We start from the raw sequence: 115,343 nt of genomic DNA on the forward strand, positions 1-115,343 counted from the left end.
GCAAAAACACCTCCAAGATTGTCCCCATATCTTACGACATGGTTTAGTTCTCTTGAAGGTGTTTTGATTTGTCTCACTTTAAGGGGTCAGTCCCCACATGTGCTCGGGAGGGCTTTTCTTTTCTATTAACCAAATCGTCCGCTAATATATGCTTCGGTTTTTTCGTTCTCAGGTGAAGTGAAGATTTTCCCTGTCTCATCCATCTCGATCAGCTCACCCATCAGGAAGAAGGCAGTTTTCTCAGAAATTCGCGCTGCCTGATGAAGGTTATGGGTAACGATCACGATCGTATACTCATCTTTTAGCTGCATGACCAGCTCTTCGATTTTCATGGTAGAAATCGGATCGAGAGCGGAAGCCGGTTCGTCCAAAAGCAAAATGGTCGGCTGCATTGCGAGGGCACGCGCGATACAAAGCCTTTGCTGCTGTCCACCAGAAAGGGAGAGCGCTGAGTCGCGAAGACGATCTTTTACCTCGTCCCAAAGCGCTGCTTTTCGCAAGCTCGACTCAACCAATTCATCCAAATCACGTCTATTGGTCATTCCGTGGAAACGCGGTGCAAATGCGATGTTTTCATAGATCGATTTAAAAAATGGATTCGCTCGTTGGAACACCATTCCTACCACTTGGCGCAGACTCTCGATGTTTACTTGCGAGCTGTTAATGTCGATACCATCTACAATAATGGAACCCTCTACACGACAAGAAGGAACCAGATCATTCATCCGGTTCAAGCTCCGTAAAAGCGTCGATTTCCCGCATCCGGACGGACCGATAAAGGCCGTCACGGAGTTGCGTTCAATATCCATTGATATATTTTTCACGGCGTGCTTCTCTCCGTAGTATACATTCACGTTATTCGTCTGAATGATCGTTTCTTGCATGGTCAGTACGGACATGGCTGCCACCTACCTCTTCTTAGTTTGATCCTGACGTCATCTTTTTGTAAACCCAATTCCCAAACCAACGAGCGGAAAGGTTAAAGAGCAAGACGGCAATAATCAGAACAGCAGATGCGCCATCTGCGACATCACGCGCATCCGGTGTCAGCCCCTCGCTGTTTACCTTCCAAATATGCACGGCCAATGTCTCGGCAGGACGGAACGGGTTCAGCGGTGAGGTCGTACTATTCAATGAGAAGTCGGTGAAATCCAGATTCGGTGAAGACATCCCCGCTGTAAACAGCAAGGCAGCCGCTTCCCCAAATACACGGCCAGATGCCAGAATGGCACCTGTGAGGATACCTGGGAGTGCTGCTGGAAGGATGACAGACACGATGGTACGCCATTTGGTAATACCAAGCGCGAGACTCGCTTCCTTTTGACTGCGTGGTACGTTGCGCAGTGCATCCTCTGTTACACGAACCAAGAGTGGCAGGTTAAATACCGTCAGCGCAAGTGCTCCACCAAACAGGGTATAACCCCAGCCAGTCATATTTACGAATACGAGCAATCCAAACAAACCAACTACGATAGACGGAAGAGAAGACAATACTTCTATACTCATGCGGATAAACTGTGTAATCTTGTTATCCGGCGCATATTCAGCCATATAAATGCCTGCTCCGATCCCGAGCGGCAACGCGATCAGCATGGTCAGGACCAGCAAGTACAACGAGTTGAAAAGCTGTGGTCCAATCCCGCCACCCGCATTGACAATATCCGGTGGAGAGGTCAAAAAGTCGAGATTCAGCTTATGCCAGCCTTGTGAGAGAATGAAGCCCAATAGTCCCACCAAGGTACCGATAATCAGTACGGCAATCAGTGTCAAAACAACAGTAGCAGCGCGGTCCATCAGTCTCGCTTTCATCTATTTCGCCAACCTCTTTCTGCCCAACAGGCGCAAAATCACGATAAAGATGAAAGACATCGCCAAGAGCAGCAAAGCCATTGACCAGAGAGCGTTGTTATACGGAGTTCCTTGAATCGTATTCCCCATGTTCAATGTAATACCGCTAGTGAGCGTACTGATCGGTTCTAGCAAACCGCCTGGCAGCTTCGTTGTGTTACCAATAACCATTTGCACAGCCAAAGCTTCTCCAAAAGCACGAGACATTCCCAAAACAATGGCCGTCAAACAGCCAGGAAGCGCGGAATGCAACACGACATTCCAAATCGTTTGCCAGCGAGTAGCACCCAACGCGAGCGAAGCGTTGCGCAAGTCTTGCGGAACAGCCTCAATGGCATCTGCTGCCACACTCGTAATGGTAGGCAAAATCATCAGGGCAAGAACAAGTCCCCCTGCCAATAGGCTGAAGCCAAGAACATCAAATTGTTCGCGAATAAATGGAACAAGCAAAGTTAGTCCAACATAACCGTAAACGACCGATGGGATACCAACCAACAGCTCGATTACCGGCTTCAATACTTTTTTCCCGAAGCCCGGAAAGATCTCTGTCATAAAAATAGCGGCGCCGATTCCGAGTGGTGCGGCAATCAAAGCAGCCAGTGCCGTTACGAAAAACGAACCAAGAATAAAAGGCAGGACACCATACGCGGATGGTTCACCTTCTGGGTCCCATTTGTCATGGGTTAAAAATTCTTTGAAGCTTACTCCATCGACGAAGAACGTCGACAACCCTTTTGAAGCAATAAAATAGGTGATCGATAAAACAACAATAACGAGCAAACCCGCACAAATCATCGCAATGGTTTTGCCAGTAATATTCTCTGTCTTTTGACGCTTGTTCGTTGTCAGCATTTTTTGCGCAATCATCGATTTACGCTCTGTATTTACCCCTTCAGTACGATGGCTCATGTTCTCCCTCCTGGAAAGAAAACGACTGTACGCAAGCAAAATGAGGGGAAGGCCCCCCTACCCCTCTATTTTGCTGTTGACGATAACGCTTATTTTTGTGTTACTTTGCCTTCTGCATCACGTTCCACTTTCATATCTGTGATTGGCAGGAAGCCCAATTCTGTTACAGTTTTCTTCTGTACTTCGTCAGTCAGGATGAAGTCGAGGAACGCTTTTGCATCGCCAGTTGCTTCACCTTTGGTGTACATATGCTCGTACGCCCATACTGGATATTTGTTCGATGTAATGTTTTCTGCATTTGCTTCCACGCCATCCAATTTCAGAGCTTTTACAGAGTCATTGAAGTAGGACAGTGCCAAGTAACCAATTGCACCTGGTGTTTCAGCAATGATTTTGCGAACAGTACCGGAGGAATCCTCTGTGATACCTTCTGCTTCTTCTTTACCATCCAACGCGAATTTGCTGAATGTCGCGCGAGTTCCGGAAGATTTCGGACGGTTAACCAGCGTGATCTTCATGTCTTCACCGCCAACGTCTTTCCAGTTGGTGATTTTACCAGTGAAGATGTCGATCAATTGTTGCTTGGTCAAGGTGTCTACTTTTACTTGCGGGCTTACCGCTGCTGCCATACCGACAACCGCTACTTTATGGTCTACCAGTTCGTTTGCTGGAATGCCTTTTTTCTCTTCTGCGAAAATATCGGAGTTACCGATCGTTGCTGCACCGCTTGCTACTTGGCTCAAGCCCGTGCCGCTTCCTCCGCCTTGTACTTGGATTTGTGCGCCTGCATTTTTTGCCATAAAGTCTTTGGCCGCTTGCTCGACCAGAGGCTGTAAAGCGGTTGAACCCACTGCTGTTACAGGTTCACCGGAAGTTTTTGTTGTCGAACCAGAGTTGCTTTGCTCCTGAGCTGGTTTTTGCGCTGGTGCTGGTGTCTGTGCTGTGTTGCCACTTCCACACCCCGCGAGTAATGCCCCTACACATGTCAGCGCAATAAACATTTTGCTGAGTTTTTTCATTGGATGAAAATCCTCCTTAAAAGGTTCGGTTTGTTTTTTTCTCTCTTACAAGTACAAACTATACAGCGGGAATGTTGTCGTATTATGTTGTGAATGTAAAGCTTTCTTAAAGATGGAGGGATTCCTGTTGTAAACCGGCGCAAACATGGGAATACTGTCCCTATTCTTTTGGTGGGGGTGTCCATGTGGAACGGCTGGCTTTGCTTTTTGTGATCATTGGTGCCCTGAACTGGGGATTAATCGGGTTATTTCAATTTGATTTAGTCGCAAGCTTGTTTGGTGGAGCGGAGTCTATCGTAAGTCGAATCGTGTATACGATAGTAGGCTTGTTTGGGGTGTATGCCATCAAGTTTCTATTCACGGATCGGGAAGAAACGCCAACATAAAAAACTGTGTCCGACTGTTGGGGTGGGGCGGAAACAGGAGAAAACGCTTAGCTTCTTGTCCCACCCGCTGAGGGATTCACTGCCCGTCTCCATGAAAAAAAGCGAAACCCGCGTCCAAAGTGGTCCATTCAAGAGGTGTCTCAGAGGTGGACGCTAAAAGCTTGTTTCTCTTTTTTTCATTCCGTCTCGGTCGGTGTACCAAAGACCTTCGCTTATTTCTCCTGTTTCCTCTACGAGCTATCATGCTATTCGGATTTTAAAAGCCTTGAAAGAATGAAGAAATGTAATCAGTCACGACAGAGAAGAATATTTCCAGACGTAGCGACTTGTGGAGTCCAACCGAGCGGAGAAGCGGTTAGCGGGCAAAAGAAACGCAACGTGCCCATGCGACGAAGCGGCTACCACTTTTGCGTTTCCCCGCTAATCGCTTCGGAGCGGGCAATCTCAGCCCTCAGCAGGACGGAGCCTGGAGCCTAGACTGGAAATATTCTTCTCCCCACGACAGCCACTATACGAGAAAAAAAGCAGCACATCCCGTTTAACAGGATGTGCCGCCTTTATGGTGATGATTAATTGTCTCGTTTCAGTGGCTCGGAGAGATCTACGTGCCCCATCAGCGTTTCTACTTTCTTGCCATCCTCCAAGAAGACAATCTCCTTTACTTCCGAGAACTGAAAGAATGTATTCTTCAACGCATCCAAAGCCATCGTCTCGCCACTTGAACCCATATTGAACTGATTCTTGCTATCTGCGTCAATTTTCAGGGTTCCTTTATCAAGTGTGATCGAATGGTACTTGAAATCTTTCCACAGTGGAATGTGCACGTCTGGCTTTACAGGCGTCTCCAGCAGGGCAAGTGTCTTTTTGTACTTCTCGATATCTTCTGCAAACGTGATCTCTTGCTCTTCTTTTTGCAGCTCCATCACATTATTATCTGAATAGTAAACGGTGACCATTTGCTTTTTCAGAGTCGGCTCTGTTGTCGATGGATCAGTGTTTGAACCAGATGGCTGTTCTACTGGTGTGGTTGGCTGTGGTGTTTCTGTCGCATCTTGCCCACATCCGGCCAAAAGCAGCATCACTAACGCTGCCATCCAGATCGCTCGACTTTTTTTCATCGTGAAAAGCCCCCTTACTGATAAGACTCGTAGTATTCACGAATAGCCGCAACAATGGCTTTCGCGATTTTATCTTGGAATGCCGGATTCGTCAGCTGCGCGTTCTCCTGTGGATTGGAGAGGAAGCCTGTTTCGGTCAACACAGCAGGCATTTTCGTGTTTTTGATCACATAAAAGCCGCTCTGCTTGACACCTCGATCCGGGAACTGCGTTGCCCCACGCAAATGTTTATGTACCACTTGGGCAAAGTCTTTGCTGTTTTCATTATAATAGAAAGTTTCTGTTCCTGCAGCCGTCGGTTTCGGGAATGCGTTGGCATGCATAGACAAGAACAAGTCGGCATCTAACTCATTGGCAAAAGCGGCACGCTCTGACAGTTCATAAAACACATCCGTCGTGCGGACGGGAACGACTTGAAACTCTGGATATTGCTTCAGCAAAGCCACAATCTTATTGGAGACAGCCAAATTGTAATCTTTTTCATTGTTGCCAGCGGAGCCCTTCGTGCCTGGGTCTTTTCCTCCATGACCGGCATCAACGACGATCAGGTAGCCTGTTTTCTTCGGTTTTGGCGTCAATTTTACTTCGATACCGTCTTTCGTGTAAGCCAGCTCATACGTGCTCTTTTGGTTCAGCTCAATAACGACGCGAACCGTGTCAGGAGATGCACTGTATTGGCTGTAACGCAGGTTAGCGATGAGAGGTTCTTCTTTCGCTTGTTCTGCCTGATTCAGTTCGTCAGAATCTGAATCTGAATCTGTGCCTTGGTCTTCATCATCAGCAGAGGCTACTTCCTCGGATTCGCCTACGCTATCGTTTTTCTCGTCTTGACGTTTTAGATCTTCGATTAAATCATCATCCAATGCTGTTTGTGGGAGATCCAAGACGATCCGATGAGGACCTGTCATCACAAAGGACTGAGGAATGACAGGTATGGTCGTTTCAATACGAACACGGTCGCCGTCCTCAGATACATCTTTCAAAATATTGAGGCGATCGATCTCAACCTGATTATTTTTCTTGTCCCACGCAAATGACCCTCCAAGCTCGTCCTCCAATTGACGTAATGGGAGAACCAACTGATCATCAATCGTCATCCCGCGCTCAGGTCTTTTCCACGCAAAGCCTTTTTGTCCCGCTTGCTCAGCTACAGCCTGTGCGGACGCGTACATCGTGTCTTCCACTTGATACAGCTTGATCGGCTGGGTTGGTGCCTTGCCATTCAGCTTGACCTGTGGTGTTTCGTTCGCAATGACAGTTCGTGTGCTGTTGTCCCACCCGACTGTAACGCCAAGTGACTCCCCGACAAAACGCAGTGGCAGCAGCATACGCTTTTGTGAAATAACAGGCGGCGTATCGAGCTTCACTTGTTTGCCGTTCAACACTGCTGTACGGGAGTCAAGAGTAAGGGAGAGCTGCTGTGTGCCTCTGGAAATGACAGCTGTTCGAGTAGCGTCATTCCAATCCACTTTTGCACCTAGCCCTTCGGCGATGACACGGACGGGAACCAACGTGCGTCCATTCTTGATGACTGGCGGCACTTCAGCATTCACTGCTTGTCCACCAATCATGAGATTGACAGCCTCCTCTGAGGCACTGCTTGCTGCAACCGCCCAACCGGGGATTAGCAGCAGGACCAGCAGCGCAAAAAGCAGAGGGTAAAATCGTCTCTTCATCCTGACCTCCTCCGTGATGTCTGTTTTCTTCGTTATGTGGCGTCAGCCAATGTGCAACGTTCACCATTCTATTAGACGCTAGATGATCTGTAAAGTTTATAGTCTTTTGGTACCAAAATGAAAAGACCGCCTCCGCAAGCCCGCGAGACAGTCTTTGTAACTGATATTTGTTATCGAAAAAATCCCCGTCTCTCTTGCCTACTTACTTCTTGAACCGGTTTTTTTATCATGTTCAAGCCACCGTTGGCAAGAAATTGCTGTATCAGCGAAATCACAGCTGGATTTGACAGCACCTTAATGGAATCAGCTACCTTTGGGTTTTTCAATTGGGGAATAGCGTCGCCTAGATACGGTAAAAGCGGCAGTAAATCTTCGATAGAAATAGCAGGCTTTTGTGGTTGGGTTACAGCTTCCACTTGAGCGGTATTCCGTCGTCCTCCAAACAGCAGACCTCGACGTTCTCCTGTACTTCTTGGAGGTGCTTGTTTGAGGCGCCCCAGTGTATTCTTCATATCCTGCAGCTCCTGCCGCACCTGACTCATTTCTCTCATCATTTGGGCATTGTTTGCATGCTGTGCATCCGCTAGTTTGTTGATCGATTCTTGCAAAGTGCCCCTGGGCACAGCCTGCTTCTTTTTCGCTTTCATTTTTTCAACGATAATCCCACCTCCCTCCTCACTCTACCCCCTTATCTAAAACGTTTTTTTATATTTTCCAAATCCTTTGCAGTGACACCTTTTTTCGAAAGCTTATTCAACAGACTTCCGACATTTTCTGTTTTCTGCATCTGACGAAACTGCGCAGCATAACTGTTAACCTCTTGCTCGGTCAATTTTTTCCCTGACTTTCTGGCCATTTCACGAATGACTTCCTTGATTCCCGCATCCGTCCTCAGCTTTTCCTTAGGAATTGATTTTACAATGTTGAGCAAAGAACCAATATCCATCCATATCCCCCCTAGTTGCAGTTAGTTCCTTTTTACTCTATGTAGCCAAGGGCGTAATGGATTGGTCATTTGTCCATGAGACTGAAAAAAAGAAGAGGTCGTAAAAACCCTCTTCTCATCCGTGTTTTGATTATGGAGTAATATCTGCGTATTTGAAATCGATAGCTCCTAGGCCATCCATGTCTACATTTTTCAGCTTGTCGTTTTGCACCCATGAATTCGTGTAGTAGTAGATGGGTGTGATAGGCATATCATCCATTAAAATTTGTTCAGCCTGCGCCAAAATTACTTTTCGCTTATCATGGTCTTGCTCTAGGTTAGATTGGTTCAAAAGCTCCCTGTACTTCGGATTTTCCCAACCAGTATCGTTGTTTCCACCGTCTGCTTCCTTGAACAATTCCAGGAAGCTTATCGGATCATTGAAATCAGCTGTCCAACTTGCACGAGCAATTTGGTAGTCACCTTCGTTCACATCTTCCAGGAAGACCTCCCACTCTTTATCTTCGAGCTTCACATCTACACCGAGGTTCATCTTCCACTGATGCTGAATGATCTCCGAGACCTTCTTATGGCCTTCGGACGTGTTGTAGGTAAGTGTGATTGGCGGGAGCTTGGTGATACCTTCTTCTTTCATCCCCTCAATAAGCAACTTCTTCGCTGTTTCCACATCATTATCTGTAAAATATCCCTTTTCATTCAATGTCATAGTCGGCGGTACGTAGCTGGTTGCAAGCCATGGACTAAGGCCAAGAACATCAATCAATAATTCACGATCAATCGCATAAGCAAAAGCTTTCCGAATTTTTGCGTTGTGAAACGGTGCTTTTTCGGTGTTAAAACGGTAGAAGTATGTACCTGCAATCGGCTTCCATTTTATTTTCTCAGCAACCTTACTATCAATATAAAATGGCAGTGACGAAGTTGGAGATCCTGCCCAATCCAACTCTCCATGTTTGAACATTTCCAGCTCCGTGTACTCATCTTCTTCCATCGAGAAATCGATTCTGTCCAACTTTACGTTATCTTTATCCCAATAGTTCTCGTTTTTCACAAGGACCATTTTGATTTTTTGTTCCCATGTTTCCATTTTAAATGGTCCGTTACCAACGATCGTTTTTACATCTTTAGCCCACATTGGGTTACTTTCGACAACCTTCTTGTTTACCGGATAGTATGTTTTGATGGCCAACAGCTCCAAGAAATATGGGGTTGGGTTTGTTAGCTCCACCTTTAGCGTTTTATCGTCGATCGCTTTTACGCCAAGGTCTCCCTCCTTGCCAGTTCCTTTATTAAATGCTTCTGCACCCTTGATATAATACAACTGGTAGGCAGAATTAGAAGCTGTTTTTGGATCGAGAACGCGTTTCCAGGCATATTCAAAGTCTTGTGCTGTTACTTGATCGCCGTTACTCCATTTTGCTTTACGAATCTTAAACGTATATGTTTTCCCATCCTCAGAAATGGTATAGCTCTCTGCTGCTGCTTCGTGTGTCTTACCGTCCTTCCCTTTACGGGTCAGCCCTTCAAAAGTAGCTCTGATAATCGTAAGAGAAGCGCTATCCTCTGCAATACCCGGGTCTGCTGTAGGCGGATTTGCCTGCAAATTCATTCTCAATACCTTTTTTGACTCTGCCATTTTGGCAATGCCCTCGTTCCCTGTCATCAATCCACCCAAAAAGAGGACCGAACTTAACACCAGAAAAATACTCTTTTTCAAAATATACACCCCAATTTTTCTAAATAAATCCAAAAATAGTATACAACAAAAATCGATTTCAAATGAAAATGAGACGAAAAAGAAGAGTGGTTTATACAACTCCACCCTTCTTTTTGGCTGTCATTTATTTCTTTTCTACGAGATCTGCATATTTGAAGTCAATATCCCCAAACCCATCCATCACTACATCTTTCAAATTCTCGTTCTGCACCCAAGAGTTCGCGTAGAAGTAGATTGGCATGATTGGCATTTCATCCATCAGGATTTGCTCAGCCTGCATGAGAATTGCTTTACGCTTCTCTGGGTCTTGCTCCAGAGCAGATTGGTTCAGGAGCTCCTTGTACTTTGGATTTTCCCAACGTGTATCGTTGTTTCCGCCGTCTTTTTCCTGGAACATTTCCAAGAAGTTGATGGGATCATTGAAATCACCCAGCCAGCCTCCACGAGCGATTTGATAATTACCTTCGTGTACGTCTTCTAAGTATACCTTCCACTCTGAATTTTTGAGCTTGATATCTACGCCGAGGTTTTTCTTCCATTGATCCTGAATTTCTTCTGCGATCTTTTTATGGCCTTCGGATGTGTTGAAGGAGAGTGTGATTGGCGGAAGTTTGGAGATACCCTCTTCCTTCATACCTTCTACCAGTAATTTCTTTGCAACTTCGAGGTCATTATCTTTGAAGTAACCGTCTTTGTTCAACGCCATGCTCGGTGGTACATAGCCTGTTGCAGGTACTTGACCAGCTTTCATGATATCGGCGGTGATGCTTTCACGATTAATTGCATAAGCGAACGCCTTACGAATTTTTGCGTTGGTAAAAGGCGCTTGCTCTGTATTGAAACGGTAAAAGTAGGCACCGGCGATTGGTTGTGTCTTCAAGATGCCCGTTTCCCTCAAAACCGGAAGTGCGTCGATTGGCAGCGAGGACATTGGAGCACCCGCCCAATCCAGTTCGTCGTTATCAAACAAGGACAATTCCGTATTCTCATCTTCTATCATGGAGAATTCGATCTTATCCAACTTTACATTGGCTTTATCCCAGTACTTCTCGTTTTTTACGACAGTCAGATTGCTCTTGTGTTTCCATGTTTCCATTTTGAATGGTCCGTTGCCAACAACCGTCTTAGCCTCGTCAGCCCATCTTTTGTTGCCTTCGACTACCTTCTTGTTCACAGGGAAGTATGTTTTAAAAGCAACCAGCTCCGGGAAAAATGGTGTCGAGTTTGTCAGTTCCACGTTTAGCGTCTTATCGTCAATCGCCTTTACCCCAACGTCTCCCGCCTTGCCGGTCCCTTTGTTGAAGTCTTCTGCACCTTTCACATAATACAACTGGTAGGCGTAGTTGGATGCTGTCTTTGGATCGAGTGCACGTTTCCAAGCATATTCGAAGTCACGTGCCGTTACTGGATCGCCGTTGCTCCATTTAGCTTCACGAATCTTGAAAGTATAAGACTTCCCATCCTTAGAAACGGTATAGCTCTCTGCCGCGGCTGGGTGCACCTTACCGTCTTTTCCGAGACGTGTCAGACCTTCGAATATAGCAGTGATGATCGTGCTAGAGGTAGTATCCTCCGCAATTCCTGGGTCTGCTGTAAGCGGCTCCGATTGCAGATTTATTCTTAAAACTTTAGGCTCAGCTGCTTGGATAGCGCCTTCGTACCCTGTCATCATTCCACCGAAAACGAGGACTGAACTCAAAGCCAGAAAAACACTCTTTTTCATCATACACACCCCTATTTTCTTAATGAAAATCTTCCAAAAATTAGTATACATTAAAAGTGTAAAATTTTGGATATTAAATAGACAAAAAAAGAAGAGAGGTGAGTATAACACCGCTCTTCTTTTACAGGCACAGCTATTATTTCTTTTCTGCGATATCAGCGTATTTGTAATCTACAGCACCCAGACCATCGATGATTACGTCTTGAACCTTGTCGTCTTTCACCCAAGATTGTGTGTAGTAGTAGATTGGCATAATTGGCATTTCATCCATCAGGATTTGCTCCGCTTGCGCCAGGATAGCTTTACGTTTTTCTGGGTCTAGCTCCAGAGCGGATTGGTTCAGGAGTTCTTTGTACTTCGGATTTTCCCAACGAGTATCGTTGTTTCCGCCGTCTTTTTCCTTGAACATTTCCAAGAAGTTGATTGGATCGTTGAAGTCACCCAACCAGCCTGCACGAGCCACTTGGTATTTACCTTGGTGTACGTCATCCAGGTATACCTTCCACTCTTTGTTCTCGAGCTTCACGTCTACGCCCAGATTTTTCTTCCATTGGTCTTGGATTGCCTCAGCAATCTTTTTGTGACCTTCGGAAGTGTTGAAGGAAAGAGTAAGTGCCGGGAATTTGGTGAGACCCTCTTCTTTCAATCCTTCTTCGAGCAATTTCTTCGCTGCTTCGATGTCATTATCCTTGTAGAAACCGTCTTTGTTCAGTGCCATGCTTGGTGGTACATATCCTGTTGCAGGCAATTGACCAGCTTGCAGGATGTTGTCGATCAGGCTTTGACGATCGATCGCATAGGCAAACGCTTTACGGATTTTTACGTTGTTAAACGGTGGTTTTTCTGTGTTGAAACGGTAGAAGTAAGTACCCGCGATTGGCTGAGTTGTCATTTTGCCGGATTCTTTCAAAGCTGGGATCGCGTCTGTTGGCAACGCAGATGTTGGAGCACCTGCCCAGTGCAGTTCACCGTTTTCGTACATGGACAGCTCAGTATTCTCATCCTCTACCATGGAGAATTCGATTTTGTCCAATTTCACATTGTCTTTATCCCAGTAGTTGTCGTTTTTGGAAACTACGAGCTTGCTCTTGTGCTCCCAAGAATCCATTTTGAATGGACCGTTACCAATAACTGTTTTCGCATCGGTAGCCCATTTCTCATTGCCATCTACTACTTTTGGATTAACTGGGAAGTATGTTTTGAATGCAACCAGCTCCAGGAAGAATGGAGTTGGGTTCGCCAATTCTACTTCGAGTGTTTTATCGTCAACTGCTTTTACGCCAACTTCTTCTACTTTACCCTTGCCTTTGTTGTAGGCTTCTGCGCCCTTCACATAGTACAGTTGGTATGCATAGTTGGAAGCTGTTTTTGGATTAAGAGCGCGTTTCCAAGCATATTCGAAATCTTTTGCCGATACAGGATCGCCGTTGCTCCATTTATTATCACGAATTTTGAATGTATATTTTTTACCGTCCTCAGAAACAGTATAGCTCTCTGCTGCTGCTGGAGCATATTTACCGTCTTTACCAACGCGAGTCAGACCTTCGAAGGTAGCTGTGATGATTGTGCTGGAAGTTGTATCTTCCGCAATACCTGGGTCAGCTGTTGGTGGCTCGGAGTGCAGGTTCAGTTTCAGTAATTTAGAGCCAGTTGCTGGTGCAGAATTTTCTGTCTTTCCTGCCGATGCATTGCTATCTGCTGGTGCCGCCTGGTTTCCGCCACCGCATCCTGCGAGTGCCGCACCAAGAACGAGGATAGAACTCATTGCCACGAAAACATTCTTTTTCATACAAGTAATCCCCCTTTTCTAAATCTTTTATCAATATACATGGTTTTATATATTTTTTAAATATGTTTTAGAATGATTTAATAAATTTTTATTTATTTATAAAGAGAATTAATAAATTATAAAATATATTGATCGATAAATAAATTTTCCATAACATCCCTACCTCGATATCTTTAAGGAAAACCGCATAATATCAAGCTTTTTCAGGGTTGAGGATTCACACACCTCATTTATTGATCTATTTTTCATTCACCCAATTTTGCTCACATTCAGTAAAGTGACAATAGTAATTTAATTAATAATTTTATAATTTCTACTATTATCGTTAATCCTCTGCTCGATTGTTCTCTCTTATAAATGATTTACAAAAAAAGAAGAGTGCCGTAGCACCCTTCCTTTTTTACAACGAGTTATGCACTTTTTCTTATTGAATGTCTGCCCATTTCCAGTCTACGAAACCGAGACCGTCGAGTACTACACCTTTTACTTTGTCTTTTTTCACATAAGAATGAGTGTAGTAGTAGATTGGCATTGCTGGCATTTCGTCCATGAAAATGGCTTCTGCTTGTGCCAGGATTTGTTTGCGTTTTTCTGGGTCTTGTTCCAAAGCAGACTGGTTCAACAGCTCTTTGTACTTCGGATTTTCCCATTTCGTGTCGTTGTTACCGCCATCTTTGTCCTTGAACAGGTCCAAGAACGTGTATGGATCGTTGTAGTCACCAGTCCAGCTAGAACGTGCGATTTGGAATTTACCTTGGTTTACATCTTCCAAGAATACTTTCCATTCTTTGTTCTCCAGCTTAATGTCTACGCCGAGTGCTTTTTTCCATTGGTCTTGGATCGCTTCGGCAATTTTCTTGTGACCTTCAGACGTGTTGAAGGAAAGTGTCAGGGTCGGCATTTTCGTAATGCCTTCTTCCTTCATACCTTCTTCCAGCAATTTTTTCGCTACTTCTACATCGCCGTCTTTGAAGTACGGGCTTGTTGCCACTGCCATTGTTGGCGGGATCAGACCCATAGCTGGTTCTTGGTTTGCTTGCGTGATGTTGTCGATGATAGATTTACGATCGATTGCATAAGCAAACGCCTTACGGATTTTCGCGTTGTTGAACGGCGGAACTTCCGTATTGAATTTGTACATGTACGTACCCGCGATCGGGCGTGTTTGCATTTGACCGGATTCTTTCAATGCAGGAATCGCATCGGTAGGAAGTGCGCTCAAAGGTGCTCCGGACCAATCCAAATCATCATTGTCGAACATGGACAGCTCTGTATTTGCATCTTCAACCATGGAGAAGTTGAGTTTGTCGAGTTTTACAACGTCTTTATCCCAGTAAGTATCGCTCTTCACGAGAACCAATTTGCTCTTATGTTCCCATGTTTCCATTTTGAATGGACCGTTACCTACGTGTGTAGCTGCTTCGCCCGCCCATTTATCGCTGCCTTCCACTACTTTTTGGTTAACTGGGTAGTACGTATAGAACGCAGTCAGCTCCAAGAAGAATGGGGTTGGGTTTTTCAAAGTCACGACGAGTGTTTTATCGTCTGTCGCTTTTACGCCAACATCATCAGCTTTTGCTTTGCCCTTGTTGTATTCTTCTGCGTTTTTCAGGTAATACAATTGGTAGGAGTAGTTAGATGCTGTCTTCGGATCGAGCGCTCGCTTCCAAGCGAATTCGAAATCTTTTGCAGTAACTGGCTCTCCATTGCTCCATTTGCTGTCACGCAGGGTAAATGTATAAGTAAGACCATCTTGGGATACGTCAATTTTTTCTGCTACAGATGGTTGTGGTTTGCCATCTTCGCCAATACGAGTGAGACCATCAAATGTTGCACGCAGAACCGCACTGGAAGTAGAATCCTCAGCCAATGCAGGGTCAGCAGTTGGTGGCTCGGACATCATGTTCATTCTCAATTCTTTAGGTCCACTTGTTTGCTCACCAGCAGGTTTGTTACCTTGCTCGCCTGCTTTCTCGCCGCCGCCACAGCCTGCCAGCGCCGCACTCAAAACTAGGATAGAACTCATTGCTGCAAAAACGCTTTTTTTCACGGTGTTGACCCCCTTTTTTCTATCGGTAAAACTTCATTGAAAGCTACTCCACAAATATACTGCATTTTTAGTAATATTGAAGACATTTTAAGTAAAATTAATTATGTTTTATTCAAACATCAAATTCTATTAAAGGAAATAAATTTGGTATTTTCATCATGAAGAAGTATGCCTCGTACATAAAAATTTATGCAGCATGAAAACAACCCCTCCAGCCAGAAGGCGAAGGGGTTCACTATGATTAAATATGGGCTCGTCGATACTCGTTCGGTGCTACACCGACGATTGCTCGAAAATCTCGAATGAAGTGAGAGTGATCGTAGTAGCCAAGAGAGGTAGACAGGTCCAGCCAATCTTGGACCGTTCCCTGGTCAATCTGTTCTGCCGCCTCATGCAGTCTGTATCGTTGGATGACCGACTTCGGGCTAACGCCTACGTACCGATCAAATAAACGCTGCATAGTCCGCAAGTTCATTCCGGTCAACTGTACCGCATCCTCGACCTTGAGTACGGCTCGATCTGCCTGGATCATCCTGACGATTTCACTGATGCGCGCTACATTCGGGTCAGGCTTCGGCAAATGTTCGAATAGAAAGGCTTCTACCGTTTTCACCATTTGCTGATCATCTGGCAAGCTCAGCACTTCTTTCTCAAGCTGCTCGGTTGCAACACCAAATACGGCTTCCAGACTCGTAGAAGTGCCACTCAGCTTTGATACCGGGGCATTCAGAAACGGATAAAAACCTCCGGGCTTGAATTTCACACCGAAAACGTGACCGTGTCCCTCTAATAGATGCGAGGAAGTCGTGCGTGCTACACCAAAAATGCCCGTTGCTCCTTTTTCAAACACCAGATTCACATTGGGATGAGCCAATACCGTTTGCGAGTGAGGCAGTTCTGTACGCAAATCCCACCGGACGACCCAGTAGTGCTGCACGAAGGAGCTAATTTCGGCAGATGGCTCGTATCTATCTAGCGAAAATTTCTTCTGTCCAATTATGGCATGCAGTACACCCTTTGGGAACTTGGCAGTCTGATTTTCCAAGGCGCGCCTCCTGTCGTGTTTTTACAATACACACTACCGAATTCTTCTTATAGTAAGAGTAGTAGTTGGGAGACTTGATTACAATTCCCAAATGAAAAAATCAGGGGGTAAAACGATGGATCTTCGATTCGATTTCTACATTAATGCTACGCCAGAGCAGGTCTGGCATGTCCTTACTTCCGATGAAGGCGTAAAGAGTACTTTCTTTGGCTGTACGATCCGCTCGACTTTTCAAGTAGGCGATGAGATGGCTTACGTTGGTCCGGGAAAAGCTGGTGACGACACGGTGCATGTATACGGGAAAATCTTGCAGTTCGAACCTCATCACATTTTCAGTTTCACTGAACATCCTGGTCCTGCCTATTACGAGAATCATGCGGAATTGCAGACTCGCGTCACCATTACCTTGGAACCGGTTGGCGGCTGCACCAAGCTGACACTGATCCATGATCATTGGACAGAAGACCACCCTTCCCACGCAAGTGCCAGCAACAATTGGCCGATGATGCTCTCATCGATCAAGACGTATGCGGAGACAGGCAAGACACTTGATTTTGGCTACTAATAGAAAAGAATCCCGAGACCAGCAATTTCGTTGGCCTCGGGATTTTTGTAAGTTCGTTACTCCGTCATTTCTGCCCACTTCAGGTCGATAAATCCGAGACCGTCCACTTGAACGCCTTTCACTTTGTCGCTTTGTACCCAGACATCGACATCCGTGAACATGGGGATCAAAGGCATAGCATCCATGAAGATTTGCTCAGCCTCTCCAAACAGCTGCTTGCGCTTCTCTGGATCAGTTTCTACCGATGCCTGTTTCAGCAGCTCTTGGTAGCGCGGGTCTTCCCAGCCCGTGTCGTTGTTGCCTGTATTACCATCACGGAACATTTCCAGGTAATTCATTGGATCATTAAAGTCTGCATTCCAGCCGATACGGCCTATTTCGTAATTAAGTTCATGCATATCCTGTATGTGAACAGTGGCCTCCTTCACCATGAGCTTTACTTCAATGCCAAGTTTTTGTTTCCATTGGTCCTGAAGCGCCTCGGCAATTTTCTTATGTCTGTCGCTTGAATTGTAAGTCAAGGTGATCGGAGGCAGCGTTGTCACGTTAAGCTCCTTCATACCTTCTTCCAACAGCTTTTTGGCCGTTTCTACATCATTATCTTTGAAGTAGCCATCTTTATTGATAATCATGGATTGCGGCAACATCCCCATCGTTGGCACTTGGCCCACTTGTGTGATGTTATCTACGATGGTTTTACGGTCAACCGAGTATGCCAAGGCTTTACGAATTTTCACATTGCTGAGCGGCCCTTTTGTCGTATTCAGTTTGTACCAGTACATCGTCGCTTTTGGATGAACAACGAGTTTGCCCGCGTCTCTCAGTGTCGGGATCGCATCGGTGGGAAGTCCACCGAGTGGCTGACCTGCCCAATCCAGCTCACCGTTTTCGAACATGGACAGGGCTGTATTATCGTCTTCGATCATCGCGAACTCAATGCGATCGAGCTTCACTACGTCTTTATCCCAGTAGTGCTCGTTCTTTTCAAGCACGATCTTGCTCTTGTGTTCCCACCCTGTCATCTTAAATGGACCGTTGCTTACGTGCGTCGCCGCTTCGTTTGCCCATTTTGGATTGGCCTCCACTACTTTTTGGTTAACCGGGTAGTACGTGTAGAAAGCCGTCAGCTCCAGGAAGTAAGGCGTTGGATTCTCAAGCGTGACTTCCAGTGTTTTGTCATCGATTGCCTTCGCACCGAGTTCGTCGGGCTTCGCCTTACCTTTGTGAATCAGCTGCGCATTTTTAATGTAGTACAACTGATAGGCATACTCCGCGCCAAATGTCTTGCCGAGGGCACGCTTCCATGCATACACGAAGTCATGGGCAGTTACTGGATCACCATTGCTCCATTTGGAGTCACGGAGCGTGAACGTATACACCAGCTTGTCATCAGAGATCTTTACATCGGATGCTACCGAATTCACTGGCTTTGCGTTTGCATCGAAGCGAGTCAAGCCATCAAACGTAGCACGAACGATCGCTCCCGCAGTGGTATCCTTCGCAAGACCAGGGTCCGCTGTCGCAGGCTCACTCATAATGTTCGCCCGAAATACCTGCGTCTTTGCATTTGCAGGCTTTTCAGCGGTCGCTGCGGTTCCCTCAGCTGGAGGGGTTGCCGTTGATGGCTGCGTACTCGTGGAGCATCCAGCTAACACGGTTCCGGCGACCAGCATCGCGCCAAGAAACAACTTGAGATTTCGTTTCATCAGAAAATTCCCCCTTATCTATATTTTCTCATTTCAAACACAATATACTCGACGGGAATTGGGTTGAAAACGGGATTGCTATAGATTTAATTTAATTTTATGAAAATTCATTATATTGTAAACAAAAGTAAAGCCCAACCAGCTACGAGACCAGTTGGGCTTTTGTTGATCGATCAATTATTTCTACTTTAGAACGCTGGAATAATCGCGCCTTTGTATTCATCTTCAATGAACTTTTTCACTTCAGGTGAGTTCAGTGCTTTTGCCAGCTTTTGAATTGCTTCAGAATCCTTATTGTCAGGACGAGCTACCAAGAAGTTTGCGTATGGAGTATCTTTATCTTCAATAAACAGGGCGTCTTTGGTTGGAACAAGCTTTGCTTCCAGCGCATAGTTGGTGTTGATCAATGCCAGATCTACTTCTTCCAGAACGCGCGGCAGCATTGCTGCTTCTACTTCTTTGAACTTCAGGTTTTTCTTGTTTTCAACAACATCTTTCACTGTACCGCTGATGCCAGCGCCTTCTTTCAGCTTGATCACGCCGTTTTTCTCCAAGAGTGCGAGTGCGCGACCGCTGTTTGTTGGATCGTTTGGCAGCGCGATTGTTGCGCCATCAGCTAATTCATCCACAGATTTTACTTTTTTGCTGTAACCTCCGAATGGCTCGATGTGTACAGCCACTACTGGCTCCAGGTTCATGTTTTGTCCTTTATTGAAGTCTTCCAGGTAAGGCTTGTGCTGGAAGAAGTTAGCGTCGAGTTGTTTCTCGTTCACTTGAACGTTAGGTTGTACATAATCGGTGAACTCTTTAATTTCCAAGTTCACGCCTTGTTCTTTCAGTTTTGGTTGAACGAATTTCAAGATTGCTGCGTGTGGAACGGGAGAAGCGCCTACCTTCAATGTTACTTCCTGTTGTCCGCCTTGTGCGCCACCTTCAGCTGGAGCGGGTGCTGTTTCCGTTTTGCCTCCGCAAGCTGCCAAAGAAAATGCCAACACAGTAGAAAGTACAGATACGACTAGCTTTTTCATGAATGATTTCCCCCTTGCATGTATTTATCTTATTATTTGAAACCCTATATGGAAAAATCCTACTTACGGCTGAATTTCAGAACCAGACGGTCCCCCAGCGATTGTAAGATCTGTACCATCACCAGCAAAATAACAACAGTCACAATCATGACATCGGTTTGGAAACGTTGGTATCCGTATCGAATCGCCAAGTCACCCAAACCACCACCGCCAATTACCCCAGACATCGCTGTATAGGAGACCAGCGTAACCGTCGTGATCGTAATACCCGCGATCAGGCCCGATCTAGACTCTGGCAAAAGGACATTCCAGACGATCTGCCAATTGGAAGCCCCCATAGATTGTGCAGCCTCAATCACACCTTTATCAATCTCACGCAGAGAGGTTTCCACCAAACGCGCGAAAAACGGAGCGGCACCAAATACGAGCGGCGGAATGGCACCAAGTACGCCGAGTGAAGTTCCTACGATCATTTTCGTCACAGGAATCAGCAAGATCATCAAAATGATAAACGGTACCGAACGCAATACGTTGACAACGAATGATGCGATCGTATAAAAAGTGCGGTTTTGCAGAAGCTGTCCGCGTGAAGTCAAAAACAGAATGATGCCCAACGGCAAACCAATCAGGACGGTAAACAGGGTGGAAAAGCCGAGCATCGTGAGCGTGTCCATCGTACCTACGCCGATTTCAGCCCAATCCACATTCTCGAATGTCCAGTCCATTTATATCACCTCTACTTCCAAGCCACGTTGGCGCAGCGTCTCAATGGTCTTTTGATTCTGTGCAACATCGCCTTCCAGCTCGATTACCAACTGACCATACGGCGTATCCTTCATGCGGGAGATCGTTCCCTGCAAAATGCTGAACACCGTGCCAGTCTCTTGCATCGTTTGGAACAGGATTGGCTGGTACGTTTTTTCTCCGAGGAAGGTGACACGAGCAATGGTGCGGATCCCCGAAGCCTTTTCGTGCTCAACTGCTTCGCGCAGCTCTGTAGAATCCGCTACTTGTTCCACGAATTCTTGTGTCGTTGGATGCTTCGGACGAAGGAATACATCCAGTACATTACCCGACTCGACGATCTTTCCTCCATCAATCACGCCAACACGATCACAGATGGAGCGAATGACGTGCATCTCATGGGTAATCAACACAATGGTCAACCCCAGCTTGCGGTTGATGTCCAAGAGCAGTGCCAGAATGGAGTTCGTCGTCTGCGGATCGAGAGCCGATGTAGCTTCGTCGCAGAGCAGCACTTTTGGATCATTCGCGAGCGCCCGGGCGATTCCGACACGCTGCTTCTGTCCGCCAGACAGCTGGGTCGGATATTTGTCCTTATGCGCCTCCAAGCCAACCAGCTTCAGCAGCTCGTTTACTTTCTTATCAATCTCTGCCTTCGGACGCTTGGCTAGCTTGAGCGGAAAAGCGACATTTTCGCCGACTGTCGAAGAAGACAGCAAGTTGAAGTGCTGAAAAATCATGCCGATTGAGCGGCGCTTTTCTTGCAGCTTCCCTTCATCCAGCTTTGTCAAATCGACACCGTCCACAATAACTTCCCCTGAAGTTGGGCGCTCCAGCAAATTGATGCACCGGATCAACGTACTTTTCCCTGCACCAGAGTGTCCGATAATCCCGTATATTTCTCCTTGCTCTATGGAAAGGTCGATCCCCGTTAATGCTGGGATGGTTTTACCTTGTACTTGATAGCTTTTATGCAAATGACGCAGTTGGATCAACGCATCCACCTCCCGACCACAATCTTAATAAAATATAAAAACCCCTTTTTCAATAAACGAAAAAGGGGCTGCAACGCAATGTATACGTTCGCATCCACCCTTCTCATCTATACAAGATCAAAAAAATCCTGTAGGAATTGGCACCGCGACGTTCATTCGAAAATGAACCGGCTGCCGGGCTTCATAGGGCCTGTCCCTCCGCCTCTCTTGATAAGAAAGATATCTACGTATATTATGTTCGTTTTTTGGGTTTCATCATGATACAAAACGGATTATATCCTTTTCGGAAATATCACGTCAATAGTAATAGAAGGAAAAGTTTTTTAATCCATGACACCGTTGCGGATGATTGTCGACTTTACGCGGAAGCGAAACGTCGCATCTTTGTACATCTTTCTCCATTCGGCCTGCGTCATATTTGCCATCCCTCTTCTCTTTGAACGATAGATGGATCCTTTTCCTAAAAAACACAAAAAAACAGCACGCTTAGTTTTGCGTGCTGCTTTTCTTTTCTCCCTCAGGTTGATCTGTTGCTTCTGTAGGAGGTGCAATTTTTTCCTGGACAAACGACTGAACCTGATCGACATCCGGAACCAGAACGGAACCTGCACGGTGCGATTCACGGAACATCCCCATCGGCGGCAACTGATAGTTACCAGGCTCTAACGTATTCAATTTTAATCCGAGTGCAGACAGCTTCAGCATGTCCACCGAACTAATATTGGTTTGAACATACGGTGTTACTTCCTTCAAAATCGTAGGAAGCTGCATCAGCGTCGTACCATTCTTCATCTGATCCACGACTGCCGTCATCAATTTCCGCTGACGCTCCGTCCGTGTATAATCGGAGGTCGCATCATGGCGGAAACGAGCATATTGCAAGGCTTTGTCTCCATCCAGCTTTTGCAGACCCTTTTTCAGATTAATATCATAAGCACCTTTGTCTGTCGGGTCATGATAATACATATTTTTTTCTACATCGATCTCGACTCCGCCTACTGCATCAATCAGAGCCTTGAAGCCTTCAAAGTCAGTAATCACGTAACGATCTACTGGAATTCCAGTGAACTGACTAACCGTTTCCATTGCTAGCTCAGGTCCACCTTCTACAATCGCAGAGTTGATCCGCGAGCTACCTCTACCGGGAATATCTACATACGTATCACGTAGGATTGAAAACATGTCATAACGTTTCCCCGTAGGATCGATGCTGACCAGCATCATGGAGTCAGAACGAGGAAGCCCGTTATTTTTCATTCCTCTGCGGTCTACTCCCATCAGCAGAATATTGACGCGTTCCTTGCCATCCCACTCTGGTATTTCTGCTGCTTTGGTGGAATTCCCACCACTAGGCGGTGCGATGTTAGGCTCTTGAATATTTTGAGCAAATTGATAAAAAGAGTATCCGTAGTATCCAGCTGTCGTAGCCATCACGACAAGCAAAAGAAGCAACACTCGTTTCCATATTTTCATAAAGTCCACCTTTATTCTCTATATCCTCAGTTGATGTCATCTCTCCACTTTGTCTAGTATACTCGAATTCGACAAAAGTGGAGCAGCCTATATTTGGGTACCTGTGACATTGTAAACATTTTAATTTACAAAGTTTTGAATATTCGCTATACTATTCTTATCCTTAATGATAAGGGGTGCAATCGCGTGATATCACCGTCAGCTTTTCTCAATCGCTATCCACGTGAGGCCATTTTCTTCCTCATCGCCAGCTTTATTAACTCCTCCGGGAGTGCCTTTATGTGGCCACTTACTACCTTATACGTACATACCATTTTGCAACGCTCGATGACAGAAGCTGGATTTGTCCTGATGATCCAATCTCTGGCTGGAATCTTCGGCCAATTCATCGGCGGCTCGTTATTTCATCGACTGGGTGCCAAGCGTCTCATTGTCGGTGCATTGATTTTTCAAGGACTTATTCAATTTTCCATTCCTTTCGTTCAGAGCTGGCCTGTCTACCTGATTCTCATGATGGGGCTTGGCTTTACGTTCAACCTGTCATTTCCAGCCATTCAAGCATTTATTGGTTTCCGTTGGAAGGAACAGCGTCGCGAATTATTTAATATCGTCTACGTCGGTAATAATTTGGGGATGGCAATCGGAACCGCATTGGCAGGCGTCATTGCCACTTTATCCTTCCAGCTTACTTTTTGGTTCAACAGCACGAGCACCTTATTGTTTGCCTTGTTCTTCTTCCTTTTTATGAAGAACATATCTCATCAGGAACTGGTCGGAGAGCAACAGGAGGAACAGAAAAAACACCGCGAAAAAAACAACTTTACCCTGCTATTCCGCTACCAATTGTACTTGTTTATGGCATTGGGCGCAGCATTCATTTTCTTTTCCAATACGGTATGGAACACAGGCGTCGCTCCTTATATTACCGAACAAGGTATGCCTCTGTCTTCGTATAGCTGGCTGTGGACTATCAACGGGATTATCATTTTTGCCGGCCAACCCATCACATCCTGGATCAAGCGGCTGTTGAATCAGAGCTTGTCTGCCCAACTCGTCGTCAGTGCCATCGCGTATGCTGTCGGTTTTGGGTGTATGCTGGCTTACCACGGTAGTTATTACGCATTTGTTATCGGAATGGTTATCACTACTTTTGGAGAAATGCTCATCTCGCCCACTATTCCTACCTTTATATCGGAAAAAACTGGGGAGAATGCACCGTTTTATTTGGGGGTAGTTGGGGCGATTACAACTGGTGGAAGGCTGCTGGGGCCTTTAGCTATGGGGTTCATGTATGACCATGGTGGCATTAATCCAACCCTGTTCTTGGCAACGCTTGTCTCTGCGGGTTCGGTTCTGCTCTGTCTGTTACATGCTTATTTTCATCGGGAAAAACAAGCAGAGGTTGCTAAATACTGATTTCAACTGCAAAGAAGCCGCCCGATCCTTTTACAGGACTGAGCGGCTTTTTCATTACACTACTTCTTTTCTCCCTTGATTGGCACTTCCCAATCGACGGGAGATTTTTTCATACCAAAAAGCTGCCGATGGATTCTCGGCAGCGTGGTAAATCAATGGTAAAGATATTCAGTTGTTTCTCACTGGTGGGCAGGTAAGCGACTTTCCGTTGTCTTGCGGACCAAGCCCCATGATGTACGGTACCGCCACACGGCTCCACTCTACCGGATTCGGTGCCGTGTCCACATCTTCTGGTGAGCATGATTGGAGCATGGAGGTATCGATACTGCCTCCTGGATCAAGCGCCACTGCTGCCATTCCCTCAGGCAATTCGGCTGCCAATGATTGCGTCAATCCTTCGATGGCGAACTTTGATGCGCAGTACGGCGATAAAAACGCTTCCCCGTTTCTTCCCCAGTATGAACTGATATTTACGACGACTCCGCCATTTGCGCGCTGAACCATAAACGGTAAAAAGGCGCGAATTACATAGAAAACACCATTCACATTGATGTCCATCACTCTCGAAAACTCGCTTGCCGCAAGCCCAATGACTGGGCTGTTCCGGTTTATAATGGAGGCATTGTTAATCAACAAATCGGGAACGCCCACCTCGACTTTGATTTCCTCTGCCCACTTTTCCACCTGCTCCATTACCGAAACGTCGACGACAGAAAAATGATGCTGATCTCCGAATTGCTGACGCAGTCCTTGCACCTCTTTTTCCGAACGACCGCAGCCTGCAACCGCCCAGCCTGCTTCGTGAAAACGCTCGACCATCGCCCTACCCAAACCACGTGTCACACCTGTTATCACTACCAGCTTGCTCATTCTCTCTCCTCCTACATTATTATACTTATTAAACATTTTAGTATAATAAAAGAAGGGAATCAATCCCAGTACACAAAAAAGACGCCCGTTTCCGAGCGCCTCGTGATGTTTCTTACTTCTTATTTGTAAGTGTCGTAAGCGTTGGTCAATAGGCCAGCGATTGTTGCCAGTTCGTTGTTCTCGATCTGATGACGCTCGACCATGGTCATGATTTTGCCATCTTTCATGATCGCGAAGGATGGGGAAGACGGTGCATAGCCTTCGAAATATTCGCGTGCTTTTGCAGTCGCTTCCTTGTCTTGACCTGCGAACACAGTGAAGATGTTATCCGGTTTTGTAGCGTGATTCAAGGAATGTACAACTGCTGGACGAGCGAGTCCTGCTGCGCAGCCACAAACCGAGTTCACGACAACAAGTGTCAGGCCTTTTGCATTTGGCAGTGCTTGCTCTACTTCTTCAGCAGTGCGAAGCTCTTGAAAACCGTTGCGAGTCAACTCATCGCGCATCGGTTGAATTACTTGGCTCATATATGCTTCATAAGACATCATTGGGCAACCTCTCCTTTATATCACGTATTCAACTTACTTACTATTATACCCCGACTGCGCCTACCCGAGAAAGCAGGAGCTACACTTCCATCAAAATGGTAAGAATCATTGGGTTACGGCCTGTTTTTTCGTAAATGAACGGCTTGATCACTTCATTAATCTGTGACTTCAGCTCAGACCATTCCTTGATTTTCTTATCCAATGCTTCCTGCAGACGCCCACGAACGAGCTGTGTCGCTTCCTGAATCAAGGATTCCGAACCGCGTACGTAAACGAAGCCGCGGCTCACGATATCTGGGCCCGTCAAAATTTTGAAGTTCTTCATATCGAGGCTGACAACCACGACCATCAAGCCATCCTCAGCCAAATGCTTGCGATCGCGCAGAACGATATTTCCGACGTCGCCGATACCACTGCCATCAATGAGGACAATCCCTGCTTGTACTTTGCTGAGCCACGCTTTTTCGCGGTTGCAATTCAGCACTTCGCCGTTGTCCATAATAAAGATGTTGCTCTCCTCGATCCCAACTTGTTGAGCCAGCTTGGAGTGAGTCTTGAGCATCCGGTATTCCCCGTGAATCGGGATGAAATATTTCGGACGAATGAAGTTGAGCATGAGCTTCAATTCTTCACTGCTGCCATGTCCAGATGCGTGGATGTCAAACGCATGACTCAATACCACGTTGGCACCTGCACGGTACAGCTTGTCTATCGTGCGACTGACGTTGATCGTGTTCCCAGGAATCGGGGATGCGGAAATGATAACCGTATCTTCTGGATAAATGGAAACAGTACGGTGCGATCCGGAAGCAATCCGGGTCAACGCTGCCATCGGCTCACCTTGACTACCCGTGCAAATAATCAGCACTTGGTTGTCCGCGTAGTTGTCGATGTGCTTAATATCAATCAACATGCCCTCTGGCATTTGGATGTAACCCAGCTCTTGTCCAATCAAGAAAACCTTTTCCATACTGCGACCAATAACCGCCACTTTGCGATTGCATTGCTCGGCAGCGTCTACCACTTGTTGCAGGCGATGCACGTTGGAAGCAAAGGTAGCCAGGATGATGCGTCCACGCGCTTTGCGTACCACATCGAGAATCCCTTCCCCTACCGTTCTCTCCGACATCGTAAATCCAGGACGCTCACTGTTCGTACTGTCGGACAAAAGCGTCAAGACGTCTCCGCTCGCACCAATGCGTGCAATTTTTCCGTACTCCGTTGTTTGGCCAACTGGTGTCATGTCAAACTTGAAGTCACCCGTGTGAATGACCATTCCCTCAGGTGTATAGAGCACAACTCCCAGGGAATCCGGAATACTGTGGTTCGTACGGAAGAATGTCGCCTTCAGCTTGGCAAAAGGAATTTCCGTATCTTCCGAAATTGGAATCAGCTTCACTTCATTTTGCAAACGGTGCTCTTCCAGCTTCGCCTTGACCAAGCCCAGGGTCAGACGACCACCGTAAATCGGCACCTTGATTTGCCGTAAAATATAAGGAATCGCTCCGATGTGATCCTCATGTCCGTGCGTCAACAAAAGTGCTTTTATCTTATGCTGGTTGTCCTTCAGATAAGAAATATCCGGGATAACCAGATCTATACCAAACATTTCATTCTCGGGGAACTTTACCCCGCAGTCAATAATGATGATTTCGTCCTCATACTCGACGCAGTACATATTTTTTCCGATCTCGCCGAGGCCGCCCATCGCGAAAATCTTAACGTCGCTCACTCTCTTTCCTCCTAACATCGTCGTGCATGATTATGGGAACCCGAACCAAGCATGCCATTCTTATTATATCACAACGTAAGACGTTCGTTTCACCCAGTCTTGACTATTCCACACATTCATCTTCGGTCAATAATCGAATACTGATACTCCAAGTCGGTAACTCGTTCATCGGTAACGACACTTGCCCTCGCCCAAAAGTCATGCTTTGCATAGGAATCGCCCGTCCATACCTCCGTAATTTCTCCTGAAGAGAGCTTTAGTGGTACGGCTTCGCTTTCTTTTAACACGGCGCCACTTTTGTTTTGCAATCGCAGTTTCAAGTCGATCTCCAACGGCTGATCCGACTGATTCCGTACCAGGATCAGACTAGTATACGGATACCCAGCACAATTTTTGGTACAGTCTTGTCTGCTGTATACGATGGCGAGATCAATCGGCTTCTCATTGTCCATCTTCGCCGCTTTCCACTGGTCTTTTGCTTTTTGTACGACGGTGACGTACTCCGCCTTTTTCAAAAAGGGCCCCATGCCTAAAAAAGCAGCAGCAAAAAAGCTAAACAAACCAAAAGCTGTGCATAGAAAAACGAGGTTCATTTTCCAAAACTGTTTTCTCATCATGATCAAAAAAACAATATACATGAGGATACAAACAAACACCAACAGGATACAAAAGTATAAAAATACCTCCAAGTCGGACTCCGTGGGTAACACCGGAATGCCATACTTCATTTGCCAATATACATTCGCAGCGAAGCAGCCTCCGTAAATCAATACGGCAGAAGCAATCGTGAGCCCCCATTTTTTCCAGAAAGGAGGCTTTTGAAAAATGGCTGCAAGAACCCCCACCAAAATAGGAAGGCCAAATAAGGGAATGAGCAAGTAATGCATCGAAAACCTCCCGCATTTCATTGTCATTATTTTCTACGAATGATATTCCGAAAAGTCTTCAAAATACATGGCAAACCATTTCGAAAAGGAGAGGGATACGCAAGTGCAAGCCGCTCGTCGCCTATTTTGTTATCGGAACATGATGCCCCTACTCTCCACTGTACTTTTCCTGTTCCTCTTTCAGCCGTTCCCTACCTATGCCCAGCCTCCCTATGCAAAATGGGGCAGGCTCGCGATGCAGGAGACGATGAAGCGATATCCAAACGCTCAAATTGTGGACTACCTTCATGTCGGACGAAAACAAAAAACGCCCACCACGTCAGAAGAGACGTTTAAGCTCTTGCTTCAAGAAGGCAATCGCAGGTGGGCGTTACTCATTCATATTGAATTCGTGAATCAGACAGAAGATGTCGTAAACATCTCCTATGAGGAGACTCGCTAGTCAGCGAGCTGTTCCATCTCTTTCATCATGACTTCCATGTCCATGTCAGCTGCCATCCCGTACGCGCGGCGCATGTTTCCATCTCCATCCACAAGGAACATGCGAGCCGTATGAGCATAAGAACCATCTGGCTGCTTCATGACCATCAGACCAAAATCCTTCGTCACTTTCTCTACAGCCTGAGCGTCCCCTCGCAGGAACTTCCAGCTACTCTGATCTGCCTTGAACTTGGCTGCGTACTCCTGCAAGACTTCCGGCGTATCGTTATCAGGGTCAAAGGAAATGGAGATAAACTCTACTTTGTCTCCGAACAGTCCCTTTTCCTTCAACTGATCTTGCAGCTTGGCCATGTTGTACGTAGTCGCCGGACAAATATCCGGGCACTTGGTAAACATAAACTCCACCAGTCGTACTTTGCCAGCACTTTCATTAAATGTATAGGTTGTTCCGTCACTGTTGTCTAAGGTGAAGTCCGCGATGGGCTTCAACACTTCGATCTTCTCTTCTGTCATATACTTATAACCAAATACTCCGACGATAGCCAAAAGGATAATACCAGCTAACACAGGAAACCAATGTTTTTTCATCGCAGATTCCTGCTGCAATTGTGTTCCTTCACTCACGGGTTGCTTCCTCCCTGCTTGTCCCATGCGAGATGCCTCCTGATTACACACGGGAGGCATTCACACTGTTTCTATACCTTCTTACTGTTCCACTTCACCTGGCCATGCGAGCATGCCGCCAACCATATTCGCCACGTCATACCCTTGTGCACTCAAATACTCTGTAGCTGTATTGCTTCTGGCACCACTGCGGCAAACCATCACAATCGGAATGTTCTTATCCAGCTCATCGATACGGTGCGGCAAAAAGCCGAGTGGGATCAGCTTAGCCTCTTTAATGTGACCTGCATTCCACTCATCTACTTCACGTACATCAATGACTTGCAGTTCCTCTTTGGCTTCCAGCTTTTCCAACAGCTCTTGTGGTGTCATTTCCTTTACTCCATGGCTCATCGCTATTTATCCTCCTATATGTACGATCAGATCAGTTGTAACCACCTCCATGATATCACACGCTTTTTTACTTTTCTAACGCGAAGAGCACTTGGCTTCACCATACATCCATGCTCCCTATTTTCTACCATTATCTCCTATTTGGCTGCGACAGTAGCCACACGGGATGTGAACAGCTTGAGGCAAAAGCGTTACAAATTAATGGCATGAGTGAATCTATATATACATAAAAACCTCCCTGATAACTTCCTATTATGCGTTGACAGCGAGGGGATATTTTCATACAATTACGACAACAACTTTTCTCATCAAGAGCGGTGGAGGGACAGGCCCTACGAAACCCGGCAACCAGCAGACTAGCTGCATGGTGCCAATTCCTGCAGAATCCAGTGATTCTGAGAGATGAACACAAGCCCGTGCATGATCGGAGCCTTCTTCTTCTCAGGAGAATGCTCCGTTTTTTATTAGCCGATTTCCCATAGTAAAAGGAGAGATGGACATGTCCGATCAACAACAATGGAAGCCAGAAACACTTGCGGTACACGGTGGACAGGAGGTTGACCCTGTAACAGGCTCACGTGCTGTTCCGATCTATCAGACGACCTCCTACGTTTTCCGTGATACGGAGCATGCTGCCAACCTGTTTGGCTTAAAAGAGTTTGGGAACATCTATACACGCATCATGAATCCGACACAGGATGTGTTTGAGAAGCGTGTTGCCCTGCTCGAAGGTGGTGTAGGCGCACTCGCGACCGCATCCGGGCAAGCTGCCATTACATTCGCCATTTTAAATATTGCGCATGCAGGAGACGAGATCGTCGCTTCCAGCAGCCTCTACGGTGGTACCTACAACCTGTTCGCCCACACTCTTCCCCGCCTCGGTATCAAGGTTCATTTTGCTGATCAATCCAATCCGGAAAATTTCCGTGCCTATATCAATGAAAAAACAAAAGCCGTGTTCTGCGAGACGATCGGCAACCCGCGCATTGATGTCGCTGATATCGAGGCGATCGCCAATATTGCCCACGAAAATGGCGTGCCTTTGATCGTGGACAACACCTTCGCGACTCCGATTTTGTGCCGTCCTTTTGAGCACGGGGCCGATATTGTCGTGCATTCCACCACCAAATTCATCGGCGGCCACGGAACAGCAATTGGCGGTATCATCGTAGACTCCGGAAAATTCGACTGGAACAACGGAAAATTCCCAGGTCTGACTACACCTGACCCAAGCTACCATGGTGTCGTCTATACAGAGGCAGTCGGTCCACTCGCCTATATTATCAAGGCGCGCGTCCAGCTCCAGCGCGATATCGGAGCGGCTGTCGCCCCAATCAACTCCTTCTTGTTCCTGCAAGGATTAGAAACACTGCATCTGCGCATCGAGCGGCATAGCCAGAACGCCTTGGCAGTAGCTCAATTCCTCACCAATCACTCTGCCGTAGAGTGGGTGAGCTATCCAGGGCTGGAGTCAGACTCCCAGCATGAATTGGCACAAAAATATTTGCCAAAAGGTGCTGGCGCGATCCTGACCTTTGGAATTCGCGGTGGCATTGAGGCAGGAAAAACATTGATCGAATCAGTGAAGCTGTTCTCCCATCTCGCAAATGTCGGGGACTCCAAGTCACTCATCATTCATCCAGCTAGCACAACACATCAGCAAATGACAGAAGAAGAGCAGGCAGCAGCCGGAGTGACTCCGGGACTCATTCGCCTCTCCGTCGGCACAGAATCAATCGACGATATCATCTCTGATCTGGAGCAAGCCTTGCAGCGTGCGTTGCAATTATCTACGGTAGGTTAACCATACCTTTACAAGGAAAGAAGAATCACGTGATCTCTTTGGATAGAGGTTTGTGATTCTTCTTTTACTTTTTTATTTTCGTTCGAAAATAATTGAACTTTTCATTCGATGTTTTTATAATACTATCATTCAAGAAAATTTTGGGAGAGTGGATAGACGTGAAAGTTTTAAATATCGGAAGTGAACGGACAACATATCGCGTGGAGATCTCGTATTCTCCTTTATTCGAAGCAGCCTTGGGAATCGCTGCCGCTACCTACGATCAATTGCATCACACGATGGAACACCCTCCTGCCTACTGGCGTCAACTGTTGGACGAGCTGTCACCTTCTGTACGGCAAGAAGTCGACTATGCGAAGGAGCACAACACGTGGAAGACGCTTTTGCAACTGCTCGATCTTTGCCCTTTCACAGATGTGGATTCATTTCTCTCCTATGTCAGAGAGCTCTCAACAGAACAGCTCCGATATGAGGCCCTCCCTTATCTAGGTGAAAATATGCAGGAAGCACGTCGAAAGGCTGCACAAGGAAACAAGGAGGATTGCACCGTGTTGCAGGAAGCGTGCCGTGCGCACCTCTTTTTTGAAGCGTATATCGGTCATATTACTTCCGTTGATGCAGAAGAGCTGCGGAGTCATATTCTCCGATTGATGGAAGGCTGGTATATCATTCATATCAAGCCGCGTGAGGAAGAAATCGTTCGCATGCTAGAAAGGGATTGGTCGCAAAAGCAAAGCAAGCTAGGAAAGCTCAACCCGGAAGCCTTAGTGGAGTATGCGACGGGATCGAGCTACCTCCCTGAGCCTGCCGTGACACGCGTACTGCTGATTCCACAAGCGATCTATCGCCCGTGGACCGTACAGGCTGATGCTGTCGGGACGAAAATTTTTTATTACCCTGTTGCCGACGAAAATTTGCACGATGCTGTAGATCCTAATCAGCCACCCCCTTCACTGGTGCAAGCCTTAAAAGCACTCGGTGATGAGCATAGGCTGCGCATGGTCAAAATGCTGGCGGAAAAGGACCTGAGTCTGCAAGAGATAACAGATCAACTCTCCATGGCGAAATCGACAGTGCACCATCACCTGTCCATGCTGCGGTCTGCCCATCTCGTTGAAACGGCAGGCTCCCGTTACAGACTCCGCCGTCATACGCTGGACAAGCTCCCCCTGATGTGGGATGAATTCCTGGACAGGAGCACCCCATGAACCAAACCGCGGTACAAGCCTCTGTCTGGCAGCAGCGTTCTTATCGTTGGATTCTTTTCGGTCAGCTCATATCAGAACTCGGCGCCTCACTCGGTACCCTCGCCAATAGCTGGTTAATCTATCAGGCAACAGGCTCACAAGGTGCGGTCGGACAGATGTGGCTGCTGTATTTCTTGCCGTCGCTAGCGATTCAGTTGGTTGCCGGACCGTACATCGACCGATTCGACAAGAAGCGTGTCATGATTTTTTCTCAATGGATGCGAGCTGCTGCGTTTTGTTTGTCCTTTGCGGTCATTACTTCCGGGACAGAATCACTCTGGCCTTTGTATTTCACTGCCTTGATCAACGGTCTCGTTCAACCGCTGTATGTGCCAGCCAGCCAGTCGCTCCTCCCTGCTCTGGTCAAAAGAGAGCAGCTCCTCCAAGCCAATGCCTATTTGGATAGTGTCCTACGAATTGCCTTGATTACAGGACCTCCGTTGGGAGGGATTCTCGTGGCGAGTATCGGTGGTGAGTCTGTACTCGCATTGGTCGCGATCAGCTATGCACTCAGCAGTTTCTTTCTGGTTCTTTGTCCAATCGCCCCAGCAGATACCGCCAACAAGAAGCAATCGTGGCTCGTTATGTTTAAGGCCGGTCTTGCGATTTTTTGGCAGAAGCCCCTTTTGCTCTGGCTTGGCCTGTACTCAGCTCTCGTCCAATTTGCTGTCGGAGTCACACTCGTACTAAACCTGCCTTTTGTAGCTGGCGAGCTGCAAGGCACTTCGTTTCATGTAGGCTTGTTTTTGGCTGGGTATCCTTTGGGATATTTCTTCGGCTCTTTGCTCGTGCCTCGCTTCCGTAGCAGCCTTGGGCAACCCCTGATCATGTTGGGATCACTGGTATTAGGCGGCTCAAGCTTTGTTGCGATAGGCTTTACCCATGACCTCTGGCTCGCAATCACCGTCGAACTACTGGCTGGTCTGTTTGCTCCCTTTTTCCAAGTACATAGCACAAGCCTGTATCAGCTTCACGTTCCTTCCGAGCTAATGGGGCGTGTACTGTCTGTCCGCCTACTCATCGTGCGTGCGACGATGCCCGTCGGTATTTGGCTTGGTGGACAGCTGAGCGATCAGGTAGGGATTCGCCCTCTTTACATCTCTGTAGGCGCCGTCATCGTGCTTGCCGCGCTGGCGGGAATACTATTTCGAAAATTTGTAACTAACAGGATATTCCATATATAATAAAAACCGTATGACTCCTAAATTTTGAATGGGAAAAGGAGAATTTTCATGACTCATCCGACATTGGATAACCTTCAGCATGCTATCAGCAGCGTCATCGTGGGCAAGGAAAGCCAGATCCGCCTATTGGTAACGGCCCTGCTCGCCCGTGGTCACGTATTGCTGGAGGACTTGCCCGGAATGGGAAAAACCGTGCTTGCCAAAACATTGGCGCAAGCGATTGGCGGCTCTTACAACCGCCTGCAATTTACTGCGGATCTACTGCCATCTGATGTCGTCGGTCTACACGTATTCAATCAGCGAACAAGTGAATTCGAACTGCGCAAGGGACCTGTTTTTGCGGATGTCTTGCTCGCAGATGAAATAAACCGGGCCACTCCCAGGACTCAATCCGGCTTGCTGGAATGCATGGAGGAACGCCAAGTTACGATCGAAGGCGTCACCCTGCCACTTCCATCGACCATGCTGGTCATTGCTACCCAAAACCCGATTGAATCGGAAGGAACCTATCCATTGCCGGAAGCACAGTTGGACCGCTTCCTTTTCAAGCTGTCTCTTGGCTACGGTACGCGAGAGGATGCCAAAGAAATTTTGCGGAGATTCCGCAGTGGCTCCCCATTAGAGGCCGTCGAGCCGGTCATCACTGTCGAGCAAATTGCGGCTCTGCAACGCGAGGTCACGACCGTTCATGTCAGCCAACCGGTGGAAGACTATGTCATCGATCTGACGGAAGCGACTCGCCAGCATCGTTCTGTTGAGGTGGGCATTAGTCCGCGCGCCATGCTCACCCTGTTGCGATCCGCTCAGGCTTACGCGTTCGTTTCTGGTCGTACTTATGTCTTGCCGGATGATGTGAAAGTGGTGTTCCCAAGTTTGGCAGCTCACCGCATTCGCCTCTCCATGGAAGCAGAGCTGCATGTGACAGAGCAGGAAGTCGTGGAGCAAATCTTGACCAGCGTCCCCGCTCCCGTCGAAGAAAGCGTGTAGCGCTATGATCACCAAGCAAACCTTTCACGTAATCGGTTTTGTATCGCTGCTCTTCGCCGTTTTTTCCGGCCACTGGTTTTTCTTTCTGTTTGGGGGCTTTTTCTTTTTTCTCCCCGCTGCACAAGATTGGTGGGTCAAGTCCATGTCCAAATGGGTGTCACTCGAATGGTCCAGTGATCAAACGCGTGTCCTGTCAGGGACACCCGTGCACGTTACAGTTCGCTTGCATAATCATTCGTGGCTACCATTGCCTGCTACCTGGCTTCGCTTCACACTGCCGGAGCATGTCTTTGTGGAAGGTGCAGACGAGGTGCGAATCCTCAATCATCGGACGAGCGTTCGCCTGCGGTTTGATCTGCCGATGCGACAAAGTGCCACACGCACCTTGATTCTCATCCCGAACAAGCGAGGCACGGTCTGGCTGACGGATGTTCAATCCGAGACATTGCCGTTATTGGGCGAGGAGCCTACCGCTATGACATTGTCGATTTCCTTTTCCTTGCTGGTCTATCCGTTGCCTCTTGTTCTTTCTCCCGTCGTGCTCGCTGAAACGGAACCGGACGGGAATCGGCTTTCTCGTCAGCGCCAACAGGACGATGTCACTTTTCAGCGTGGCGTTCGGTCGTACATGCCAGGCGACCGTTTCAAGCATATCCATTGGAAGGCAACCGCCAAAACAGGCTCACTAGAGACGCGTCTTTTCGAGTATACAGCCCATCCGAACTGGCGAATCGTCGGGCATATCCTGCCCTCCTATGAACCGATGATGCAAAAGTACAACGATACCACCAATGAACGGACGATCTCGTGTCTTGCGGCTTTGGCTGGCCTGTGCAGGAGAAAATCAGTCGGATACGAACTGTACCTCACGGTGAAGCAACGAGGACGTGAGCATTTTCATTTGCCTGCGGGAAGTGGTAAGGCGCACCACCTGCACGTCATGACTCAACTGGCGCAAATCCATCATTTTGTGACAACGCCACTGACGACTGTTCTTCGCCGGTTAGAGGGGGCACCTGGGAAGGGAGCCATTCTCATTGTGACACCACGAATGGACCTATCTGTACAAGCCTCGGCGGAGCGCCTTGTTCAACGCGGTCATCAGGTTGCGGTGCTGGATATTTCTTCTGACCCTGTCACCATCCAGCGTTTTGAGCATGCTCGCTTGAAAAAAAGGAGCGTGATGATGGGATGACACTCTCCTTGATGGGCCGCTGGACGCTCGCGTTTTGGCTGGAGGCCATGCTGACGGGCGTTTTCCTGATCTTATTTGGGTATATGACAGCAGGCTTTGGTCAACTGCTCTCGTTTTGCCTAGTCGCAGCGATCCTGCTCATGGCGGGAAGCTGGCTGTACCATAGTGGTGGCGGTCGCTTTATGCTCCATCTGTTGCTGTATCCCCTTGTGTTTGTCATAGGAATGGGCAGCTTCTATCTCTACGATTCCTGGCTCATCGCGCTTATACTGGCTGCTGTTTATTTTTGGAGAGTACAAAGTGCTGCATCGGAAGGCTATCGACATGACAGTCTGCAACGCAGATTTGTTCTGGCGCTGATGGCGGGCTTGTTACAGCTCGTGATAGCAGTACTTTACACCTCTATCGTTGACCCGGGTTCCTATTCGCTCGCAGCCTCTTTTTCCATGCTCGTCCTCATTACTCTCAGCTATATTTTGATGGCGATTGTGGCGTTCGTGCTGCGGGAAGGATCGCTTTCTACGAGGCTGCCTGCTCGCATTAGCTTGCTACTCGGCAGCCAAGTGCTTGGCACTCGTATTCTTTTGATCGCAGGTTATTTGGCTGGCGGTTCTATCGTACTTGGTCTCCTCTATTGGATCTGGAGTTGGATAAAAGGACCTGTCAGCGCTGGACTGTATACGCTCTTTGAGCCTGTGCTTATTTTCATTGTGGAATTGTTTGAACGTTTGTACGAGAGGGCGAACCAAAAACAGGCAGGCATGAAGATACTCATGGAAAGTACAGGGCAAAAAGCAGATAATCCCGCGGTACAGATACAGCTCGGAGAATCACTCTTTTCTGTTCTGCAGCCATACTTAATCATTGCCTTCATCCTCACCTGTGTGATCCTGCTCGGCCGATACATATGGAAGAAGCGCTTCAAAGGGACGATTACGCGGGAAAAAGAAGTGGCGGCTGCACAAAACACTGTGTTAACCACTGTTCCCCCCTCTTCCAGTAAAGAAAGTGCTGAGGAAGACTCTGCTAAATGGTTCAAACAGCCCGTTGGCCCAGAGGATGATCCCACCAGGTACGCCTACTATCAATTCCTCGTCCTCATGGAGAAGCAAGGGATGCCAATCGAGTTGCATGAGACACCCCAAGAGTTTTTCAATCGCCTGCGCGAACAGTCCTTGCTAGATGCAGGCCAGCTGGATGCAGTTGCTCGCATCACACGTTACTATCAGCAATATCGCTATCAGGAGCAGTCGCTTCCCGAAGCGGATTTGACAGCAATGCAGCAAGCCGTGCAGACGCTCGGCCCTCGTTTTTCCGAAACGTAATACCGTTCCACAACCACGTGCTACCCGTTAGCCGTGGTTGTTTTCTTTTTCTCTTGACATCGAGATGCCCCTCCGGCATAATTTCTTCAATTTTGCCCACTCTCAAATTGAATTCACCAGATGGTTAATTGAACAAGAAAGGAGGATGCTCGGTGCAAGATTTACCTGACTGGCTGCGTAAGCATCTTCATGTCGCATACATACCCGGCTATGAGTTTTTCTTAAGTCTCCATGTGCTTGCCAAGCCGGAGCATCACACCTCCCGCTTGCATTGGGCGGAGGAGTTGCTCACTGCTTTACCTGCCCCGCTCTTGAAAAAGCTTCACTATTTTAGTTCCATGTCCAATCAGTTTCTCGATGCCATGGACTTCCTGGCGCCTTGGGAGGAGTGCTTTGAGCATTCTGTTGAGGCCGCATTGGAGCGTGTACAGGCGATGGATGCAGGCGAGTTTGCCCAACTCATGATCGGTCCCGTCTATCATCCCAGACAACTTCACGCTTGGATGCAAGGACGTACGGACGAGATTTTTGATGAACTAAAACCGGAGCATCGGGAGCTTTTGCGCCATCCACTCTCGACCAAGCGCAGTTTTCTGGAGTTTTGCTACGACTACCTGCCTATTTTCCAGACAGAAGAACGGCGGATTGAACCATGGCTCGTCCGCGCCGTACATGAAGCACAAGAGCAGATCAAGCTTGATCCGATTCCTTTTTTGTCGCAGGTACACCCGCGCTTGAAGGTGCACGAAGACTTCTTGCAATTTCATAAAGCAAAAACGTACACATTTGGCTATTCGGAGCTAGCTCGTATCCATTTGCGTGTCTCTACTTTTGTCTCGCCGCATTTGTTGCTCGGCATTTACGATAACCACATCTCGGTGGGCTTATCCGTTGACGTTCCCGGCACCAGATCCACCTCGGTGATTCCCGCTGACTTCATCAACAAAATGAAGGTGTTCAGTGATCCGACGCGGACGGCGATTCTCAAATCGTTATTGGCTCATCCTTACTGCACGCAGCAGTTGGCTGACCTGCACAACATCAGTGAGCCTGCCGTCAACAAGCACTTGAATCTGTTGGTAGACACAGGCTTTATCTGGAGTGAACGGCGGGGACGGTATGTGTTTTACCGCGCGATTGCATCACGGCTGGAACAACTCGCTGTCGATCTGCATGAGTTCATCGATATGCCTGTTCCCGGCCTTGTCTTTCCACCTGCTTCATCACATCCCCCAGAACGGAGGAAATAACGTGCTTCATGTTGCCAAAGCTACCTTTATCCGCAATACCCGCGTAATGATTCGTGCCTATCCGTGGTCGTTTGTCATCGGCCACATTTTTTCCGGGGTGTATACGGTGCTGTTCGCCTTCTTCGCCTATCACTATGTATTTGCCGGGCAGTTGGACGAGAACTTCGCACATCTCACCGGCTCATCCGATTACTTGTCGTACGCCATCCTCGGCGGAGCTTTTTATGCGTTTGCCGTCTCGACCTTGATGAATGTCAGCCGCTCACTCATTACGGAGCTACGGGAAGGGACCTTGGAGGCGGTTTTGCTCACTCCGTCCTTGCGCAGGGGGTACTTTTTGGGGAATGTCGCCCAACAGCTCATGCGTACTTTGTTTGAATTTTCGGTGATTGTACTTGTAGGGGCGTTGTTCGGACTCACGCTCTCTCATACAAACGTATGGAGCGCCGTCCTTGTCTGGATATTGTCTACAGGGGCTTTCTTTTGCCAGGCGCTCGTATTAGGCAGTCTCATGCTTTGGTTCCGCGATACGTACATCACACAAAACACGCTGTTTGCCGTGATGGCCTTTGTCAGCGGGGTGACGTTTCCGATTCCGTACTTGCCTGAATGGCTGCAACCGCTCGGTCTCATCATGCCGCTCGCGCCTGCGCTGGATGCTTTTCGGCAATGCGTGATTCAAGGAGCGCCGCTGCATGCTGTTTCCCCACAGTTGTTTCATATGGCAGCCCTGTCCCTCATCTATCTCGTCATCGGGGTGTGGGGTATACGTCGGATGGAAAAACGCGTCATGGAATCGATTTTTGGATAACGAGGAGGACAAGGATCATGTTGATTGCAGAAAATGTACGGAAGGTATACCGGGTGAAGGAGAAAAAAGACTGGTTTCGCCAGCAATGGACAGAGGTCGAGGCAGTCGCTGATCTGTCTTTTCGCATGGTACCCGGCAAAATCATTGGATTGTTAGGCATTAATGGCGCAGGGAAAACAACAACGATCAAGATGTGCTCCACACTGCTCACCCCAACCAGCGGCACGATCACGGTAGACGGGTATGACGTGGTAAAGGACGATCGGTTCGTCAAAGCCAAGGTCAACATGATCGCAGGGGGCGAGCGCATGCTGTACTGGCGGCTGACAGGGCGAGAAAACCTGCAATACTTCGGCAGTCTGTACGGTTTGCAAGGGCAGGCCTTGCGCAATCGGATCGATTCATTGCTCTTGCAGGTTGGCCTGTATGAGGCGGCCAACACCCCTGTCGAGCGTTATTCCAAAGGCATGAAGCAGCGACTGCAAATCGCCCGCGGCCTGATCAATGATCCGAGCTACCTGTTCCTTGACGAACCGACTCTCGGCTTGGACGCCCCCATCGCCCGACAGCTTCGCAAGCATGTAAGTGAGCTCGCTTCTCAGCATGGAAAAGCCATTCTGTTGACCAGCCACTACATTCATGAGGTAGAAGAGCTTTGCGACGAGGTATACATCATCGATAAAGGAAGACTTGTAGCGCATGATACACCGGAGCACCTGACCAAATCGCTCCACCTGGATACCGCCTTGCAGGTAGTGATCCCCGCTCTTTCCGACTCGCTCGATTACGATCTGCGCCAGCTGGCTCATGATTACGGCGGCTCGCGTGAAATCGCAGAAACAGACGAGCAGACCTGGGAAGTGACGTTACGGGGAAAAACGGATATGACGACTCCGCTGCTTTCCCTCTTGGCTGCTCACCAATCCCCTGTCTTGCGTCTCTCCACGCAACAGCCATCACTGGAGGACGTCATCCTGCACATGGCAGATCGGAGGGGCGCATGAAACAGCTAGGCAGCCTGCTTTTGGCCGAAATCATCAAGGAGCATCGCCATTCGTTTCACAGCAAAATGATCTACTTCTCGCTCTTGGTCTGGCCCGTCATCAATTTCGTTACCGCGTATTATTCGTTTGCTCCGTTCCGGATGGGAGCTGATTCCCCGCTAGCCCGGTTCATCAGCTACGAACAGTTGCCGCTGTTCCTGTTGACTGGCTATTTAGGCTATATCTTTTATTGGTGCCTGGTGCAGTCGTCATGGCAAATGAGCTTCGAACGGCAAGCAGGAACCATGGAAATGATCTTCATCAGCCCGGTCAACCGGCTCGCTTTTCTGTATGGGCGTTCGCTTTCCTCGCTGATCGAGGGGGTCTGGCTGTTCTTTTGCTTTGTCCTGTTAGCCTTGTTTTTTGTCGATGGCATTCAGCTGAGCGGCTGGTGGGCACCTCCACTTGCCTTCCTCATTTTGCTGGTATCGGCCATCGTCTGGGGCGGCTTTCTCTGTGTGCTCTTTCTGTTTTCACGCGATTCGAGCTTTCTGTACACCGTGCTGGATGAGCCGATGCTGATCTTTTCCGGTGTCCGTCTGCCCCCGATGGCCTTTCCGGTTTGGGCCAAGGTCATTTCCTTTTGCTTTCCCCTGACCTACGCGCTTCAGTTGATTCGCGAGCTGCTGATGGAGGGAGCGTCGTTGCAAACAATGCTGCCGAGTATGGGACTTCTAGCCGCTGTTCTGCTGGTGCTCGTGACAGCGACCGTCGTGTTGTTGAAGCAAGCGGAGAAGCATATGAAAAAGACCGGGAACATGGTGATGTATTAGTTAGCCAAAGAAAAGTTACATAGAAAACGCCCTCTCCTGATTGGAAAAGGCGTTTTCTTATTTCTTGTTACTCTACCGTCAACAGCTTCTCTACAAATCCCCCAATTTCTCGTTCCCGATCAATAAAATGAACCTCCAAGATCCAATCTCGTGGGTGTCCGTTATGATCTGGCTCACTCATTGGCTTGTGATTGTCAGGGTGAATATAGTTGACGATATCCTCCCCCTGAATTATTTCATGCGGGAATTCGCCGATGAGATGCCCTGCGTGCGGCCCTCCGAACTCCCAGCCATATTGTTTAGCTAGCTCGCACACGTAAGTAAACAGCTCGCTGCTCGTAATATCCGGCTTAGACAAAAAGTAAGCCTTGCCCTCGTCCCACGCTTTTTCAATATCGTCGCGCAACTTTTGTTTTACCGGATCATTTCCAAGCACATACGTCCGCCCGAGATCGGCTTCCCAGTCCTCAAAAATGGGCCCGAAATCGAGAAAGACAATATCCTCGGGAGAGACAGTCAAGTTCGGTGGATTTTCTCGGTACGGAAACAGCGTGTTTCTTCCCGCTCGCACAATTCGCTTATGCCAATATTTTTTGATCCCGAACAATTGAAAGGCCAGCTCGTAAATCTCCCTGTTGATATCTTTTTCCGTCACACCGCTGCGAATGATGCCCTTTTCTTCGATTGTGGCAAATAAAAACTCGGCTTTGGTCTCTGCTTCGCGCAGTGCCTGATGTCTCTTCTCCAATAATGGATTCATTATTTGATGCCTCCTTTTCGGTTTACGGAAGAGCTAACTCATACATCTCGCCCAGCTCTCGCAATTTTGCGACAATCGATTGCTCCACTTGATCATCCACGGCGATTTTTTCCTTTGCCAATGCAAGCAACGGTTCGTACTCGCCAATCAATACGGAATGATGCGCTTTTTCAAACAGTGGCAAATCATTCATGTCATTTCCAAAGCAGATGAACGGCTCCCCTGCCACATCGAACCGATTCAGGGCAGCCCATTTATTCACTCCCCGATAAGTAAGGTCGAGAATGCCTTCTGCCGAATGATAATGCAGCGTGACGTCGAGCTCCTTGATTCTCGCCATCAATTCTTCATAACGGTCACACGATAAAATCAGGATTTTCAGCACGGCATTCAGTTGATCCACGTCTACTCGGCTGGCTGTCCGATTGGGATCGATATAGCTCAAAAAGGGATGGGTCGACACACAATTATGTGCGTAATTCCACGAGTCATCGATGAAATACTGCGCGCGATAATCATCGAGAATGCTGATGATTTCATGTGCCAAACGATCCGGGATCGGCACGCAGCCCTGCAAGCTTCCATGGTGATGTGTCATTGCTCCATTCGCGCCAATGAGGAGATGGTTGGCAAACCGCTCATCGAGGACAGGTAGCATGTCACGACACGGTCTTGCGGAGGCGAAGCCTACGGTATGTCCCGCTTGTTCGAGTGCAAGCAGGCTATCCAAAATGTTTGTTGAGATCGGTTGACCCTTGAAGCAGATCGTCCCGTCCAGATCAAAAATAAACTTCATTGTTCCCACCCTTTCTAGTCGCTGTCCTGTCCATCGTAATGGATAGCCGTCTGAGGCCAAAGGGACAGATCGTTCAAGATGAGTGGGACAGAGAGCTGATCTGTTACTCGAACCAGGCACTAGCCAACAAGCGAATGCCCTCCTGAATATCGTCGGGGGTCAGCGCTCCGTACCCTAGCAAAACCGTCGGATGCTCCCTTGTATCATGCAGCCAGTATCGGGCAGTTCCGTAGACTTTTACACCCTTTTGATAGGCACACTCCATGAGTTCCGCTTCCGTACGCTGACTTTTTACGGTCAAAAATACATGCAGCCCCGTATCCTTCCCTTCTATTTCCACACGTCCGTCCATGTAACGAGCGACCGCCTGAAGAAACACCTCTCGCTTTTCCACGTAGTCTTTTCGCATGTGCTGCAAGTGTCTATGCCAATAGCCATCGGACAAATACGCCGCTAGCGTCAACTGGTCCAAGCGGGAAACAGGCTGATCGTATTCAGGCATACGCTGGTGAAAACGCGATAACAGCTCGTAAGGAAGGACGACGTAGCTGACGTTTACGAGCGGCAGCAATGCTTTGGAGAGCCGCCCAATGTAAACAACCTTTTGGGGAGACAGACTCTGAATCGAAGGGATGTAGCTCTCTTGATATTTGAACTCCCATTCGTAGTCATCCTCCACCAAATAAGCATGCGATAAGGATTGTGCCCACAGGGTCAATTGGTTTCTTTTCTCCAAAGACATCGTCATTTTGTTGATGAATTGCTGCGAAGGACTCACGTACATGATGCTAGCCCCGCTTCTCTTCAGCTCTTCGATGGATACACCGTCTGCCTCCAAGGAAATGCCGTGTACGCGGTAGCCACCGTTGAGAAACGTATTTCTCGCACCATCATAGCCCGGATTTTCTACGCCAATCACATGCTTCTCTCTGTCCAAAAGCTGGACGATAATCGACACCAACTGTTGCGGGGTGGCTCCAATAATGATCTGCTCCGGGGTGGCGAGGACTCCTCTCGTTTCATGTAGCAATTTCGAGAGTTCCTTTCGCAAGACGTATTCGCCTTGAGCCAGCCCCTCCACCATATACGTGCGCTGATGGTTGGAAATGAGCTTGTTGCGTAGCTTATTCCACGGATGAAAAGGGAATGCCCCCAGCTCGATGTTGCCATAGCGAAAGTCATAGCGAATCGGCGGTATACGAGAGTCTTCTCGTTCCGCTGCATGCTGCCCGGAAGGAGGTCCTGCTTTGTACGTCACCTGGTACCCTTTTTTCGGAATGCTGCTGATGTACCCTTCCGATACCAGTAGCTGATAGGCAACTTCCACTGTATTTTTGCTGACAGCAAGCGATTGCGCACAGCTTCTGATCGAGGGGAGAAATTCTTCATACGCGATTTGGTTACGCAATATTTCGTCTTTGATAAAGTGATAGATTTGGATGAACAGTGGCTCTCCCTCTGTAAAACGAATGGCAGATAGCTCTCGCAACGAACAGGAACCCCCTTCCTTTTTTGTTTTAGTCTACCACATATTGTATTAAGCCTGAGTGAACAAAAGGTCAGCTATCTGCCAGAAGGCTTTGTCCCTTGGCCCTACCGAACTGAAAGTAGTAGAAGACGATAAGACACACGTGCATCAGGGCCATCATCAAATAAATATTGCTGTAAATGAAGCCGCTCGTATACGGATTCACCGGATTCCAATTGGTTGTCGCGCCCAGATCGATAACCTTGCTGTATACCGCAGATGCGATCCCCATGGAAATGAAGCTCAGCATCGAAAAAATCCCCATGCCTACTCCCGCCTGCTCCTTCGTCAACGTCCTCGAGATCGAGTTCGCCATCGAGATTTGCATAAAAGACTGCCCCACATTGCCTAGGATCAAGAAGAGCGCAATGCCTATAACCGATGCACTTGTGAAAGTCGACAGCAAGCCAAAGCAGCCAATCAGTAAACTAGACGCAACGAAATACAGAAAAACATTCCCCCGCCTGTCCGCGAGCTTTCCTCCCACGCGACCAAGCAATGCCGAAGCGATAGCCGCTGGAACCATCACAAAGCCGATCCAGCTCGTCGATAGCTGCTGCACCTGAGCCAAGAGCAGCGGACTGAGATAATAAAGCGATATCCCCATTCCACTTATAAGAAATGCCATTAGACTCCCGATTGTATACTGCTTGTTGGCAAAAACCTTCGGCTGTACAAACGGATCAGCTACCGAACGAATTCGTACGACGAACAGGAGCAAAGTAACCAAACTCGCCAATGCAAACCACCACGATCCATTCGTTACTCCCAAGAGCAATGACGTCACGCTGATCGCTAGTAGGGAACCGCCCACCCAATCAAACTTCCCACCAGACGCGATCTCCTCATCCTCCAGATATTTGCGGTAGAACGGTAGCGTAAGCAAGATCAGGAGCGGTATGGAAAACAGCCAGCGCCAATGGGCAAAGCTGACGATTAACGCCGCGATTACAGGACCGAGTGCACCGCCAAGAGCCAATCCTACTGCCGTTCTTCCTAAAACAGAACCCCTGCGCTCAGGCGGGAAGTACCGCAAAGGAATGAGCATCGCAGTAGCCGGAATGACAGCCGCCCCTACTGCCTGCAAGCATCTTCCAAAGAGGGCCATCGCAAAGGAATCGGAGACCAAACCAAAAAACGAACCAGCCGTAAACACCAAGAGTCCAAACGTCAACAAATTCTTGAGCTTGTATCGATCCGCCAGTTTGCCATACGTCACGGTTCCGATCGCGTATAACAATCCATATGCGGTCGATAACCAGCTCACCTGCGCAATGCTCAAACCAAACTCCTTGCTAATTTCGGGGAGTGCAATGTTAAACACCAAAGCACTCATGGAGGATATGACTAAGGTAAACATCAATATCCGGATTAATATGTCCCTGTTTTGCTGCGCTTTTGTCGCTTCCATGCCGCATCTTCCCCTTCACTTTGTTATGCACGTATTGACTGTCAGTACTGACTGACATTCGAGTGGTAAAAAAACTAGGGAGTCAAACCCCTAGCGAAAACCTCTACACTCTCTTCGATAAATACCTCCAGAGATACCCCTGAAAAATTGCTAGTGCCATCCAGATCGTTCAAAAACGCTCCGAAATTCATGACCATGAAGGCAGTCGCCTGTGCCTCCGGATTCGTTTGGATCATCTTGCCCTTTTTGCCCATCTCTTTGAAGTAATCCGTAAACAGTATCATCAACTGTCGCGGGTGCTTTTGGGTCCGCTCGCGGAATCCGGGCAAATGGGCCTCATCCTTAATGCTAATCAAAATCATCTTCCGATTGCGGTTCATCATTTCGTGATACGTTCGGCTGATTAAAAGCAAATCCTCGCGCAAATCCCACACAAGCTTCTCCGCGAAAAGCTTTGTCAGTCCTTCCGTGTAATGATAACGGTCAAAGGCGCTTTCGAGCAAATTCCGCTTGCTGCCGAAGTGACGAAACAACGTCTTCTCGCTCAATCCTGCCGCAGTAGCAATTTCTTGCGTGGTTACGCCGTTGTAGCCTCTTTCCGCGATGAGATCGATTGCGGCTATCATCAGTTTTTCACTGCTTGTAAGACTTTTGCTGCTGCTCATTGCTATCCTCATTCCCGGAACTGATTGTCAGTACTGACTGACATTTATCTTAAATCGACTGTCAAAAAGTGTCAAGGGACTTCCCGTAAAAAAGGGCTCTCCTCCGACTCATGCAGTCGAAAGGAAAGCCCCTCGCTCTTTTACCCGATTAAAACGCTCTTGAATATTGCTGCGGTGGCTGCAGTTCATCCGCCGACAGCTCACGAATCGCATGCAGTGCCCAATAAGGGTCACGCAGCATGCCGCGGCCGACTGCTACCAAATCCGTATCGCCATTGCCAATCGATGCTTCCGCCACTTTTGGATCATCGAGGTTGCCGACTGCAATGACCGGGACATCCAGTGCCTGCTTAATTGCGCGTGCCAATGGTACTTGATAGCCAGGATGAACACCTGGACGGCCTGCTGAACCAATCGGTCCTTCCCCGCCGCTGGATATATGGAAAATATCGACGCCTGCTTCCTTGTAACGGCGGCACAGCTCCGTGCTGTAATCCAGCCCATATCCACCATCCACGTACTCTACGGCAGAGACGCGCATGATCAGCGGCATGTCAGCTGGAATGACCTCTTTGATCGCCTGAATAATTTCCACGCCAAACAGCGCTTTATCACGCCCGTACTCATCATCACGCTGATTCGTCAAAGGGGAGTGGAACTGGTGAACCAAGTATCCGTGCGCACCGTGGATTTCAATGGTGTCAAACCCGGCTTCCACCGCACGTCTCGCTGAGTCCTGGAACTTGACGACCATTTGCTTAACCTCTTCTGTCGTCAACGCCCGTGGCGTTTTGTAGCGCGCCCCTGGGAAAGCAATCGCGGACGACGATACAGGCACTTCTGCGTCTTCCGCTTTGCGGCCAGCATGAGCAATCTGTATGCCAATTTTGGCCCCATATTTATGAACCTCGGAGACAATTCGTGTATACGCCGGAATCTGTTCGTCAGACCATAAGCCCAAATCGCCGTTGGAAATTCTGCCATCAGGCTCGACATCGGTCATTTCCACGATGAGCAGACCTGTTCCGCCTACTGCACGAGAAACGTAGTGAACAAAATGCCAGTCCGTTGGTGTTCCATCGTGTGCATCCACAGAGTACTGGCACATCGGCGGCATGACAATCCGATTTTTCAAGGTAAGTCCTTTAAACTGAAACGGGGTAGACAACAACGCCATTTGCTCCACTCCTTACTTTTTTTTATTATCATGCCAAAAGTAAGCACCATCTGCAATCCCAAGTTGCACTTTGTGAAAACGATATAATACTTTTTTTCCGGCTGTGGTGGTGGGGAGGAAACAGGAGAAAACGCTCAGCTTCTTGTCCCACCCGCTGAAGGATTCACTGCCCGCCTCCATGCAAAAAGCGAAACCGCGTCCAAAGTAGTTCTTTCAGGATGTTTTTCAGAGGTGGACGCTTAAGAGCGTGTTTCGCTTTTTGCATTCCGTCTCGGTCGGTGTACCAAAGATCTTCGCTTTTTTCTCCTGTTTCCTCTTCGAACTTTCCGTGTTATTACGATTTTAAAAGACTTAAAAGAATGAAGAATGTCTTTAGTTACGACAGAGAAGAATATTTCCAGACGTAGCGACTTGTGGAGTCCTACCGAGCGGAGAAGCGATTAGCGGGCAAAAGAAACGCAACGTGCCCATACTACGAAGCGGCTACCACTTTTGCGTTTCCCCGCTAATCGCTTCGGAGCGGACAGTCTCAGCCCCCAGCAGGACGGAGCCTGGAGCCTAGACTGGAAATATTCTTCTCCCCACCGCAGCCACATTTATAAACACGAAAAAAAGCTATCCGCATAACGGATAGCTTTCATGATAAACGTCTCAATTATTCTGGCATCGTGCCAATGTAATTGGATTGCGGGCGAATAATGCGGTTTTTGCCTGCCTGCTCCAGAATGTGCGCACTCCAACCGACCACACGGCTCACGGCAAATGTCGGTGTAAACAAATTGTCGTCCAAGCCAACCGCCCGCATAACAGCTGCGGCAAAAAACTCTACGTTTGTATTCAGCTTGCGGCCTGGTTTGTACTCTTCCAGCAGCTGCAAGCCTACTTTTTCTACATGTGTCGCCAGATCGAACCACGGATCGTTGGACGACAGCTCGGATGCAACAACGCGCAGAGCAGTTGCACGCGGATCAATCGTTTTATAGACGCGGTGCCCGAAGCCCATCAAACGTCCGCCGCTCTCCAGCTTGTTGCGCAGCCACGGCTCTGCATTTTCCTTCGTGCCGATAGCCTCGATCATCTCCGTCACTTCTGATGGTGCTCCGCCGTGCAAAGGACCTTTCAGAGTTCCGATTGCCGCCGTAATGGAAGAAATCAGATCGGATTCGGTCGAGCTAACGACACGACCTGAGAATGTGGATGCATTCATGCCATGCTCCTGCGTCAAAATCAGGTACGCATCCAGTGCGCGAACATGTGCCGCTTTCGGCTTTTCGCCCTTGAGCATATACAGATAGTTCGCTGTATGATCCAGCTCCGGATTCGGTGCCAACGGCTCGCGGCCCTCCAGACAAGCGAAGCGATACGCAACGATTGTCGGCATCTTGGCAGCCAGCGAAATCACTTCATCAATCGTCGGCGGGAAGCCGTGCGAGGAACTGCCCAGCGCCGAAACGCCTGTACGCAGTACACTCATCATATCTACATCTGCCGGGATCAGCTTTAGGATTCCCTTTACGTGCTCCGGCAGCTCACGGTTTGCTTTGAACTTATCTTTTAAATCAGTCAACTCCTGCTCGCTAGGCAAATGTCCGAACCAGAGCAGGTGTGCCACTTCCTCAAATGTGTGGTGAATAGCCAAATCACGCGCCCAATGACCGCGATACACCAGCAGTCCATTAATCCCATCCACCAAACTAAGGTCTGTTTCTGCTACGGCGATACCATCCAAGCCGATAGCCAAAGGATGTTGTTTTGTCATCATCACCACTCCATTTTCATCTCTTTTCCCTCCAGTATATCGATTCATAATCGCGAAGGGAAATAGAAGAAAAACGGGGTATTGATCACGTTTTATAATCAATTAACAGGAGCTGGAACCGTCTTCTTTTTACGTCCGTATGTCAGGAAACGCCACAGCTTTTCCATCGGCCCTCGATTAAAACGCTTCAGCCACAGCCAGCTTACGAGTAATTGAAATGCATAGATCGGCAACGCGAGCAAAAACCAAGAAGAGAGCGGCATTGCTGTAATACCGAACAAAGGAATCAGAATGGTCATGATGACTGTCTGACCCAAATAAGTCGTTAACCCCATTTGACCCGTGTAAGCAAACGGCTGGAGAATTTTCCTTGCCGGCTCACGATCAAGTAACAGAAACAAGCTGGCGATAAAGCACAGCGCCATAGGCAGCGTACTCAGATCAACCAATATTTTATTCACCTGTTCAAGCTTTGGACCAAAGACAACGCCGCTCGCCCACACAATCCCTGCTGCGATCGGAAGACTGATTGCGAGAGTAGTCGCAGCGATTCGTTTCAACAACGGCTTATGCTCGCGAATTTGAGCAATCAAACCACGTTTTCCCGCATACAAACCAAACAGGAACATCACGAAGATCGGTATCAGTGTCGTCTGAAGTGATGCTACAAACGAATAGACTTCTTGACCATTGAGCGTCTGTACGAGTGCCGCGCCTTGAGTGAGCATGTACACTCCTCCTAGACTGGCTGCCCATGCTAGAATCGTAGAAGGCTTTCTTCGATAAAATGGCATCAGTAAAAAGCCGAGGAGTGCGTACACCGTCAAAATATCTCCAAACCACAAAATGACGTGAATCACACCAATGAAAAACATCGCGAACAACCGTCTGCTGAAGAGACGAAATACTTTTTGTCCACGCTGTTCAGCCCGTGACATAAAAATGTAAAAACCTAAGCCAAACAGAAACGAAAAGATGCCGAAAAATTTCGTTTGAATGAATAAATCATAGCTTAAGCGAATCCATGCATCGATCCCTGCTTCTATTGGCATACGAACGTCTTCCGAATACATGATGAAGCCCGGCAAGTTCACCAGCAAAATACCGAACAATGCCAATCCCCTTACAATATCAATAGAATAAATCCGATCCTTCTGTGCGATTGGTTCAGCCTGCATATTCGTCATTCCCTCCTGCTGTCTCTAAGCAGGGTTGAGTGTAGCATACATATGCTCATCAAAACTATCGATTCACCTTACCTCTACCTTACAGGCTTGTTATCTTCTATGTCCGTCCCCCTGACAGAACAAGCGGCATCGGTGGATACAAGGAATGTAAGATTTCCATAAAATGCTGCGCTGGCTCGCTAATCCCTGCTTTGGGTACCAGCAAATAAGAAGCGACCTTCGGCAAAACAAGTCCAGGTGTGGGCAGTTCAATAAAGCGGTTTTCAAACAAATCCCGATCGACAGCCGTCCGAGGCAAAAAGGAAACGCCTAATCCATCCTCGATGAATCGCTTTGTAATGTCTACCTGCGAAACAGCCATCGTACGCAAGGAAAGCCCCCTCTGACGCAAAAGCAACAGCACCTCATCCCAGTAACCCGGGTGATTGTGGGTCAACAAACGGTTCGCTTGCACCTCTTGCTCCCAATCAGGCAAGGGCGCCTCCATATCTCCGCCACTGTGAGGGACTGCAAAAACGACAGGATCTTCGTACAAAAGATAAGTAGACAACTGGAATTCTCCCGGCACCATGCGGGTTAAGCCCAGATCAGCTTGTCCATTTTGAACCAGCGGGCCAATTTCCACGGAGTCGACAATTTTAATCGAGATATCTACATCGGGATAGAGCTTGGTGTAACGGTGCAGCAAATGGGAAAAACGAGCACGGGCAATAATCGGTGAAACAGCCAGTTGCAGCTTTTCCCGATAGCCCTGTCTCCAAGCCTGCAAATCCTCCATACTGTTATGCCACTGTTGGAGGAGTCCTTTTGCATGTGGCAAGTAGCGTTTGCCCGCAGCCGTTAACCGAACGCGTTTGCCAACCCGTTCAAACAGCTTGATCCCCAATTCCTTTTCCAATTGTCGTATATGTTGGCTGACAGTAGGCTGCGCAATGAACAACGCTTCTGCTGTCTGGTGAAAATTTTCTGTCGTAGCCGCCACCATAAACGTTTGCAGCACGCGAAAATCCACGTGATCTCCCCCCTGCTGTCGCTTTTTCTTTGTTCTATATGCATACAAAAGAAGGAAGAATGCAACCATTTGGGTCTTTCTTCCTCTTTTTTGAAGAATTTTACTGGAAATCGTTCCCCTTCATCCCCCTTATGGTACAATACAAAATCGAGTGCGCAAAATCATTACGCACATTGGACTCACCAAAGAGAGAGCAAAAGGGGAGAGAAAAGATGGAAACCGCAACAAACGTGAACCCACCGCGCAAAAGCAGTAAAAAAGTATGGCTGATCGCAGGGGCAGCGGCTGTCGTTGTGCTGGGTGGATTAGGAACCGCCTATGCCAAGTTCGATTTGTTTAAGAGCGCAAAAACGATTTACCTGCAAGCGGAAGCGGAGAGCATGATGAAGTTTTCAAGCGACGCATCCAAAGCTTACGGGGAATACCAAGACTACATGAAGCCATACCTGGAAAAACCAGTTCACTCCACCACTGAGTTGAGTGAAATTGCCCTAGATGCAACGATCCCAGACCCGCAAGCACAAAAAATTCTCGACATGCTGGGCAAAGCAAAGCTCGTAATGCAAAGCAACATCGATGAACAGAAAAATCAGCAATCCGGGAACCTGGAAGTTCACCTACAAGATAAAAAGCTGGCTACTCTTGAATACTTCATGAATGATTCCGTGATGGGCTTCAAACTGCCAGAGTTTTACTCTAAATACGCTTATATGGACCTAAAGGATCGCGATGCACTTAAGGAAAAGCTGGGCGGCGAGGAACTGCCGAAGCGCTTCGTAAGCTATAGCGATTTACATGAAGCGATCAATTTTAACCAAGATGAACTCAAAACGGTCATGACTCCATATGCCTTGCTGTATGCTGACAGCATCAAAGACAGCCAGGTAAGCATCAAGAAAGACGTATCCTTCTCCGAAGAAGGACTCAAGGCAGATGCACGTGAGATCACGATTACTTTTAACGATGCAGAAGGTGCGGCTCTGACGAAGCAAATGGCAGAGAAGGCAAAAGCAGACCAAAAGCTGTTTGACCTGATCTACAGCCGCTACCACAATGTGGCTACACTGATGCTCGACAGCGGCTACAAAGTAGAAGAAATCAGCAAAGAAGAATTCAAGAAAAATTACGAGCAAGCCTTCGATGACATCATCAAGGATACAGAAGATACAGACGCTAAATCAACTGATCAATTGAGAATGGTCGTGCTCGTGGATAGCGATCATCAAATCTTGTCCCGCAAGCTCTTGTTCGATGAGAAAGAGAAAAAAGATCAGCTGGTCTACAGCAGTGTTTCCTACGATAAAGGTGCAGAATCGTACTACCGTTACTCCCTGCACAACCTGTCTGATCAGCAAAATGGCGAAATGTCCTTCACGTACAGAGCGACAGAAGAAAAAGACAAGACAAAGGGCAAGTTCAGTATCCTGGCGAAAGAGACTGACCAGCCAGTTCTGGACCTCGCGACTACTTTTGAGACAACCAAGCAAGACAAGTCAAAAACCGGAAAGTATGACTTTGCACTCGTAGTGGCAGACGAATATTCCTCCAACCCTGTTGCTCTGACCGGTAATGTTACCGTGAATGAGACGAAGACGGACAATGGTGTAGATTCTGACGGCACGGTAAAAGTGAACTTCTCGAACCCTACTCCAGATATGCCAAAAGGCTTTAGCTTCAAGCTGAAGTCCAAAGCAGAATTCGGCAAAGCACTGGAAATTCCAGCTATGACTGCTGACAACTCCATCAATTTCGCTACTGTGACTGACCAACAAATGATGGAAGCGCAACAAGAAGTCATGCAAAACGCAGATAAGTTCATGACTGAAAACGCTGAGCTCGTGCAACAGTTCATGATGCCTTAGTTGTTTCGTGATAAGAAGAATCTGCTCATAATCGTTACTAGCAAGCTGGCATCGGTCCTAAACCGGTGTCAGCTTTTTTGTTCTAATGAAAAAGGACCTCCTGTAGGGAGATCCTTTTTCAATGTCCATTCTTCTTACTGATAACCTTTGATCACGATATACACAATCGCTACATAAAACACGATTCGATCCACAGTCCGATACATCGACTTGGACACCCGAATGCCGAGCCATCCCATTCGCAACGGCCACAATAACTGAATGCGTCCCACCAGCATATCGCTGATTAGATGGGACAATATCCCCCAAAGCGCTGCCATTGCAGCCGGAGAATCACCGAATAGCAGAAATGGAAGGAACAATATTACCCATGAGTGTGTCACTGTACGATGACCGAATCCTTTTTGCAGCATTTTGGATACAGGTCCCATCAAGTTTCCGAGCTTGCTATTTGCTTGATCGATATCAGGTACGAGTGCCATTGTCGCGCCAATGACGCTGCCCTTCCATGAAGGATAGGCGCAGTAGCCTGCGATGGCACCAAGTGCCATATGTGTTTTCCAATTCATTCGCCTTTCACACCGTCTTTCTAGGATAGTCTAATGAGCTTATGTACGGTTGGTGGAATGGCAAACCAATACCATCATACATACGGATGCTACGTCTCCAACAAGGACATAAAGCTCTCCGGATCGAGTCCATCTCCTTCGATCACGATTGCCGTCATTCCGGTTTCACTGCCTGATTCGTGCCCTTCTCCTGTGATCCAGAATGCCGCCTGACCACTCTGGATCGAGATGCGCTCTGTACCTTCGCCACGTACCCAGCCTTCACCGCTCACCACAAGAAAAAGCTGAGGGCAAGGCGCCGGATGATAACCGACAATCCCGCCTGCCTCCAAATGGATACATCCTATCGAAACGGAATCAGGTGTGCGCATGACACGAGAAATCGTCGCATGGACGGAATTATAGCGATCAATCGTTTTGCCTACTTGCTGATCAAATCGGAATCGTTTCATACTTGCCCCTCCGCTTTTTGACGTGTAAGCCCTATCATAGCGCAACTAGTGGTGCTATGACAGACTCATCTGCCACGATTACTGCCGAAACCAAATATTTTTGTAGTCGACAAGACCAAGTGCATTCAGCGAAACACCGGCCAGAGCCGAATGGTAAGCAGAGTGCTGACGCGTATGGTACAAAAACAGCATCGCGCACTGCTCACGCAGCAGTCTCTCCACCTCCAGCAAGTGATGACGCTGCCCTATTAATTCCCTCTCCAGCATCAAGGCATCCAACTCATGATCGATTCGCTCGCGCAAAGCAGGGCTCCATATCTGTCGCGAAAAGCTGATATCCGACTTGAAGAACTCCACCATACCCAACACCCACTGTTCATCAAAAACCTCACCCGCAACCACCATATCTGCCTGCTGGATGATCTCTGGCTTCTTCAGTTCCTCAATCGGCAGGACTGTCACTTCGACGCGAATGCCACAATCCGCCAAATGCTGCTGTAGCCATTCCGCATTATTTTCGTTGCCTGCTCCTTCATACGTAAACAACTGTATCGGACGATGATCGGGCCAGCCTTTGAAATCCCCATCCCAGCCCGCTCCATCACCAAGCACGTCCTTGTTTTCAGGTAAAAATCCGTAAGCAGGCGCATACCGATTGCCGCACAGTTCCGTGATCATTTTCTCGCGCACGATGAGACGATCCAGCGCTTGCCGGAATGCGAAATCTTGCTGCGGGCCTGGGCGATTCAGGTTAAAAGCGAGATACGTGCAGCCTTTCTCCAGGCTCTGCAACTCCTGCCATTGCTCCATCGGCCCGAGCTTATTCCAAAAGGTTTGGAAGTGCACCTCTCCTCGTTTTGAAAAGTAATCCTCGTTTCGCACATCCTGACTGTTTTCGGGAACAATCCAAATCTCTACCCGATCCAAATGAGCCCTTCCGAGAAAATACGTGGGGACAGCCTCCAAAATGAACATCTGCGAGTCATTCGTTACCAGCAAAAATGGTCCGCTACCAACAGGAAATCGGCTAAATGCTTGTCCCTTTTCCTGAATGACATCTCCCGGAACGATCGAGAGCCGATCCGATGCCAGTATGGATAGCAGTAATTGATTGGGTCGTCTGAGCACGATTTTTACCATCGTCTCTTTTTCAGCAGTGACTTTCTCTACATCTTCCAACATCCAGCGATAGGGAGAACCCTTCTTTGGATCGGCAATGCGCTCGAGCGTCCAGACGACATCATGCGCTGTCAGTTCACGTCCATGGTGAAAAAATACCCCTTTGCGCAAATAAAAGGTCCATTCTGTTCCGCTCTCATTTACTTCCCAATGATGGGCGAGATGCGGGATGAATGCATCCATTTTCTCGTCATAACGGATGAGAGTATCAAAAAGTTGCTTCACCATATGTGACTCTGTGCGCCTGTTGACAAAGGCAGGGTCGAGAGCGGGAATCGGCCTGTAAAAGGACATGCGAAGCGTATCCAGTTTCCGTTCACGGATTTCCTCTTGAATAAAGCCAAACTGCCCGGAGAGCCAGTCAAAAAAGTGCTCCCGCCCCTTGGCAGTGATGGCAAAATCATTGAGGAGCTGCATGGCGCCTTCCAAATCGCCATCTTGTATACGCTCTTGGGCGATAGGCAAAACGATTTGCTCGATCCCGTATAACAAGACGATCCGTGAGACATTGCCTCGTCCTCTTCCCGGGCTCCATTCAATCCACTTCTGCTCCTCCATCTGCTTGATGACTTTTTTCGTATTTCGAATCGTGCAACAAAAAATCTGGGCCAGCTCGGCAAGTGTAATCTCCTGCTGTTCACCCTCTGTGACAGAGGCAAAATGCTGGCGCAAGCGCAAGTAGTAGTAGGCACTTTGCATCGAGATGATCACTCTTTCTACGTAAACAGTCGCTGACGAATCCTAAAAGGGGTCCATACTCACCAAACACTCTACCCTTTTTCTTCCCCTTTTTCTAGCTACAATGAGATCGAAGAAGGAGGTTTTTTCATGCCAGTGCCTAACCACACCCCCGCCACGAAGCCTGAATCAGACGAGAACATGTCGATCTGGCGGAATCGGCCCTTTCTCGTCCTCTTTTTCACGTCCACCTTTATCGCGTGTGGAGCAAAGGTGTACGAACTAGCCTTACCACTGATTTTGTATGACATGACCCAATCGCCAGTTGCCATGACGACCATGAAAAGCATTGAATTTTTGCCTAATCTACTGCTGGCCATGTTCATCGGCGTCTGGGTGGATCGCTTCTCCAAAAAACGTTGGTCGCAATGGATGGTTTTTGGCCAGATAGTCTTGTTGTTTTTGCTATATGGACTGACCGAATCGGGACATGCACAGGTCATTCATTATTATGTGGCTGGATTTTTCCTGATGGCGTTTAACTACGGCTTTCACAACGCACGCGTCAGCATGATCAAGCAAGTGGTCCCTACCCCACTGTTAACCTCAGCCAATGCTCGTTTTTCTTTTATGGGCACTTTTATTGAAATTATGGGGCCTGCGATTACCGGGTTTATCCTGCTTCTTTCGACGCTGCACACTGGGCTGCTTATTACGGGTACAGCCTATTTACTGGCTTTTATCGCCATATCATTTTTAGATCGTACAGATGCGCCTGCCCCCTCTCAAGGCGGCTTTTGGCAGGAGTTGCGAAATGGTTGGAAGGAGCTGTTGAGCAATCGACCACTATGGCAGATTACGGTACTCGTGATTTTTCTCAATGCGACCTCGGGCATGTATGACGCCATGATCATTTTCTTTGCCAAGGATCACCTTAGGCTGGACAATTCCACATTAGGACTGGTGCTTTCCGTCGCTGGACTTGGTGGTCTTCTCGGCAGCTCAGTCGTTGCCTATCTGCGAAGACGCTATCCCATCGGTCGCATCATGGGCATGACCATTCTGCTCCTCGGTTGCTCCTATTTGCTTATGGTTTTCGCGCAAAGTACGTGGATGCTCTGTCTGTCTCTGTTTCTCACGGGGCTGATCAGCACGATTGAAAACGTCTGTATTTGGACCTTCCGTCAAGAGACTACCCCTGCCCACATGATCGGAAGAATTAGCGGGATCACCGGCTCTATTTTCAAGCTCGGGATTGTCTTTTCCATCTATGGTTCGGGCTGGATGACCTTGTCGCTGGGGCCTTGGGCTGTCTTTTTGGCAGCGGCAGTGGGGAATCTCGTGGTTTTTCTCGTGTATCGAAGATTGGCTTTGTGGAAATTGGCGTAAACGAAAAAACACCCCTAGAATCATACTGTCGATTCTAAGGGGTGTTTCTTGTGGCGAAACTTTATACCTTGAAATGACCTATCAGCTTTTCCAAATCATCCGCGAGACTCGCCAGCGATGCAGCCGAGGAGTAGATCTCCTCCATCGAAGCAAGCTGTTCTTCTGTAGCAGACGAGACTCCCACCGAGTGAGAGACAGCCGATTGCGCTACATTGGCAATCATCTGCATCGATTGTCCGACCTTGCCTGTACTTTCCGTAAGGATATGTGCAGCAGTCGATACTTCTTGAATTTCATTCGTCACTCCCACAACAGCATCGCGAATTTGAGAGAACGCTTCTCCTGCTCTTGCGATGCCTCCCATTCCATCTGATACTTCTTGAGAGCCTTTTTCCATCGTGAGGACCGCTTCATTCGTCTCCATTTGGATCGACGCGACCAGCTGGGAAATTTCTTGTGCCGATGCAGATGCCTGCTCCGCCAGCTTTCGCACTTCATCCGCCACGACAGCAAAGCCTCTGCCATGCTCGCCCGCCCTCGCCGCTTCGATGGCGGCATTCAATGCCAATAGATTTGTCTGACCTGAAATTTGCGTAATGACTTCGACGATTTGACCGATTTGCTCGGAGCGTTTTCCCAAGCCACCTACCAGTGCAGTCAAATTCTCCATCGTTTCTCCAATCCCGTTCATCTGGGAAACCGACTGCTGGATGGTTCGATCCCCCTCTGTCGCCAGCTGTGAGGTACTGGCAGCCGCAGCAGACACGTTTTGTGCACGTGCTGCAATTTTTTCAATTCCTGCTGATATTTCTTCGACTTCCTGCTGACTCTCCTCTACGTTTTGGGATTGCCTGTCGGTTCCTTCCGCCATTTCCTGGACCGTGATGGCGATCTGTTCCGTAGCTTGACTCGTTTGCTTCGAGCTCGCTGTCAGTTGTTCAGCTGCGGCTGCAACCTGCTGGGCATGCCCGCGAACCTGAGAAATCAACTCTCGTAAATTGCCTAGCATCCGGTTGAATGAGCCTGCCAACTGTCCAATCTCGTCTTTTGAGAAGACGGTCAACTCTTGCGTCAAATCTCCTTTTCCGTCAGCAATATCATGAAGCTGTTTGTTCACCCGATGCAGCGGAGTCACAATCGAACGAATCAGAAGACCGCCAACCACAATCGCGACGAGAATTCCCACTACATTAAAAAACAACTGAATCATAGCCGAGATTCCTTCGTTCTCCGCCAGCCCCTGTTGATCTACTTCGATTTCAGTACGCACCTCTTCAACCAATCCACTCACAACCGAATCCATTTCTTTTCTCGATTGCCGCTCCTGACCGAAATGGTGAGAAATGGCTTCTTCACGTAGTCCTTTATCCATGGCCTCTACCGCTTTATGGCTCGACTCCAGATAGGACTTGTATAGTATCTGAGCCTCCTGCATTTCTTCACCATGGTGAGAAGACTCAAGAGAATTGTTCATTTTGGCAAACAGGCTGTCCAGCTTTGCTGCCTTTTCCTTCAATTCCATCCGAAATTCTTCATCGCCCGTTAACAAGTAGGCGCGTTCGTCATTATTTCGACCCGTCATGATAAACTGCATTTCTCGCAGATCCGTCAATAATTCTTCCTCTTCGATAATTTTTGTGTAAGATGCCTTCATTGCTAACATTTGCACGTACATATACGTACCTGAACCGAACATGACTGCCAATATGACGCCAAAAGCCAGGATGATTTTCGTTCTGATTTTCACAAGGTGAGCCTCCCGTCATCTGCTACTCTTGTTCATACCCAGCTCCTCCTTCCCTCAAACACTTTGATGTGCAAACAAAAAAACCGCCAGACAACATCCTGACGGTTCAAACAGACTTTACACGAAACTACTAGATATATACTAAACGCCGAGCTTCGCGAGCAGTTTATCCTCTGATATATAGTTGTTTTCTTGTAACATGTTTTCAGGGGGATGATCGAGCTCCCATGCAATCGTACGTCGTATAGACTCCTCTGCGGTAGCTTGTTCGGTATACCCCAGCTCACGCCTGATTTTTGCAGAATCCAGCTGAATATGCTGCTTCGATTCGATCTGCGGGACCCACTCAGTTGGTAACTCAGTAGAAGGCGCTGTAATCACTTTGCCACTCCAACCGTAAACGCTGCCGATTCGTTCAATCCACTCTCGCATCGACGAGCATTGCTCTTCTGCTACGTGGTAAATCTGATTTTTTGCTCGATCGTCGGTAGCCACCAGACAAATGGCATGCGCGATGTCTTCTACGTAGCCGCGTGCCCACCGCCAAGAAGCAAAGCCTTCTTCGAGCAAAATAAACGGACGCCCGTCACGCATCTGCTGAAGGTACGGATAGACGCGATGCTGGTAATCATGCGGGCCATACACCATCGGCAGGCGCAAAATCGTGCCTGGCAGACTCTGCTGCCCCATCACGACTCCCTCCACGAGTACCTTGTCATAATATTCGCGATCTGGTCTGACCCCGCGGAACGGATAGCGCTTCTCGCAAAGCGGAGACTGCTCCGTAAGCGGCTCGGTCGTAATCGGACCGGATTCGATCTTGTTCACCCGTCCGAACGCCTGATACACGTCACAGCTACTGATCGCCACGACACGACTTGCTATATCCTGAAACGTTTCTATCAGCAGGCGAGCATCTGCTTCTGTGTACGGAAACAGATCAATAACGACATCAGGTGCAAAGGAACGAAAAGTCTCCCGGTATTCACCCAGGAGGGCACGATCTCCCGTAATAGAGACGACACCTTGTGGAAGAGAGGCTGCGCCGAGGGTAAGCCCCCTATTAAATACAGCAACTTCATGACCTGCTTCTGCCAAGCGCTTCACTGCATGTGGACCGATAAAACGCGTTCCCCCCAAAAATAGGATCTTCACCCCGGCACCCCCAGCTCTACAATTTTTCGATCACTTTATCAATCAAACCGTATTCGAGCGCCTCTGCGGCGGTAAGGAAATAGTCACGGTCTGCATCTTTTTCGATTTGCTCGACTGTCTTTCCCGTACGCTCCGCGATGATCGTATACAGCATGTTGCGATGTCGCATAATACGGTCTGCTGCGATCTTGATATCGCTCGCCTGTCCTTGACTGCCTCCCCATGGCTGGTGGAGCATGACTTCTGCATTGGGCAGCGCGTACCGTTTGCCCGGCGCTCCTGCTACAAGAAGCATCGCTCCCATGGACGCTGCCATCCCCGTGCAGATCGTGGACACATCAGGCGCAATGAAACTCATCGTATCAATAATCGCCATTCCTGCGGTGACAGAGCCTCCGGGCGAATTGATATATAGGTGAATATCTTTTTTCGGGTCCTCTGCTGCCAGGAACAGCAACTGAGCTACGACTGCATTGGCTACCTGATCATCAATGGCACTGCCGAGAAAAATGATGCGATCCTTCAACAACCGGGAGTAAATGTCATAGGACCTCTCTCCATAACTCGTTTGCTCGACTACTACCGGGATGAGATTCATGAAAAACCCTCCTTCGCTTGTTTACGCTCGACTTTTTACGCGGCCATACGCATGCTGGTTGCTTGCGGCACCGCCACTGATTTTTTGTTAAATCCAGATGAAACCTGCGTCACGACTGCCGGATTACTCGCCGGACCCACTGACCATGTCTGAACCGCTGCTTCTCTTTCGACAGCAACTCCATTTCCGTTTCGGGCTGGCATGGCAATGATCTGATCAGATTGTGGCTGGATACGATTTTCCCAAACGATTACGGGTTTGGACTTGTTTGACTCCACAGCTTGTGCCTTCATGCCTCGTCTCCTCCTTGTTTTGGATAAACCGCGAGAACCACCTGATACGTTTCTTGTCCCTTTTCTTTTGGCTGATACTTCGCCACAAGCTGATTCACCAGTTGGACGTATTCCTCTACAAAAGCACTACGCTGTTCCGCACTGGCAAGCTGAATACTCGCATTCAGTGAGGCGCTCGGAACCTCCACCTCTTGATCGGAACGCTCCAGCAAGAGCATGGCATCCCGCTTGATTCGTTCTGCTGTCTGGACCAGATGAGACAACGATCCTTGATCTTTCATTTGCTGAACGGTATCGTTGCCCCAGTTCAGTCCTTCCGAGAGCACATACGTCCGTGCAATCGCCAAATAAAGCACCTCGACGAGATTGCGCACCTGTCGACTCCCAACCCGCCTGACCAATCCGACCTTTTCCAAGGCCTTCAAGTGATAATTGACACGTTGTGGGATTTCATTGATACCACGTGCGACTTCTGCTGCTGAAGCAGGCTCTGCCAAACGGCTTAATATCTCGGCACGGAGCGGGTTCAATAGCGCCATCGCCTGTTCCGGCTTCTCGACTACATATGTTTCCAGTTGTTCGTGCGCCACAATAACACCTCATGACATTAATCATTTACGTAAAAATAGTTTATTACGTTCATTTTTGTTTGTCAAATGATGGATAAGCCTTTTTTTCGACAACGTCAAAAGCCCCGCTATGACCTGCGGAGCTTTGTTTTTCATTCATATTCGGTTCGCTCATGGAAAAGAGATGATTTCACCATCCTCCGGAACATGTACGCGACCGGACATCTGTTTTTCCTGCAAGCATTCATTCAATTCCTGGCGACTGAGCAAGCAATGGTTCCACGTCTCCATGTGGGCAACGAAGATATGGCTGTTGGGCGCGGCATTTGCGACATGGACGATATCCTCCTTCGTCATCGTAATCGGGTCTCCCGTCAAGAACCGGGCCGCACCTGCGAAAACGACGATCGCATCTGGACAATACGTTGCAACAGCCTGCTCCATTTCCTCACACCAAATCGTATCCCCCGCCACATACAGCGTCAGCTCGCCAGCTCGCTTCAAGACAAAGCCAGATACTGGCCCCATCTGCTGTCCGATTTCCCCTGTTCCGTGTTGACCACCTGTCCGATGCAAGTGAACCCCTTGCCATGTATACTCCTCTTCGATGGCAATGACTTGTTCGAAGCCATGCTGCACCAGCTTATCCAGATCCGGTGGCTGGCAAAATACAGGCAAATGCTTCGGGAGAAGGCGGATGGCCGCTTCATCGAGATGATCGAAATGGGTATGCGTCACCAAGAGGGCGTCCACGCCAGCGAGTACCTCCTCCACGGATATGGGCAATTCTACTCCTGGATTCGGGCGCTGATTCGGCGTATTTGGTACTGCTGGCATTTCTCCTTTGGAGCTAAACATCGGGTCAATCAAAAATGTAAGCCCTGCATATTCCACACGCAAGGTAGCATGTCGTACAAGCTGAATCTGCATGTCATTTCTTCCTTTCCTCGTTATCGTTATAATGGATGTACATTTATTGTATAAGGTCGTGAACGGTTGCCGCGAAACGATTACTGGCTACCGACTTTCGCCGTGAAAGGAGATACACATGCTAGACCAAATTGATCTCTCCATCCTTGCCTTGCTACGCAAAAACAGCCGATTGCAGTGGAAGGACATTGGCGAACAGGTCCATCTAAGCGGTCAAGCCGTCGGCAACCGCATTAGACGAATGGAGGAGCAAGGAATTATTCAAGGCTATACAACGCTCATTGATGAAGCCAAAATCGCCCCAGTCCTCACTGCTCTGGTTACCATGTTCATGACCACTACTGATCATTCTCTCTTCACTGGTTTTATCAAAAGTCGCAGCGAGATCGTCGAGGCGCACCGCATCAGCGGAGAAGGCTGCTATACCATGGTCGTACATGTCCCAGATCAAGAGGCTCTCAATCATTTTTTAGATGCCCTGCTTCCTTTTGGGAACTACCGTGTCAACCTATCGATTAACAAATTGAAATAATTGGAGATTTGGCAATGTATCCGTTCTCATGATTTTTCGGGGTTGCACGATATTGTGAACAAAAGTAGAATGATGAATACGAAGGGAGGAGAGTCGCCATGGAAGATATGCTATTACTGCTGTTTTCGCTGGAGGATTTCTTCGCCTTGGTCGCGCTTTTTGTAGGATGCTTCACTTCTGCTTTTTGTCTCAGACAGTGTTACCTGCAAAACCGGGCTCTACATCAGAACGTCACAGATACGTACCGACCTTCCATTAACACGTTGTTGGTTGAGACTTATCCGATGGCGGCAAGGCAACCGCAGCGCCTTCGCTTATTCAGGCGCATACAGCATACAGACGGCGAAATGGATACATATGGTTCCTTTGTTTTGGATCGCGTAGCGTAACGAAAATCCAAAAGGAGGTTGATCATATGATCGCCAAATATATCGGAGAAGCTTTGTTGTTTGTTGTGGGTCTGCCTATTTTCGCTTATCAAACATTCGAAGGAATGCACGCATTGGCAGATATCTTCGCACAAATGTCCGATTTCACCAATTTCAAATAAGCTTGACGCATATAAAAGCCTGACCGCTTCTTTTGACGGTCAGGCTTTCTTTAATCTGCTTGGATGCGGTCTCCTCTTGTTGTCGGCTGTGAGATCACAAGAAACTCCACATCCTCTGCTCCCTCGTTTTTCATCTGGTGCTTGACTCCTGGAGGCACTTCTACTCCTTCCTGCCTGTTGATCACATGACGAACGCCATCCACTTCCAGCATAGCCTGTCCTGATAGCACGAAGAAAAACTGACGCGACCGCTCGTGATAATGGCGCACTTCTGCGGTATTTCCGGGCATCCGCTCATGAATGACGCTGAGCTCTTGGCCTTTGACCAGATGCCAGCCATCGCATTGATCGCCCCAATGATAATGCTCTGCATTCTCTTTGCTGATTTTCGCCATGTCTGCTCCTCCTCCGGTTTTTTGCTCTATCTTCACACGCTGAGGAGCATTTGTCACCAAGTGTTTACTTTTTCTGCCCAGTATGTTAAAATATTTGTGTATTGTAAGTGAATATTTGATTCGTTACTGGAGGAGCCTGTCATCATAGGGTTCTTTTTGTCTTTTTTAGCCGACAAAAAGAAAGCTGTGATCGCGGGCTCTTTTTTATTTCGTAAAAGGGGGAAACCACATGCTTATTTTTCAGCTGGCTGTCATTTTGATCGCCTCCAAAATCGCTGGTGACATCAGCGTGCGGCTGGGACAGCCATCCGTTTTGGGGAAACTGCTCATCGGTATCGTTTTAGGTCCTACCGTTCTCGGGCTGGTCACAGACACAGAAATCCTCAAGGAAATTAGCCAAATCGGGGTTATCCTGCTCATGTTTATCGCGGGCTTGGAGACCGATATTGATGAGTTTAAACGCACCGCTAAGTCTTCAACCAGCGTAGGTGTCGCAGGGATTGTTATGCCACTTGCACTCGGTTATGGTGCCGGGATTGCGATTGGTCTCTCCAACATCGAATCGATCTTCCTGGGCCTGTTGCTCTCTGCTACCAGTGTGAGTATTTCCGTACAAACGTTGAAGGAATTGGGCAAGCTAAAATCAAGAGAAGGCGCAACGATCATGGGAGCCGCTGTCATTGATGACGTTTTGGTTATCCTGGCACTCGCTTTCTTGATGAGCTTTGCAGGCGGCGACGTAAATCTCGGCATGGTGGTATTGAAAAAGGTCGCGTTTTTTGCCATCGTCATCGTTCTTTCCTGGAAGGTTGTCCCGTGGATTTTGAAAAAATTCGCTCCGTTGCAGGTTACAGAATCGGTCATTTCCGCAGCACTCATTATCTGTTTCCTGTTCGCTTATTTTGCTGAATATACAGGGGTTGCCGCTATCATCGGTTCTTATATCGCCGGTGTTGCCATCAGCTTGACCAATTACAAGCAAGAAGTAACGCACAAGGTCGAAACCATCAGCTACGCGGTGTTCGTGCCAGTCTTCTTCACTTCGATCGGCGTAACGGCACAGTTCTCTGGCATCTTGGAAAACCTCGGACTGATTGTGCTCCTGAGCGTCATCGCGGTTGTTTCCAAGCTCATCGGTGGTGCTTTTGGTGCAAAAATCACAGGCTTCCCGTGGAAAAACTCGATGGCCATTGGTGCTGCAATGGTATCCCGTGGGGAAGTGGCACTTATTATCGCCGCAATTGGTCTGGAGAGCAATTTGCTCACACAAGACATGTTTGCCGTCCTGATTGTCGTCGTACTCTTAACCACCATCGTCACTCCACCAATGATGAAATGGTTCTTCTCGAAAACGGCACAGCCAGAAGAAATGGCATTGAAAAAGAACGCCTAACACAACCTAGACTGTTTCTCGCCATAGACGCGGGGGACAGTCTTTTTTATCATGGTAAAAATACCCTCTTTTCTGATAGGAGGAACACCGTCATGAAAATTGTAATCGCTCCGGACTCTTTTAAAGGTAGCCTAACTGCCAAACAAGTAGGCGAAGCCATTCGCTCAGGGATTCAACGCGCACTCCCGCAAAGTGAGCTCATTGTGAAACCGATGGCAGACGGCGGCGAAGGTACCATGCAATGCCTGGTCGATGCCACAGATGGCAGAATACTGACCTCCACGGTAAAAAACCCGCTCGGACAGGACATTTCTGCTGAATTCGGCATTTTGGGTGACGGTGTAACCTGTGTGATCGAAATGGCTGCTGCCTCTGGTCTTTACTTAATTTCTGCCATAGATCGCAACCCGCTTGTCACGACGACCTATGGCTTTGGTCAGTTGATTACGGCCGGACTGGATCAAGGATGCCGCAAGTTCATTCTAGGACTAGGTGGCAGCGCTACCAATGATGGAGGCGCTGGCATGCTCCAAGCTCTCGGATATATGCTTCTCGATCAAGACGATCAGCCACTCTCTTTTGGGGGTAGTGAATTATCACGATTGAGCCGTATTGATACCAGTCAGGTAGACAAGCGGCTGGCTGACTGTCACTTCGTCATCGCGTGTGATGTTACCAATCCTTTTGTTGGACCCAATGGCGCTTCTCACGTTTTCGGCCCGCAAAAAGGAGCCACACCGGAAATGGTGCTGCAATTGGATGATCATTTGCGCCATTTCGCTGACTTGATCGAAAAGACCCGCGGCATCTCCATTCACGATTTGCCTGGGACAGGTGCAGCGGGTGGTGTCGCTGGTGCCCTTCTCGCTTTTCTAAATGGTCAGTTGCGTTCCGGAATTGAGATTGTGATCGAGACGACCGGACTCGCGGAAGCCATGGACAAAGCCAATCTTGTGATCACAGGTGAGGGACAAGTCGACTTCCAGACGGCCCAAGGAAAGACGCCATGTGGAGTTGCCCAAGTCGCACAACGATACGGCATTCCCGTCATCGTCCTCGCTGGTTCCATTGGAAATGGCATCGACACCCTTTATGAAAAAGGCGTTTCTGCCGTTGTCAGCATCACCAACAAACCGATGACGCTGGATCAATCGATGCGCGAAGCCGCCTCGCTCTTGGAGCAGACAGCCGAACAAGTTATGCGGATTTATAGCCTGAAATCCTGATCGGCCACTTCCTTTATTATTGTGCTACTACTCCTCATCAGCATTTTGTTGACCGTATATGAGTGCATCGACAAGCCTTTGATATCCCATATCGGAGAAGAATTCGAAAGTGACTTCGGCGGGATCGTCACTCCCATCGGACTCGTCATCATTTTCGGTACGCAGATCGGCAAGATTTTGGAAATCTCGGGTGCTAAAACAGCTCAACCCAGATCGACTGCCGCTCTCTTCATTACCTTCCCCATTGTCAGGCCCCTCTTGCCGTCGCTCGGGTTGAACGCCAGGCTGGGTACCGTGCTGATCTGGCAAATCTTGATGGCCAGGGCTATCGGCAACGTTGCAATGGTCGTCAGTCATGTTAACGCCACGTATTTCGGGGTTGTATCCCACTTCTCCACCATGAACTTGACCACCGCTTATCGTGTCCAGAAATTGGTCAAACTTGTGGAAGGTATTGTTGTGGTTGCCTTTTTGGGGCTCATCCTGTTGTAAAGCTTTTTCAGACTCGTAAATCTGGTTAAGTCTAGCAGCTGTGGCACACCAACTAAACTTTTCCAAGGCAATTTGACGAGCTTCTTGCTTCATTTTCAAATACAGGGGCTTATTCATGATCAGCAAACAAATCGCATCGGCGAAGGCTTGCGGATTTTTATATTGTTTGATCAGCAATCCAGAACGGCCATGCTCAATGATTTCTTTTATGCCCCCGTTTTTCGAGGCTACGACTGGCAATCCGGAGGACATCGCTTCGACGTTAACAAGGCCGAACGATTCATGTTTTTGCGAAGGACAAATAAACAGATCGGCTTTTCTAAAAACGCGGTGGATACTACGATGGGGGACCGTACCTAGAAATTCGGCATGTACGCCAAATTTACGAGAGAGCGACTGCAATTGCCTTGCATATTTGCTTGTTAGTGATCCTCCTGCAATCATCACTTTGACAGGTCGGGCTATCTGACTTTTCACAAGCTTAGCTGCTTGAAGCAATACGGGAATGCCTTTACGTGGAATAAGCCTGCCCGCGAACAATAAGGTGAAGGCACGGGGATGAGAGGTTTTTTGAATAGGGGAAAAGCGAGATGTATCGACGCCAAGCCATGCAACCCGGATTTTTCTCGACATGCTAGGAAAACGAGCAGAAAGCCGACTTTCAAGCGATGAACTGTTGGTGATAATCAAGTCCGCTTTTCGTAATCCGGCCAAGGTCTCTGCCCGGCTGGTATGGGGAGAATTGACAAAAGTCAGCGAGTGAAGATACAAGGATACGGTCGCTTTCGGAAACATCGATTTAATCTGCCTAACGAACTCCGGTCGATTATCGATTTGCAAAACGTCAAATCGGCGTTTTATTAGGATTTTTTTCACATGGGTCAAATATTTCGCAGGACTGCCGGTAGGAACGCGATAAATGTGCACCCCATCTATAAAAGAATGCTTCGGATAACGAGGATGCGCTCTGCTGATAATCGAGACCGAATGCCATTTACTCAATTCCTTGGCAATCGCCAGAATCGTAATCTCGACGGACCCCCCAAGAATGGGGGGGACGGGGATTTGCTCGGGGGCGATGATGACGATTTTCATACCGAACACTCTCCTGTTTAAGAACTATGACTGGCAGCATACTCATCAAGTTCCTGCAAAAAAGGGCCGATTCGCCTCTCTGAATCAAGTGCCCATCGTAACCGCTTCATGGTAAACGGGATTCTTTTGAATGGGGACAGTACTAAAAATGTCGAGAACGGAAATCGCAGCCAGGCACAAATCAGTTTATATTCGCTTTTGTTTAGTGTGGTAACCTGACGATAACCATCCAGAATAGCTTTGGCAATGGAAAAATCCCATTGATAATCTTTGCATGAATTATAAATGATGCGATATAAATCATAGGCTCGCAGATCGACATGCAAGGTTTCAAAGTCGATCAAGTAGGTACCTTCATCATTGAGAATAAAATTGCTCGGTCCCCCATCACCATGACATAGGACTCCATGTTTACGCGGATTGCGACGGCAATTGTTATATTCGCTGCTATTCAATAATGCTTCCGCTTGTCTGGAGTAACGCATGATTTCCGCCCGGTGCTGTTTGAGAAAACGGTTAATAGGCAGGCTAAAGCCATTTCTCTTCGCTTTTGCCATCTTGTTTTGTATATATCGGTGCCTGTTACGTAAAGTGGCGTACCATGTCCCAATCTGACTGTACGCAAAATTCCCAATGAGAGCTGTACGTCCAGCCTCATGAAAACGTGCCAACGCGGCACCGCATCCCCTCATATCCGCTAAATTGCGCGGCGAGGGTTTCCTCCCCAAAATCCAGGGAGTTAGTACAAAAACAGCTCCTTTTCTCGAGAGTTGATAGGTATTGCGGCCCTCTGGCATCTTGGGGTTGCGCCACGCCAAAAGCGATCCTTCCCGCCGGACCCGTATCAGCATCCGGTCAACCCACCGTATTCGAGCCACTCCTTTTGGCATCCGCTTTAAGCTGAACGTACGGCCCCCTGGCGTTACAATCCGATAGATTCCTCCTCGAATTTTCTTTTGTTGGCGTACCCGAACCCCAAACTGTTTGGCTATACCGGTAATGGCTTGTTTGCTCATAGTCATTCCGCCTTGTTCAGGTCTGTAAACAATGATTGATATTGAAGCGCAATCGAAGACCATTTATATCGTGCGGCAGTTGACTGGGCATTGCGTACTCTATTTTCCGCTAGGTCCGGATTATTCCAAAATGCTTTAACGGCTCGAGCTATCCTGGTGCTATTGACTGTGGAAATAATTTGGGCATTTTGATCGTTTACAAATTCCTTTAATCCTCCCGACAAGGTCGAAATAAGTGGTACACCATTTGCCATCGCTTCCAATGCAACCAAGCAAAACGATTCTTTTTTACTTGGAACAATAACGGCACCGTAAGAAGCGTACATCTGTTGCACAGCTCCGTATTTGCTCTGTTTGACCCAGCGAATTCTCTTTGTAACGCCAACTCGTCTTGTAAGGGCTTTGAGTTTTCTTTGATAGCTGGCATTGCCGCTTCCTACAATGGTCAAATGTACCCGTTTATGTTCTCGTGACAGGAGGCCAATGGCTTTTATTAAGGCATCGATCCCTTTGGAAGGAATCAGTCTACCTACGTACAGCAATTTAGTCGGGGCAGATTTTGACTGCTTGGTTATCGGTTTCACACCGTGCGGGATAACAAAAAATTTATGGATAGTAGTATGAGGATATCGTCTCCTTGTTGCACCTATTAGCCACCTGCTCGGCACTATGATTTGACTTGCACTCCGAATCAATTTTGTCTGGTTTTTCCCAAAAGGCGAATAGATACCTTGAGAGGCTAGAGAGTGGCATGAATAGACAACTGGAACATGGAACCGGGCTTTGGCTATTTTGGAAGTATCCGCAAATTCCGTACTATGCACATGAATGATATCAGGTTTGACGAATCCCGCTTCGGACATCGCGTACAAGACGGATTTCGCTTTGAAAGATTGTTTTGTGCGATTAAAGTAACGAGGAGCTTTTGGAAATCGAAGAATGCACAAATTTTCGTTCGGCTTTGATATCGTCAATCGATTGGATTTTCCGGTGCATAGAACCGTTACCTCCACATCATTCCTACTCAACGCTCTAGACAAGTGAGTAGCGACGATCCCTAGCCCTCCGATTATTTTGGGCAGATACTCATTCGTCATGACCAACACTTTCAGCTTGTTTTCGTTCTCCAAATAGTACCCTCCTCGTATACTCGCTTTTAACGCATCGCGCATCCGGGAAGAATTCATCATTCGATAGACACAAATATATTTTATGTCCGGTTGATAATAAGGTGTTGGGCACGGTACCTATGGTCTTCAGACATTTTTAAAAAATCACTTTGTTTCCCTATGAAGGGTATAGCGCTTTAGGCGCGGGGAGTATTTTTTCAGTTCCAATCGCTCGGGATGATTCCGCTTGTTTTTGGATGTGATATAGTTGCGATCTCCTGTTTCAGTGCATTGCAGGGTAACGTTCACGCGCATGGATGTTAGCCTCCTCTTTTTTGGTTACAATGTCGTCTCGATTACAGCATCTGCTGTTGGGAGTGGATCTGGTAGCATACTCCAGTCTGCCTCGTATTCCTCATCGTTCAGGAGACATGCATCGAGATGCTTCACGATTTGCTCCTGGTTCAGATCGATCCCGATAAAGACGAGCTCTGTGGTTCGATCTCCATGTACGGGATGCCATGTTTGCTGCCAATCCGGCTCCTCTACCAGAATGGCTTGTTGCTCTTCTGCCGATAATGCTGCTGTCCAATAACCAGCTGTTCCGATTTCGATGGATGGCCCCGCCTGACTGAGTGACATCGCCACGTCATTTCGTGTCGCCAACCAGAAAAATCCTTTAGCACGCACGACCTCCTCTGGCCAATCCTCCAACCACTTTTCAAAACGAGCTGGATGAAACGGCCTGCGACCGCGATAAACGAAGGAGGAAATTCCGTACTCGTCCGTCTCAGGTGTATGCACTTCCTTTTGCAGCTCAGCAATCCAACCCGCTGATTGACTGGCAGTCTCGAAGTCGAACAGATGGGTATTCAAAATTTCTCGCGGGTCTACCTGCCCACGAACAGCGCGGATGAAGCGAGCATTTGGCTGTAGCTTGCGCAGAACGGCTTCCAGCTGTATCAAATCGTCTGGAGCGACACGATCGCATTTGTTCAGAATCAACACATCACAGAATTCAATCTGGTCGATCAAAAGATCCGCGACCTCACGGGTATCCTCTTCGCCAACTGCCTGCCCTCTGTCCAAAAGGTTTTCCCCGGACGAAAAGTCATGCCAGAAGCGGTATGCATCCACTACGGTCACCATCGTGTCCAAGCGGCACAGCGACGATAAATTGATGCCATTTTCTTCGTCTACGTATGTGAAAGTCTGGGCAACAGGAACCGGCTCGCCTACTCCCGTCGATTCAATCAGTATGTAGTCATACCGTCCTTCCAAAGCCAGACGCTCTACCTCCGCCAGCAAATCCTCTCGCAAGGTGCAGCAAATGCAGCCATTCGACAGCTCCACGACCTTTTCGTCCACGCGTGAAAGACCACTGCCCGAGAGAATAAGAGAGGCGTCTACGTTTACTTCGCTCAAGTCGTTAACGATTACGGCGACTCGTAGCCCGTCCCGATTGTTCAGGACATGGTTTAGTAGCGTCGTTTTGCCCGCTCCCAAGTACCCGCTTAAGACTGTGACAGGGATTTTATTTTCGTTCATGTTCATGCTAGGTTCTCCTTTTCAACTTTTACAAAACGTAATAATTACGATTTGTTAGCTATCATATCGCACCAAAATACCTGGAGTCAATATAAAACGTAATTATTACGATTTAAAAAAACCGAAGAAAAACCCTTTCTCTTTTCGTAATAACCTTTTCACAAATAATCCCGCATCTTTTCATTCAAGATGGCATAATGCCTGCAAATTAGTATTAAAAAAATCAGCCAGATTTCACTCTGACTGATTTCCTCCACGCCTACTCCACTATTGTTTTTTCGTCTTGTTCATCCCAACCGCTTCACCATAAACCCCAATGACTGGCTGGTACGCCTGACGATCATTCAATTTCCCCTGCTCAACCACGGGCTGCGGGCGATTTTCTTTCCATGTAAGCTGACTGTACACATGACCTGTCGCAGTTGGCATTGTGACGAGAATATCTTTTACCTGATCAGCATTGCCATCCGTGATAGCAAGCTTCGGAAGATTACCGCTGTCGCGTTTCCCTACAGAGATAAACGTCTGCTGATTATCCTTCCCTTCGCGAACCACAACACGCAGGTTATGGGCCGTCTGATTCATCGATACGCCCATTTTATCGCCTACAAGCAAAATAAGATCCTTGATATTGTCTCCGGTCACGTCTGCATACTTCGTATCAAGGACAAAGGTACTATCGCTGTCCATACTGAAGCCACTATTGATCGTCACATCTGGTGACGGCATATTGTCCCAGTCTGCTTTTTGAACCGTTACCTGTAAAAGCTGCGGCTGTTTATTGACGATGTTCCACACACTGGTTGCCACTGCAAGCCGATCCTCCGTATTCAGCCCATGCACGGTTTGCTTGCCCATGTAACGCAGATTGCCTTTCGCATCCCGGAATGGTACCAGCTCCACCAGCTTTTGCGTATATCCATTGGTTGCCTTTTGCAGCTTTCCATTGGCATGATAAATTCCTTGCTTCACGTACGTAGCCTTATTGTCCGATATATCTACTGTGCTCGTCGCTTTTGTTTTTGTATTCGTTACTTTTGCCACAAAGCCATCGACAAATTGTATGGTGAATGGGATATTTTGCTCTGGTTGTAATAAGACTACCTGCGCGTACGCTTGCGATTGGGTGCCGCTCGCTTGAACCGAGTCAGCCCCAACGCCCGAAGCCATGAGAACCGCGCCGCTGCAAAGAATTGTCGCCATCGTTTTGTGCCATGCTTTCATCCTTTTCTCCTCCTTCGTATAGATAACATCCAACTCCTATCCTACATTTTTAAACGAATTTGTTAGGTCAATTGTTGCTAGTATAATATGCCCTGTTCTCTCGCACTTTTTTCCTGTATAAGGAAGCTTAGAACACGTTCGCTTGTTCTTGAAAAGCTCGAAAACGGGTTTTTTTACCGTTTTGCAACAATTTTGTGGGATGGGCAAGCTACAATATAGTCAAATGGATGCAGCAACAGAAAGGAACATTTGAAATGAAAAAGGCTTGGCTCGTAACGACAGCACTCTGCGCCTCGCTTCTTAGCGGTTGCGGACTCACAGATACACCCAATGAATTGATGCGCGCCCCATCAGCAGACGGCGATCAAAAATCGATCAATCAGGCCGTCATGCAATTTTTGCCGGCTGGGTCACAATTATCTGTTCCTCTTCATCCCGCAGAAGCCAGTGCCGTCTCCCTACAGGATCTAAACGGGGATGGGGTTGCAGAGGTCGTCGCTTTTTACAAAACCGAAAAAACCGATTACGAAATCGGTGTGCTTGTGCTTACCCAAAAACTAGGAAACTGGGAAAAGCTCTCCTCCTTTACTGGTGTCGGCAGCGAATTGGATTACGTCTCCTTTCAAGATCTCACTGGGGACAACATTCCGGAAATGCTGATTGGAATGGGAGGCGGCGAAGATTTGAACAAGGAGCTCTCCGTTTATTCGCTAGCGAATAATATGACTCAGGAATTGATGAAGCAGCCCTATACCATTATGGCAGTAGGCGATTTGACAGGAGATGATCACGCGGATCTCGCTCTCGTTGTTCTCGATAAAAATAACTTCACATCCAAAGCCGAGCTGTATGGGGCGGGGAACGGCACAATCGCAAAAAAGACGGAGCTAGCCCTTGACGGATATGTGAATGGTTACTATCAGGCTATCATCGGAAAAGCATCACCAACCCGAAACGGACTATTTATTGATGCTGGATTAGGGGCTCACTCTGCTTCCACTGAACTACTCCTCTGGGACAATGGACAACTGTCCAACCCTTTGGCAAAAATAGAAGGAGAGATGGACCTGACCTTCAAGCCGTATTCTTTGGAAAGTGAAGATATCAACGGTGATGGCATCATCGAGATCGGTACGAAGATACAACCCGCTGGGACAGAGGATTTAGCCATGGCAGAAATCCCTTGGGTCTCCTCCTACTTCCAATGGGACGGGAAAACGGGCTTGAAACATATCGAAGATCACTATCAAAATTACACACAAAGCTTTGACCTCAAGATTCCGGCAAAATGGGGCGAAAAATACACCATCTCCATCAACCATGATACGAATCCACTTCTAGTCCGATTCCATTATTACGGTGCGAATGGAAAAAATAAGGCAGAATTACTAACGCTGCAAAGCATTCCACAAAACGAATGGATCAAATTTGAAAGCGGATTGAAGCAAAAGCAAGTTCCCTACATTTTGCTGAAGGAAGAGGGAAAACAAGTTTTGATCGCCATTTTACCGCAAACGACACCTACCCTTGGAAAAGCTGCTCTCGCGGAATATCGATCGATGCAGCTTACCGCAGAGGAGGTTCGTCAGCTCTACAAACCGATGACGAACCGGGAATAAAGTGAAATAGTAAATCCTTATCAAGGAGATTTGCCCTATGAAGGTTCTATTACTGGAAGATGAGAAATCCATCCGAGATTTTGTGCGCATCAATCTCAAGCGCGAGGGCTATGAGGTAATCGAGGCTGGGACCGGAGAAGAGGCACTTGATCTCGCAGATCAACAATCGGACATCGTCATTGCGATTCTCGACGTCATGCTCCCCGGCATTGATGGCTTCGAAGTATGCGGGCAGCTGCGGAAAAAATATCCGCGCCTCGGGATCATTATGTTGACGGCTAAAAGCCAGGAGCTGGACAAAGTCATGGGTCTCGAATTCGGAGCAGACGATTACGTCTCCAAACCGTTTAGCCCTGCGGAACTGTTGGCCCGTGTCAAAGCGTTGCACCGCAGATTGACACCCATTCCTGAGGCTGAGGACAAAAATGAAATTAACATTGCCCCCTTCACGCTGTTGCTCGATGAACGCAAGCTGATTCGGGCGGAACAAGAAATTGACCTCACGCCAAAAGAATTTGCCATCATCAAATTACTCGCTGAAAATGCGAACAAAGCCATCAGTCGGGACGAGATTTTGACAGCAGTTTGGGGTCAATTTTTCGTCGGTGACTTAAAAATCGTTGATGTGAATATTCGCCGAATCCGGCAAAAAATCGAGGACGATCCGGCTCATCCAGCTTTCTTGGAGACAGTCTGGGGATATGGCTACCTGTGGCGAAAGGACGTCCCAGATGAAAGGCATTAAGAGTAGGCTGGTTCTTCATTTCGGCCTGATCCTTCTTCTGATCGTACTGCTCTTGGAAGGACTGTTTTATTGGGCCGTTCATACTTATTACATCGGGACTGCGACCGAAGCATTAGTGACCCGCAGCACGACCTTCACCAATTTTATTAACAAGTACGCTACTGGCTATCGGTTAAAAGACAAAGCACGCTACATTTTGGAAAATGTTTCGAATCAGGAATACGCCAAAATTGAGGTCTTGGACCCAGGAGGAAAAGTCATTCTCAACTCCTACGGCTTTCAGACCAGCGAGATCATCAATACTCCTGACGTCATGGATGCCCTCAAGGGACAAAGTGGTTTGTACATCGGGAAAAGTCCGCAGTCACGGGAGCGTGTCATCGCAGTGGCCAATCCACTTACGTACAGTGGAGAATTTGTAGGCGTTCTGCGGTACACGATCTCCGCTGAACCGCTCTATCAAGCAGTAAATCGCATTGCCTTGTACGGGGCTGGCGTTGGGACAGGCGTAGTCGTCTTCGCTTTTGCGCTCAGCCTACTCATGGCAAAACGAATCGTCGACCCTATCGAAGATTTAACGAATGCGGCGAAACAAATGGCGGAAGGAAATTTCGCTGTCCGCGCGCCAAAACGATTCGATGACGAGGTAGGAACCCTCGCGGATACTTTCAATTACATGGCAGCGGAGATTGGGAAAAACGAAAAGCTGAAAAATGACTTCATCTCCTCCGTCTCCCATGAGCTGCGTACCCCACTTACGTCGATTAAGGGGTGGGGCGAAACACTCATTTCGGGCGGTCTGGAAGAGCCTGAAGAGACGATGCTCGGTCTGGAGGTCATCTCCAAGGAGACAGATCGTTTAATCGGGCTCGTCGAGGAATTGCTCGATTTCTCGAAGTTTCAATCCGGTGAGATGAAATTGTCTCGCGAACGCATGGATGTCCGGGATCTTCTCCATGATTTGCATCTTCAATTTTCAGTACGTGCCAACGCGAAACAAATTGAGTTGAAGCTGGAGACTCCCCCTACCCCACTCATGGTTATGGGAGACCCGAATAGACTCAAGCAAGTATTTGTGAATCTGCTGGACAACGCGTTGAAATTCACGCCACAAAACGGCTCGATCGTCATCGCAGCTTCCTTGTCAGGCGATAGGCTCCTTGTCACCGTCACGGATACTGGCGAAGGCATTAACCCGGAAGACCTGCCGCATGTCACAGAAAAGTTTTTCAAGGGACGCTCCAAGCTCTCCGGCAGTGGTCTGGGATTGGCGATCTGCAAAGAGATCATTCAACTCCATGCCGGGCGGTTTTCAGTTAGCAGCGCCCTTGGTCAAGGAACATCGATTATGGTGGATTTACCGTTGTTGGCGAATCAATAAGGCAGGAAGAGCGAATAGCACTCCTGGAGAAGATATTACAAAAAAACTCACCCTTGCCGCATTGATATGAGGCGTGGATGAGTTTTTTGCTGTAAGAACACGATATTAGAAGCTGTTTTGAATGACCAATTCATCCAAACCAAAACGGGAAGTCGAATAGGCTTGCACGCTTGCTTTCCCCAAAGTCAGCATGAGTGTTGGCAAATAGCGGGTTGGGATGTTCAGCTCTTTAATGAGCGCATCACGGTTGTAGCCACCCATTGGGCATGTGTCGTATCCTTTTGCTTTTGCCGCCAGCATGAGTTGCATCGCTGCATAGGACGAATTACGAATGGCTTCATCACGAGCGATTTCCGGGTTGTTATTGTAAGCCCCTTCGATTTGCGCGATCATGGTCTCACGCACTTGCTCTGTAACGTATCCATTTGCCAATGCTTCATCATAAACAGGGCGAGCAGACTTATAAGCCTCCAGATCGCCGAGAATGATGATGGTAGCGTAAGCATCCACTACCTGCTGCTGATTGTATGCGATTGGGAGCAGTTTTTCTTTGATAGCAGGATCGGTCACGACGAGAAAACGCCAATGCTGCAAATTCCAGGACGATGGCGCACTTGCTGCAAGACGCAGGATTTCGTTCAGCTCGCCTTGTGGAATTTTTTCATTCGGATCGTATTTACGCACGCTGTGACGGGCTTCCATTACCTGTTCAGCGGTAATTTTCAGTTCTGTATTCATAGTTAAATCTCCTCCATACTGTATAGTACGCTGTTAAAAAGATACTACTTACTTTATTATCGTTACAAACATTTTGCAATTACTTTTTACATTTCGCTTCATACCCTATTGTTTGGAGGCACTCTCGATGAAATACACGGATAACATTGTCATCGTCACTGGCGGTGGCCAAGGCATCGGACGGGCTGTCGCCACCATGTATGCTGCCGAAGGAGCACATGTCGTCATCGCCGAATACAATCGCGCAGCGGGAGAAGAAACTACCTCGCTAATCAACACGACAGAAGCTGTGAAAGGTACAGCACACTTCGAGCACATCGACGTCAGCGTGCCAGCGCAGATCGAACAATTGATGAGAACCGTCGATGAACGCTAGGGGCGACTCGATGTTTTGATCAACAACGCGGGCTTGTCCGTATGGGAATCTCCCTATGAACTGACCGTCGAAGCGTGGGACCATATCTTGAACACGAATTTGCGCAGTGTCTTTCTCGCATCGAGAGAAGCAGCCAAAATCATGCGTCGCCATGGTGGAGGCGCTATCCTTAATCTTTGTTCGACGCGGGCGCACATGTCCGAGCCACACTCGGAGGCATACGCAGCTTCCAAAGGAGGCATTTTATCCTTAACACATGCGCTTGGTGTCTCACTCGGCCCCGATGGGATTCGTGTCAACGCGATCTCTCCCGGCTGGATTGAACACCGCGATTATGCCGCTCTTCGTCCCGGGGATCATGCCCAGCATCCGGCAGGTCGCGTAGGTACACCCGATGATATTGCCCGTGCTTGTCTATTTTTGACGCAAAAGGACAATGATTTCATTACAGGTACTGAGCTGATTGTCGATGGCGGTATGACCCGCAAAATGATATACGAGCCATAAGCTAAACCAATGTCCTCCCTCTTGAATATGTTGTGTTAACAAGAGAAAAAGGAGGAGTTGTATGCCATTTGAAGAGGAAGACCTCAGAATTCTCGCCCTATGGCTTTTGGCAATCGGGTATCTGATTCTTGCCTTTACCGAATTGGCAGCGCTAGATTTTTTTTAAAAAAGGAGAGCCGCTCGCTTCCAAACGGAATGAGCGGCTTTTTTCATACCTATCGTCTTACCAAGTCACAAAAGGCGGCGAGCCTGGTGCCTGGTGCTGAATTTGTTGCAAAATCGGATAACCGTAGGCGAGAATTATCAGGAAGGCAACGAGTCCAATCCATACAGGCCAGCGCTCCAAAATTTTTGGAACCTCTTGCGTTGTCTCTGTCTCGGCAATCGGATATTCTGTATTTCCCTTTGGTGCGTAGAAAGTCAGATACAGCAAGATGGCGATCAAGAGAATCGCGGATACGAACAGCAGTCCGCCACCAAACGCCATTACACGTTGATAATCCATCCAGCCCAAAGCTAACGGGTGGTCCATATACGTCGTGTAATCTGTCCGGCGCGGAGCCCCTTGCAAGCCCATTGCGTGCATGGCGAGCGACATCAAGAACATTCCTACTGCCCAGAATACCGTTTGTACCATTCCCATGCGATTCGCAGTCTTGGTCAACTGACGTCCAGTCAATGCAGGTATCAGCCAAAAGCTGACACCAAAGAAAGTGAGCGCCACCGCAGCTCCTACGGTGATGTGGAAGTGACCCGTAACCCAAATCGTATTGTGTACGACCGCGTTAATCTGGTTACTTGCGTTAATAATTCCCCCAGCTCCGCCAGGAATGAAGAACAGCATCCCAACAAATGGGGCGAAGAAGCGTACATCTGTCCACGGCAGTTTTTTCAACCATCCGAAAAGACCAACCCCACCTTTTTTACGTCCGGTCGTTTCAAAAACCGCAAACATCGAGAAGGCTGTCATCAACGACGGGATAACGACGATCAGCGTCAATGTCACGTGTATCATTTTCCATGCTGGCGAAATTCCTGGCTCCATCAATTGATGGTGGAACCCGACTGGGATGGAGAACAAGAGCAAGCAGAGAAAGGCAAGTCGACTGAGCGAATCACTGAAGACGTGACCCCCAATGATTCTTGGTAAGCATACATACCACGCCATATAAGCAGGCAGTAGCCAGAAATAAACGAGTGGATGACCGAAAAACCAGAACAGCGTACGGCTGAGCATGACGTTAATCGTTGGAACCAGCCCAAGTGACCATGGGATAAGTTGGAACAGAACCTCAACCGCTACAGGAATTGTCGCTGTAATCCACAAGACATAGGTAGTCACACCCATGAAGACGAACAACGGGGACATTTTCCCTTTATTTTCGCGTTTCCATTTGCGATAGCTGGCAAAAACCCCGAATCCCGCTAGCCAGCTACCTACTACGAGCAAGGCAGAACCAATGTAAAAGTACGGAGATGCTTTCAGTGGTGCGTAGAATGTATAAAGGACAGAGGCTTCATTCAGCAAAATGGTGACAACAGCCATCAATGTCCCTACCGTCATGAGAATCCAGCCGGCCCATCCAAATTTCAGAGCGGCTCCGTGCAAGGAACCACCTGTCGTGCGGGCGACTCCTGAGAAAATAAATCCGACGATGAAGTACGTGGTAAAAATAAGTGCCATCAACACGCCATGGGCGGTCAAAATTTGATAGTAATTTGTCCAGCTCGGCAGTTCCATGATTCCACCGCGAACCATGCCCTGCACCATCCCTGCCACAGCCGCCAATCCGAATGCAATATAAGCTACCCACACATAGGCCAAACTAAGCCTTGCCGCAGAACGCTGAACCGGAACATGGGGGACTGTATCGTCGATCTTCCGTGCGATTACCATAGGATTCACCTACCTTTATTTCACAATAATCGTGGTCGCCATAACCTGATGACCTGCGCCACAGTATTCGTTACAAAGGATCAAATACTCGCCTGGCTCGTCAAACGTGTGTGTCGCCGAGCTGATGTGTCCAGGCAGAACCATGAAGTTAATGTTGGTCTCTGGAATCTGGAATCCGTGAATAACGTCTGGACTCGTGACGTGGAAATTCACCGTTGCTCCAACTGGTATTTCCATCTTGGTTGGAGCGAAGCCGAACGCAAATGCTGTCATGTAAGCGTCATATTCGTTGTCTCCTACCTGTTTCAAGCCTGGTTTATCAAAAGGAGGCGTCTCCGTAACCTTCTCCGGATCAATCATTTCCATATTACTTGGCGGAGCCATCCCCATGGCAAACGCATTGACGCACAACAATACAATAAATAAGGCCAAACCGCCTACGCCAAGCATCAACCAGATTTTTTCATATCGATGCAAATGCATAAGTACCCTCCTTTACTTCCTTATTACGCCCTATCCAGGAAAAGCCCGAATACACCCAACCAACCGACTAGAATGATACCTCCGACGATCAGAACCGCGACAAACGTTCCCTTCAAGTCTTCCTGGTTCGTTTGTAGCTTGTTGGATTTTGATTTCTTGCCTTTCTCCGCCTTGTCAACTTGCGTCTCCATCGCGCTCTTCTCCTTTCCTACGTGCCTCATGGGCGCGGTGTAGTTTTCACGCCTTCATTCTACCCCTGGAACCCCTTGGAAGTAATTCGGGGAAATCCCCTAAAATGTTCCGGGAAACCCCTGATTTCGACCGTTTCATGACCATTTTCGGTCACATATTCGACACAAAAAAAGACGACCCCGTATTGGGATCGTCCTTGAACCTCTTTGTAGCCTCGACAAAAAAATGACCGCTCTTGAGCTAGCAGGCCTGAGCGGTCATCCCCGTTTTAAATTCTGCTGAGTCGATCCCCCTTACAGGGAACCAGCACTCTGGTCTATTTATTTTAGCCATCATTACTTAGCTTTATCATAGCATATGGTTTTTAGGTTGACATGGAAAACTCTAAAGTAATGATCTGATAATAAGATATCCCCCAATGTAAACGTGAATAACAAAAAGAGCCATGAAGATACAGCTCTTTTTGTTTGTAATGGGAATATATCGCAAAAGAGAAGTCTTAGTAAATGATCTGTTTGGGGAGACTTTCGAGATTAGCTACCGTGGTCTTATTTGTTTCCTAACGTATTTATTTCACTTTGCTACTCATCCCTCCTCTCATATGTATTTGGAGACAGAAAAACAGAAGGGGGATAGGACGGAATTAACCATCTTACCACCCCTTCTGCGTCATACTAAAACAAGCTTTGCTGCAAACACTTCTCTTATTCTTCGTCCTCGATTGCCTCATGATTGGAGATCATTTCAAATTCTCCAATTTGAGTTTCTCCATCCACGTCATAAAGGGGGATAATTTGAGCATCGCCCTTATCGTGATTATGTTCAAGCGCTTCTTGAATTGTCTTGACTTCTGGGGTTAAATCCTGTGCTCGTACGTATCCTTCTTCCCCATTTGTGCCGACAGCAGAAATCAAATCTGGGAATTCGCCTACTGACTCTTCAGACAATCCAGAACCGTAGGTTTCGCCGTTGTCGTTTACATCGTATTCATCCAGTGATAGCAATTCCTCTATACTTGGTGAAGTTTCAGTTTCCTTTGTAAAAGAAGACCCTATTAGTTCTTGTTTGGGAGATTTATATCCAGTCACTTTGGTATATCCATTTCCATTATAGAACTCAGCTCTACTTTGGGCATAGTATCTTCCAGGAGTTATTATACGTGGGGAATATCCAGTCCAACCTGCAACTTCGGAGTCATTATACTCCATGCTACTTGCTGTTTTCAAAGTTCCATTATCATCATACAAGAATGCTTGTCCACCCATATAACCGATTGGTACACTCCGAGCGGTATCAATATAGACAACGGCTTCCACTGAATCGTCACGTCCACGCGTCCCAGAACGCTCCCATACCTCAGATGTAAACGAATAGCTAATTCCCTTTACCGTTATCTTATACGGATCTGAAGTCGTATCTGCGGATGCTGGTGTGGTAATTAGAAACAATGACAAAGCTGAGACCAATAAGATATTCCTCTTTTTCACTTTTCGCTCTCCTCGCCATATTTTGTTGGATTATATGTTGTCCTACATTAATCCCTTCTTGAAGAATACAGTCTAAATTCTCCAATGACAGTTTTGCCATCTGATTTGTACAAAGGTATTGATTTGTAGCCGAGTTCTTCCATCGATTTCTGGTAAGCATAGGCTTCTTCTGGCGTAGAAACATTTGAATTCAAATCAGTGGCTTTTACATATCCATTGACACCATTTTCTCCAGTTGCACTAATTAAATCTGGTACTTGTGTTGTGCCAGCAGGGTAAGGCCCTTGTCCATAAGTTTGTCCCTGCTCGTTTATTGGATAGTTAGGAATGTTTGGATTAGAAGCACCTTTGTAATTCATCGTAGAAAACAAAGCTCCGCTCTGATTTATTACAAGCACAGCTACGAAACCCATTACGACCAGTGCAACTCCAATAAATACCTTTTTTTTCATTTGATGACCACTTACCCTTCTTTTGATAGTAGGCTCTGTTTGTTATGACGTAAAAAGGGTCCTACATGTTTTATGTCAACGCATAATGTGAGGAAGATGTGATACTTACGTTAGAATAAAAGTAAATTTTTTCCTTTTATGTAAATAATAACACATCGTTGTATTGAGGGTCACTTCTATTAAGTGAATTTGCAAAAAAAGGGGCTTTATAATCAGTTCTAAATACCAAGCTACTCCCCTGTAATGGAAACTTTCTGCTACGGATGAAAGTAAATAAGACTCGCTATTTGCGAGTCTTATTTCTTCCACCGATGATTATTCACTTGATTTTTGCTCTTCAACCGCAGTTGCAACTTCTCCCGTTGTAACAGCAGAAACAGCACCAAAGTGGATGGATGCATGCTCTAAAAGAAGAAAATTGCAGCAACGTACATTTAGTTTGGGTTGTTTTCCACTTCTCACAATCTGGTACAAGCGTCTTGCTTTTTTCAAGATAGCCTCTTCATTCGAACGAATAAACTTCACTTGTTTCAACAGCATTGTTGATATTTGTGATCAGCTATGTTGGCAATATCAATCGGAATAATAGCAGACGGATGAACAGGAATCATCGTTATCAGGTTAATCACGCCTAATTTTCCATCAGCAATTTTGATAACATCCAATCGACAAAATACACAACAAATCCATATCTACTCAAAATCAAGCCAGCCCTTCTTAATCGCATACCGCACCAAATCAGGCCGCGTACGCAGGTGGAGCTTTTCCATAATATGCGCTTTATGCGATTCGACCGTCTTGACGGAAACAGTGAGCCGCTCGGCAATTTCCTTGTTGCTAAAGCCCTTAGCAATCAAGACCAGCACTTCTTTTTCCCGATCAGTCAGGATGTCGTACTTGGCCTGCTCCTCACCGTTCTTGACCATTTGCAGAAATTCCTCGATCAGAGATTTCGTCGCAGATGGATACAAATAGGCCATGCCCTGATTGACCGAACGGATCGCCGTGATCAAATCGAGGTCAGGGGCGCTTTTTAAAATATAGCCGGCAGCACCGGCTTGCAGTACCCGAAACAAGTATTCCTCGTCATCATGCATCGTAAGCACAAGCACCTGTATGTCTGGTGCCGTTTCCTTCAGTCTGGCAGTTGCAGTCAAGCCGTTTTCCCCAGGCGGCATGCTCAAGTCCATCAAGACGACGTTGGGCTGGACTTCCCATGCTTTTTCACATGCCTCTTTTCCGTCAGCTGCATAACCGACGACTTCCATATCCTCCTGGGCGTTGATCAGCATCCCCAGCCCAGAGCGTACAATCGCATGATCATCGGCGATCAAGACGCGAATGGTCATCCTCTACCCCCTCCTTCGGCACCGGAATTCGGACGATCACCGTCGTTCCTTCCTCGGGTGCGGAGCGAATATCAACGGTACCACCAAGCAGCTGGGCACGCTCCTTCATGCCAAACACACCGAGACCTTTGCCGATGTTCAATGTTTTCTCTACTTCAAACCCTACGCCGTCATCCACAATCGTAACGACAATTTCCTTCTCCCTATTCTCGAACATGATTCCCAGATGGCTCGCCTTTGCGTATTTTGCCGTATTGGTCATGGCTTCCTGTACAATCCGGTACAGTGCTGTTTCCATCGCAGCAGAGTATCTGCGTTTCTCCCCCTGAACATGCAGCTCCACCTGGATATGAAACGTCTTTTCCACCCGTTTCATCAATGAACGTAATGCAGGCAGTAAACCGAGATCATCCAGTGCAGACGGACGCAGCTCCAGCGCCATGCGCTTCACTTCCTCCATCGCCTTGGAAGTCATATTCACCAATTCCGTGACATGCTGCATAACCAGCTCGCTCAACTCTCGTTGTCTGACTACGTTTAGTCCCACTAAAATACTATAAAGCGCCTGCCCTACGCCATCATGCAGCTCCCGGGCGATGCGCTTTCGTTCTTCTTCTTGTGCTTGGATCGCAAAATTCGTTAACTTGTACTGGTAGCGCTCTTTTTCCACTCGCTGTTGCGCAGACATATCACGCATAATCATGACCAGCTTCCCCTGCGATTCATCCGCTAGTCTCGCAGAGCTGGCAGCGACAGGGTAATCCACACCGGATTTCGTTCGGAGCCTCATCTCGAATGAAGGCATTTGCACGCGCTTAAAAAAGCAATCCGTGCAGCTCGTTTCTTCCATACACGTTGCCATTCCGAGACACAGCTCGCAAATATGTTTATCTCGAATCAGCTCTTCTTCTGTCCAGCCCGTCATCTGTTCCAACGCAGCATTGGCCTTTACGATTCGTCCCTCATGATCAATTACCAGGATCGCATCGCTAGCGTTGGCAAAGATGGACTGCATCAGGGAGAGCACTTCACTCGACGCACCCATGCGCTCCTCCTTTTGAGACAATCATTCTAACGTTATTGTAAAGTTTCCATAAAAGAAAGTGTATCAGGGAATTCCCTTATCATCATTCGAATTGACATTTTATAAAATTAGAATATCATCTAATTAGATAGATGACAAATATACTGAAAGGAGCTTTTGACATGCCGAGCCCTACTCCCTTCCCAGCCCATAGCGCTCGATTGGTTTTTCAGCCCGTCACGGAACACGATTTCCCCGAACTGCTAGCGGTGTACAATTCAAACCCCGATTATATGGAGTTTGCCTTTGGACAACGGGTCGTCACTCTGCAGACAGTAGCAGAAGACCATCAAGATAATCTAGCGTTTGCGGACTCCTACAGCTTTTCGATAAGAGAAGTACACGGTACCGAGATCATCGGGATCGCCCAGTTTATTTTGCGTAATCCACGAGATGGCCACCCTTGGCTCGGCCTCATCATGCTGCACAGCGCCTATCAGAGTCACAGGTACGCTAGAGAATTCCTGGATACGTTAATCGCCTGGTACCGGGAAAACGGCTACACCTCTCTACATCTGGCCGTTTTGGAGAAGAATAGCCGGGTTGTGCCTTTTTACGAGAAATATGGTTTTGCTGTCTACGAGGAAAGAGAGACGGAAAAACACGGTCGCGTCATCTGTATGAAATACACAATCTAGTCATGAACGCAAAAAACGGGACAGCAAATGCCATCCCGTTCTTTCTCTTACTCTACTACGATTTTCTCAGCAGTGCCGATAGGTGGCAGGCTCTTCGTCATCATTGGGCCGTAGAAGGCAACTACTTGCATATCCTCTTTCAGCTCAGCTGGCGAGAGTACTTTGTTGTCTCGCGCATTGATGATCACCGTTTTCTCGGTAATGTTCAGGTTGATTTTTTCTTGGGAGGTTTCGGTAATACCGCGACCCTCTACGAGCATTTTGTAGTTGCCATCTTTGTCAGCAGAGATGCTCGCTACTTTTCCCGCTGTTCCCAGGACGTCCTGAGTCTCCAGGCCGCCTTTTACCGTGATGCTGAGCACACTCGTTTGTGGCGGCAAGCTCATCGCCATGAATTTTTCGGTTGTCGCATCTACGGCCATACCCAGCTTCAAGTCTTCTGGCTTCAGCACTTTACCAGCTTCATCCGTAATTTTGGTGTCTTCCGTCAGGTGCAGGATGATGCCAGACTCATAGATGTTCAGTGTAACCGAGTAGCCTTTATCGGATTTGCTGATGTTCGTAATGGTACCTGTGCGCATAGGAGCGATTTCGTCCTCCACTACAGTCACTGCATCATCGGTTACATTCACGTCTGCTTGCAGGATTTCGTCAACGAATGCGACTGGCACATAGGTGCTGCCATTCAGTACGCGAGGCTCTGCTCCCAGCGTTTTGTACATTTTTGCGAAAGGATAGCGATCCTCTCCTTCTTTTGCGTAGCTGGTGATCGCGCCTCTTTGCACTTCTGCTGCTTTTTCCTTGTCGTTCCAGCTTACTTTGAAACCGAGGGCTTCAGCAACAGGACGAAGTGGAACCAGTACGGTTTGTTGACCTTTATCGAAGATCGCATCTTGTGCGATTGCTTGACCGTTTATGTTAACAGAAAGTTCTTTTACTGGTTCGGAGGTTGCAGATACCACGCTAGTTCCCAAAACGGCCAGTGCCGCGATTGTCATCATACCTGTACGGATTGTTTTCATATTGTTTATGCCTCCAATGTTCTTGCTTGTTTTTGTGTGTCTCTATTCATTGGACGGCACCATTTCAGAAACGTTTCAAATAAATTTTCATAGATGTGTAAATCGTTCGCGTATAAGCGAAAAACATCACGGCTGGCTTGGAATCTGGTTGCTTGGGACTTGGTTCGTTCGCGGCATCGGCACATCGGGCTTCCCGGATGGATTGTCGTACAAATAGGTTGGTACCTTGCCGACGATCAGCGCCTCGGAGACCGGGATTTCCGTGGTGACTGTTTGCTGTTTGGTTGCAAACGGAATAATGACCCGCAGATCGACTTCCACATAAATGTAGACAGTCACCAGCACCATGTTGATTCCCGCTTGCTTTAGCTTCGTTTCCAGCTTGGTTTTGACCGCGCCAATCGGAACGAACGACACCGGAATATCAGGCCCAAAGTGCTCCAGAAAGACGTTTTTGGTAGCCAAGCCTAGTGGTATGGTTGTCTTGACGTGCTCCTGCTCGAATTCCTTCAAGCGATTTTGAATACGGGCTGTCGTTTCTCCCACAATCCGGGAATACTCTTTGAAATTAAAATTCACCGCTTTGATGCTGCCATTCTCGTCTTTCTCCATAATGACAACTTCGTTAACGTCGACACCCTGCTGGGACATGCGTTTGGTGACTGCATCGGTAATGGCGAGCTTGGCGACCTGCTCTGCCTTGGCCTGGGCAATCAGCATCAACGTCGGCTCTACCCTGCGTTCCACAACGATAAACAAAACGATAAATACCACAATAATCAGTAGGAGCCCAGCGAAAATTCTCCTTCTACGTCTTTTCCATCCTCCCCTTCTCAAGCGCACGATGGCTCCCTCTCCCCTTTGGCGGCTCGATTAGTCAGGACGAACCGTACGCATAGCTGGACGTTTTTCTTTGCTTGTGCGCTGTCTGCTGCTGGTAAGCACCCCACCGATTCCCGCGACAAACGTAGGAACTCCTGCCGCGACCAAAATTAATGCCCAATCGCGCAGATTCAGATCGGTTGTTTTGAAGATCGGCTGGAGTGTCTCCATGTATACGACACCGATCACGAGCACGATCGACGAAAGCACGGCCCAGACGAGGTATTTGTTTTCAAATACATTGCGGTGAAAAACGCTATATTGACTCCGGCAATCGAAAACGTGAATTAGCTGCGCCATAACCAACGTAACGAAAGCGACAGTTTGGGCATGCACCAAGTCATTCGGATTCTCTTTGAGCGTCAGCCAGAACGCGAGCAATGTCATGGCCCCGATGAGGAAACCACGGCTAATAATTTTCCAGCCCAACCCTCGGCTGAATATGTTCTCTGCCTTGTTGCGCGGCTTCTGATACATCGTATCTTTCTCCGCCTGATCGACGCCCAGCGCCATTGCTGGCAAACCATCCGTCACGAGATTGACCCACAAGATCTGGATCGGCACCAAAGGCAAAGGAAGCCCGAGGAGCATCGCAAAAAACATGACGAGAATCTCGCCTACGTTGGACGCGAGCAAATAACGGATGAATTTTCGAATGTTGTCATAGATGTTACGCCCTTCCTCAACAGCGGCGACAATCGTGGCGAAGTTATCGTCGCGCAGCACGAGATCGGCCGCTTCCTTCGTTACATCTGTACCGGTAATCCCCATCGCGATCCCAATGTCTGAGGTCTTGATCGCAGGAGCATCATTGACACCGTCTCCGGTCATGGCAACAACATGTCCTTGGCTTTGCAGGGCACGGACGATCCGCAGCTTGTGCTCAGGAGACACACGGGCATAGACAGTCACTCGCTCCGCATACTCTGCGAGCTGCTCATCTGACATGCCATCCAGCTCCCGCCCCTCCAATACTTCTCCGTAGCCACGCATCAAACCAATCTGCCGGGCGATTGCTTCTGCTGTCACCTTGTGGTCGCCTGTAATCATGACCGTCTTGATTCCTGCTTGATGGCACAAATTGATCGCTGGACGCACCTCTTCACGCGGTGGATCAATCATCCCTGCCATTCCGACAAAGACGAGATTGTTTTCCAAGGTGCCGATTGGCTGTCCAGGGCGATAGCCTTGCAGCGCCTTATAAGCGAAGCCAAGTACGCGCAGCGCTTTGCCTGCCATCCGTTCCGTTTGCTCCAGTACTTGGTGACGAAGCGTCGCGGAGAGTGGAATGAGCTCTCCCTTCCACAAAATGTGTGTCGATCTGGCCAACAATGCCTCCGCCGCGCCTTTGGTCAGCAGGGAATATACGCCGTCCGTCCCCTTTTCGACGACCGACATCATTTTGCGGTCAGAATCAAAGGGGAGCTCCTCCACACGCTGTCCCTGATTCTTCTGGTTGCTACGCTCCGTATTGCCCCCCAATGCCTTTGCGGCAAGCACCTTGAGAGCACCTTCTGTCGGGTCGCCTACGACTTGCCAAAAGCGTGACGTCTTGCCCATCCCGAGTAGATTGCGCGTGCTTTGCTCCTCGCATGTCAAACGGGCGTTGTTGCATCTGTCTGCGATTCGGATCATTTGCGAGAGCGCTCCGTCACGGGCGGGAGATACCATTTTCCCTAGATAGTGAAAGGCTCCTTCTGGTGCATAGCCGCTGCCGCTCACCTCATACGTGGAATCGCTGTGCCACACTTGGATAACGGTCATTTTATTTTGAGTCAGGGTCCCTGTTTTATCGGAGCAAATGACAGAGGCGCAGCCCAATGTCTCGACCGATGGGAGCTTGCGTACGATCGCATTGCGGCGGATCATCCGCTGGACGCCAAGCGCTAGCGCGACAGTCACAATCGCCGGCAAGCCTTCCGGAATCGCCGCCACTGCGAGACTCACCCCGGCGAGGAACATCGTAAACAGCTCATGACCATGCCAGACACCAGCAGCGATGACCACAATCGTCAACAGTAGTGCGACGACCACGAGAATTTTGCCCATTTGCTCCAAGCGCAGCTGCAAAGGGGTTTCTGCTTCTTCCGCTGTATTCATCAAGTGCGCGATTTTCCCGATTTCCGTGCTCATCCCTGTCGCTACGACGATGCCGCTCCCTGTTCCTCCAGTCACCATCGTGCCCATGAACGCGAGATTTTTTTGGTCGCCAAGCGGTACAGTAGATGCCTGGGCTGTCTCCAGTCTTTTCACGTTTTTTCCGACGGGGACAGACTCTCCTGTCAACGCAGACTCCTCTACCTCTAGCCGATTGGCCGAAAGCAAACGCAAATCTGCGGGAATACGGTCCCCGGCCTCCAATTGCACCAGATCACCAGGTACCAGCCGCGAAGCCGGTATCATGGAAATGTGCCCGCCCCGGATGACGCGCGCCATCGGGGATGCCAGCTCCTTTAGCGCTTGCAAGGATCGCTCAGCCTTGGCCTCCTGAATGAAACCGAGGATGCCGTTAATGAGGATGATCGCTATGATCGCAATCGCATCCAAGTACTCTCCAAGGAAGTACGAGATCAGTGTTGCGATGAACAGGATGAGTACCATAAAATCCTTGAACTGATCAACAAAGACCGAGTAGAGAGGCTTTCGCTTTTGCTCAGCCAACTGGTTGGCACCTTGTTTAGCCAGTCGCCGCTCCGCCTCCTGCTGAGTCAACCCTTGCGCAGCATCACTATGAAGGGCTTCGGTCACGTCGGCCGCCGCCAGCGTGTACCATTTTCGAATTGGCTGTGTATCCACCTACATCTCCTCCATCCACTTCTCACTCATTTTCATGTGTATGCAGACGAGCTAGAAAATAAAACAACCCGTCCATTTATCTGGACGGGTCTGTGATTAGTTTGTCGGTTATTTCAAGCTTTTGGCTACACCAATGCAAATCAACAAAATCGGCGGCAGCCAGGTGAGTCGCGTCAACCAGCTAGCTTTTCCTGCGCGCCTACCGAGGGCAATTCCTACCGCAAGAAGTAAAGCACTCATCACTGCGATACAGAGAGCGACGAGCAGTGGCGAGTATCCCAAAAACGTAAGGCTGATGCCTGCGCCGAAAGCATCCAAAGACAGGGCAAGCCCCAACATGACGGCCTCCCAGCCCATAATATGCCCAGAACGGTCAGCATCGGCTTTGGACGGATCTTTTAAAATCTGGATCATGACACCAAAAATGCGGAACTGCGACAATAATACGATGGGCTCCTGCTCTTCCTGTTTTTCTGCGGCTACAACGGCGTTGCTGCTCGCAGCAGTAGACTCCTGAGCCTCTGTCCCCGACCGTGTCGCAATGAGCCGCCACAGAGTAAACAAACCCATGAGGATCAAGACCGCGGCACCAATATACTTGCCGATCTCGGGTGTTAACCATTCGGTGAGGGATGAGCCTACGAGCATGACACCATATACAACAGCAAACGAACAACCGGAAACGACGACGAGCGACAAAAAGGGCATTCTCATGTTCCGTAAACCATACGTCAATCCTACACTGACACTGTCCATGCTGATGGCCAGGGAAACGAGCAGGAGTGCGAGCCATCCGCTCATATGTGGTCACCTCTTTCCCATTGCCTATTAGGTATACGCGAAAAGCTCAGCTGATGTGCCAACAAATCATTGCCATCTCATTTGGAAACTGATACCATTAAATTAAACAACGTTTAAAACGATGTTTACCAAAGAATTTTGTTTCCAATAAATAAGGAGGTTGATCATGTCACAGGTAGATAAAAACAGCGAAACGAAAGCGAAAATTTTGCAATCGACACTGGATTTGATCAAGATGGAGGGCTTCGAGAGTGTGACGGTGCGGAAAATCGCAGCGGATTCCGGTACCAACGTAGCTTTGGTTAACTACTATTTCGGTTCCAAGGATAAGCTCATCAATGAAGCCCTCAGTGCATTTCTAGGCAGCTTTACAGCTACATTTGATCTCTTGGATAACACATCTCTGCTTCCCCAAGAACGACTCAAGCAGTTTTTAATGAGCTACGTGCAGATCATCCAGCAATATCCCGAGCTGGTTTCGCGAATCTTTTCGCTTGGTGGTGCTGTATTTACCTCGCAATATGAGTACGGTCAATTTCTAAAAAGCATCGGGTTTGTGAAGATTGAGGGAGTTTTGATGGAAATTACCCACGTAGAAGACCATGAGGTTCTCATGATGATGATCATGCAACTCTTTGGAGCGATTTTTCTGCCAGCCTTGCTCAAGTCGATATTATCTACAGGCGCTGGCATCGAGGTCGCTTCGGTAGAGCAACAGATTGATTTGTTATTCGCACGCTATTTTCATGAAAAATAGGAAATAGGGGGAGAGACAGATGGACTTTTTGCGAAAATATTGGTCTGATCTCGGTCTGTTAGTGGCAGTTGGTGTTGGTCTGTATTTGATGATTCAATGGAGTACCATTCCTGCTATCGAGCGGCTGTTGTGGCTAAGCTTCATTGCCATCCTTGTTCATCAGTACGAAGAGTACCGTTGGCCGGGTTATTTTGCCGGACTGTTTAATGGTTTGATTTTCAAAAGCAGCCATCCAGAGAGATATCCGCTGAATCCACAGTCTGCGATGATCATCAACCTCGTCATTGCCTATGTCTTTTATCTAGTTCCCCTCTTGTTCCCGACGGTCGTCTGGCTCGGCTTGGCACCGATTCTCATGGGCTTCTTCCAGTTTATCTGGCATGGAGTTTTTGCGAATCTAAAAGCGAAAACGCTCTACAATCCGGGCTTGTTCGCCGTGATTTTCTTCCACATCCCGATCGGGGTATGGTATATCCAGCACATCATCTCCACTGGCATGGTAACCACGCCAGACTGGATCATCGGGACGATCTATTTCATCGTTGCGGTGTACATTCTCATCGTGAAGGGCAATATGTGGCTAAAGGACGAAAACTCCCGTTATACCTTTACTCGCCAGCAGTTGGGGCCTTACATTCATAAATCGTAAAACATAAAAAAGAAGAGGCCGCTGTCAGCCTCTTCTTTTTCTCTTGCCTTTCCACCTATTTGATTTCAAAAGGTACTTCCCACTTCACGTCATGTTCCACCATATAGGTAGCGTAGGATACCGTGAGCTTTTTCGGTTCTTGCTTCAAGCGCGGAATCGTGACCTCACCTTTGATCTGTACTCGTCCGTCCTTGTCTCTGGTGCTTTCCGTGCTCACTGACGCAGCGTAAGTCTTCCCATTTTCATCCTTTACAGACCAATCGCGGTTCTCGACTATGCCTTTTCCTAATGTACCCTCTATGGTCATTACGACCTCACCTAGATCTTCGCCGTTACCTGGCTCCCATGCAAAAGAAGAGAATGTAAAGGTACTGCCTGTCTCATCCTTGAAAGTCGCAGCTTTCTTGTCTAGTTCTGTTGGAACCAGATCAAATTTAGGCGATGCCAGTTTTTTCTCATAAATTTTCTGAAGCTCAAGCTTTAATGTTTGTTCTCCCTGTATCGGGCCAAATGTATGCCACCAATTCAAGACATCGCCTTCTGGTCTTTCTTCCGCTTCTTCTTCTGTTCTTGGTGTGAAAAGAACATTCTCCTTGTTATCAAGCCCATCATCCAATGATTTCATATCCCAAGCTGCTACCACTTCCCCTTTTTCATTGGTGATTTCGTACATCATATTCTCTCCCGAAAAAGCAGGATCACGCTCTTTTTCTGTGATAATGGCGCCTCGCGGATTTTTCCGATCGTACAGGATCGACGTTCGTTCAACCTCCAAATAAGCTGATTTTGGGAAAGTGGTATCCAGCATGACCCGTGTCGCACTCGGGGAAAATTCGATATTTTTCAGCTCAATCCCGAGCCCTTGCGGCGATTGAAAAACAGTATCCTTGAAGGCAACCGTTTTCGTCGCTTCCTTGGCTTTCTTCATATCGATCGGAACTTCCAATGACCATTTTCCTGTCTTATCTGCGATTTCTGTCTGTTCTAAATGTAAGGTCAGTTGGTCAGGAGTCGCCTCAGTTGATTCGAAGATTTCGTTCAAAAATCGCTCTGTGATGAAAAATTCTCCATGACTTCCCGAATTATCTCCTCCATCATCCTCAAACCAATCCTTTCCGTTCTGATCAATCAGCTTCGCATTCAAAATATGATCTTCAATCTTCTTGCCGCTCTCGTCGTACACATCATAGATGACGGCGATCCTCATCGAGTCAGCCAACAGTTCTTTTAACTCGACGGTAATTCCTTGATCGGTTGCCTTTTGCTCCAGCTTTTGGACAAGGCCTTTATTGACAGCATTTTTCATACCGCTATCCGCATTTTTTTCCATCTGGAACAAGCTATTCACATAATTCGCAAACGTAGGTGATACAACCGTTCCTGTCACCACCAACGCCGTAAGTCCTGCTACTACCAATCCTGTCTTCTTCACAATATCCCAACCCCTTTGTCTTCTGGTTCGGGAGGAGCGCTTTCGCGTAGAACGTGGAGGAACTGCATCTGACAGCTTATCCATGACCTCATCTGTAAACGCATCGGGTACAGGAGCTTCCGGAATGGTGGTAAAATCCTCTTCCTGCATGCCTTCTACCCACTCTTGCAGTTGCTTCTGGCATTGTGGGCAATTTTCTACATGTTGCTCCAATCCTTTGCTCTCGGCAGGGGCCAGCTCATCGTTTACGTATAGCTTCAATTGATTAAACATGAAGCATTTCATAAATAGCTCCCCCTCCCATCGTTTTCGTCAGGCTGTCCTTCATCTTTTTGCGGGCGCGGAATAATCGCATCTGAACGGAGCTCTCCGAGAGAGACAGTTGCTCGCTGATTTCCCGATACGACAGACGATGGATGTAAAACAGGACGAATACCTCACGATACTCCTCATCCAGCAGCATAATGCTGCGTTCCAGCTCGGCGTCCCGTTCCTTTTTCAATAAAGTCGTCTCTGGCGTGTCTGGGTCAATCAGCTGCTCCTCATCGATTTCTACCTGTTCTGTCCGTTTGCGTTTTCGCATTTCATCGAAACAATGATTGCTCGCAATTCGATACAGCCATGAAGAAAACCTGTACTCAGGCCGATAGTCGTGTAAACGATAAAAGGTTTTGATAAACACGTCTTGAGCCAAATCCTGCGCGTCTTGCATGTTGCCGATCATCCTGTACAAATAGCCCACGATCTTGCCCTTGTATCTGTCGACTATTTGTCTGTACTGCTCATGATCGCCAGCCAGGATTTGCTCGATTAGTTCCTGATCGTCCGGCATTTTGCTACTCCTCCATCTATAACAGATCAAGCCAGCGGGGAATGCTGCGCAGCTTCCGTTTTGGTTGATACATAAGCTAATACGGATTAACTGGAAAAACCTTTCTCTACTTTTAAAAAATTCTAGAAACAGTTATCCAAATAAAAAAGAAGAGGCCTCTGTCAGCCTCTTCCCCTGTCTGTCTTTCATCTATTTGATTTCAATCGGCACTTCCCAGTTTACGAGGTGCTCCACCGTATATTCAGGATAGCAAATAGTAAGCCTTTTCGGTGCTTGCTCCAATTTCGGAATGACTAGCTCGCCTTTGACCAGTACGCGTCCATCTTTGTCTCTAGTGCTTTCTGGTCTCAATGTCGCATAGTAAATCTCCCCATTTTCATCCTTTACATACCAATATTTGATGGAGACCATGTCTTTTCCTAGTGTACCCTCTACAGTTATCACAGCCTTACCTTTTTCCTCCCCGCTAGCAGGTGTCCACGAAAAAGAGGAAAATGTAAACGAACTGCCTGTCTCATCCTTGAAAGTCGCTGCCTTCTTGTTTAGGTCTTCTGGAATGAGGTCGAATTTGGGAGAAGCCAGTTTGTTCTCATAAACTTTTTGGAGCTGAAACTTTAACTTTTGTTCACCCTGTAGCGGGCCAAATGTATGCCACCACTTCATGATATCGCCTTCTTGTTTACTGGACAGTCCAGAGACGTAAAGAACATTCTTCTTTTTCGCGATTCCTTCATCTAATACAAACATATCCCGAGCTGCCACGACCTCACCTTTTTCGTTTGTAATTTCGTACGCGATATCACCTCCTGACAAAGTAGGTTCGACTTTTTTGTTTGTGATGTGGACTCCTCCCGGATGATCCTTATCATACATGAGCACTGCCCGTTCAAACTCTACGTAAGCTGATTTTGGAACCGTTGAATCCAGCATAACCCGTGTCGCACTTGGGGAGAATTCGATTTGTTTCAGTTTAAGCTCAAGCCCTTGTGGTGATTGATACACGGCGTCTTTGAACGCAACCGTTTTGGGTGATTCAACACTAATACGAATTTGCTGAGAAATCCTTTCTCCTTATTTTTGAAAAATTTTATTTCCCTGTCAAAAGCTTGGGGTTTGAGTCAACATAGTGGAGGAGAAGAAAAAGCACAGTTCTCTTCGACTCTGACACGCCAGCGTGGGGGATTGACTGTCCGTCTCCACTGCAAAAAGAGGACCGTCGAGCCAAAGCCACCCTACGGGCGGACGTTTCTCAGGGAAGAAGTGTTCGACAAGCGTGGTCCTCTTTTTGCAGTTCCGACTGGGTAGGCGTTGTCAAGCTCTGCGAGCCCTGTGCTTTTTCTTCTCACCGGCTTTGCTGCCTCTTAAAACTAAGAAAGCGCCAAAAAAAAGAGCTCGACAGCCTGAAAGGAATCAGGACTGCCGAACTCACTAGTAATTGAATTTATTATTTCATAGATGGGAGCGCTTTAAGCACGTGTAGAAAGTGCCTGTGCGAGCAACGCTACCAGTCTCCTTGCATACTCGCCTGTAGTATCCCTTGCCCCTGAGAATTCCGTCACTTCCATACTTGTCACGCGCGAATCTCGTAAGACAGTTGCCAACAATGCCTCCGCTTCGGGCAGCGACAATCCAATTTCACTTGGAGAATAGGCCGCTGGCATCGCGTCTTTGTGCATGATATCTACGTCGAAATGGACGAGAATTTTGGCATCAGGCGGGATCGATTGGAGCATATGAGAAACTCGTTCCACTATGCTTCCTTCTGTTAGCTGGGCCAAGGTCATGATATCAACACCGAAAGTCTCTCCAGGCATCTGCTGGCAGCCGACAAGGCGGATTCGCTCTGCATCCCAGCCGCTTGGTTCGATCCATTGTCCATGATCCTGAAGCAAAAACCACAATCCCATCCCTGCTGCCCCAATACAACGGGAAGCCGATGGCACAACCGCATCCAGATGACCGTCAAGCACCAGCAAATACGCTTTCTCTTGATGAATAGCCCGATGAGCCTGCGCCGTTGCAACGACCAAACTGCAATCTCCGCCGAGCATCAAGACAAAGTCGTCTGTATCGAGCCACTCTTGCGCGTCCTTTTGCAGCAAATCCCAAAACATACGCGGAGCCGGCCAATTACGAACTGGGGGAATATTATGGCGAGGCAAATCATCGGGAAGATGCAGATTTCCTACATCCTGCACATCCAACCCATGCTGCTGCAACTGCTCGATCAATCCTGCTGTACGAAGCGCGTCCGGAGCTAATTCTGTACCAGAGACATATGCCCCAGTGAAATGCGGGATACCAGTCACTTTTACGTTGATAAACAGTCCCTCCCAAGGAAATTCATGGTATGAATGTCCTTAAAAGTATATCACAGCCTGGCTTGCAATAATTGGATGAGGTCACTGACGGATGGTCGCAGCCAGCCATCTGGTAAGGATGCCTTCTCCCCGCGCATCAATTGGCAAGCGAGTGCATTCGGATGGACATCTGCGCTTAAGAAATACACTTGGTTCACAGGCTGCGGGAGCGCGTCCATGACTTCCACATATTTGTTGACATACACCTGCAACGCATCTCGATAGGCTGGAGTTGTTAGCGCTGCTCCACACCACACGTCAATTCCGGTCAACGCCTTGGCATGGGCTGCATCCAAGCTTTTGGCGAGCGAGCAGACAACGAACAACAGCTTCTCTGGCGCCAGCTTGAACCGCTTTTGATACTGCTTGGCAAAACGGGCAAGTGTCGCATTCCAGGACGGCGTATCGTAGCTACCGAGATCAGGAATGCATTTGAGTGCCGCAACTAACTGTTCCTCCCTCTTTATAAACAAGAGACCGTCGATCACTTGAAACGAAAGCCCTGCCAACTGACCTGACAAAAACTCACCCACCCGCTCATGCATGACGCGAGAGATTCGCTGTGAGGATTTGCGCTTTAGCTTTTGCCGTATGCGCACCTCTTCTTCCTCCAGGTAGACCCGTATCAGCCTGGAAAACAAATCTGCCTCCGTAGTTGGCTCTAGTATCAGGCACTCCAAACGGCTATAGGCGTCTGCCACGCTTTGGTCCCATTGCCCTTCTTTTTCTGTGCCCATCATTAACCTCCCTCACATCATATCGGGTGCGTGATCGGCCACGACCAGCACATCCATGTGTCGAACCTCCCGCAATAATCGCTGAATGACCGAACCCTCGAGAATTTCCTTCCAGCGGGTCCTCGCCGACTGCCCGATGACGACCTGCGTCGTTCCTTTTTCGTTCATATGCCAAACCAGCTTGGTGAAAACCTTGCGTCGGGAAGGGGCTTCGTATCGTTCGAAACGACCTCCGAGCCGCTCTGTTAGTGCCTTCAGCTTCGCCAGCTGTGTCTCTTCCTCTTCTGTCAGCGACGGATGATCCTGCACGTATGCTACATGCCAGGACGCCTTCAACCGATAGGCAATTCGAAACCCTCGGCGAATCAAACGTTCACTGTCTGCGCGCAAATTCACACAGACAAAAATGACTTCCTGCTGCCGCCAAGGCCCGCGCAGCGTTCGTCGCTCCCACGCCTCCAAGCGTTCGTCGACGTCGTCCGCCACTTCACGCAAGGCCAGCTCTCGAAGCGCGATCAAATTCCCTGTTTTGAAAAAGTTGGTCAGCGACTGCTCTACCTTTTCCATCGCGTAAATATTGCCCTCCCGCATCCGCTGACGCAGTGCTTTGGGTGAAATATCGATCAGCTCTACCTCATCTGCCTGATGCAGAATGTGGTCCGGCACCGTCTCTCGCACGCGGATCCCCGTGATTTGCTCGACGCTGTCGTTTAAGCTCTCGAGGTGCTGTATGTTCATCGTGGATATGACAGAAATACCCGCAGCCAAAATCTTCTCGACATCGTGGTATCGCTTCTCATAGGTACTCCCTGGCACATTCGTATGTGCCAGCTCATCCACCAGTACGACCTCCGGATTTCGCCGGATGATTTCGTCCGTGTCCATTTCTTCCAGCGTCACGTTTTTATACGGGATGCGTTTGCGAGGGATAAGAGGAAGTCCCCCTACCTGCTCAATCGTTTCTTTTCGTCCATGTGTTTCTAAAAGCCCAATCACCACGTCGATGCCATTTTCGGCGAGCTCGTTGCCTTCTCTCAGCATCGTGTACGTCTTGCCGACACCAGGTGCAGCTCCTACATATACTTTTAGCGTCCCGCGCTTGATTTTACCGATTTCTTGCTGCATCTCCTCATCGGAGAGTCGTCGGTACGGATTGGCCGTTACCGCTTGTTCTCGCTTGGTCGGCATGACGCGCTCACCGTCCCGCTCGGAACGATCTGCCACGATCAAGATATCGATATTTTTCGTTTGCCGAAGAATCTTATGGACGATGGAGCCGTACCATATCTCTTCCCAGCGCGTACGCTTGGACTGTCCCATGACGATTCGGGACACATTATTCTCCATCGCATATGCGACGAGCTCGTTTGCTACGTCCTTTTCACGTGCAAGCATCTGCTCTTCGAAGGTACCTCCGACTTTGTCCACGAGCTTTCCGATGGATCTCTTAAAAGTCGCTTCTTCCTTCGTCAGCTTCTTGGATAAAGGGAGAAAACAGACGACCAAGAGCTCTCCGCCGAGCCTCTTGGCAACCTGTTGTCCGCGACGAACCAATATCGAGCCGTTCCAATGATACTGGGCAGAAACCAGCACCTTCTCTGTGGCTCCTGAAGCCCCTACCATGCCGTGCTTCTCCCGATAATCCTCCAAATCCTCGTTTACGCCCGTAGCTACGAACCGAAGAGCGAGTTCTCGTAGCATATGCAGATTGTCTCTGCGAAACAACGGATGCTTGGTTCGAGTCGGGTTGCGATCGTCTTCTTGCAGCCGTTTCAGAATGGCTTCTGGCGTGACGTCGAGCAATTTCACCTCGTCAGCCATGGCAAGCGTATCCTCAGGGACACACTGGTCGATCCGCACTTCTGCCTTCGTCAGTCGCTCCGCCATCTCTTTCATCCCGGCCAATTCGTAAATGTTGACCGTCGCAATCACACTAATATTGTGGTTCAGCAAATACTGAACATCGTCCAGGCTGGTTGGGCGCGGAGCATCTGGACGATTACGATGAGCCAAACCGTCTACGAGCACGACTTCCGGATCTCGCTCGATAATGGCTGCAACGTCCAGATCATGTCTCGCTTCCCCGAGGGAATACCAGATGATTGGCTGGATTTGCTCCAAGCCCTCCCGCTTTTGCGCCAGCTTGGGATGGGTGGCCTCACCTGAGCCAGCTACGACCACATCAATCCCTTTTTTCTTAAGCGTCTGCCCTTCCATTAGCAGGTGATAGGTTTTACCTGAGCCACTGACTGCCCCCAGAATGATTTTCAGCCTGCCCCGGTGCATTCTGAAGATGGACTGCAAGATTTCCTCCGGGGACTTTCGCCGAAACTGCTCTACCATCTCGCAGCCCTCCTTCATTCTTTACTTCTTCAATTCGTCCAAAGCCAAATTCAGCTTCACTACATTGACACGCGGCTCCCCGAATACACCCAAGCTTCTTCCCACTGTATTCGCTTCAATCAGAGCCTGTAGCTGTACCGGTTCGAGATTGCGCGCCTTGGCTACACGCTCCACTTGTATCTGGGCAGCTTTTGGCGAGATATGCGGGTCCAGACCGGAAGCGGAGTTGGTCAGCAAATCAGCCGGGATGTCTTCCTGCTTCACGCCAGGATTCGCTGCCAGAAATGCGGCGATATCCTTTTGCGTACGTTCGATCAGGGCTGGGTTGGATGGCGCGTAGTTGTTCGAGCCAGAGCCTGACGCATTATTATCAATAGAAGAAATGCGTCCCCAGAAGTACTTCGGATCGGTGAAGGTCTGCCCAATCAGCTCGGAGCCAACCACCTTGCCGCTCGCATCGGTGATGAGACTACCACTTGCTTGCGCAGGCATGATAACCTGTGCAACCCCTGTCATCGCCAGCGGGTAGGCAATACCGCAAATCAGCAGCAAAACGAGGCTGAGACGCAAATTTTTCAATATCATATCGGTTCACCTGAGCTTTCTTTTTTCAATATGAGTTATACCAGATTCAATCCGACCAAAATCAAGTCAATCAGCTTGATGCCCACGAACGGAACGATAATTCCTCCCAAGCCATAGATCACCAGGTTGCGGCTAAGCAACTTTGTCGCGCTCATTGGCGTGTATTTCACACCTTTCATCGCCAGCGGAATCAGGATCGGGATGATGATCGCATTGAAGATCAACGCGGACAAAATCGCACTTTGCGGTGTAGCCAGGCCCATAATGTTGAGGGCACTCATTTGTGGGATCGCCAGCATGAACATCGCAGGAATGATCGCGAAGTATTTCGCTACGTCATTGGCGATACTGAACGTCGTCAATGCACCGCGTGTCATCAACAGCTGTTTGCCAATCGCCACGACCTCGATGATTTTGGTCGGGTCAGAATCCAGATCGACCATGTTCGCTGCTTCCTTCGCCGCTACTGTACCCGTATTCATCGCCAAACCAACATCGGCTTGTGCGAGAGCTGGCGCGTCATTCGTACCGTCACCTGTCATAGCGACCAGCTTGCCTGCCGCTTGTTCTTTGCGGATCAGCGCAATCTTGTCTTCCGGCTTGGCTTCGGCTACGAAATCGTCCACACCAGCTTCGCGGGCAATCGTCGCTGCTGTCAGCGGGTTATCCCCCGTGCACATGACCGTACGAATTCCCATGCGGCGCAGCTCTTCAAAGCGTTCGCGCATCCCTGGCTTTACGGTATCTTTCAAATAAATCAAACCGAGAATCGTATTACCTTCTACTACAGCCAATGGCGTGCCGCCAGCCGTTGCAATCCGGTTTGCTTTTTCATCCAAATCAGCAGGGATGTTGCCCCCTTGCTCTGCCACGTATTTTTTGATGGCGTCTACGGCTCCTTTGCGAATGAGGACGCCGCTTGCCAGATTCGTCCCGCTCATTCTTGTTTCAGCGCGGAACTCCACGCCTTCGGAGCCGGGCAATTCCAGTTCAGCAGGTGCCAGACCTTGTTTTTTCGCCAGCTCTACAACAGAGCGTCCTTCCGGTGTTTCGTCATGGACCGAGCTTTGTGCAGCTACTCGGTTCAATTCCGTGCTTTTGCTGTTGCCTACGGTGACAAACTCGGCAGCCATCCGGTTACCATGCGTGATCGTTCCCGTTTTATCCAAAATAATCGTGTTGATGTCACCGGATGCCTCGACGGCTTTACCAGACATGGCGATGACGTTAAACTGTGTGACCCGGTCCATACCCGCAATCCCAATCGCTGACAAGAGTCCGCCAATCGTTGTTGGAATCAAGCAAACGAGCAAAGCAATCAGTGTCGCAACCGGAATGGCTGCATTTACATAGTTCGCAATCGGCTGCAAGGTCGTGCAGACGATCAGGAAAATCAACGTCAAGCTGACCAATAGCGTATTCAGCGCGATTTCATTCGGGGTCTTCTGTCTTTTCGCGCCTTCTACCAACGAAATCATGCGATCCAAAAACGATTCGCCGGGATCCGTCGTCACGCGGACGCGGATGCGGTCACTGACTACGCGTGTACCTCCTGTGACAGAGCTGAAATCGCCACCTGCTTCTTTAATGACCGGAGCAGATTCACCAGTAATTGCTGATTCGTCCACAGAGGCGACACCCTCGACGATTTCCCCGTCGGATGGAATCAACTCGCCTGCTTCCACTATGACCAGATCGCCTTTTCGCAGTTCTGTGGAGCTGACGACTTGAATGCGACCATCTTTCCCCACTTTTTTTGCTTGTGTGTCCTGCTTCGTTTTTTTCAAGCTCTCTGCCTGTGCTTTGCCGCGACCTTCTGCCAAGGCTTCTGCGAAGTTGGCGAACAAAATCGTCACGAACAGGATAAAGCTGACGACACCGTTGTAAAACGGGTCCGAAGCTCCCCCAAACAAATTGGGTACAAACGTCAGGAGAAGCGTAATGAAGAACCCGATCTCTACCACGAACATGACTGGATTTTTCATCATTACACGCGGGTCCAGTTTTTTGAAAGACTCGACAAAGGCCCGCTGGTACAAATCTTTAGGAAGCGCAACCGTGCGCGTTCTACTCATGGAAAATTACTCCTTTGCCTCTAGTATTCATTTTTCATTCGTTGTTCAAAAAGTCGGCTTTTGAACTTCCTCTTTTAACGGATCGTTAGCCACTCGGCGATTGGGCCGAGCGCAAGCACAGGCAGGAATGTCAGTGCGCCTACGATCACCACAGTCGCAATCAAAATCACCGTGAATACACTATTGTCTGTGCGCAGTGTACCCATCGTTTCTGGTACTGGCGTTTTTGCGAGCAAGGAGCCTGCTACCGCCAGCATCGTAATGATCGAGACGTATCGACCGAACAGCATGACGAGTCCGGTAGAAATGTTCCAGAATGGCGTGTTGTCACCCAATCCTTCAAAACCAGAACCGTTGTTGGCTGCCGAAGAAGTGTACTCGTACAGCACTTGTGAAATACCGTGGAAACCTGGGTTCGACACTGCAGATGAACCCATTTCTGTCGCTAATGCAATAGCGGTTGGTGCCAAAATAATCAGGGGATGAACGAGAATCGCGATGGCGATCAGCTTCATCTCTTTTCCTTCGATCTTGCGGCCGAGGAATTCAGGCGTACGCCCTACCATCAAGCCCGCCAAGAATACAGCCAAAATCGCATACATCAAAATGTTAATCGTTCCGACACCATCTCCGCCGAATACGCAGTTGAGCATCATTTCACCGAGCGGAACTAAGCCGCCAAGTGGTGTCAATGTATCGTGCATGTTGTTCACGGTTCCTGTCGTTGCCGCTGTTGTCACGGCAGTGAACAAGGCGCTTTGTGCGATACCAAAACGGACTTCTTTTCCTTCCATGCTGCCCATTTGTTGTGACAGGCCAGCCCGCTCCAGCGCCGGGTTGCCGCTTGCTTCATTGGCATACGCCGTAATGAGGAACGCCAGGAACATCACGAACATCGCTCCAAAAATAACCCAGCCTTGCTTGCGGCTCTTCGCCATGAAGCCGAATGCGAATGGCAGTGCCGCCGGGATCAAGAACATCGACAAAATTTCGATCACGTTTGTTAGAGGTGTTGGGTTTTCAAATGGATGCGCGGAGTTTACCCCGAAGAATCCGCCACCGTTTGTTCCCAAATGCTTAATCGATACGAGTGAAGCAACCGGACCGCGAGCGATTTGTTGCTCCGTTCCGCTAATGGTTGTCGCTGTTGCCGTCGGCTCCATCGTCTGCGGTACGCCTTGGGATACCAAGAGCAGTGTCACGACAATCGCCAGTGGAATCAACACACGAGTATGAGCACGCACCAGGTCAACGTAATAGTTACCGATGCTGCGTTGTCCAGTCAGCCCTCGCATAAAAGCCATCACTACCGCGATCCCTGTCGCTGGCGTGGTAAACATCAGGTAAATAATGACTAGCATCTGCGATAGATACGACAATCCGCTCTCGCCGCTGTAATGCTGAAGATTCGTATTCGTCAAAAAGCTGACAGCCGTGTTAAAGGAAAGCAACGGCTCCATCGCCGCGATTCCACTTGGGTTTCCAGGCAGCATCCCTTGCAAACGAAGCAAGAGATATGCAATAGCTACCATTGAAATGTTGCTGACCAGAACAGCCATTGCGTACTGCTTCCAGGTCATATCTGCTACGCGAATGCCAGACAGCTTGTATATCGCTTTTTCCAACCCGCCAAAAACACGGTCCAATCGGGTCGTCTCCAGCGAAAAGGAGCGTGCCAAATATTTTCCCATTGGTATGGCGAGAACGAAAAGCACCACCAAAACCAACGCTATTTGTATAAAGTCCACGACAGTTCCTCCTACTCCCTCTAAAAAATGGTTCCAAATAAACGAATGATTCGGGTAACCCCTAGTATTTTTCCGGGTAAATCAATGCGTGGCACAGGTACATCGCAAGCCCTGCCACAATCAGCAGCAACCAGATCATTTCTCTTTCCCTCCCTGTTCTCTTACCACGGCGTCACAAAACTTGATGAGTGCAAAAAATACACCGAATGAAAGCGCCAAGAGCAGTATGGAAACCACGTCCATGCAATGTCCCTCCTTTTTTGCCGTACTAACTATTCCGTGAAGTCTGGCCGACTCGTCTCTCTCGCTTCCCCTGTACAGGCCTTCTTTTTTGAAAAAACCTGCCATTTGGGAAAAAAATAGACCAATGCTTACGATTTCCCCGAAAGATCGCCGCATTTGACCGAGCTGAAGATGAACAGACGAACGAAGTCGCCCGCTTCCGCGGCAAATAAAACGATCCTTTGTATCGGAGAAAAAGTACTCATTGGTCTACCTAACGCCCAGCCGACTTGAAGTTGCCTTCTTTGCGTTTTGTCTCCCGTTTCCTTTTTCCGAAAACAGCTATTTACTTGTGAGTAAAACGGTCATTAGCCGTTTTTGAGCAAAACGAAAAGACCTGCGTAACGTTTCGAGTCAACCCTTGTCGTCCCTCAATGGATAACAAAAAGGCCTCCTCAAACAGGCGGTCTTTAGACCTCCCTCGCTTTAGCCGACGAAGTTAGCTGACGGGTAGGATGGCGAAAGAGTTTCTCATCCCTCCCACGATTCATACGTGGGATTAACCCCTACTGATTGGGTCCTCCGTTCCCGAGTGCCTCGGGATTTGGCCATATTTGCAATTGTTGGTTACGAGTCTCATTATACGTCCGGCATAATCGGATGTTAATGTCCTATTTCGGTCTTTTTCACACGATTTCTGCATTCTTTATCCGTGTAAGCGATTTAAACCTATCAGGCCTCATCCGATCATGATATTTCATCGTTTCTCTCCTTTTTTCATTTTATTTTCCCCATACCGCGAGAGCAGTCGTGCCTAATTGTTGCATCCATTCTTCCAATTGCTCCGCAGGTAATGGCTTACTACAGTAGTAGCCCTGCATTTCATCACAATGCTGCTCACGCAAAAAAGCCAGCTGAACTTCGTTTTCCACCCCCTCGGCCAGCACGTTCATTTGCAAGCTGTGCGCCATGGCTATGATCGACTTGGCGATGACGGCATCTTCGTTTTCTGTAATATCATTCACGAACGACCGATCGATCTTCAAGCGGTTAATGGGAAAATCACGCAAGTAGCTTAGCGAGGAGTAGCCTGTCCCAAAATCGTCGATGGACAGCCATATCCCCAGATTTTTCAGCTCATGCAGGATTCCGATGAACCGCGTGGCGTTTTGCATGACGGCACTTTCCGTAATCTCCAGCTCCAGGAATTGCGGCTGCATCTGCGTTTCTTGGAGCACCTGTTTGATCATGCCGACCAAATTCTCCTGCTGAAATTGGCGGGCTGATAGATTCACCGCTATACGCAGGGGAGGATAGCCTGCTTCTGCCCATGCTTTGTTTTGCTGACAAGCCGTTCGAAGCACCCATTCCCCAATGGGCATAATCAAGCCCGTCTCTTCCGCCAGAGGGATAAATTCGGCTGGCGAGACCATGCCCCATTCAGGATGCCGCCACCTAAGCAGTGCCTCCACCCCGACCACCTGATTGGTTTTACAATCGAGCTGCGGCTGATAATGCAGGCAAAACTCATTGCGCTCCAACGCCTTGCGCAGCTCCTGCTCGACTGCCAGTCGTTCCGCCGCATGAAGACTCATCGTAGACGAGTACAGGTTGTACCGATTCCTGCCCTTTTCTTTGGCACTGTACATGGCGGCATCTGCATGCTTCATGAGGGTTTGCGTATCCTCCCCATCTCTCGGGAAAATACTGATCCCGATACTCGTCGTAACAATGCATTCCCGATCCTCCACCTGAAGCGGCGACTGCAAGGACGCAATGACCCGATCCGCCAACGCAATCACCTCTGTCTCGTCAGAAATCGCAGGAAAAATCATCGTAAACTCATCCCCGCCCATGCGAGCCAATATACCTGCCGAGCCGACATTTTCCTTTAATCGATGAGAGAGCGACTGGAGCAAGCAGTCCCCGAAATAGTGCCCCAAGGAGTCGTTGATGTATTTAAAACGATCCAAATCAAAAAACAGGATCGCCATCATCTGCCCTTGCTGCTTCGCCTGGGATAGCGCAATCGTCAGCTCCGCCTCGAAAAGTCGACGGTTCGGCAAGTCAGTCAGCGCATCGTGGTACGCCATGTGATTGATCGTCTGCTCTGCCTGCCTGCGATCCGTCACGTCGCGGATAATGCCTCGCAGCCCCGTGACACCTCCCGATTTTTCACTGATTTTCACAATGGAGCCCTCCACTAAGCGCCTCTGACCGTCACGCTGGACAAACGCCCAGTCAATTTGCTGGACAGGCGTCCCGGTATGCGACACCCACCGAAACGCGTGCTTTAGCTTCAGGACATCTTGCTTGCCCACGTACTCCTGATAGCTTGCTCCCAACAACTCATGCGCAGGTGCGCCAAGTATTTCAGAGAGTGCAGGATTCACAGCGAGAAACCGACCTCGCTCGTCCAATTCGTAATAACCGTCTTTGATGCTCTCCAATATCGAGCGAATCTTCCTTTCCTCGTTCTCCCAATACGTTTGTTCCAGCTGATGCGTATCACGGGCGTACCTCAGGGCCATTCGATAGCAGATAGCCATGATGATCAAGATAGGCACTAACCCGGCCAGCCATACACCTCCTCGCGTTTCCTCCGTCAAGAAGAGCAGCAACAAGACGATGACGAGCATGAGCGCGGCAACCGCAGCAGCCAGCTTTAACGCCATTTGTTTTTGCCTCTCGATCCGTTGCTGCTCTAGCCATAGTCCCATACCCATCACCTATGTCTTGAATCTGCGAATCAAACTTTTTTGCTGGTGCGCCAGCTTGCTGAGTGAATCAATGCACTCACGAAATGCCTCCACCGCACTGTTTTGCTGATAGGCCGCTTGTGCCACTTGATCAGCCCGCTCAGATGCCGCCTTCGCGATTTGTGCTAGCTGACCCATTTGGGCTGTCACCGTCACCGTTTTGCCCGAGGTATGATCCAGCCCTGTCGCGACTTGCTTAATGTGCATGGATACTTGCTGAACCGCTAGACTTATTTTTGCAAAAGCATCTCCTGCTTCCTTTACGACCGTCACGCCGGAAGCGACCTCTGTATTTCCGCCCTCGATGGACCCTACTGCCCGGGCAACATCTTGTCGCATCTGTTCGAGCATGTCAGCGATCTGCTCCGCTGCTTGCCTGGATTGATCTGCGAGCTTTCTCACCTCCACGGCTACAACGGCGAAGCCTTTGCCTGACGCTCCCGCTCGTGCCGCTTCAATTGCGGCATTGATCGCCAAAAGATTTGTCTGATTCGCCATCGCCTTAATGATTGCCACACACGCTTCAATCTCCCTTGATCGCGTACCCAGCTGCGTCACGGCTTTCTCAGTCGTGGTAAAAGCAGCCGCGATGTCTGCCATCTGCTGCACGGTTTTCGCGATGACTTCCGTTCCCGTTTCGGCTGCCGCAGAGGCGCTTTTGGCTGATCCGAAAACATGCTGCGCGTACTCCTCCATTTGCTTCACAGCTTCTTCTACGCGTTCCATCGAATCGACGGTTTGATCGGAGCCTTTCATTTGCTCCCCAGCGCCATCCACCAGCTCTTGCATCGCTACGACAACCGATCGGCTGTTTTCCGTTGCTTGCAAGGCATTCGTCGCCAGCTCCTCAGAAGCATTCGCGACATGATCCGCTCCCGTACTGATTTGCCCGATCAAATTGCGCAAATTACGCGCCATCTGGTTAATCGCTTGCGCTACCTGCCCCACCTCATCCTGCATAGCGATCTGAATCTCTGCTCCCGTCAAATCTCCTGCTGCCATTGTCTCTGTCGCATCAGCAATGACACGAATGGATCGGCTAATACGGCCAGAGATGATCCAGCCCAATCCGATGATCAAAACAAACATTCCAACACTCGTCACATAGATGTAGGAAAGCTCCTCAAGTACGCTCTTTTCTACTTGCCTGATTGCATCTTCCCCAAGTCCCAAACTGGCATAGCGCACATTCATTTCAACCAGTTTTGTGTAATAGAGCTGCCCCAGCACTCCGATTAGCAGGGCCGCAGCGACAAAGCCGCACATGATTTTGGAACGCAACGATACGTTCACGTGAGTACACCTCCGTATGTCATTCATAGCTGTTTGGTTACCAGAACAGTTGCAGTCCCATATCAATCAGCTTGATTCCGATAAAAGGAAAAATGATTCCTCCTACGCCGTAAATCAACAGGTTCCGGACGAGAAGCTGGTTCGCATTCATTGGCACATAGCGCACTCCTCGCAAAGCCAGCGGGATTAACAGTGGGATAATAATCGCATTGAATAATAGTGCGGATAGAACCGCACTGGACGGAGACTGCAGGTTCATGATGTTCAAAAGCTGCATCTCGGGTACTTGCTCGACCAGCATCGCAGGGATGATCGCAAAATACTTGGAAAAGTCGTTCGCGATACTAAAGGTCGTCAATGCGCCGCGGGTCATGAGAAGCTGCTTCCCGATGGAAATGACCTGCAAAATCTTCGTCGGGTCTGAATCGAGATCGACCATGTTAGCCGCTTCCTTCGCAGCCGTTGTCCCGCTGTTCATCGCGATGCCTACATCAGCTTGGGCCAGAGCTGGCGCATCATTTGTGCCATCACCGGTCATCGCGACCATTTTCCCTTGTGCCTGCTCTTCCCGGACAATCCTGATTTTGTCCTCGGGCTTGCTCTCAGCGATGAAGTCATCTACGCCTGCCTCTTTGGCGATGGTGGCCGCTGTCAGTGGATTGTCGCCTGTGCACATCACGGTTCTGATGCCCATTTTCCGCAATTCTTCGAAACGCTCACGAATCCCCGGCTTCACCGTATCCTTCAAGTAAATCAAGCCAAGAACCTGACTGTCCTTGCATACAGCGAGCGGAGTACCGCCTTGCAGCGAGATTCGCGCGCTTTTTTCTTCAAGGTCTGGCGGCACCATGCCACCGTGCTCCCTGACATAGGCACTGATGGCGCTAACTGCTCCTTTTCGATAGTGGACGCCTTTGTAATTCAAACCGCTCATGCGCTCCTCGGCAGTAAACGGGATAATCTCTCCTTCGTACGCTTTGACATCGCAGACAACATGGTTTGCTTGGGCGAGCATCATGACGGAGCTTCCCTCTGGCGTATCATCGAACAGCGAAGTGAGCACAGCGACTTCCATGAGCTCCTTCTGGTCGACTCCCGCTACGGGAACGAATTCTGCCGCCAGTCGGTTTCCGTACGTGATCGTGCCTGTCTTGTCCAAAATGATCGTGTTGACATCCCCAGCCGCTTCTACTGCCTTACCCGACATGGCAATGACGCCAAAGCGAGTGACACGATCCATCCCCGCAATGCCAATGGCCGATAACAAGCCACCAATCGTGGTCGGAATGAGGCATACGAGCAAAACGACTAAAACGGAGATATCCAGCTCGATACCCACATACGAAGCAATCGGAACCAGCGTGACGACGACAATTAAAAAAATAAGCGTGAAGACGATGAGGACCGTATTTAAGGCAATTTCATTCGGAGCCTTTTGACGTTTGGCTCCTTCAATGAGCATAATCATCCGATCCAAAAAAGAGTCCCCGGGGTTCGTCGTAATTTTGACGACGATAGAATCACTAATGACACGTGTCCCACCGGTTACGGACGTCTGGTCACTGCCCGCCCTTTTGATGACCGGAGCCGACTCACCCGTGATCGCAGATTCATCAATCGAGGCCAAACCATCGATAATGTCACCATCTCCTGGGATGATATCTCCTGTTTCGACCAAGACCCGATCACCTTTGCGCAGCTCGCCAGATGAAATAACCTGCACACTGCCATCGGCTTTGAGTCGCTTGGCCTCCGTATCTCGCTTGGCTCGCCGCAATGTATCTGCTTGTGCTTTCCCGCGTCCTTCTGCCAATGCCTCAGCAAAATTCGCGAACAACACCGTGAATAATAAAACGGAAAAAACGACTGTATTCCACCCTACCTGATCCTCCGTACCAAAATACTTCGGAAACAACAGCATCAGCAAAATCAGAACCGTCCCGAGCTCTACGACAAACAGCACGGGATTCGACTTCATGACAAGCGGATTCAGCTTGCGAAAACTATCAAGCAGGGCCTTTCCTATCAATTGTTTCATAGCTCCTCCACATGCAATAACGCATAGATCAAATATAGAAAAATACCAACAGCAAAAATGGAGACGATCACCACAGGAATGTTTTCCCCCTCTTTTTTCGTAGGTTGACAGCCCCAAGACGGCTGAGTAATATTAGGCACAATGATAAATTATGGGAGGTATGGCGTTTGGCCATCTCTAACAAAAAAAAGCTGGAAGCCGAAATCAGCGAAGCATTCATAAAATTTCAGCGCGAACTGATTGGACGAGGTCCACAGGAAGCGAAGACCTACATCGTCGGTGATATGGTCATCGTCAGATTCAAAGGTGTTCTCACCGTCGAAGAAAAGCATCTGTCCAGTCACGATAAAGGTCGCCGCATCGTAAAAGAAATGCGCGAGGTTCTCCGTGAAATGTACAGCGAAGAATCGGAAGAAATCGTAGAAAAGCTGACAAGCCACAAGGTATTATCGAGTCATAGCGACATCAGCACGAAAATGGGTGAACGGATCGAGGTTTATGTATTGGACAAGGACCTCGAAAAAATGTTGGGCTAATTTTACGAAATGCGGCTCCGCCTTCATTTGCAGGCGGAGCCTTTTCTATTCCTCTCTTACCCACTCATCTGTTCAGCCAACCAGCCGTAGCCTTTATACCCGGGCTGGCTCACAATGACGTGATTCGCTCCGAGCGCCTTGTATAACATCGCGTTCCGATGCTCCTGCGTCATCACAAAAATCCGGCAGGTGCCCAACTGCTTGAACAGTGTCAGCAAGTCACGTCCCTCCGTCCACTCATCGGGAAAGATGTAGACGGAATGGTAGAGCAGCAAGGATTCCTGATCGCGGTAGCACTCGTCAAATGAGATGGGCAAAAAACGCTGAATCGTCTTGTCTCCAGGCACCGCAGTCAATGAAAAGGCACCGGGATTCCTCCCCCAAAAAGCTGGCAAACTGTCGCAGCATAGTGTCTGAACAAAAGAAGTGAATGCTTCTCCCTTGCCAATTACGAGATAATGCTTCATAGCAGCGCCTCCCCTTCCTTATTGGAGATCCTCAATGGACGAGATGTTCATGTACGAAGGAACCACGAGTCCGATTTTGGTTCCGTCGAGATTCGGACCCAAATCCTCGATTTGCCCACCAAATTTTTTCACATAGCTCTTATCTGTAGACGGCAGCCAAGCCGCAACCATCCCATCTACATCCCCAATGGCCACTCCTGCCCACATCGGTCCAGTCTGCACCTGACTCAATTCGACTTCATACCCCAGCTTCTTCTCCAGCACATGCTCTACGACATGCGAGCTGGCAATCTCGGAATCCCATGCTACATAAGCGAGAGTTAGTTTCTCTTTTTGAACAGGCTTAATGCCCTCTACCCATTTCGCTACTTTGGCTTCGTTGTTTTTTACCCATTCCGCAGCGGCCACTTCTGGATCTTTTCCGTCAATCATTTGAACCATGACCGACTCCATATCGGCTGGCTCCCACCAGAACTTATCCAGAAATTGATAGGCAGCAGGCTGATCCTCTTTCAGCCCTTTGCGCACGATGGTATGGATTTGTTCCGCTCCGCCAAAGCCGTTCTTCGGATCCGCCAAATATTTCAAATCCATCTTTTTAAACATCCAATGCGGTGTCCAGCCCGTAATGATAATCGGTTCCTTCGCTTCGTACGCCTTGATCAAAACTGCTGTCATCGCTGCATCTGAGCCTTCGACAAGCTGCCACTTATCCAAGCCATACAGGTTCATGACTTCCTCTGTCTTCACCATCGAGCCAGCTCCTGCGTCGATTCCGATGATTTTGTAGTCGAGCTTTTCTCCTAGCGCGTTGTCCGACGTCTCAGAAGGAATAGGACCGATCACCGTTGCTGTCGGTATTTGTGTGTTTGTGTTTTGGCTGGAGCAGCCTGCAAGCCAAGCTGTCGCTCCCATCATCACTGCCAGTAAAGCTGGAACCGTTTTGTTCATCATGTATTTCTCTCCTTTTTTCCTGCATGTTGAGTAAGCCGATCCAAGACGATAGCGATGATCACGATGGATAGCCCCGCCTCGAATCCTCTTCCTATATCCACTTGGGAAACGGCACGATATACGTCTGCACCCAAGCCTTTCGCCCCGATCATAGCCGCTATGACCACCATCGACAGGGCGAGCATGATGCACTGATTGACTCCCGCCAAGATCGTGGATTTCGCATACGGCAGTTGTACTTTCACGAGCTTTTGCCACCCAGTTGCGCCAAAGGCGTCCGCCGCTTCCTCCATTTCCGCTGGGACCTGACGTATGCCTAAGTTCGTGAGACGCACGATTGGCGGCAAAGCAAAAATAACGGAGGCAATGACTCCCGGCACCTCGCCCAAGCCGAAGAAAAAGATCGCGGGAATCAAATAAACGAACGCTGGCATCGTCTGCATCAAATCCAGTACTGGCGTGACCAGATTGCGAAACGTATCGTGTCTCGCGCAAAGAATGCCCACTGGAACCCCGATGGCGATCGAAATCATGGTGGAAGTGAGGACGAGTCCCAATGTCTCCATCGTTTCATCCCAGTACCCCAAGTTGTGGATGAGAGAAAGTCCGATAACCGTAAAGACCATGGACGCTCTCCCTGCAAAAACCCACGCAGCGGCCCCTAGCAGCAAGATGAGAATCAGCGAAGGTATCTCTGCCAAAACCGTGGAACAGTAAGTCACCATCGTGGAAATGACGATAGACATTGGATCAAACAATACCCCTTTGTACTGGCCCAGCACCTCCACGAACCCTTCCATCCATTCGCCAATCGGCAGCTTAGGCACGACGTCCATCACTCATCACCTCTGCTCTCTGGTGCTCTTGGACATTGACTTTGCCTACCAGCCCGCCAAACACCGCTCCTTTTACGATGACACCCAACAAACGCTGCTGCTCGCCCACTACAGCAATCGGGACGTGCAGATCTGCCATCATCGGAAACAAACTGTGCAGACGTGCGTCAGGTAAAACGGTAGGGAGGTCGGTTTTCATGATCATCTCCAGCGAATCTCCCGAACCGATCGCAAGTGATACGTCATACGCCGTAATCAAGCCGAGCAGTGTGCGCTTTTTGTCCACGACGTACAAGCTGGACACACCGTTATCCATCATGAGTTGCAGCGCCACTCGCGCCCCTTTGTCAGGCGTGATTGCTTCTGCCCGTTTCATCACATTTTCAGCAACGAGGACCCTGGACAGGTCGGCATCCTCCACGAATTTCCGCACGAATTCATCCGCTGGGTCTGCCATGATTTCTTCCGGGCGGCCGATCTGAATGATCTGTCCGTCTTTCATAAAGGCAATCCGATCGCCCAGCCGCAACGCCTCGTGCAAGTCATGTGTAATGAACAGGATCGTCTTTTTCATCGTCATCTGAAGCTCCAGCAGCTCATCCTGCATATCTTTTCGAATGAGCGGGTCCAGTGCACTGAACGCTTCGTCCATCAAGAGAATATCTGGATTATTAGCCAACGCCCGCGCCAATCCGACCCGCTGGCGCA

At 48.5% G+C, this 115,343-nt stretch carries 107 protein-coding genes, 1 pseudogene and 3 riboswitches (1 of these 111 running past the window's edge); of the genes and pseudogenes, 29 read left to right on the top strand and 79 right to left on the bottom strand.

What is annotated here, in order from left to right:
* Positions 1-125: 125 nt before the first annotated feature.
* The 4 genes from pstB to ACFVS2_RS28325 all read right to left on the bottom strand — a co-directional run bounded on the left by pstB (position 126) and on the right by ACFVS2_RS28325 (position 3,776).
* The gene (gene pstB, locus ACFVS2_RS28310; RefSeq protein WP_173621250.1) at positions 126-899 is read right to left on the bottom strand and encodes a phosphate ABC transporter ATP-binding protein PstB; all 774 of its coding nucleotides are present in this window, start codon (positions 897-899) and stop codon (positions 126-128) included.
* A 19-nt stretch (positions 900-918) separates the two neighbouring features.
* Positions 919-1,809 (bottom strand): phosphate ABC transporter permease PstA, encoded by an 891-nt coding sequence (pstA, locus tag ACFVS2_RS28315; RefSeq protein WP_173621251.1) that lies wholly within the window; start codon positions 1,807-1,809, stop codon positions 919-921.
* Positions 1,810-2,757 (bottom strand): phosphate ABC transporter permease subunit PstC, encoded by a 948-nt coding sequence (gene pstC, locus ACFVS2_RS28320; protein ID WP_173621252.1) that lies wholly within the window; start codon positions 2,755-2,757, stop codon positions 1,810-1,812.
* A gap of 89 nt (positions 2,758-2,846) precedes the next feature.
* Positions 2,847-3,776 (bottom strand): phosphate ABC transporter substrate-binding protein PstS family protein, encoded by a 930-nt coding sequence (locus tag ACFVS2_RS28325; RefSeq protein ID WP_390239665.1) that lies wholly within the window; start codon positions 3,774-3,776, stop codon positions 2,847-2,849.
* A 185-nt stretch (positions 3,777-3,961) separates the two neighbouring features.
* Between ACFVS2_RS28325 and ACFVS2_RS28330 the strand changes: the two genes are divergently transcribed.
* A complete protein-coding gene (locus tag ACFVS2_RS28330; RefSeq protein WP_173621253.1) occupies positions 3,962-4,162 on the top strand; it encodes a DUF378 domain-containing protein in 201 nt (66 codons plus the stop codon).
* A 569-nt stretch (positions 4,163-4,731) separates the two neighbouring features.
* Here ACFVS2_RS28330 and ACFVS2_RS28335 read toward each other — a convergent pair.
* The 9 genes from ACFVS2_RS28335 to ACFVS2_RS28375 form a co-directional block, all read right to left on the bottom strand.
* A complete protein-coding gene (locus ACFVS2_RS28335) occupies positions 4,732-5,280 on the bottom strand; it encodes a GerMN domain-containing protein (protein ID WP_390239666.1) in 549 nt (182 codons plus the stop codon).
* 14 nt (positions 5,281-5,294) lie between these two features.
* Complete coding sequence (locus ACFVS2_RS28340) at positions 5,295-6,956, bottom strand: N-acetylmuramoyl-L-alanine amidase family protein (RefSeq protein ID WP_390239667.1); 1,662 nt, start codon at positions 6,954-6,956, stop codon at positions 5,295-5,297.
* A 170-nt stretch (positions 6,957-7,126) separates the two neighbouring features.
* Positions 7,127-7,603, bottom strand: a complete 477-nt coding sequence (locus ACFVS2_RS28345) for a hypothetical protein (RefSeq protein WP_390239668.1) — start codon at positions 7,601-7,603, stop codon at positions 7,127-7,129.
* Between the two features lie 41 nt (positions 7,604-7,644).
* Entirely contained in the window at positions 7,645-7,902 is a 258-nt protein-coding gene (locus ACFVS2_RS28350) for a hypothetical protein (protein ID WP_007721136.1), read from the bottom strand.
* Between the two features lie 130 nt (positions 7,903-8,032).
* Entirely contained in the window at positions 8,033-9,619 is a 1,587-nt protein-coding gene (locus ACFVS2_RS28355; protein ID WP_390239669.1) for a peptide ABC transporter substrate-binding protein, read from the bottom strand.
* Positions 9,620-9,743: 124 nt separating this feature from the next.
* On the bottom strand, positions 9,744-11,342 hold the full coding sequence (locus ACFVS2_RS28360; protein WP_390239670.1) for a peptide ABC transporter substrate-binding protein: 1,599 nt from the start codon (positions 11,340-11,342) through the stop codon (positions 9,744-9,746).
* A gap of 136 nt (positions 11,343-11,478) precedes the next feature.
* The gene (locus ACFVS2_RS28365) at positions 11,479-13,131 is read right to left on the bottom strand and encodes a peptide ABC transporter substrate-binding protein (RefSeq protein ID WP_173621259.1); all 1,653 of its coding nucleotides are present in this window, start codon (positions 13,129-13,131) and stop codon (positions 11,479-11,481) included.
* 424 nt (positions 13,132-13,555) lie between these two features.
* Positions 13,556-15,181 (bottom strand): peptide ABC transporter substrate-binding protein, encoded by a 1,626-nt coding sequence (locus tag ACFVS2_RS28370; RefSeq protein ID WP_173621260.1) that lies wholly within the window; start codon positions 15,179-15,181, stop codon positions 13,556-13,558.
* A gap of 241 nt (positions 15,182-15,422) precedes the next feature.
* Positions 15,423-16,226 carry a DUF6597 domain-containing transcriptional factor gene (locus ACFVS2_RS28375; protein WP_390239671.1) on the bottom strand — a complete coding sequence of 268 codons (804 nt, stop codon included), beginning with the start codon at positions 16,224-16,226 and terminating at the stop codon, positions 15,423-15,425.
* Between the two features lie 115 nt (positions 16,227-16,341).
* Between ACFVS2_RS28375 and ACFVS2_RS28380 the strand changes: the two genes are divergently transcribed.
* On the top strand, positions 16,342-16,791 hold the full coding sequence (locus ACFVS2_RS28380; RefSeq protein WP_173621262.1) for an SRPBCC family protein: 450 nt from the start codon (positions 16,342-16,344) through the stop codon (positions 16,789-16,791).
* Positions 16,792-16,847: 56 nt separating this feature from the next.
* Here the strand turns inward: ACFVS2_RS28380 and ACFVS2_RS28385 are convergent, their stop codons facing one another.
* The 5 genes from ACFVS2_RS28385 to ACFVS2_RS28405 form a co-directional block, all read right to left on the bottom strand.
* A complete protein-coding gene (locus tag ACFVS2_RS28385; protein WP_390239672.1) occupies positions 16,848-18,497 on the bottom strand; it encodes a peptide ABC transporter substrate-binding protein in 1,650 nt (549 codons plus the stop codon).
* Positions 18,498-18,685: 188 nt separating this feature from the next.
* Positions 18,686-19,525 (bottom strand): MetQ/NlpA family ABC transporter substrate-binding protein, encoded by an 840-nt coding sequence (locus ACFVS2_RS28390; protein ID WP_173621264.1) that lies wholly within the window; start codon positions 19,523-19,525, stop codon positions 18,686-18,688.
* Positions 19,526-19,584: 59 nt separating this feature from the next.
* On the bottom strand, positions 19,585-20,250 hold the full coding sequence (locus tag ACFVS2_RS28395) for a methionine ABC transporter permease (RefSeq protein WP_007721152.1): 666 nt from the start codon (positions 20,248-20,250) through the stop codon (positions 19,585-19,587).
* Positions 20,251-21,264, bottom strand: a complete 1,014-nt coding sequence (locus ACFVS2_RS28400; protein ID WP_173621265.1) for a methionine ABC transporter ATP-binding protein — start codon at positions 21,262-21,264, stop codon at positions 20,251-20,253.
* Between the two features lie 100 nt (positions 21,265-21,364).
* Positions 21,365-21,481: riboswitch (SAM riboswitch) on the bottom strand.
* A 269-nt stretch (positions 21,482-21,750) separates the two neighbouring features.
* Entirely contained in the window at positions 21,751-22,737 is a 987-nt protein-coding gene (locus tag ACFVS2_RS28405; protein ID WP_173621266.1) for an LCP family protein, read from the bottom strand.
* A gap of 186 nt (positions 22,738-22,923) precedes the next feature.
* On the opposite strand from ACFVS2_RS28405, the gene ACFVS2_RS28410 reads away from it, so the two are divergent.
* A complete protein-coding gene (locus tag ACFVS2_RS28410) occupies positions 22,924-24,153 on the top strand; it encodes an MFS transporter (RefSeq protein ID WP_390239673.1) in 1,230 nt (409 codons plus the stop codon).
* 168 nt (positions 24,154-24,321) lie between these two features.
* Here ACFVS2_RS28410 and ACFVS2_RS28415 read toward each other — a convergent pair whose 3' ends face one another.
* The 4 genes from ACFVS2_RS28415 to ACFVS2_RS28430 all read right to left on the bottom strand — a co-directional run bounded on the left by ACFVS2_RS28415 (position 24,322) and on the right by ACFVS2_RS28430 (position 28,190).
* The gene (locus ACFVS2_RS28415; RefSeq protein WP_390239674.1) at positions 24,322-25,023 is read right to left on the bottom strand and encodes an SDR family oxidoreductase; all 702 of its coding nucleotides are present in this window, start codon (positions 25,021-25,023) and stop codon (positions 24,322-24,324) included.
* 119 nt (positions 25,024-25,142) lie between these two features.
* Positions 25,143-25,571: a BrxA/BrxB family bacilliredoxin gene (locus tag ACFVS2_RS28420; RefSeq protein ID WP_007721164.1), complete on the bottom strand. Its 429-nt coding sequence runs from the start codon at positions 25,569-25,571 to the stop codon at positions 25,143-25,145.
* A gap of 79 nt (positions 25,572-25,650) precedes the next feature.
* Positions 25,651-27,321 (bottom strand): ribonuclease J1, encoded by a 1,671-nt coding sequence (rnjA, locus tag ACFVS2_RS28425; RefSeq protein ID WP_390239675.1) that lies wholly within the window; start codon positions 27,319-27,321, stop codon positions 25,651-25,653.
* Positions 27,322-27,419: 98 nt separating this feature from the next.
* Positions 27,420-28,190: a hypothetical protein gene (locus tag ACFVS2_RS28430; protein WP_390239676.1), complete on the bottom strand. Its 771-nt coding sequence runs from the start codon at positions 28,188-28,190 to the stop codon at positions 27,420-27,422.
* A gap of 103 nt (positions 28,191-28,293) precedes the next feature.
* Here ACFVS2_RS28430 and ACFVS2_RS28435 point away from each other — a divergent pair, with 103 nt between their 5' ends.
* Positions 28,294-28,632, top strand: a complete 339-nt coding sequence (locus ACFVS2_RS28435; RefSeq protein WP_390239677.1) for a YqzG/YhdC family protein — start codon at positions 28,294-28,296, stop codon at positions 28,630-28,632.
* On the opposite strand, the gene ACFVS2_RS28440 is transcribed toward ACFVS2_RS28435, so the two are convergent.
* The gene (locus tag ACFVS2_RS28440) at positions 28,629-29,255 is read right to left on the bottom strand and encodes an SCO family protein (protein WP_390239678.1); all 627 of its coding nucleotides are present in this window, start codon (positions 29,253-29,255) and stop codon (positions 28,629-28,631) included. The two genes, ACFVS2_RS28435 and ACFVS2_RS28440, sit on opposite strands and share 4 nt — an antisense overlap.
* Before the next feature lie 81 nt (positions 29,256-29,336).
* Complete coding sequence (locus ACFVS2_RS28445) at positions 29,337-29,648, bottom strand: rhodanese-like domain-containing protein (protein ID WP_007721173.1); 312 nt, start codon at positions 29,646-29,648, stop codon at positions 29,337-29,339.
* A 302-nt stretch (positions 29,649-29,950) separates the two neighbouring features.
* A riboswitch (SAM riboswitch) is annotated at positions 29,951-30,057 on the top strand.
* 90 nt (positions 30,058-30,147) lie between these two features.
* Here ACFVS2_RS28445 and ACFVS2_RS28450 point away from each other — a divergent pair.
* From ACFVS2_RS28450 to ACFVS2_RS28495, 10 genes are all read left to right on the top strand, one after another.
* A complete protein-coding gene (locus ACFVS2_RS28450) occupies positions 30,148-31,452 on the top strand; it encodes a homocysteine synthase (protein WP_390239679.1) in 1,305 nt (434 codons plus the stop codon).
* A gap of 158 nt (positions 31,453-31,610) precedes the next feature.
* A complete protein-coding gene (locus ACFVS2_RS28455) occupies positions 31,611-32,660 on the top strand; it encodes an ArsR/SmtB family transcription factor (RefSeq protein WP_390239680.1) in 1,050 nt (349 codons plus the stop codon).
* The gene (locus ACFVS2_RS28460; protein ID WP_390239681.1) at positions 32,657-33,883 is read left to right on the top strand and encodes an MFS transporter; all 1,227 of its coding nucleotides are present in this window, start codon (positions 32,657-32,659) and stop codon (positions 33,881-33,883) included. Before ACFVS2_RS28455 ends, ACFVS2_RS28460 begins: the two co-directional genes overlap by 4 nt.
* Positions 33,884-33,931: 48 nt before the next feature.
* The gene (locus ACFVS2_RS28465) at positions 33,932-34,870 is read left to right on the top strand and encodes an AAA family ATPase (RefSeq protein ID WP_390239682.1); all 939 of its coding nucleotides are present in this window, start codon (positions 33,932-33,934) and stop codon (positions 34,868-34,870) included.
* A 4-nt stretch (positions 34,871-34,874) separates the two neighbouring features.
* Positions 34,875-36,065, top strand: a complete 1,191-nt coding sequence (locus tag ACFVS2_RS28470) for a DUF58 domain-containing protein (RefSeq protein WP_390239683.1) — start codon at positions 34,875-34,877, stop codon at positions 36,063-36,065.
* A complete protein-coding gene (locus tag ACFVS2_RS28475) occupies positions 36,062-37,390 on the top strand; it encodes a DUF4129 domain-containing protein (protein ID WP_390239684.1) in 1,329 nt (442 codons plus the stop codon). The genes ACFVS2_RS28470 and ACFVS2_RS28475 overlap by 4 nt, the downstream gene beginning before the upstream one ends.
* 152 nt (positions 37,391-37,542) lie before the next feature.
* The gene (locus ACFVS2_RS28480; protein WP_390239685.1) at positions 37,543-38,640 is read left to right on the top strand and encodes an ArsR/SmtB family transcription factor; all 1,098 of its coding nucleotides are present in this window, start codon (positions 37,543-37,545) and stop codon (positions 38,638-38,640) included.
* A gap of 1 nt (position 38,641) precedes the next feature.
* The gene (locus ACFVS2_RS28485; protein WP_173621280.1) at positions 38,642-39,451 is read left to right on the top strand and encodes an ABC transporter permease; all 810 of its coding nucleotides are present in this window, start codon (positions 38,642-38,644) and stop codon (positions 39,449-39,451) included.
* Between the two features lie 17 nt (positions 39,452-39,468).
* Positions 39,469-40,455, top strand: coding sequence for an ABC transporter ATP-binding protein (locus tag ACFVS2_RS28490; protein ID WP_390239686.1), 987 nt, complete (start codon positions 39,469-39,471; stop codon positions 40,453-40,455).
* A complete protein-coding gene (locus ACFVS2_RS28495) occupies positions 40,452-41,267 on the top strand; it encodes an ABC transporter permease (protein ID WP_048036170.1) in 816 nt (271 codons plus the stop codon). Before ACFVS2_RS28490 ends, ACFVS2_RS28495 begins: the two co-directional genes overlap by 4 nt.
* A gap of 67 nt (positions 41,268-41,334) precedes the next feature.
* Here ACFVS2_RS28495 and ACFVS2_RS28500 read toward each other — a convergent pair whose 3' ends face one another.
* From ACFVS2_RS28500 to ACFVS2_RS28540, 9 genes are all read right to left on the bottom strand, one after another.
* Complete coding sequence (locus ACFVS2_RS28500; protein ID WP_390239687.1) at positions 41,335-42,027, bottom strand: M24 family metallopeptidase; 693 nt, start codon at positions 42,025-42,027, stop codon at positions 41,335-41,337.
* Positions 42,028-42,049: 22 nt separating this feature from the next.
* Complete coding sequence (locus ACFVS2_RS28505) at positions 42,050-42,823, bottom strand: HAD-IIB family hydrolase (RefSeq protein ID WP_390239688.1); 774 nt, start codon at positions 42,821-42,823, stop codon at positions 42,050-42,052.
* Between the two features lie 103 nt (positions 42,824-42,926).
* On the bottom strand, positions 42,927-44,312 hold the full coding sequence (gene pdxR, locus ACFVS2_RS28510; RefSeq protein WP_390239689.1) for a MocR-like pyridoxine biosynthesis transcription factor PdxR: 1,386 nt from the start codon (positions 44,310-44,312) through the stop codon (positions 42,927-42,929).
* Positions 44,313-44,382: 70 nt separating this feature from the next.
* Positions 44,383-45,762 (bottom strand): MFS transporter, encoded by a 1,380-nt coding sequence (locus ACFVS2_RS28515; protein WP_390239690.1) that lies wholly within the window; start codon positions 45,760-45,762, stop codon positions 44,383-44,385.
* A 74-nt stretch (positions 45,763-45,836) separates the two neighbouring features.
* Positions 45,837-46,427, bottom strand: a complete 591-nt coding sequence (locus ACFVS2_RS28520; RefSeq protein WP_390239691.1) for a TetR/AcrR family transcriptional regulator — start codon at positions 46,425-46,427, stop codon at positions 45,837-45,839.
* 148 nt (positions 46,428-46,575) lie between these two features.
* Positions 46,576-47,604 carry an NADH:flavin oxidoreductase/NADH oxidase gene (locus ACFVS2_RS28525; protein ID WP_390239692.1) on the bottom strand — a complete coding sequence of 343 codons (1,029 nt, stop codon included), beginning with the start codon at positions 47,602-47,604 and terminating at the stop codon, positions 46,576-46,578.
* 655 nt (positions 47,605-48,259) lie between these two features.
* Positions 48,260-49,363: a citrate synthase/methylcitrate synthase gene (locus ACFVS2_RS28530; protein ID WP_007726193.1), complete on the bottom strand. Its 1,104-nt coding sequence runs from the start codon at positions 49,361-49,363 to the stop codon at positions 48,260-48,262.
* Positions 49,364-49,461: 98 nt separating this feature from the next.
* Complete coding sequence (locus tag ACFVS2_RS28535) at positions 49,462-50,550, bottom strand: DUF418 domain-containing protein (protein ID WP_390239693.1); 1,089 nt, start codon at positions 50,548-50,550, stop codon at positions 49,462-49,464.
* Between the two features lie 97 nt (positions 50,551-50,647).
* Positions 50,648-51,562, bottom strand: a complete 915-nt coding sequence (locus tag ACFVS2_RS28540; protein WP_007726190.1) for a LysR family transcriptional regulator — start codon at positions 51,560-51,562, stop codon at positions 50,648-50,650.
* Between the two features lie 212 nt (positions 51,563-51,774).
* Between ACFVS2_RS28540 and ACFVS2_RS28545 the strand changes: the two genes are divergently transcribed.
* The gene (locus ACFVS2_RS28545) at positions 51,775-53,424 is read left to right on the top strand and encodes a hypothetical protein (protein ID WP_390239694.1); all 1,650 of its coding nucleotides are present in this window, start codon (positions 51,775-51,777) and stop codon (positions 53,422-53,424) included.
* Between the two features lie 134 nt (positions 53,425-53,558).
* Here ACFVS2_RS28545 and ACFVS2_RS28550 read toward each other — a convergent pair whose 3' ends face one another.
* The 3 genes from ACFVS2_RS28550 to ACFVS2_RS28560 all read right to left on the bottom strand — a co-directional run bounded on the left by ACFVS2_RS28550 (position 53,559) and on the right by ACFVS2_RS28560 (position 56,323).
* On the bottom strand, positions 53,559-53,993 hold the full coding sequence (locus ACFVS2_RS28550) for a metal-dependent hydrolase (protein ID WP_390239695.1): 435 nt from the start codon (positions 53,991-53,993) through the stop codon (positions 53,559-53,561).
* Positions 53,994-54,082: 89 nt separating this feature from the next.
* Complete coding sequence (locus ACFVS2_RS28555) at positions 54,083-54,445, bottom strand: cupin domain-containing protein (protein ID WP_173620915.1); 363 nt, start codon at positions 54,443-54,445, stop codon at positions 54,083-54,085.
* A gap of 78 nt (positions 54,446-54,523) precedes the next feature.
* Entirely contained in the window at positions 54,524-56,323 is a 1,800-nt protein-coding gene (locus ACFVS2_RS28560) for an SgrR family transcriptional regulator (protein ID WP_390239696.1), read from the bottom strand.
* Positions 56,324-56,452: 129 nt separating this feature from the next.
* Between ACFVS2_RS28560 and ACFVS2_RS28565 the strand changes: the two genes are divergently transcribed.
* Positions 56,453-57,691: an MFS transporter gene (locus ACFVS2_RS28565; protein WP_390239697.1), complete on the top strand. Its 1,239-nt coding sequence runs from the start codon at positions 56,453-56,455 to the stop codon at positions 57,689-57,691.
* A 61-nt stretch (positions 57,692-57,752) separates the two neighbouring features.
* Here the strand turns inward: ACFVS2_RS28565 and ACFVS2_RS28570 are convergent, their stop codons facing one another.
* From ACFVS2_RS28570 to ACFVS2_RS28595, 6 genes are all read right to left on the bottom strand, one after another.
* The gene (locus ACFVS2_RS28570) at positions 57,753-59,438 is read right to left on the bottom strand and encodes a methyl-accepting chemotaxis protein (protein WP_390239698.1); all 1,686 of its coding nucleotides are present in this window, start codon (positions 59,436-59,438) and stop codon (positions 57,753-57,755) included.
* Between the two features lie 141 nt (positions 59,439-59,579).
* Positions 59,580-60,593: an NAD-dependent epimerase/dehydratase family protein gene (locus tag ACFVS2_RS28575; protein WP_390239699.1), complete on the bottom strand. Its 1,014-nt coding sequence runs from the start codon at positions 60,591-60,593 to the stop codon at positions 59,580-59,582.
* Between the two features lie 16 nt (positions 60,594-60,609).
* Entirely contained in the window at positions 60,610-61,191 is a 582-nt protein-coding gene (gene clpP, locus ACFVS2_RS28580) for an ATP-dependent Clp endopeptidase proteolytic subunit ClpP (RefSeq protein ID WP_007726172.1), read from the bottom strand.
* 35 nt (positions 61,192-61,226) lie between these two features.
* The gene (locus ACFVS2_RS28585) at positions 61,227-61,484 is read right to left on the bottom strand and encodes a hypothetical protein (protein ID WP_390239700.1); all 258 of its coding nucleotides are present in this window, start codon (positions 61,482-61,484) and stop codon (positions 61,227-61,229) included.
* Complete coding sequence (locus ACFVS2_RS28590; protein WP_007726169.1) at positions 61,481-62,074, bottom strand: winged helix-turn-helix domain-containing protein; 594 nt, start codon at positions 62,072-62,074, stop codon at positions 61,481-61,483. The genes ACFVS2_RS28585 and ACFVS2_RS28590 overlap by 4 nt, the downstream gene beginning before the upstream one ends.
* A gap of 150 nt (positions 62,075-62,224) precedes the next feature.
* Positions 62,225-62,983, bottom strand: a complete 759-nt coding sequence (locus ACFVS2_RS28595) for an MBL fold metallo-hydrolase (protein WP_390239701.1) — start codon at positions 62,981-62,983, stop codon at positions 62,225-62,227.
* Between the two features lie 118 nt (positions 62,984-63,101).
* On the opposite strand from ACFVS2_RS28595, the gene ACFVS2_RS28600 reads away from it, so the two are divergent.
* From ACFVS2_RS28600 to ACFVS2_RS28610, 3 genes are all read left to right on the top strand, one after another.
* Positions 63,102-63,515, top strand: coding sequence for an Lrp/AsnC family transcriptional regulator (locus tag ACFVS2_RS28600; protein WP_390239702.1), 414 nt, complete (start codon positions 63,102-63,104; stop codon positions 63,513-63,515).
* Between the two features lie 98 nt (positions 63,516-63,613).
* On the top strand, positions 63,614-63,904 hold the full coding sequence (locus ACFVS2_RS28605) for a hypothetical protein (RefSeq protein ID WP_106652617.1): 291 nt from the start codon (positions 63,614-63,616) through the stop codon (positions 63,902-63,904).
* Between the two features lie 26 nt (positions 63,905-63,930).
* Complete coding sequence (locus tag ACFVS2_RS28610; protein WP_007726154.1) at positions 63,931-64,065, top strand: hypothetical protein; 135 nt, start codon at positions 63,931-63,933, stop codon at positions 64,063-64,065.
* Positions 64,066-64,115: 50 nt separating this feature from the next.
* On the opposite strand, the gene ACFVS2_RS28615 is transcribed toward ACFVS2_RS28610, so the two are convergent.
* The gene (locus ACFVS2_RS28615; RefSeq protein WP_390239703.1) at positions 64,116-64,460 is read right to left on the bottom strand and encodes a cupin domain-containing protein; all 345 of its coding nucleotides are present in this window, start codon (positions 64,458-64,460) and stop codon (positions 64,116-64,118) included.
* Between the two features lie 229 nt (positions 64,461-64,689).
* Here ACFVS2_RS28615 and ACFVS2_RS28620 point away from each other — a divergent pair, with 229 nt between their 5' ends.
* Both ACFVS2_RS28620 and ACFVS2_RS28625 read left to right on the top strand, forming a co-directional pair.
* Positions 64,690-65,853, top strand: a complete 1,164-nt coding sequence (locus ACFVS2_RS28620) for a cation:proton antiporter (RefSeq protein ID WP_390239704.1) — start codon at positions 64,690-64,692, stop codon at positions 65,851-65,853.
* A gap of 92 nt (positions 65,854-65,945) precedes the next feature.
* Positions 65,946-67,079: a glycerate kinase gene (locus ACFVS2_RS28625; RefSeq protein WP_390239705.1), complete on the top strand. Its 1,134-nt coding sequence runs from the start codon at positions 65,946-65,948 to the stop codon at positions 67,077-67,079.
* A gap of 27 nt (positions 67,080-67,106) precedes the next feature.
* Here ACFVS2_RS28625 and ACFVS2_RS28630 read toward each other — a convergent pair whose 3' ends face one another.
* From ACFVS2_RS28630 to ACFVS2_RS28655, 6 genes are all read right to left on the bottom strand, one after another.
* Positions 67,107-68,666 (bottom strand): glycosyltransferase family 4 protein, encoded by a 1,560-nt coding sequence (locus ACFVS2_RS28630; protein ID WP_390239706.1) that lies wholly within the window; start codon positions 68,664-68,666, stop codon positions 67,107-67,109.
* A gap of 17 nt (positions 68,667-68,683) precedes the next feature.
* The gene (locus ACFVS2_RS28635; protein ID WP_390239707.1) at positions 68,684-69,682 is read right to left on the bottom strand and encodes a phosphotransferase; all 999 of its coding nucleotides are present in this window, start codon (positions 69,680-69,682) and stop codon (positions 68,684-68,686) included.
* Positions 69,683-69,684: 2 nt separating this feature from the next.
* The gene (locus tag ACFVS2_RS28640) at positions 69,685-70,812 is read right to left on the bottom strand and encodes a glycosyltransferase family 4 protein (protein WP_390239708.1); all 1,128 of its coding nucleotides are present in this window, start codon (positions 70,810-70,812) and stop codon (positions 69,685-69,687) included.
* 144 nt (positions 70,813-70,956) lie between these two features.
* Positions 70,957-71,106, bottom strand: coding sequence for a 50S ribosomal protein L33 (gene rpmG, locus ACFVS2_RS28645; protein WP_007726139.1), 150 nt, complete (start codon positions 71,104-71,106; stop codon positions 70,957-70,959).
* Positions 71,107-71,130: 24 nt separating this feature from the next.
* Positions 71,131-72,345: a GTP-binding protein gene (locus tag ACFVS2_RS28650; RefSeq protein ID WP_390239709.1), complete on the bottom strand. Its 1,215-nt coding sequence runs from the start codon at positions 72,343-72,345 to the stop codon at positions 71,131-71,133.
* A 261-nt stretch (positions 72,346-72,606) separates the two neighbouring features.
* Complete coding sequence (locus tag ACFVS2_RS28655) at positions 72,607-73,563, bottom strand: hypothetical protein (RefSeq protein ID WP_390239710.1); 957 nt, start codon at positions 73,561-73,563, stop codon at positions 72,607-72,609.
* 254 nt (positions 73,564-73,817) lie between these two features.
* On the opposite strand from ACFVS2_RS28655, the gene ACFVS2_RS28660 reads away from it, so the two are divergent.
* Genes ACFVS2_RS28660 through ACFVS2_RS28670 form a run of 3 tightly spaced genes read left to right on the top strand, consistent with a single transcriptional unit; the run spans position 73,818 to position 77,308 of the window.
* Positions 73,818-75,182 carry a VCBS repeat-containing protein gene (locus ACFVS2_RS28660; RefSeq protein ID WP_390239711.1) on the top strand — a complete coding sequence of 455 codons (1,365 nt, stop codon included), beginning with the start codon at positions 73,818-73,820 and terminating at the stop codon, positions 75,180-75,182.
* A 37-nt stretch (positions 75,183-75,219) separates the two neighbouring features.
* A complete protein-coding gene (locus ACFVS2_RS28665) occupies positions 75,220-75,927 on the top strand; it encodes a response regulator transcription factor (RefSeq protein WP_144618057.1) in 708 nt (235 codons plus the stop codon).
* The gene (locus ACFVS2_RS28670; protein WP_390239712.1) at positions 75,914-77,308 is read left to right on the top strand and encodes an ATP-binding protein; all 1,395 of its coding nucleotides are present in this window, start codon (positions 75,914-75,916) and stop codon (positions 77,306-77,308) included. Before ACFVS2_RS28665 ends, ACFVS2_RS28670 begins: the two co-directional genes overlap by 14 nt.
* A gap of 105 nt (positions 77,309-77,413) precedes the next feature.
* On the opposite strand, the gene ACFVS2_RS28675 is transcribed toward ACFVS2_RS28670, so the two are convergent.
* Positions 77,414-78,046, bottom strand: coding sequence for a nitroreductase family protein (locus ACFVS2_RS28675; RefSeq protein ID WP_173620929.1), 633 nt, complete (start codon positions 78,044-78,046; stop codon positions 77,414-77,416).
* Between the two features lie 127 nt (positions 78,047-78,173).
* Here ACFVS2_RS28675 and ACFVS2_RS28680 point away from each other — a divergent pair.
* A pseudogene (locus ACFVS2_RS28680) lies at positions 78,174-78,929 on the top strand (SDR family NAD(P)-dependent oxidoreductase).
* Between the two features lie 223 nt (positions 78,930-79,152).
* On the opposite strand, the gene ACFVS2_RS28685 reads toward ACFVS2_RS28680, so the two are convergent.
* The 8 genes from ACFVS2_RS28685 to ACFVS2_RS28720 all read right to left on the bottom strand — a co-directional run bounded on the left by ACFVS2_RS28685 (position 79,153) and on the right by ACFVS2_RS28720 (position 85,834).
* Complete coding sequence (locus ACFVS2_RS28685) at positions 79,153-80,826, bottom strand: b(o/a)3-type cytochrome-c oxidase subunit 1 (RefSeq protein WP_173620930.1); 1,674 nt, start codon at positions 80,824-80,826, stop codon at positions 79,153-79,155.
* Positions 80,827-80,841: 15 nt separating this feature from the next.
* Positions 80,842-81,309, bottom strand: coding sequence for a cytochrome c oxidase subunit II (locus ACFVS2_RS28690; RefSeq protein WP_390239713.1), 468 nt, complete (start codon positions 81,307-81,309; stop codon positions 80,842-80,844).
* 23 nt (positions 81,310-81,332) lie between these two features.
* Positions 81,333-81,500, bottom strand: a complete 168-nt coding sequence (locus tag ACFVS2_RS28695) for a cytochrome c oxidase subunit 2A (RefSeq protein WP_173620931.1) — start codon at positions 81,498-81,500, stop codon at positions 81,333-81,335.
* A gap of 705 nt (positions 81,501-82,205) precedes the next feature.
* The gene (locus ACFVS2_RS28700) at positions 82,206-82,988 is read right to left on the bottom strand and encodes a peptidase (RefSeq protein WP_390239714.1); all 783 of its coding nucleotides are present in this window, start codon (positions 82,986-82,988) and stop codon (positions 82,206-82,208) included.
* 47 nt (positions 82,989-83,035) lie between these two features.
* Entirely contained in the window at positions 83,036-83,440 is a 405-nt protein-coding gene (locus tag ACFVS2_RS28705) for a hypothetical protein (RefSeq protein WP_390239715.1), read from the bottom strand.
* Between the two features lie 315 nt (positions 83,441-83,755).
* Positions 83,756-83,932: a hypothetical protein gene (locus tag ACFVS2_RS34635; protein ID WP_483862264.1), complete on the bottom strand. Its 177-nt coding sequence runs from the start codon at positions 83,930-83,932 to the stop codon at positions 83,756-83,758.
* Positions 83,933-84,132: 200 nt separating this feature from the next.
* Positions 84,133-84,789 (bottom strand): response regulator transcription factor, encoded by a 657-nt coding sequence (locus tag ACFVS2_RS28715; RefSeq protein WP_173620932.1) that lies wholly within the window; start codon positions 84,787-84,789, stop codon positions 84,133-84,135.
* The gene (locus tag ACFVS2_RS28720; protein ID WP_390239716.1) at positions 84,761-85,834 is read right to left on the bottom strand and encodes a PAS domain-containing sensor histidine kinase; all 1,074 of its coding nucleotides are present in this window, start codon (positions 85,832-85,834) and stop codon (positions 84,761-84,763) included. Before ACFVS2_RS28720 ends, ACFVS2_RS28715 begins: the two co-directional genes overlap by 29 nt.
* Positions 85,835-85,995: 161 nt before the next feature.
* On the opposite strand from ACFVS2_RS28720, the gene ACFVS2_RS28725 reads away from it, so the two are divergent.
* The gene (locus tag ACFVS2_RS28725) at positions 85,996-86,511 is read left to right on the top strand and encodes a GNAT family N-acetyltransferase (RefSeq protein WP_390239717.1); all 516 of its coding nucleotides are present in this window, start codon (positions 85,996-85,998) and stop codon (positions 86,509-86,511) included.
* Between the two features lie 47 nt (positions 86,512-86,558).
* On the opposite strand, the gene ACFVS2_RS28730 is transcribed toward ACFVS2_RS28725, so the two are convergent.
* The 4 genes from ACFVS2_RS28730 to ytaF form a co-directional block, all read right to left on the bottom strand.
* The gene (locus tag ACFVS2_RS28730; RefSeq protein ID WP_390239718.1) at positions 86,559-87,533 is read right to left on the bottom strand and encodes a copper amine oxidase N-terminal domain-containing protein; all 975 of its coding nucleotides are present in this window, start codon (positions 87,531-87,533) and stop codon (positions 86,559-86,561) included.
* Between the two features lie 126 nt (positions 87,534-87,659).
* Positions 87,660-88,376, bottom strand: a complete 717-nt coding sequence (yunB, locus tag ACFVS2_RS28735) for a sporulation protein YunB (RefSeq protein WP_173620936.1) — start codon at positions 88,374-88,376, stop codon at positions 87,660-87,662.
* A 30-nt stretch (positions 88,377-88,406) separates the two neighbouring features.
* Positions 88,407-91,211: a calcium-translocating P-type ATPase, SERCA-type gene (locus tag ACFVS2_RS28740; protein ID WP_390239719.1), complete on the bottom strand. Its 2,805-nt coding sequence runs from the start codon at positions 91,209-91,211 to the stop codon at positions 88,407-88,409.
* A 108-nt stretch (positions 91,212-91,319) separates the two neighbouring features.
* Complete coding sequence (gene ytaF / locus ACFVS2_RS28745; protein ID WP_173620938.1) at positions 91,320-92,012, bottom strand: sporulation membrane protein YtaF; 693 nt, start codon at positions 92,010-92,012, stop codon at positions 91,320-91,322.
* 166 nt (positions 92,013-92,178) lie between these two features.
* On the opposite strand from ytaF, the gene ACFVS2_RS28750 reads away from it, so the two are divergent.
* Positions 92,179-92,769 carry a TetR/AcrR family transcriptional regulator gene (locus ACFVS2_RS28750; protein WP_390239720.1) on the top strand — a complete coding sequence of 197 codons (591 nt, stop codon included), beginning with the start codon at positions 92,179-92,181 and terminating at the stop codon, positions 92,767-92,769.
* Between the two features lie 19 nt (positions 92,770-92,788).
* Positions 92,789-93,418, top strand: a complete 630-nt coding sequence (locus ACFVS2_RS28755) for an HXXEE domain-containing protein (RefSeq protein WP_390239722.1) — start codon at positions 92,789-92,791, stop codon at positions 93,416-93,418.
* A gap of 55 nt (positions 93,419-93,473) precedes the next feature.
* Here the strand turns inward: ACFVS2_RS28755 and ACFVS2_RS28760 are convergent, their stop codons facing one another.
* The 13 genes from ACFVS2_RS28760 to kdpB (ACFVS2_RS28820) all read right to left on the bottom strand — a co-directional run bounded on the left by ACFVS2_RS28760 (position 93,474) and on the right by kdpB (ACFVS2_RS28820) (position 111,842).
* Entirely contained in the window at positions 93,474-95,135 is a 1,662-nt protein-coding gene (locus ACFVS2_RS28760; protein ID WP_390239724.1) for a DUF4179 domain-containing protein, read from the bottom strand.
* Entirely contained in the window at positions 95,116-95,682 is a 567-nt protein-coding gene (locus ACFVS2_RS28765) for an RNA polymerase sigma factor (RefSeq protein ID WP_376898823.1), read from the bottom strand. Before ACFVS2_RS28765 ends, ACFVS2_RS28760 begins: the two co-directional genes overlap by 20 nt.
* Positions 95,683-95,871: 189 nt before the next feature.
* Positions 95,872-96,612, bottom strand: a complete 741-nt coding sequence (locus ACFVS2_RS28770) for a hypothetical protein (RefSeq protein ID WP_390239726.1) — start codon at positions 96,610-96,612, stop codon at positions 95,872-95,874.
* Positions 96,613-97,148: 536 nt separating this feature from the next.
* Positions 97,149-97,991 carry an arginase family protein gene (locus tag ACFVS2_RS28775; protein ID WP_390239728.1) on the bottom strand — a complete coding sequence of 281 codons (843 nt, stop codon included), beginning with the start codon at positions 97,989-97,991 and terminating at the stop codon, positions 97,149-97,151.
* A 62-nt stretch (positions 97,992-98,053) separates the two neighbouring features.
* Positions 98,054-98,779 carry a hypothetical protein gene (locus ACFVS2_RS28780; RefSeq protein WP_390239730.1) on the bottom strand — a complete coding sequence of 242 codons (726 nt, stop codon included), beginning with the start codon at positions 98,777-98,779 and terminating at the stop codon, positions 98,054-98,056.
* Positions 98,780-98,791: 12 nt separating this feature from the next.
* On the bottom strand, positions 98,792-101,122 hold the full coding sequence (locus ACFVS2_RS28785) for a universal stress protein (protein WP_390239732.1): 2,331 nt from the start codon (positions 101,120-101,122) through the stop codon (positions 98,792-98,794).
* A 21-nt stretch (positions 101,123-101,143) separates the two neighbouring features.
* Complete coding sequence (gene kdpC / locus ACFVS2_RS28790; RefSeq protein WP_390239734.1) at positions 101,144-101,707, bottom strand: potassium-transporting ATPase subunit KdpC; 564 nt, start codon at positions 101,705-101,707, stop codon at positions 101,144-101,146.
* 35 nt (positions 101,708-101,742) lie between these two features.
* Positions 101,743-103,782: a potassium-transporting ATPase subunit KdpB gene (kdpB, locus tag ACFVS2_RS28795; protein WP_173620946.1), complete on the bottom strand. Its 2,040-nt coding sequence runs from the start codon at positions 103,780-103,782 to the stop codon at positions 101,743-101,745.
* Positions 103,783-103,856: 74 nt separating this feature from the next.
* Positions 103,857-105,530 carry a potassium-transporting ATPase subunit KdpA gene (gene kdpA, locus ACFVS2_RS28800; RefSeq protein ID WP_390239736.1) on the bottom strand — a complete coding sequence of 558 codons (1,674 nt, stop codon included), beginning with the start codon at positions 105,528-105,530 and terminating at the stop codon, positions 103,857-103,859.
* 61 nt (positions 105,531-105,591) lie between these two features.
* Positions 105,592-105,669: a K(+)-transporting ATPase subunit F gene (kdpF, locus tag ACFVS2_RS28805; protein ID WP_111914364.1), complete on the bottom strand. Its 78-nt coding sequence runs from the start codon at positions 105,667-105,669 to the stop codon at positions 105,592-105,594.
* A gap of 556 nt (positions 105,670-106,225) precedes the next feature.
* Positions 106,226-106,372: riboswitch (cyclic di-AMP (ydaO/yuaA leader) on the bottom strand.
* A 162-nt stretch (positions 106,373-106,534) separates the two neighbouring features.
* Complete coding sequence (locus ACFVS2_RS28810; protein ID WP_390239738.1) at positions 106,535-108,472, bottom strand: putative bifunctional diguanylate cyclase/phosphodiesterase; 1,938 nt, start codon at positions 108,470-108,472, stop codon at positions 106,535-106,537.
* A gap of 9 nt (positions 108,473-108,481) precedes the next feature.
* Positions 108,482-109,804, bottom strand: a complete 1,323-nt coding sequence (locus tag ACFVS2_RS28815; protein WP_390239740.1) for a methyl-accepting chemotaxis protein — start codon at positions 109,802-109,804, stop codon at positions 108,482-108,484.
* Positions 109,805-109,841: 37 nt separating this feature from the next.
* A complete protein-coding gene (kdpB, locus tag ACFVS2_RS28820) occupies positions 109,842-111,842 on the bottom strand; it encodes a potassium-transporting ATPase subunit KdpB (protein ID WP_390239742.1) in 2,001 nt (666 codons plus the stop codon).
* A 167-nt stretch (positions 111,843-112,009) separates the two neighbouring features.
* On the opposite strand from kdpB (ACFVS2_RS28820), the gene ACFVS2_RS28825 reads away from it, so the two are divergent.
* The gene (locus tag ACFVS2_RS28825) at positions 112,010-112,378 is read left to right on the top strand and encodes a Na-translocating system protein MpsC family protein (protein ID WP_173620951.1); all 369 of its coding nucleotides are present in this window, start codon (positions 112,010-112,012) and stop codon (positions 112,376-112,378) included.
* 56 nt (positions 112,379-112,434) lie between these two features.
* Here the strand turns inward: ACFVS2_RS28825 and ACFVS2_RS28830 are convergent, their stop codons facing one another.
* The 4 genes in view from ACFVS2_RS28830 to ACFVS2_RS28845 are tightly spaced (at most 18 nt apart) and all read right to left on the bottom strand, a layout consistent with a single transcriptional unit that may run on beyond the window.
* A complete protein-coding gene (locus ACFVS2_RS28830; protein ID WP_390239744.1) occupies positions 112,435-112,845 on the bottom strand; it encodes a hypothetical protein in 411 nt (136 codons plus the stop codon).
* A gap of 18 nt (positions 112,846-112,863) precedes the next feature.
* Positions 112,864-113,799 carry a glycine betaine ABC transporter substrate-binding protein gene (locus ACFVS2_RS28835; protein ID WP_390239746.1) on the bottom strand — a complete coding sequence of 312 codons (936 nt, stop codon included), beginning with the start codon at positions 113,797-113,799 and terminating at the stop codon, positions 112,864-112,866.
* Positions 113,796-114,635 (bottom strand): ABC transporter permease, encoded by an 840-nt coding sequence (locus ACFVS2_RS28840; RefSeq protein ID WP_390239748.1) that lies wholly within the window; start codon positions 114,633-114,635, stop codon positions 113,796-113,798. The genes ACFVS2_RS28835 and ACFVS2_RS28840 overlap by 4 nt, the downstream gene beginning before the upstream one ends.
* A protein-coding gene (locus tag ACFVS2_RS28845; RefSeq protein ID WP_390239750.1) for a quaternary amine ABC transporter ATP-binding protein crosses the window boundary here: on the bottom strand, positions 114,619-115,343 show its 3' portion. The gene runs 502 nt beyond the window's last position; 725 of the gene's 1,227 nt are visible here — the last part of the coding sequence; its start codon lies beyond the right edge, outside the window; its stop codon occupies positions 114,619-114,621. Before ACFVS2_RS28845 ends, ACFVS2_RS28840 begins: the two co-directional genes overlap by 17 nt.

Origin of the sequence: Brevibacillus sp. NPDC058079 (assembly GCF_042885155.1) — a bacterium.
Taxonomy (GTDB): Bacteria; Bacillota; Bacilli; order Brevibacillales; family Brevibacillaceae; genus Brevibacillus.

Coding starts and splice junctions, on each gene's coding strand:
- pstB (WP_173621250.1), bottom strand. CDS start 899: ATGTCCGTACTGACCATGCAAGAAACGATCATTCAGACGAATAACGTG.
- pstA (WP_173621251.1), bottom strand. CDS start 1,809: ATGAAAGCGAGACTGATGGACCGCGCTGCTACTGTTGTTTTGACACTG.
- pstC (WP_173621252.1), bottom strand. CDS start 2,757: ATGAGCCATCGTACTGAAGGGGTAAATACAGAGCGTAAATCGATGATT.
- ACFVS2_RS28325 (WP_390239665.1), bottom strand. CDS start 3,776: ATGAAAAAACTCAGCAAAATGTTTATTGCGCTGACATGTGTAGGGGCA.
- ACFVS2_RS28335 (WP_390239666.1), bottom strand. CDS start 5,280: ATGAAAAAAAGTCGAGCGATCTGGATGGCAGCGTTAGTGATGCTGCTT.
- ACFVS2_RS28340 (WP_390239667.1), bottom strand. CDS start 6,956: ATGAAGAGACGATTTTACCCTCTGCTTTTTGCGCTGCTGGTCCTGCTG.
- ACFVS2_RS28345 (WP_390239668.1), bottom strand. CDS start 7,603: ATGAAAGCGAAAAAGAAGCAGGCTGTGCCCAGGGGCACTTTGCAAGAA.
- ACFVS2_RS28350 (WP_007721136.1), bottom strand. CDS start 7,902: ATGGATATTGGTTCTTTGCTCAACATTGTAAAATCAATTCCTAAGGAA.
- ACFVS2_RS28360 (WP_390239670.1), bottom strand. CDS start 11,342: ATGAAAAAGAGTGTTTTTCTGGCTTTGAGTTCAGTCCTCGTTTTCGGT.
- ACFVS2_RS28365 (WP_173621259.1), bottom strand. CDS start 13,131: ATGAAAAAGAATGTTTTCGTGGCAATGAGTTCTATCCTCGTTCTTGGT.
- ACFVS2_RS28380 (WP_173621262.1), top strand. CDS start 16,342: ATGGATCTTCGATTCGATTTCTACATTAATGCTACGCCAGAGCAGGTC.
- ACFVS2_RS28385 (WP_390239672.1), bottom strand. CDS start 18,497: ATGAAACGAAATCTCAAGTTGTTTCTTGGCGCGATGCTGGTCGCCGGA.
- ACFVS2_RS28390 (WP_173621264.1), bottom strand. CDS start 19,525: ATGAAAAAGCTAGTCGTATCTGTACTTTCTACTGTGTTGGCATTTTCT.
- ACFVS2_RS28395 (WP_007721152.1), bottom strand. CDS start 20,250: ATGGACTGGACATTCGAGAATGTGGATTGGGCTGAAATCGGCGTAGGT.
- ACFVS2_RS28405 (WP_173621266.1), bottom strand. CDS start 22,737: ATGAAAATATGGAAACGAGTGTTGCTTCTTTTGCTTGTCGTGATGGCT.
- ACFVS2_RS28415 (WP_390239674.1), bottom strand. CDS start 25,023: ATGAGCAAGCTGGTAGTGATAACAGGTGTGACACGTGGTTTGGGTAGG.
- ACFVS2_RS28420 (WP_007721164.1), bottom strand. CDS start 25,571: ATGATGTCTTATGAAGCATATATGAGCCAAGTAATTCAACCGATGCGC.
- rnjA (WP_390239675.1), bottom strand. CDS start 27,321: ATGTTAGGAGGAAAGAGAGTGAGCGACGTTAAGATTTTCGCGATGGGC.
- ACFVS2_RS28430 (WP_390239676.1), bottom strand. CDS start 28,190: ATGCATTACTTGCTCATTCCCTTATTTGGCCTTCCTATTTTGGTGGGG.
- ACFVS2_RS28445 (WP_007721173.1), bottom strand. CDS start 29,648: ATGAGCCATGGAGTAAAGGAAATGACACCACAAGAGCTGTTGGAAAAG.
- ACFVS2_RS28450 (WP_390239679.1), top strand. CDS start 30,148: ATGTCCGATCAACAACAATGGAAGCCAGAAACACTTGCGGTACACGGT.
- ACFVS2_RS28460 (WP_390239681.1), top strand. CDS start 32,657: ATGAACCAAACCGCGGTACAAGCCTCTGTCTGGCAGCAGCGTTCTTAT.
- ACFVS2_RS28465 (WP_390239682.1), top strand. CDS start 33,932: ATGACTCATCCGACATTGGATAACCTTCAGCATGCTATCAGCAGCGTC.
- ACFVS2_RS28470 (WP_390239683.1), top strand. CDS start 34,875: ATGATCACCAAGCAAACCTTTCACGTAATCGGTTTTGTATCGCTGCTC.
- ACFVS2_RS28475 (WP_390239684.1), top strand. CDS start 36,062: ATGACACTCTCCTTGATGGGCCGCTGGACGCTCGCGTTTTGGCTGGAG.
- ACFVS2_RS28490 (WP_390239686.1), top strand. CDS start 39,469: ATGTTGATTGCAGAAAATGTACGGAAGGTATACCGGGTGAAGGAGAAA.
- ACFVS2_RS28495 (WP_048036170.1), top strand. CDS start 40,452: ATGAAACAGCTAGGCAGCCTGCTTTTGGCCGAAATCATCAAGGAGCAT.
- ACFVS2_RS28500 (WP_390239687.1), bottom strand. CDS start 42,027: ATGAATCCATTATTGGAGAAGAGACATCAGGCACTGCGCGAAGCAGAG.
- ACFVS2_RS28505 (WP_390239688.1), bottom strand. CDS start 42,823: ATGAAGTTTATTTTTGATCTGGACGGGACGATCTGCTTCAAGGGTCAA.
- ACFVS2_RS28515 (WP_390239690.1), bottom strand. CDS start 45,762: ATGGAAGCGACAAAAGCGCAGCAAAACAGGGACATATTAATCCGGATA.
- ACFVS2_RS28520 (WP_390239691.1), bottom strand. CDS start 46,427: ATGAGCAGCAGCAAAAGTCTTACAAGCAGTGAAAAACTGATGATAGCC.
- ACFVS2_RS28525 (WP_390239692.1), bottom strand. CDS start 47,604: ATGGCGTTGTTGTCTACCCCGTTTCAGTTTAAAGGACTTACCTTGAAA.
- ACFVS2_RS28530 (WP_007726193.1), bottom strand. CDS start 49,363: ATGACAAAACAACATCCTTTGGCTATCGGCTTGGATGGTATCGCCGTA.
- ACFVS2_RS28535 (WP_390239693.1), bottom strand. CDS start 50,550: ATGACGAATATGCAGGCTGAACCAATCGCACAGAAGGATCGGATTTAT.
- ACFVS2_RS28545 (WP_390239694.1), top strand. CDS start 51,775: ATGGAAACCGCAACAAACGTGAACCCACCGCGCAAAAGCAGTAAAAAA.
- ACFVS2_RS28550 (WP_390239695.1), bottom strand. CDS start 53,993: ATGAATTGGAAAACACATATGGCACTTGGTGCCATCGCAGGCTACTGC.
- ACFVS2_RS28555 (WP_173620915.1), bottom strand. CDS start 54,445: ATGAAACGATTCCGATTTGATCAGCAAGTAGGCAAAACGATTGATCGC.
- ACFVS2_RS28560 (WP_390239696.1), bottom strand. CDS start 56,323: ATGCAAAGTGCCTACTACTACTTGCGCTTGCGCCAGCATTTTGCCTCT.
- ACFVS2_RS28565 (WP_390239697.1), top strand. CDS start 56,453: ATGCCAGTGCCTAACCACACCCCCGCCACGAAGCCTGAATCAGACGAG.
- clpP (WP_007726172.1), bottom strand. CDS start 61,191: ATGAATCTCATCCCGGTAGTAGTCGAGCAAACGAGTTATGGAGAGAGG.
- ACFVS2_RS28585 (WP_390239700.1), bottom strand. CDS start 61,484: ATGAAGGCACAAGCTGTGGAGTCAAACAAGTCCAAACCCGTAATCGTT.
- ACFVS2_RS28595 (WP_390239701.1), bottom strand. CDS start 62,983: ATGCAGATTCAGCTTGTACGACATGCTACCTTGCGTGTGGAATATGCA.
- ACFVS2_RS28600 (WP_390239702.1), top strand. CDS start 63,102: ATGCTAGACCAAATTGATCTCTCCATCCTTGCCTTGCTACGCAAAAAC.
- ACFVS2_RS28605 (WP_106652617.1), top strand. CDS start 63,614: ATGGAAGATATGCTATTACTGCTGTTTTCGCTGGAGGATTTCTTCGCC.
- ACFVS2_RS28610 (WP_007726154.1), top strand. CDS start 63,931: ATGATCGCCAAATATATCGGAGAAGCTTTGTTGTTTGTTGTGGGTCTG.
- ACFVS2_RS28615 (WP_390239703.1), bottom strand. CDS start 64,460: ATGGCGAAAATCAGCAAAGAGAATGCAGAGCATTATCATTGGGGCGAT.
- ACFVS2_RS28620 (WP_390239704.1), top strand. CDS start 64,690: ATGCTTATTTTTCAGCTGGCTGTCATTTTGATCGCCTCCAAAATCGCT.
- ACFVS2_RS28625 (WP_390239705.1), top strand. CDS start 65,946: ATGAAAATTGTAATCGCTCCGGACTCTTTTAAAGGTAGCCTAACTGCC.
- ACFVS2_RS28630 (WP_390239706.1), bottom strand. CDS start 68,666: ATGAAAATCGTCATCATCGCCCCCGAGCAAATCCCCGTCCCCCCCATT.
- ACFVS2_RS28635 (WP_390239707.1), bottom strand. CDS start 69,682: ATGAGCAAACAAGCCATTACCGGTATAGCCAAACAGTTTGGGGTTCGG.
- rpmG (WP_007726139.1), bottom strand. CDS start 71,106: ATGCGCGTGAACGTTACCCTGCAATGCACTGAAACAGGAGATCGCAAC.
- ACFVS2_RS28650 (WP_390239709.1), bottom strand. CDS start 72,345: ATGAACATGAACGAAAATAAAATCCCTGTCACAGTCTTAAGCGGGTAC.
- ACFVS2_RS28655 (WP_390239710.1), bottom strand. CDS start 73,563: ATGAAAGCATGGCACAAAACGATGGCGACAATTCTTTGCAGCGGCGCG.
- ACFVS2_RS28660 (WP_390239711.1), top strand. CDS start 73,818: ATGAAAAAGGCTTGGCTCGTAACGACAGCACTCTGCGCCTCGCTTCTT.
- ACFVS2_RS28665 (WP_144618057.1), top strand. CDS start 75,220: ATGAAGGTTCTATTACTGGAAGATGAGAAATCCATCCGAGATTTTGTG.
- ACFVS2_RS28670 (WP_390239712.1), top strand. CDS start 75,914: ATGAAAGGCATTAAGAGTAGGCTGGTTCTTCATTTCGGCCTGATCCTT.
- ACFVS2_RS28675 (WP_173620929.1), bottom strand. CDS start 78,046: ATGAATACAGAACTGAAAATTACCGCTGAACAGGTAATGGAAGCCCGT.
- ACFVS2_RS28685 (WP_173620930.1), bottom strand. CDS start 80,826: ATGGTAATCGCACGGAAGATCGACGATACAGTCCCCCATGTTCCGGTT.
- ACFVS2_RS28690 (WP_390239713.1), bottom strand. CDS start 81,309: ATGCATTTGCATCGATATGAAAAAATCTGGTTGATGCTTGGCGTAGGC.
- ACFVS2_RS28695 (WP_173620931.1), bottom strand. CDS start 81,500: ATGGAGACGCAAGTTGACAAGGCGGAGAAAGGCAAGAAATCAAAATCC.
- ACFVS2_RS28705 (WP_390239715.1), bottom strand. CDS start 83,440: ATGAAAAAAAAGGTATTTATTGGAGTTGCACTGGTCGTAATGGGTTTC.
- ACFVS2_RS28715 (WP_173620932.1), bottom strand. CDS start 84,789: ATGACCATTCGCGTCTTGATCGCCGATGATCATGCGATTGTACGCTCT.
- ACFVS2_RS28720 (WP_390239716.1), bottom strand. CDS start 85,834: ATGGGTGCGTCGAGTGAAGTGCTCTCCCTGATGCAGTCCATCTTTGCC.
- ACFVS2_RS28725 (WP_390239717.1), top strand. CDS start 85,996: ATGCCGAGCCCTACTCCCTTCCCAGCCCATAGCGCTCGATTGGTTTTT.
- ACFVS2_RS28730 (WP_390239718.1), bottom strand. CDS start 87,533: ATGAAAACAATCCGTACAGGTATGATGACAATCGCGGCACTGGCCGTT.
- ytaF (WP_173620938.1), bottom strand. CDS start 92,012: ATGAGCGGATGGCTCGCACTCCTGCTCGTTTCCCTGGCCATCAGCATG.
- ACFVS2_RS28750 (WP_390239720.1), top strand. CDS start 92,179: ATGTCACAGGTAGATAAAAACAGCGAAACGAAAGCGAAAATTTTGCAA.
- ACFVS2_RS28755 (WP_390239722.1), top strand. CDS start 92,789: ATGGACTTTTTGCGAAAATATTGGTCTGATCTCGGTCTGTTAGTGGCA.
- ACFVS2_RS28760 (WP_390239724.1), bottom strand. CDS start 95,135: ATGAAATGCTTCATGTTTAATCAATTGAAGCTATACGTAAACGATGAG.
- ACFVS2_RS28765 (WP_376898823.1), bottom strand. CDS start 95,682: ATGCCGGACGATCAGGAACTAATCGAGCAAATCCTGGCTGGCGATCAT.
- ACFVS2_RS28770 (WP_390239726.1), bottom strand. CDS start 96,612: ATGCTGGATTCAACGGTTCCAAAATCAGCTTACGTAGAGTTTGAACGG.
- ACFVS2_RS28780 (WP_390239730.1), bottom strand. CDS start 98,779: ATGGGCACAGAAAAAGAAGGGCAATGGGACCAAAGCGTGGCAGACGCC.
- ACFVS2_RS28785 (WP_390239732.1), bottom strand. CDS start 101,122: ATGGTAGAGCAGTTTCGGCGAAAGTCCCCGGAGGAAATCTTGCAGTCC.
- kdpC (WP_390239734.1), bottom strand. CDS start 101,707: ATGATATTGAAAAATTTGCGTCTCAGCCTCGTTTTGCTGCTGATTTGC.
- kdpB (WP_173620946.1), bottom strand. CDS start 103,782: ATGAGTAGAACGCGCACGGTTGCGCTTCCTAAAGATTTGTACCAGCGG.
- kdpF (WP_111914364.1), bottom strand. CDS start 105,669: ATGATCTGGTTGCTGCTGATTGTGGCAGGGCTTGCGATGTACCTGTGC.
- ACFVS2_RS28810 (WP_390239738.1), bottom strand. CDS start 108,472: ATGGGACTATGGCTAGAGCAGCAACGGATCGAGAGGCAAAAACAAATG.
- kdpB (WP_390239742.1), bottom strand. CDS start 111,842: ATGAAACAATTGATAGGAAAGGCCCTGCTTGATAGTTTTCGCAAGCTG.
- ACFVS2_RS28830 (WP_390239744.1), bottom strand. CDS start 112,845: ATGAAGCATTATCTCGTAATTGGCAAGGGAGAAGCATTCACTTCTTTT.
- ACFVS2_RS28835 (WP_390239746.1), bottom strand. CDS start 113,799: ATGATGAACAAAACGGTTCCAGCTTTACTGGCAGTGATGATGGGAGCG.
- ACFVS2_RS28840 (WP_390239748.1), bottom strand. CDS start 114,635: ATGGACGTCGTGCCTAAGCTGCCGATTGGCGAATGGATGGAAGGGTTC.